General features: G+C 65.2%; 98 protein-coding genes, 1 tRNA gene, 2 pseudogenes and 1 CRISPR repeat array (1 of these 102 only partly in view). Of the genes and pseudogenes, 50 read left to right on the top strand and 51 right to left on the bottom strand.

All coding sequences use genetic code 11. The annotated features are described in order from the left end of the window. A protein-coding gene (locus ACED18_RS20090; protein ID WP_377295380.1) for a hypothetical protein crosses the window boundary here: on the top strand, positions 1-600 show its final stretch. It extends 669 nt beyond the left edge of the window; the window shows 600 of its 1269 coding nt (coding positions 670-1269); its start codon lies off the left edge, out of view; the stop codon is at positions 598-600. A 677-nt stretch (positions 601-1277) separates the two neighbouring features. Further along, on the top strand, positions 1278-2171 hold the full coding sequence (locus ACED18_RS20085) for a hypothetical protein (protein WP_377295379.1): 894 nt from the start codon (positions 1278-1280) through the stop codon (positions 2169-2171). Positions 2172-2257: 86 nt separating this feature from the next. On the opposite strand, the gene ACED18_RS20080 is transcribed toward ACED18_RS20085, so the two are convergent. The 9 genes from ACED18_RS20080 to cas3 all read right to left on the bottom strand — a co-directional run bounded on the left by ACED18_RS20080 (position 2258) and on the right by cas3 (position 15145). After that, entirely contained in the window at positions 2258-2521 is a 264-nt protein-coding gene (locus ACED18_RS20080; RefSeq protein ID WP_377295399.1) for a hypothetical protein, read from the bottom strand. Positions 2522-2528: 7 nt separating this feature from the next. Continuing rightward, positions 2529-6338: a CRISPR direct-repeat array (repeat unit 28 nt; unit sequence GGTCTATCCCCACGCCTGTGGGGGAACC). A gap of 44 nt (positions 6339-6382) precedes the next feature. Further along, positions 6383-6700: a type I-E CRISPR-associated endoribonuclease Cas2e gene (gene cas2e / locus ACED18_RS20075; RefSeq protein WP_377295378.1), complete on the bottom strand. Its 318-nt coding sequence runs from the start codon at positions 6698-6700 to the stop codon at positions 6383-6385. Then, positions 6700-7680 carry a type I-E CRISPR-associated endonuclease Cas1e gene (cas1e, locus tag ACED18_RS20070; protein WP_377295377.1) on the bottom strand — a complete coding sequence of 327 codons (981 nt, stop codon included), beginning with the start codon at positions 7678-7680 and terminating at the stop codon, positions 6700-6702. Before cas1e ends, cas2e begins: the two co-directional genes overlap by 1 nt. Position 7681: 1 nt before the next feature. Further along, on the bottom strand, positions 7682-8500 hold the full coding sequence (locus tag ACED18_RS20065) for a type I-E CRISPR-associated protein Cas6/Cse3/CasE (protein WP_377295376.1): 819 nt from the start codon (positions 8498-8500) through the stop codon (positions 7682-7684). Further along, the gene (cas5e, locus tag ACED18_RS20060) at positions 8497-9306 is read right to left on the bottom strand and encodes a type I-E CRISPR-associated protein Cas5/CasD (RefSeq protein ID WP_377295375.1); all 810 of its coding nucleotides are present in this window, start codon (positions 9304-9306) and stop codon (positions 8497-8499) included. The genes ACED18_RS20065 and cas5e overlap by 4 nt, the downstream gene beginning before the upstream one ends. Continuing rightward, positions 9299-10426: a type I-E CRISPR-associated protein Cas7/Cse4/CasC gene (cas7e, locus tag ACED18_RS20055; protein ID WP_377295374.1), complete on the bottom strand. Its 1128-nt coding sequence runs from the start codon at positions 10424-10426 to the stop codon at positions 9299-9301. Before cas7e ends, cas5e begins: the two co-directional genes overlap by 8 nt. Further along, positions 10423-10974 carry a hypothetical protein gene (locus ACED18_RS20050; protein ID WP_377295373.1) on the bottom strand — a complete coding sequence of 184 codons (552 nt, stop codon included), beginning with the start codon at positions 10972-10974 and terminating at the stop codon, positions 10423-10425. The genes cas7e and ACED18_RS20050 overlap by 4 nt, the downstream gene beginning before the upstream one ends. Next, the gene (locus tag ACED18_RS20045) at positions 10967-12574 is read right to left on the bottom strand and encodes a hypothetical protein (RefSeq protein ID WP_377295372.1); all 1608 of its coding nucleotides are present in this window, start codon (positions 12572-12574) and stop codon (positions 10967-10969) included. Before ACED18_RS20045 ends, ACED18_RS20050 begins: the two co-directional genes overlap by 8 nt. Before the next feature lie 3 nt (positions 12575-12577). Continuing rightward, complete coding sequence (cas3, locus tag ACED18_RS20040; RefSeq protein WP_377295371.1) at positions 12578-15145, bottom strand: CRISPR-associated helicase Cas3'; 2568 nt, start codon at positions 15143-15145, stop codon at positions 12578-12580. Between the two features lie 320 nt (positions 15146-15465). On the opposite strand from cas3, the gene ACED18_RS20035 reads away from it, so the two are divergent. Beyond that, complete coding sequence (locus tag ACED18_RS20035) at positions 15466-16314, top strand: DUF3037 domain-containing protein (protein ID WP_377295370.1); 849 nt, start codon at positions 15466-15468, stop codon at positions 16312-16314. A 91-nt stretch (positions 16315-16405) separates the two neighbouring features. On the opposite strand, the gene ACED18_RS20030 is transcribed toward ACED18_RS20035, so the two are convergent. Further along, positions 16406-18274 (bottom strand): DUF6538 domain-containing protein, encoded by a 1869-nt coding sequence (locus tag ACED18_RS20030; RefSeq protein WP_377295369.1) that lies wholly within the window; start codon positions 18272-18274, stop codon positions 16406-16408. Between the two features lie 288 nt (positions 18275-18562). Beyond that, positions 18563-18979, bottom strand: coding sequence for a hypothetical protein (locus tag ACED18_RS20025; protein ID WP_377295368.1), 417 nt, complete (start codon positions 18977-18979; stop codon positions 18563-18565). A 595-nt stretch (positions 18980-19574) separates the two neighbouring features. Between ACED18_RS20025 and ACED18_RS20020 the strand changes: the two genes are divergently transcribed. The 4 genes from ACED18_RS20020 to ACED18_RS20005 all read left to right on the top strand — a co-directional run bounded on the left by ACED18_RS20020 (position 19575) and on the right by ACED18_RS20005 (position 22873). After that, positions 19575-19651 (top strand) — tRNA-Pro (locus ACED18_RS20020). A 381-nt stretch (positions 19652-20032) separates the two neighbouring features. Further along, complete coding sequence (locus ACED18_RS20015) at positions 20033-21208, top strand: FAD-binding domain-containing protein (RefSeq protein WP_377295367.1); 1176 nt, start codon at positions 20033-20035, stop codon at positions 21206-21208. Between the two features lies 1 nt (position 21209). Continuing rightward, positions 21210-21557 (top strand): thiol-disulfide oxidoreductase DCC family protein, encoded by a 348-nt coding sequence (locus ACED18_RS20010; RefSeq protein ID WP_377295366.1) that lies wholly within the window; start codon positions 21210-21212, stop codon positions 21555-21557. Next, positions 21554-22873: an ABC1 kinase family protein gene (locus tag ACED18_RS20005; protein WP_377295365.1), complete on the top strand. Its 1320-nt coding sequence runs from the start codon at positions 21554-21556 to the stop codon at positions 22871-22873. Before ACED18_RS20010 ends, ACED18_RS20005 begins: the two co-directional genes overlap by 4 nt. A 264-nt stretch (positions 22874-23137) precedes the next feature. On the opposite strand, the gene cysN is transcribed toward ACED18_RS20005, so the two are convergent. From cysN to betA, 5 genes are all read right to left on the bottom strand, one after another. Further along, a complete protein-coding gene (gene cysN / locus ACED18_RS20000) occupies positions 23138-24655 on the bottom strand; it encodes a sulfate adenylyltransferase subunit CysN (protein ID WP_377295364.1) in 1518 nt (505 codons plus the stop codon). Then, positions 24655-25626: a sulfate adenylyltransferase subunit CysD gene (gene cysD / locus ACED18_RS19995; RefSeq protein ID WP_377295363.1), complete on the bottom strand. Its 972-nt coding sequence runs from the start codon at positions 25624-25626 to the stop codon at positions 24655-24657. Before cysD ends, cysN begins: the two co-directional genes overlap by 1 nt. Positions 25627-25681: 55 nt before the next feature. Then, positions 25682-26434, bottom strand: a complete 753-nt coding sequence (locus ACED18_RS19990; RefSeq protein WP_377295362.1) for a phosphoadenylyl-sulfate reductase — start codon at positions 26432-26434, stop codon at positions 25682-25684. A 153-nt stretch (positions 26435-26587) separates the two neighbouring features. Next, positions 26588-27955 carry a chloride channel protein gene (locus ACED18_RS19985; RefSeq protein ID WP_377295398.1) on the bottom strand — a complete coding sequence of 456 codons (1368 nt, stop codon included), beginning with the start codon at positions 27953-27955 and terminating at the stop codon, positions 26588-26590. Between the two features lie 86 nt (positions 27956-28041). Beyond that, on the bottom strand, positions 28042-29694 hold the full coding sequence (gene betA, locus ACED18_RS19980) for a choline dehydrogenase (protein WP_377295361.1): 1653 nt from the start codon (positions 29692-29694) through the stop codon (positions 28042-28044). 85 nt (positions 29695-29779) lie between these two features. On the opposite strand from betA, the gene ACED18_RS19975 reads away from it, so the two are divergent. Together ACED18_RS19975 and ACED18_RS19970 are read left to right on the top strand one after the other, a co-directional pair. Further along, a complete protein-coding gene (locus ACED18_RS19975) occupies positions 29780-30025 on the top strand; it encodes a type II toxin-antitoxin system RelE/ParE family toxin (RefSeq protein ID WP_149739785.1) in 246 nt (81 codons plus the stop codon). 6 nt (positions 30026-30031) lie between these two features. Continuing rightward, positions 30032-30397, top strand: coding sequence for a helix-turn-helix domain-containing protein (locus ACED18_RS19970; protein ID WP_377295360.1), 366 nt, complete (start codon positions 30032-30034; stop codon positions 30395-30397). Between the two features lie 232 nt (positions 30398-30629). Here ACED18_RS19970 and betB read toward each other — a convergent pair whose 3' ends face one another. The 3 genes from betB to betI are packed head-to-tail and all read right to left on the bottom strand — an operon-like array spanning position 30630 to position 34247. After that, positions 30630-32093: a betaine-aldehyde dehydrogenase gene (gene betB / locus ACED18_RS19965; protein ID WP_377295359.1), complete on the bottom strand. Its 1464-nt coding sequence runs from the start codon at positions 32091-32093 to the stop codon at positions 30630-30632. 4 nt (positions 32094-32097) lie between these two features. Further along, complete coding sequence (gene betC, locus ACED18_RS19960) at positions 32098-33636, bottom strand: choline-sulfatase (protein WP_377295358.1); 1539 nt, start codon at positions 33634-33636, stop codon at positions 32098-32100. After that, on the bottom strand, positions 33633-34247 hold the full coding sequence (betI, locus tag ACED18_RS19955; RefSeq protein ID WP_377295357.1) for a transcriptional regulator BetI: 615 nt from the start codon (positions 34245-34247) through the stop codon (positions 33633-33635). Before betI ends, betC begins: the two co-directional genes overlap by 4 nt. Positions 34248-34513: 266 nt before the next feature. Between betI and ACED18_RS19950 the strand changes: the two genes are divergently transcribed. Both ACED18_RS19950 and ACED18_RS19945 read left to right on the top strand, forming a co-directional pair. Next, entirely contained in the window at positions 34514-36307 is a 1794-nt protein-coding gene (locus tag ACED18_RS19950) for an EAL domain-containing protein (RefSeq protein WP_377295356.1), read from the top strand. Positions 36308-36516: 209 nt separating this feature from the next. Beyond that, positions 36517-37521, top strand: coding sequence for an NAD(P)H-quinone oxidoreductase (locus ACED18_RS19945; RefSeq protein WP_377295355.1), 1005 nt, complete (start codon positions 36517-36519; stop codon positions 37519-37521). A 292-nt stretch (positions 37522-37813) separates the two neighbouring features. On the opposite strand, the gene ACED18_RS19940 is transcribed toward ACED18_RS19945, so the two are convergent. After that, entirely contained in the window at positions 37814-38551 is a 738-nt protein-coding gene (locus ACED18_RS19940; RefSeq protein WP_377295354.1) for a DUF3750 domain-containing protein, read from the bottom strand. Positions 38552-38773: 222 nt separating this feature from the next. On the opposite strand from ACED18_RS19940, the gene ACED18_RS19935 reads away from it, so the two are divergent. Continuing rightward, positions 38774-39778, top strand: coding sequence for an asparaginase (locus ACED18_RS19935; protein ID WP_377295353.1), 1005 nt, complete (start codon positions 38774-38776; stop codon positions 39776-39778). Positions 39779-39852: 74 nt separating this feature from the next. Here ACED18_RS19935 and ACED18_RS19930 read toward each other — a convergent pair whose 3' ends face one another. Then, the gene (locus ACED18_RS19930; RefSeq protein ID WP_377295352.1) at positions 39853-40053 is read right to left on the bottom strand and encodes a hypothetical protein; all 201 of its coding nucleotides are present in this window, start codon (positions 40051-40053) and stop codon (positions 39853-39855) included. 115 nt (positions 40054-40168) lie between these two features. Between ACED18_RS19930 and ACED18_RS19925 the strand changes: the two genes are divergently transcribed. From ACED18_RS19925 to ACED18_RS19915, 3 genes are all read left to right on the top strand, one after another. Continuing rightward, positions 40169-41071, top strand: coding sequence for a LysR substrate-binding domain-containing protein (locus tag ACED18_RS19925; protein ID WP_377295351.1), 903 nt, complete (start codon positions 40169-40171; stop codon positions 41069-41071). Between the two features lie 129 nt (positions 41072-41200). Further along, complete coding sequence (locus ACED18_RS19920) at positions 41201-41521, top strand: hypothetical protein (RefSeq protein ID WP_377295350.1); 321 nt, start codon at positions 41201-41203, stop codon at positions 41519-41521. Positions 41522-41529: 8 nt separating this feature from the next. Further along, positions 41530-42732 (top strand): putative nucleotide-diphospho-sugar transferase, encoded by a 1203-nt coding sequence (locus tag ACED18_RS19915; protein ID WP_377295349.1) that lies wholly within the window; start codon positions 41530-41532, stop codon positions 42730-42732. Positions 42733-42750: 18 nt separating this feature from the next. On the opposite strand, the gene ACED18_RS19910 is transcribed toward ACED18_RS19915, so the two are convergent. After that, positions 42751-43419, bottom strand: coding sequence for a glutathione S-transferase family protein (locus ACED18_RS19910; protein WP_377295348.1), 669 nt, complete (start codon positions 43417-43419; stop codon positions 42751-42753). Positions 43420-43578: 159 nt separating this feature from the next. Beyond that, positions 43579-44946, bottom strand: coding sequence for a TIGR03808 family TAT-translocated repetitive protein (locus ACED18_RS19905; RefSeq protein ID WP_377295347.1), 1368 nt, complete (start codon positions 44944-44946; stop codon positions 43579-43581). A gap of 134 nt (positions 44947-45080) precedes the next feature. Here ACED18_RS19905 and ACED18_RS19900 point away from each other — a divergent pair, with 134 nt between their 5' ends. Both ACED18_RS19900 and ACED18_RS19895 read left to right on the top strand, forming a co-directional pair. Next, positions 45081-47366, top strand: a complete 2286-nt coding sequence (locus ACED18_RS19900; protein WP_377295346.1) for an EAL domain-containing protein — start codon at positions 45081-45083, stop codon at positions 47364-47366. 355 nt (positions 47367-47721) lie between these two features. Continuing rightward, positions 47722-48522 (top strand): L,D-transpeptidase family protein, encoded by an 801-nt coding sequence (locus ACED18_RS19895; RefSeq protein WP_377295345.1) that lies wholly within the window; start codon positions 47722-47724, stop codon positions 48520-48522. A gap of 98 nt (positions 48523-48620) precedes the next feature. Here the strand turns inward: ACED18_RS19895 and ACED18_RS19890 are convergent, their stop codons facing one another. Both ACED18_RS19890 and ACED18_RS19885 read right to left on the bottom strand, forming a co-directional pair. Then, positions 48621-49007 (bottom strand): response regulator, encoded by a 387-nt coding sequence (locus ACED18_RS19890; protein WP_377295344.1) that lies wholly within the window; start codon positions 49005-49007, stop codon positions 48621-48623. Further along, positions 48976-50949, bottom strand: coding sequence for a PAS domain-containing sensor histidine kinase (locus ACED18_RS19885; protein WP_377295343.1), 1974 nt, complete (start codon positions 50947-50949; stop codon positions 48976-48978). Before ACED18_RS19885 ends, ACED18_RS19890 begins: the two co-directional genes overlap by 32 nt. Before the next feature lie 431 nt (positions 50950-51380). Here ACED18_RS19885 and ACED18_RS19880 point away from each other — a divergent pair, with 431 nt between their 5' ends. Beyond that, positions 51381-51806, top strand: coding sequence for an organic hydroperoxide resistance protein (locus ACED18_RS19880; RefSeq protein ID WP_377295342.1), 426 nt, complete (start codon positions 51381-51383; stop codon positions 51804-51806). On the opposite strand, the gene ACED18_RS19875 is transcribed toward ACED18_RS19880, so the two are convergent. Together ACED18_RS19875 and ACED18_RS19870 are read right to left on the bottom strand one after the other, a co-directional pair. Further along, the gene (locus ACED18_RS19875; protein ID WP_377295341.1) at positions 51793-53001 is read right to left on the bottom strand and encodes a diguanylate cyclase domain-containing protein; all 1209 of its coding nucleotides are present in this window, start codon (positions 52999-53001) and stop codon (positions 51793-51795) included. The genes ACED18_RS19880 and ACED18_RS19875 overlap by 14 nt on opposite strands. Before the next feature lie 293 nt (positions 53002-53294). Then, entirely contained in the window at positions 53295-54851 is a 1557-nt protein-coding gene (locus ACED18_RS19870; protein ID WP_377295340.1) for a helicase HerA-like C-terminal domain-containing protein, read from the bottom strand. A 328-nt stretch (positions 54852-55179) separates the two neighbouring features. Between ACED18_RS19870 and ACED18_RS19865 the strand changes: the two genes are divergently transcribed. Continuing rightward, entirely contained in the window at positions 55180-55572 is a 393-nt protein-coding gene (locus ACED18_RS19865) for a hypothetical protein (RefSeq protein WP_377295339.1), read from the top strand. A gap of 219 nt (positions 55573-55791) precedes the next feature. On the opposite strand, the gene ACED18_RS19860 is transcribed toward ACED18_RS19865, so the two are convergent. Together ACED18_RS19860 and tam are read right to left on the bottom strand one after the other, a co-directional pair. After that, positions 55792-56289 (bottom strand): hypothetical protein, encoded by a 498-nt coding sequence (locus tag ACED18_RS19860; RefSeq protein WP_377295338.1) that lies wholly within the window; start codon positions 56287-56289, stop codon positions 55792-55794. Between the two features lie 107 nt (positions 56290-56396). Next, positions 56397-57170: a trans-aconitate 2-methyltransferase gene (gene tam / locus ACED18_RS19855; RefSeq protein ID WP_377295337.1), complete on the bottom strand. Its 774-nt coding sequence runs from the start codon at positions 57168-57170 to the stop codon at positions 56397-56399. 273 nt (positions 57171-57443) lie between these two features. Between tam and ACED18_RS19850 the strand changes: the two genes are divergently transcribed. Next, the gene (locus tag ACED18_RS19850) at positions 57444-57953 is read left to right on the top strand and encodes a GNAT family N-acetyltransferase (RefSeq protein WP_377295336.1); all 510 of its coding nucleotides are present in this window, start codon (positions 57444-57446) and stop codon (positions 57951-57953) included. A gap of 73 nt (positions 57954-58026) precedes the next feature. Here ACED18_RS19850 and ACED18_RS19845 read toward each other — a convergent pair whose 3' ends face one another. The 3 genes from ACED18_RS19845 to ACED18_RS19835 all read right to left on the bottom strand — a co-directional run bounded on the left by ACED18_RS19845 (position 58027) and on the right by ACED18_RS19835 (position 60699). Further along, positions 58027-58941 (bottom strand): c-type cytochrome, encoded by a 915-nt coding sequence (locus tag ACED18_RS19845; RefSeq protein WP_377295335.1) that lies wholly within the window; start codon positions 58939-58941, stop codon positions 58027-58029. A 506-nt stretch (positions 58942-59447) separates the two neighbouring features. Then, entirely contained in the window at positions 59448-59897 is a 450-nt protein-coding gene (locus tag ACED18_RS19840; RefSeq protein WP_377295334.1) for a c-type cytochrome, read from the bottom strand. A 205-nt stretch (positions 59898-60102) separates the two neighbouring features. Then, complete coding sequence (locus ACED18_RS19835; protein ID WP_377295333.1) at positions 60103-60699, bottom strand: superoxide dismutase; 597 nt, start codon at positions 60697-60699, stop codon at positions 60103-60105. Positions 60700-60992: 293 nt separating this feature from the next. On the opposite strand from ACED18_RS19835, the gene ACED18_RS19830 reads away from it, so the two are divergent. Then, the gene (locus ACED18_RS19830; protein ID WP_377295332.1) at positions 60993-61355 is read left to right on the top strand and encodes a hypothetical protein; all 363 of its coding nucleotides are present in this window, start codon (positions 60993-60995) and stop codon (positions 61353-61355) included. Between the two features lie 38 nt (positions 61356-61393). Here the strand turns inward: ACED18_RS19830 and ACED18_RS19825 are convergent, their stop codons facing one another. Then, a complete protein-coding gene (locus tag ACED18_RS19825; protein ID WP_377295331.1) occupies positions 61394-62275 on the bottom strand; it encodes a branched-chain amino acid aminotransferase in 882 nt (293 codons plus the stop codon). 211 nt (positions 62276-62486) lie between these two features. Continuing rightward, complete coding sequence (locus ACED18_RS19820; RefSeq protein ID WP_377295330.1) at positions 62487-63839, bottom strand: dicarboxylate/amino acid:cation symporter; 1353 nt, start codon at positions 63837-63839, stop codon at positions 62487-62489. A 250-nt stretch (positions 63840-64089) separates the two neighbouring features. On the opposite strand from ACED18_RS19820, the gene ACED18_RS19815 reads away from it, so the two are divergent. The 4 genes from ACED18_RS19815 (at position 64090) to ACED18_RS19800 (ending at position 69631) form a co-directional block, all read left to right on the top strand. Continuing rightward, a complete protein-coding gene (locus ACED18_RS19815) occupies positions 64090-65985 on the top strand; it encodes an ATP-binding protein (protein ID WP_377295329.1) in 1896 nt (631 codons plus the stop codon). After that, a complete protein-coding gene (locus ACED18_RS19810; RefSeq protein ID WP_377295328.1) occupies positions 65985-67382 on the top strand; it encodes a sigma-54-dependent transcriptional regulator in 1398 nt (465 codons plus the stop codon). Before ACED18_RS19815 ends, ACED18_RS19810 begins: the two co-directional genes overlap by 1 nt. Positions 67383-67557: 175 nt before the next feature. Further along, positions 67558-68496, top strand: a complete 939-nt coding sequence (locus tag ACED18_RS19805; protein WP_377295327.1) for a hypothetical protein — start codon at positions 67558-67560, stop codon at positions 68494-68496. Positions 68497-68590: 94 nt separating this feature from the next. Further along, positions 68591-69631 (top strand): zinc-dependent alcohol dehydrogenase family protein, encoded by a 1041-nt coding sequence (locus ACED18_RS19800; RefSeq protein ID WP_377295326.1) that lies wholly within the window; start codon positions 68591-68593, stop codon positions 69629-69631. 21 nt (positions 69632-69652) lie between these two features. On the opposite strand, the gene ACED18_RS19795 is transcribed toward ACED18_RS19800, so the two are convergent. Next, on the bottom strand, positions 69653-70948 hold the full coding sequence (locus ACED18_RS19795; RefSeq protein ID WP_377295397.1) for an HD-GYP domain-containing protein: 1296 nt from the start codon (positions 70946-70948) through the stop codon (positions 69653-69655). Between the two features lie 191 nt (positions 70949-71139). Here ACED18_RS19795 and ACED18_RS19790 point away from each other — a divergent pair, with 191 nt between their 5' ends. Further along, the gene (locus ACED18_RS19790; protein WP_377295325.1) at positions 71140-71412 is read left to right on the top strand and encodes a metal/formaldehyde-sensitive transcriptional repressor; all 273 of its coding nucleotides are present in this window, start codon (positions 71140-71142) and stop codon (positions 71410-71412) included. 118 nt (positions 71413-71530) lie between these two features. Beyond that, positions 71531-72604: a CDF family Co(II)/Ni(II) efflux transporter DmeF gene (gene dmeF / locus ACED18_RS19785; RefSeq protein ID WP_377295324.1), complete on the top strand. Its 1074-nt coding sequence runs from the start codon at positions 71531-71533 to the stop codon at positions 72602-72604. Positions 72605-72671: 67 nt separating this feature from the next. On the opposite strand, the gene ACED18_RS19780 is transcribed toward dmeF, so the two are convergent. From ACED18_RS19780 to ACED18_RS19765, 4 genes are all read right to left on the bottom strand, one after another. Next, positions 72672-75017 (bottom strand): glucose/quinate/shikimate family membrane-bound PQQ-dependent dehydrogenase, encoded by a 2346-nt coding sequence (locus tag ACED18_RS19780; protein ID WP_377295323.1) that lies wholly within the window; start codon positions 75015-75017, stop codon positions 72672-72674. 347 nt (positions 75018-75364) lie between these two features. Then, the gene (locus ACED18_RS19775; RefSeq protein ID WP_377295322.1) at positions 75365-76693 is read right to left on the bottom strand and encodes a DUF2254 domain-containing protein; all 1329 of its coding nucleotides are present in this window, start codon (positions 76691-76693) and stop codon (positions 75365-75367) included. A 95-nt stretch (positions 76694-76788) separates the two neighbouring features. Further along, complete coding sequence (locus ACED18_RS19770; RefSeq protein ID WP_377295321.1) at positions 76789-78885, bottom strand: S9 family peptidase; 2097 nt, start codon at positions 78883-78885, stop codon at positions 76789-76791. A gap of 105 nt (positions 78886-78990) precedes the next feature. Then, positions 78991-79908: a LysR family transcriptional regulator gene (locus tag ACED18_RS19765; protein WP_377295320.1), complete on the bottom strand. Its 918-nt coding sequence runs from the start codon at positions 79906-79908 to the stop codon at positions 78991-78993. Positions 79909-80363: 455 nt separating this feature from the next. On the opposite strand from ACED18_RS19765, the gene ACED18_RS19760 reads away from it, so the two are divergent. Continuing rightward, positions 80364-80657, top strand: a complete 294-nt coding sequence (locus ACED18_RS19760; RefSeq protein WP_377295319.1) for a DUF2798 domain-containing protein — start codon at positions 80364-80366, stop codon at positions 80655-80657. 114 nt (positions 80658-80771) lie between these two features. Here the strand turns inward: ACED18_RS19760 and ACED18_RS19755 are convergent, their stop codons facing one another. Beyond that, on the bottom strand, positions 80772-81665 hold the full coding sequence (locus tag ACED18_RS19755; RefSeq protein ID WP_377295318.1) for a VOC family protein: 894 nt from the start codon (positions 81663-81665) through the stop codon (positions 80772-80774). A 271-nt stretch (positions 81666-81936) separates the two neighbouring features. Here ACED18_RS19755 and ACED18_RS19750 point away from each other — a divergent pair, with 271 nt between their 5' ends. Further along, on the top strand, positions 81937-82359 hold the full coding sequence (locus tag ACED18_RS19750) for a universal stress protein (RefSeq protein ID WP_377295317.1): 423 nt from the start codon (positions 81937-81939) through the stop codon (positions 82357-82359). 144 nt (positions 82360-82503) lie between these two features. On the opposite strand, the gene ACED18_RS19745 is transcribed toward ACED18_RS19750, so the two are convergent. Continuing rightward, a complete protein-coding gene (locus ACED18_RS19745) occupies positions 82504-84084 on the bottom strand; it encodes a hypothetical protein (protein WP_377295316.1) in 1581 nt (526 codons plus the stop codon). A 310-nt stretch (positions 84085-84394) separates the two neighbouring features. On the opposite strand from ACED18_RS19745, the gene ACED18_RS19740 reads away from it, so the two are divergent. Next, the gene (locus ACED18_RS19740; protein ID WP_377295315.1) at positions 84395-85048 is read left to right on the top strand and encodes a hemolysin III family protein; all 654 of its coding nucleotides are present in this window, start codon (positions 84395-84397) and stop codon (positions 85046-85048) included. 3 nt (positions 85049-85051) lie between these two features. On the opposite strand, the gene msrB is transcribed toward ACED18_RS19740, so the two are convergent. Next, entirely contained in the window at positions 85052-85468 is a 417-nt protein-coding gene (msrB, locus tag ACED18_RS19735) for a peptide-methionine (R)-S-oxide reductase MsrB (protein WP_377295314.1), read from the bottom strand. 385 nt (positions 85469-85853) lie between these two features. Between msrB and ACED18_RS19730 the strand changes: the two genes are divergently transcribed. The 10 genes from ACED18_RS19730 to ACED18_RS19685 all read left to right on the top strand — a co-directional run bounded on the left by ACED18_RS19730 (position 85854) and on the right by ACED18_RS19685 (position 94439). Beyond that, complete coding sequence (locus ACED18_RS19730; protein ID WP_377295396.1) at positions 85854-88289, top strand: putative monovalent cation/H+ antiporter subunit A; 2436 nt, start codon at positions 85854-85856, stop codon at positions 88287-88289. Next, complete coding sequence (locus ACED18_RS19725; protein ID WP_377295313.1) at positions 88286-88705, top strand: Na+/H+ antiporter subunit B; 420 nt, start codon at positions 88286-88288, stop codon at positions 88703-88705. The genes ACED18_RS19730 and ACED18_RS19725 overlap by 4 nt, the downstream gene beginning before the upstream one ends. Beyond that, positions 88705-89082 carry a Na+/H+ antiporter subunit C gene (locus ACED18_RS19720; RefSeq protein WP_377295312.1) on the top strand — a complete coding sequence of 126 codons (378 nt, stop codon included), beginning with the start codon at positions 88705-88707 and terminating at the stop codon, positions 89080-89082. The genes ACED18_RS19725 and ACED18_RS19720 overlap by 1 nt, the downstream gene beginning before the upstream one ends. Before the next feature lie 2 nt (positions 89083-89084). Then, a complete protein-coding gene (locus ACED18_RS19715; RefSeq protein ID WP_377295311.1) occupies positions 89085-90725 on the top strand; it encodes a Na+/H+ antiporter subunit D in 1641 nt (546 codons plus the stop codon). Then, positions 90722-91207 carry a Na+/H+ antiporter subunit E gene (locus ACED18_RS19710; RefSeq protein WP_377295310.1) on the top strand — a complete coding sequence of 162 codons (486 nt, stop codon included), beginning with the start codon at positions 90722-90724 and terminating at the stop codon, positions 91205-91207. Before ACED18_RS19715 ends, ACED18_RS19710 begins: the two co-directional genes overlap by 4 nt. Beyond that, positions 91204-91581, top strand: coding sequence for a cation:proton antiporter (locus tag ACED18_RS19705; protein WP_377295309.1), 378 nt, complete (start codon positions 91204-91206; stop codon positions 91579-91581). The genes ACED18_RS19710 and ACED18_RS19705 overlap by 4 nt, the downstream gene beginning before the upstream one ends. Further along, the gene (mnhG, locus tag ACED18_RS19700; protein ID WP_377295308.1) at positions 91581-91919 is read left to right on the top strand and encodes a monovalent cation/H(+) antiporter subunit G; all 339 of its coding nucleotides are present in this window, start codon (positions 91581-91583) and stop codon (positions 91917-91919) included. Before ACED18_RS19705 ends, mnhG begins: the two co-directional genes overlap by 1 nt. A 491-nt stretch (positions 91920-92410) precedes the next feature. Then, positions 92411-92842 (top strand): MucR family transcriptional regulator, encoded by a 432-nt coding sequence (locus ACED18_RS19695; protein WP_377295307.1) that lies wholly within the window; start codon positions 92411-92413, stop codon positions 92840-92842. 291 nt (positions 92843-93133) lie between these two features. After that, the gene (locus tag ACED18_RS19690; RefSeq protein WP_377295306.1) at positions 93134-93589 is read left to right on the top strand and encodes a helix-turn-helix domain-containing protein; all 456 of its coding nucleotides are present in this window, start codon (positions 93134-93136) and stop codon (positions 93587-93589) included. Then, the gene (locus ACED18_RS19685) at positions 93582-94439 is read left to right on the top strand and encodes a DUF6456 domain-containing protein (RefSeq protein WP_377295305.1); all 858 of its coding nucleotides are present in this window, start codon (positions 93582-93584) and stop codon (positions 94437-94439) included. The genes ACED18_RS19690 and ACED18_RS19685 overlap by 8 nt, the downstream gene beginning before the upstream one ends. Positions 94440-94478: 39 nt before the next feature. Here ACED18_RS19685 and ACED18_RS19680 read toward each other — a convergent pair whose 3' ends face one another. Continuing rightward, on the bottom strand, positions 94479-94907 hold the full coding sequence (locus ACED18_RS19680; RefSeq protein ID WP_377295304.1) for a SufE family protein: 429 nt from the start codon (positions 94905-94907) through the stop codon (positions 94479-94481). Between the two features lie 282 nt (positions 94908-95189). Then, positions 95190-95711: a DUF5330 domain-containing protein gene (locus ACED18_RS19675; RefSeq protein WP_377295303.1), complete on the bottom strand. Its 522-nt coding sequence runs from the start codon at positions 95709-95711 to the stop codon at positions 95190-95192. Between the two features lie 716 nt (positions 95712-96427). On the opposite strand from ACED18_RS19675, the gene ACED18_RS19670 reads away from it, so the two are divergent. From ACED18_RS19670 to ACED18_RS19660, 3 genes are all read left to right on the top strand, one after another. Then, positions 96428-98044, top strand: coding sequence for a sensor histidine kinase (locus ACED18_RS19670; RefSeq protein WP_377295302.1), 1617 nt, complete (start codon positions 96428-96430; stop codon positions 98042-98044). Beyond that, positions 98016-98993, top strand: a complete 978-nt coding sequence (locus tag ACED18_RS19665) for a peptidoglycan-binding protein (protein ID WP_377295301.1) — start codon at positions 98016-98018, stop codon at positions 98991-98993. Before ACED18_RS19670 ends, ACED18_RS19665 begins: the two co-directional genes overlap by 29 nt. Before the next feature lie 100 nt (positions 98994-99093). Further along, positions 99094-99489 (top strand): DUF1491 family protein, encoded by a 396-nt coding sequence (locus ACED18_RS19660; protein ID WP_377295300.1) that lies wholly within the window; start codon positions 99094-99096, stop codon positions 99487-99489. 9 nt (positions 99490-99498) lie between these two features. Here the strand turns inward: ACED18_RS19660 and ACED18_RS19655 are convergent, their stop codons facing one another. Together ACED18_RS19655 and ACED18_RS19650 are read right to left on the bottom strand one after the other, a co-directional pair. Further along, the gene (locus ACED18_RS19655) at positions 99499-100719 is read right to left on the bottom strand and encodes a DUF2336 domain-containing protein (RefSeq protein ID WP_377295299.1); all 1221 of its coding nucleotides are present in this window, start codon (positions 100717-100719) and stop codon (positions 99499-99501) included. A 295-nt stretch (positions 100720-101014) separates the two neighbouring features. Then, positions 101015-101830, bottom strand: coding sequence for an SH3 domain-containing protein (locus ACED18_RS19650; RefSeq protein ID WP_377295298.1), 816 nt, complete (start codon positions 101828-101830; stop codon positions 101015-101017). A gap of 304 nt (positions 101831-102134) precedes the next feature. On the opposite strand from ACED18_RS19650, the gene ACED18_RS19645 reads away from it, so the two are divergent. The 3 genes from ACED18_RS19645 (at position 102135) to ACED18_RS19635 (ending at position 103725) form a co-directional block, all read left to right on the top strand. Beyond that, on the top strand, positions 102135-102428 hold the full coding sequence (locus tag ACED18_RS19645) for a hypothetical protein (protein ID WP_377295297.1): 294 nt from the start codon (positions 102135-102137) through the stop codon (positions 102426-102428). A gap of 351 nt (positions 102429-102779) precedes the next feature. Then, a complete protein-coding gene (locus ACED18_RS19640) occupies positions 102780-102959 on the top strand; it encodes a hypothetical protein (protein ID WP_377295296.1) in 180 nt (59 codons plus the stop codon). 196 nt (positions 102960-103155) lie between these two features. Further along, entirely contained in the window at positions 103156-103725 is a 570-nt protein-coding gene (locus ACED18_RS19635) for a DedA family protein (RefSeq protein ID WP_377295295.1), read from the top strand. 27 nt (positions 103726-103752) lie between these two features. On the opposite strand, the gene ACED18_RS19630 is transcribed toward ACED18_RS19635, so the two are convergent. The 3 genes from ACED18_RS19630 to ACED18_RS19620 all read right to left on the bottom strand — a co-directional run bounded on the left by ACED18_RS19630 (position 103753) and on the right by ACED18_RS19620 (position 107294). After that, entirely contained in the window at positions 103753-104307 is a 555-nt protein-coding gene (locus ACED18_RS19630; RefSeq protein WP_377295294.1) for a DUF1254 domain-containing protein, read from the bottom strand. Continuing rightward, the gene (locus tag ACED18_RS19625; protein ID WP_377295293.1) at positions 104300-104887 is read right to left on the bottom strand and encodes a DUF1214 domain-containing protein; all 588 of its coding nucleotides are present in this window, start codon (positions 104885-104887) and stop codon (positions 104300-104302) included. The genes ACED18_RS19630 and ACED18_RS19625 overlap by 8 nt, the downstream gene beginning before the upstream one ends. Positions 104888-105107: 220 nt before the next feature. Further along, on the bottom strand, positions 105108-107294 hold the full coding sequence (locus ACED18_RS19620) for a transglycosylase domain-containing protein (protein WP_377295292.1): 2187 nt from the start codon (positions 107292-107294) through the stop codon (positions 105108-105110). A gap of 106 nt (positions 107295-107400) precedes the next feature. On the opposite strand from ACED18_RS19620, the gene ACED18_RS19615 reads away from it, so the two are divergent. The 3 genes and pseudogenes from ACED18_RS19615 to ACED18_RS19605 all read left to right on the top strand — a co-directional run bounded on the left by ACED18_RS19615 (position 107401) and on the right by ACED18_RS19605 (position 108607). Then, positions 107401-107874 (top strand): YcgN family cysteine cluster protein, encoded by a 474-nt coding sequence (locus tag ACED18_RS19615; protein ID WP_377295291.1) that lies wholly within the window; start codon positions 107401-107403, stop codon positions 107872-107874. 30 nt (positions 107875-107904) lie between these two features. Further along, positions 107905-108201, top strand: coding sequence for a type II toxin-antitoxin system HigB family toxin (locus tag ACED18_RS19610; protein ID WP_377295290.1), 297 nt, complete (start codon positions 107905-107907; stop codon positions 108199-108201). Then, positions 108201-108607, top strand: a pseudogene (locus ACED18_RS19605) (type II toxin-antitoxin system HigA family antitoxin). The gene ACED18_RS19610 and the pseudogene ACED18_RS19605 overlap by 1 nt, the downstream one beginning before the upstream one ends. Positions 108608-110124: 1517 nt before the next feature. Here ACED18_RS19605 and ACED18_RS19600 read toward each other — a convergent pair. Further along, on the bottom strand, positions 110125-111108 hold the full coding sequence (locus ACED18_RS19600; protein ID WP_377295289.1) for an IS1595 family transposase: 984 nt from the start codon (positions 111106-111108) through the stop codon (positions 110125-110127). 137 nt (positions 111109-111245) lie between these two features. Continuing rightward, a protein-coding gene (locus ACED18_RS19595) for an IS5 family transposase (protein WP_377295288.1) occupies positions 111246-112000 on the bottom strand; the annotation gives its coding sequence in 2 pieces (ribosomal slippage) (positions 111246-111673 and positions 111673-112000; 756 coding nt in all). Between the two features lie 105 nt (positions 112001-112105). Here ACED18_RS19595 and ACED18_RS19590 point away from each other — a divergent pair. Beyond that, positions 112106-112507, top strand: a pseudogene (locus ACED18_RS19590) (transposase); the annotation flags it as partial. Between the last annotated feature and the right edge of the window lie 125 nt (positions 112508-112632).

The following is a 112632-nucleotide window of genomic DNA, read 5'->3' as shown; positions in this document are numbered from 1 at the left end:
CCGGGACACGATCGATCGCCGTTCTACGATGCAACGGTGTATGTCGGACGAAAAGACGATCCACTGGCCTCCTGGCGCATCCAAAACAAGGTCATCGACAAGCAGAATCTCAAGGCGGGAACGCAGCAGATCCTGAGCGAGGCGGAGAAGCGGATCCGGATCGAAGTCTCTCTTGGCCCTGAGGGTTGCCGGAAGGCTGGATTGGGGACGTTCGATGCTCTCGGCGCCTTCAGGTTCACGCGAATGCAGAAGATGTTCTTCCAGTTCATGAAGCCGACGTTCGCAGCGAAGAGGATCAAGTCCAGGGAAACATTCATGCCTGCGATCCGGAATGCCGTTGATGATCTTGGACGGCAGCGCTTCCTGAATGCCGGCGTGCTCGGTGTCCAGATCCGGGAGGATGCAAGGGATGAGATGGCACGCCTCCATCGCCCACGGTTGAAGAACTGGCATCTCAATCGTGGCTCCAGGATACCCGGAAGGCCGAGAACGGGCGCCGGAGCATATGGAACGCTGGTTGCCTATCAAGACCTGGCGCGGGCCGTCGAGCGTGCTCTTGCCGGCCTGCAGAGGCGGATAGAGGCTGAGATGAAACGGTAAGCGGCGGCCGCGACCTGTCTATGTCCGGGGATGCCACAAGAATGAGGTGCCGTCGGAGGAGGAGCCGATGTCGCAACACCCTTAAAGCTGTTGCAAGCAATGGACCATCACTTTGCAGACCTTGCCTGTTGCAGCGACAAGTTGCTCGCGCTTGCCGCCGGCTGCAACAGCTTTAAAGCGCTGGCCCATTGCTTGCTGCTGATGGCTTGTGGTCGCTGGCAGTGGGTAGGGACAGGTCGTGGTTGGCGGCGCCGGCTACCGCTGGCTTCTGAGTATTGTCGGTCGTTGGAGTACGTAGGGGAGATGGGGGCAGGTAGGGGAGGAGGCGCTTAAGAAGCAAGTTATCAGGCGGACAAGGCACGACCTAGACGCAGGGCCGGGAAATAAGCGAGTTGCCGCCGCCGCCGCGTCGATGGCGTTCGGGAAAAACCTGCACAGGACGTGTGTCGAGCAGCGCCTGGCGCCTACCGCAAGACTGGGAGACGCTTTTCACAGGCGCCGCGCCCGGAACGCGCTGAACAATCCTGCGGTAAAGAATCAATGACTTGGAGGAATTCTACGGCGGGGCTGTTGATATTCATGTTGGCGTGTGAGCAATGGGACGTCCCCGTAGCAGGGACAGCGTCTTGGTGCCGCTTCGTCCCTGTCCAACGGGTGGACAGAACCAGGAGGACGAAATGAACCCAGTCGATTTTGAAGTCATGGTCGCGGTTGATCGCGCGCTCGCAGCTTTCGATCTTTCAATGGTCGCTTCTGATGAAGGCCCGACGTGCCCGAGGGTCGAGATCACTGTGCCGCACGTCTCGCCGGCGGCCCGCGAATGCGAAGCCTTTTACCTTTCGTTGAATCCTGACGCGGCCGCCGATCTGAAGGCAACGGCCGCCCGCATCAAGGCGCGCGAGGCAACTGTCCGTGCCGGCATCATTCAGACCGGCCTTGAACTGATCCAGATCAAGGACAGCCTTCCTGGCCAGTTCGATCGGTGGCTGAAGCTGGAGTTCGACATGTCGAAGTCGACGGCCTGGAACTACATCAACGTCGCCGAGAAGTTCGCCGCCGCCCCGAAAGTCGTCGAGATCCTGCCGCCGGCCACCGTTTACAAGCTCGCGGCCAAGGCAACGCCGGACGCAGTCCGAACCGCGGTGGTGGACGAAATCAACGCGGGTGCGGTGCCGACGAAGAAGGAAGTTGAGACGCGGATCCGAAGGGCGAGGGGCGGCGGGGCAATGGGTGGGATTGCGACTGAACGTGAAGCCGACGAGCAAACGGAGACGCAGGAGAAATTGCGGACCCCGGTGCCTTCCGATCATTCCGGCAACTCGTCTTCGACCGTCCCAAGTCAGACGACACCAAGCAAGGTCAAAGGCGACAAGACGACGGCAGAGCCTGGCGGGAGTGCGGCGAGCCATGAAGCAGGCACTTTGTCGCCGACGCAAGCAGCCGTTTCCGCCGCTGAGTTTCTCCGGCGACAGCTCGGCGGGGAGTTTACCGTTCTCCGGTCATTCATCGAAAGCGCTGATATGGACCAGTTTCGGCTGGAAATGCTGAAGGTCGAACATTCGCCTGGCTGACCTGGCCAAGCGCGGCGCATTTCCATCTGTGGACGTCATCTCAGATGCCAGCGCCGCGCGTGTCCCATCGGCCCATCGGATTTCTTTCATGCCCGCCTGACGACATCCATCAGTCTCGCGTAATCGGTGACAACGTCGTAGCTGACCTTGTCGGCGGCGGCGCAACTCCTGATCTTCTCGAAGAAGCGCCGTGCACATTCGATTTTCTTGTTTTCGAGATCGCGCAGCTTGAGGGACGATAAGGTGCCTTTCGTCTCCGCCACGAAATAGATGTGGTGGACCGATCCTTGCCGGAACGAGATGGCCCAGTCGGGGTTGTAGTCTCCGACGGGCGCCAGCATTTCCTGCAGCCGTGGCGGGTCTATCCCCACGCCTGTGGGAGATCCGGCACGCTGTCGCCGATACCCATGATGCCCCAGGGTCTATCCCCACGCCTGTGGGGGAACCCGGTTCTTGTCTTCATTGGCTTCCTGATCTTCGGGTCTACCCCCACGCCTGTGGGGGAACCGCCTGAGAGGCTGCCAGACGCGCTTGGGCATCGGGTCTATCCCCACGCCTGTGGGGGAACCATCGGGCGCGCCGCCCGGATCTCCCGCCTGCGGGGTCTATCCCCACGCCTGTGGGGGAACCAGTCCTACTGTGCTGCCAGAAAATGAGGACGGGGGTCTATCCCCACGCCTGTGGGGGAACCGAGCGGATGGCTGATGCGCGAGACCGGAGATAGGGTCTATCCCCACGCCTGTGGGGGAACCCAAACGCTTGATCCTGCCGGCCTGACGGGGTGGGGTCTATCCCCACGCCTGTGGGGGAACCTGCCTGTCCCGCTGCCTGCTGCTGACGCTGCAGGGTCTATCCCCACGCCTGTGGGGGAACCCTCATGGGTGGTCATCGATCTTCCCCTGCCTGGGGTCTATCCCCACGCCTGTGGGGGAACCTTCCGGATGCTTCCTTGGCGCGCTTGAACATGGGGTCTATCCCCACGCCTGTGGGGGAACCTACCGCCATCGCGCGGACCTGCATTCTCTGCCGGGTCTATCCCCACGCCTGTGGGGGAACCGCTGATGAAAGGGTTGCAAGCGTGGCCGCGGGGGGTCTATCCCCACGCCTGTGGGGGAACCTACCGCCATCGCGCGGACCTGCATTCTCTGCCGGGTCTATCCCCACGCCTGTGGGGGAACCGCTGATGAAAGGGTTGCAAGCGTGGCCGCGGGGGGTCTATCCCCACGCCTGTGGGGGAACCTCGAATTGCCGTGATTTCCACATCCCGGCTGCGGGTCTATCCCCACGCCTGTGGGGGAACCAGGCTTGCGGAGGCGGAACGGGTGATCGAGCCGGGTCTATCCCCACGCCTGTGGGGGAACCCCTGAGGAGATGCTCATGGGGTCTGCCCTGCTGGGTCTATCCCCACGCCTGTGGGGGAACCACGCCAAGGTCAAGACCACGGCCGAGGGCGGAGGGTCTATCCCCACGCCTGTGGGGGAACCCAGCAAACCGCTAGAGCGGCGGCTTCTGCGGCGGGTCTATCCCCACGCCTGTGGGGGAACCGTCCTCGCCACAGGGGCGCTCACTGAAGCGCAGGGTCTATCCCCACGCCTGTGGGGGAACCCAGCAACCCGCTAGAGCGGCGGCTTCTGCGGCGGGTCTATCCCCACGCCTGTGGGGGAACCGTCCTCGCCACAGGGGCGCTCACTGAAGAGCAGGGTCTATCCCCACGCCTGTGGGGGAACCCCGTCCGTCCTCTGGTATGACAGCGGGTGGCCGGGTCTATCCCCACGCCTGTGGGGGAACCCGATCAGATGCGGCCCGTCAAGGTGTCGATCAGGGTCTATCCCCACGCCTGTGGGGGAACCGGCGACTTCAGGCTGAGATGGATCTGATAGAGGGGTCTATCCCCACGCCTGTGGGGGAACCGTTGGCGCTTCTGACTGGCAGGACCGCTACGAGGGTCTATCCCCACGCCTGTGGGGGAACCGCATAGGCGCTATCCGTCCATGTGCGCGTGACGGGTCTATCCCTACGCCTGTGGGGGAACCTGGAGGCAGAGCGGCAAGAAGCTGATCACAAGCGGTCTATCCCCACGCCTGTGGGGGAACCTCGTTTCGGATTTCCGGGGCTGGCCTCTGTCGGGGTCTATCCCCACGCCTGTGGGGGAACCGCCAGAAGCGCAAGCATCGCCTCGTCTTCGACGGGTCTATCCCCACGCCTGTGGGGGAACCTCGTTTCGGATTTCCGGGGCTGGCCTCTGTCGGGGTCTATCCCCACGCCTGTGGGGGAACCGCCAGAAGCGCAAGCATCGCCTCGTCTTCGACGGGTCTATCCCCACGCCTGTGGGGGAACCCCGCTTTCCTCGGCGGGGATTTCGTCCAGTACGGGTCTATCCCCACGCCTGTGGGGGAACCAGGCGGGAAATTTCCGTGGACTGATATTCGTAGGGTCTATCCCCACGCCTGTGGGGGAACCGGGTGCGCGTTCAAGCGCTCGGCCAGCGCTTCGGGTCTATCCCCACGCCTGTGGGGGAACCGGGCATGGTCATCCGCGAGGCTCCAGTCTGTGGGGTCTATCCCCACGCCTGTGGGGGAACCGGCGGGGGCCTTGCGGGTGAGAAGGGCGGTCAGGGTCTATCCCCACGCCTGTGGGGGAACCCGTGAAGCGCGCGTCGGGGGCCGTGGTTGACATGGTCTATCCCCACGCCTGTGGGGGAACCAGGCGGGAAATTTCCGTGGACTGATATTCGTAGGGTCTATCCCCACGCCTGTGGGGGAACCAGTCGGCGGCGCGGCAACGGTCGTTTCCCTCGGGGTCGATCCCCACGCCTGTGGGGGAACCTCATGCCGGTCACCGTATCGCCTATCCCGGGGGGGCTATCCCCACGCCTGTGGGGGAACCGGGCCCGTGCGGGTCGTTCGTCTGCCGGTCCCAGGTCTATCCCCACGCCTGTGGGGGAACCTCGGAAGTCGCGGGAGATGGGGCGCACTTTAAGGGTCTATCCCCACGCCTGTGGGGGAACCATATAATCCGTCTTCTGCCCCGGCGCGCCAAAGGGTCTATCCCCACGCCTGTGGGGGAACCCAGGTCGGCGATCGGCTTTGGGTGCGCGAAGCGGGTCTATCCCCACGCCTGTGGGGGAACCTCCCACGCGGTCGCGAGCGCGCTTGCGGTGCGGGGTCTATCCCCACGCCTGTGGGGGAACCCCGAGCGAGGAGAACGTCTCGGCGGCCGCCTTGGGTCTATCCCCACGCCTGTGGGGGAACCTGGCGCCTCCTGCGGCATGCCCGCCAGGATCACGGTCTATCCCCACGCCTGTGGGGGAACCATCGGGGCCCTGCGCATCGGCCTCGCCAAGCAGGGTCTATCCCCACGCCTGTGGGGGAACCATGATCGTCCACAGCGCCGCGCGCTCCGTGCCGGGTCTATCCCCACGCCTGTGGGGGAACCTACCTGATGGAAACCACCGTCTGGCCGAATGGGGGTCTATCCCCACGCCTGTGGGGGAACCCCTGCCACAGGCCGGAAATGCTGGTCATGCCCGGGTCTATCCCCACGCCTGTGGGGGAACCGCAAGGAGCCGACAGAAAGCGGCTCGGGATCAGGGTCTATCCCCACGCCTGTGGGGGAACCGGCGCGGGTGAACTGGCAGAACGACTGATGCCGGGTCTATCCCCACGCCTGTGGGGGAACCCGGCGTGGACGACAACCCCGATGGGAATGAACGGGTCTATCCCCACGCCTGTGGGGGAACCGCTTTTCGGGCATTGGCGTCGTGGCAACGGCGGGGTCTATCCCCACGCCTGTGGGGGAACCGATGGACAGAGCAGGAGGCAAGGGCCGTGGTGGGGTCTATCCCCACGCCTGTGGGGGAACCCCGTCTACGGAGCCTTCCACGAGGAGTGCATCGGGTCTATCCCCACGCCTGTGGGGGAACCAGGCTATCGGCTTCATTCTCCTGCCTTTGGTGGGGTCTATCCCCACGCCTGTGGGGGAACCTTCGGGGTCGAGCTATTCGACCGGGCAGCACAGGGTCTATCCCCACGCCTGTGGGGGAACCAGCGAGCCTGACGCAAAATTGGTCGTAGCCCAAGGTCTATCCCCACGCCTGTGGGGGAACCTAGGCATGGTCGCCGAGGCGCTTGTTCGAGACGGGTCTATCCCCACGCCTGTGGGGGAACCTCTGCCTCTTAAATAGCTGAAAACGCTACGATGTCAAAGAGCGGTCAACGGTTGGTGTCACCGGTGGCAAGGGGACGGCGGACGAGGAGCATGGCGTCGTGGGGCACGATCTGTCGGGGTGGTTCGCCAAGGGTGGAGAGGCCGAGGCCGCCATTGGCTGCACTGTCGGCGTAGGTCATCACGATGCTGCCGCGCTGGAGCTGGCTGTGCCAGTCTGCGAGCACCGACCAGATGCGGCCGCGCACGCCAGCGCTCATGCGCGGATGGGCGTAGACGCCGGCGGAAAGCTCCAGCATGGCCGAGCCAAGAAAGCCGCGGTAGCGGTCTTCCACGTCGCGCGTCAGGATCACCACCATCGGCATCAGTCGAAATCCTCAGGTCCTGCGGTGTCGGCATCTTCGTCGCTGGCTTGCTTCGTCCTGACGCTTTGGCTGCCGACGACGCGTCCAGCGTTCAAAGCGCCTTGGACGTCGTCCTCTTCCGCGTCCTGACCCACCAGAAGCTTGATCCGGTCGATCATGGAGGCGATGACATCCCGCTGGCGAAAGAGCCGGGCGGCGCGCCGGCGCGTCAGGCGTTCCACGGGCTCCCCCGTCTTCATCGCCTCCCTGGCGGCGCCGAAGGCGATGTCGAGCGTCACGTCGTGCCGATAGAGATCGGCGACATCGAGCACGAAGGACTGGCCGGAATCCTCGTGCACGAAGCCGAGCTGGGGAATGGTTGCCGTGCTGGCGACGGCCACGGCAGCGGCGGCGCGCATGGCGCTGGCCGCGTGGTTGATCGCCTGATTGGGAAGATCGCCGGCATTGGGGTTGGTCCGGTCGTAGTTACGGCCCTTCCAGGGCACGCCGTGCCGCTCGGCGGCGAGCTGGTAGCTGCGCTTGATGCGCGCGCCCTCCTGGCCGCGCAGCACCTCGATGTCGCGGGTGGGCACGATCTCGTCGAAGCGGATCGCATACATGGCGCGGGCCACCTCCATGCGGGCTTTCGGGTCTGCCCAGCGGCGCACCTGCTCGCGCGCCAGCGCCGACGTATCCGGCATCAGCGGCGGTGCGGTGTAGAAGCGAACGGCCCCTTCGCCGATCGCTGCCAGCGCGCAGCCATGCCGGGCAAGAAGCCTCAGCGCATCATGCGTGACGCTGGAGCCCGGGCCGAGGAGGATGATCGACAGGCCCTGATGCGGGATCTGGTAGTTGCCGGGCGCAAGCTCTCCGCCGCCGGCCGTTACGAAACGCAGGCACCCGTCCTCCAACTCCAGCCGCCCGCGGTCGAGCCAGACGAGGCCGTGCCGGTCGGAGTGGGGGATGCGCGCCTTTTCCAGGCCAAGGCGGCCGATTAGCATGTCACGCGCCCCCCGGCCGCAGCAGCAGCATGCCAAAGCCATAGGCGGTGTGCCGTCCCACGCCGCGCGCCAGCAGCCGTGAGAAAGCTGCGCCGTCGGTGACCGTCAGTTCGCCGTGGAAGGTTGCATCCGGCCCTTCGGAACTGGCTTCGCCGCCCTCCTGATCGTGCCGTCGGGTGCGCACGCGGGCAAACCCGACCATGCGGGTGCGGGCGAGATCGAGCGTTGCGGCGCCCGACAGGCGCTCCGCCAGCCAGTCGCGATAGACCGCCTCGCGCGAGAGGCCTTCGTTCTCGGGATCATCGGGCATCCCGTCCGGAAAGCGGCGCAGCCGCGCCACCAGGAAGGCGTCGACCTCGGCCCCCTTGCGGATGGCGCCACTTGCCGCCTTGCCCTTGAGATGCAGTCGATGCTCCTCCCGGCTCCATCCTTCCAGCGGCTTCAAGAGACGGCGCATGGGCCGCGCGCGCAGGTCGAAGGCCAGCCGCCGGCCCTCCCGCCAGGTCTCCGGCATGGTGCGCAGCGCCAGATGCGCGGTGCCAAGCGCCTGCAAGAGTTCGGGCGCGGCAATGTCCAGCGCCTCGCGAAGAGCGTCCTCCGTCGCTGTGCTGTAGGCATAGAGCGTCGCGCTGCGGGCGCCGGGCGCCGGCATCAGGCGGAAGGGTTGCAGCGCGCCCTTGCCGAAGGTCTCGCTGAGAAGGTGGTGCAGCGCGCGACCCTCATCATCGCCGGTGCCCCGCAAGGCCGCCAGACGGCGCAGGCTCTGGAGATCGATGAGAAGGCTGAGCAGGGTGAGTGGGGGAATGGTCTCCTCGCTCATGCGGTCGGCCCTCCTGCCATCACCACGCCTTCGACAACGGCACGCACTCCGCCATGCAGGCCGGAGCGCCAGTTGCGCAGATCCGGCAGGTCGTGAATACGGTGAACGGCATCGCCATGCTCCGGCCCCTCGCCGAGCGGCCAGAAGGCACGCAGCCTGGCCGGCAGGGTGCCCTGCGAGACCGATCGTTTCGACAAGGCTCGTGGCGCAGGGGAGGGAGAACAGGGTACGCGGCCGAGGGCTCCATAGGCATCCGGTGCCTCAACGAACCAGTCCTTCTGCCGTGCCGGTAGAAGCGGACGCGAGGGCAGGCAGGTCTTGCGGCCGATGAACAGCGGCCGGGCCGGCCGGTGCAGTGCGGCGGCCAGCCCGTCAAGATCGTAATCGCCCGGCACGCCGCGATTGCCTTCGGACGGCGCAAGAGTGATCGCGATCACCACCCGCGCATCCATATGGTAGTCGCGCCGGCGGCGGTGCGGCGCGCCATAGCTTGCCCCGTCGCGCCCCTCGACGATGCCCCAGGTCGTGAAGGCGCGGTCCTTCTTCTCCAGCTGCGCATTCTGCATGTCCGTCAGAAGGCCGGCGGGGCTCTCCCGGTCGATACGCGCCGCGAAGATCAGCCGGTCCTGCAGCGCCTGATGGCGGTCGCTGTCGGTGCGCTGCCAGCCGAGCGCATTGGCAAGGAGGCCCGTCAGCATGGAGGCGGCCGGAAAGTCGCGAGTCACGCCCATATGGTCGATCGCCACGCCGCCGAACGCAATCAGCGGCGCCTCGATCTCGAGGATCAGCCAGCGGCGATCATGCATCGGGCGCATCCTTCACAGTCTCGCAAGCCCAGCGCGCGACGTCCGCGAGCGACCCTTTCGCGATATCCGGGAGGCTGCCCGCTGTGCACAGGTGGCGCCGGTCCTCGCCGGTCGCGTAGGCCTCGTCAAAGGCCGCCAACTGCGCGGCGAGCGCATCGCGCGCCGCTGGAAAGCTGTGGGGGAGCGCATGGCGATAGGCCGATGCCAGCGAACGCGGCTGACGGTCGCCGGCCTCTGCCAGCAGGAGTTCGGCACGGCCATAGGGCGCCGTCGAGCCGAGCTTGGCGCCAGGCGAAACTTCGGCGATCAGGTAGAGCAGGTTGTGCACGACGCGGCCCGCCAGTTCGCGATCCTCGCCGCAGTTTCGGATCAGGCCGGGCAGGTCGACCACGACATAGCCGTAATAGAGGCCGGAGGTCAGTTCTGTCTCCTGGATCGTGTCGGCGCCGTTCGCGTCATCCTCACGCTTCAGGTCGTCGACGGCAGTGAAGTAATCGTCCTCGCTTTCGGCCGGGTGCACGGTAAAGGCGTGGGCAACATGCACGGGCGCATCGATATTGGCCTCGGGATCGGAGGTCACCATGCGGCCGAAAAGGGCGGCTGTCAGGCCGCCCGGCAGCTTGCTGTTCTCGCTCATCGCCTTGAAGGTCTTGTCCTTGGCCCACGCGTCCACGGCTTTCTCGGCCGCTTTCGCATCGCCGGCCGTGGCCGCGATCGCCTCCGCGCCGGCAGCGAGGAAGGCAAGCTCTGGTGCGCCGAGCAGCAGGGTCTGCCGGCTCTGCTTGCCCTTGTCACCGCTCTTGCCATAGACGAGCCGCTGGAAGGCCGGCTCCAGTGCGTCGACGATCTCTTCGGCAAACCGGCCGCGCAAGGGGCGGATCACCTTTTCTGTCACCAGCTCGCGTGAGCGGAAACTGTCGACATAACCGGCCAGTGTCTGGAGGGCGTGCGGGTCCTTGTCGGCAAGGCGCCAATGCCGCTTCAGGCTCTGCGAGGAAATGCGCGTGCGCGTCGTGCCGCCATAGACGAGCCGCTTGGCCTGCCCCGTATCGTCACGGTTGAGCAGCGCCGCCGTATAGGCATGAAGCGTGTGGATCTGCAGGAAACGGGACGTGGTCATGGGGTCTCTCCCTTTTTCGCGGCATAGGCGGCGCGATCGAATGCGTCGTAATAGGTCTTGGCAAGGCGGCGCAGCGGCCAGACATCGTCGATGAACAGGAGGCTGCGGATGTCGTCGCAGTTGACGCCGCTCTCCATGGTGCCGAACAGGAAGCGGGCGATGCGTCCCAGCGCTTCGCCGCGCCAGCCGAAGGGCAGGGCCATGAAGCTCGCCAGCCGCTTTTCCGAAAAGCCGGCTTCGGCAAGAACCTTGCCAAGCGGCTGCTCGATCTTGTGAAAGGGCACGCGCGAGCGCACATTGCCGCGCGGCGTCAGCAGCGCGAGGATCTTCACGAACTGCATGCCGGTCGCGTCCCCCGCCAAAGGATGCCTGGCATCGGTCGCCAACTGCCAGAAGGCGATCTCGCCGGGACCGAGCGGGTCCATGCGACGCAGACGCGCAACGGAGCCCGGATCCAGCCGCATCAGCGCGCCGACAAGCGCTGCGGTCGTTGTCTTCGGGCTGGCATCCTTCTCGTCCTCATCCGGTGCGCGGGACGTTTCAGCCATGGTCTGCCACCTCCTTCAGGTCGTGACGTTGAAACAGCTGCGGGTAACTTTCCCTGAGCTCCCGCGAGAAGAGCGCGCGGCGCGCCCTGACCTCGGCGCGCGGCCGATAAAGGGAATGGCAGGGCATATCGGGCAGGGCCTGCTCGAACAGCGCCTGCGTCCGCACCCAGAGCTCATGCGCAAATTCGGTCTTCGCCGCCGTCCGCGCCGCCTCGTCCTTTGTCTCCGCCGCGAAGCGACGCCACAGGTGGTCGAAGAAAATCGTATCGGCAAAGCGGCCGAGCTGGTCGCGCGCTGCGTGCGTCAGGCTGTAGCTGTCGCGGCTGATACGTTCGGCCTCGCCGGAGGCAGCCGCCAGCACCAGCGCATAGCCGAGCGCCTTGTCAAACGAGCGGATCGTGGCCACTTGCTCCTGCGCAAGGCGGCGAAGCGTTTCCTGGGAGATGGCTTCGCCCCATTCGGCGATGAGCTGCCGGCTCTCGATGGGAACCACGCGGGAGCGATAGCCGCCGGTCTTGGAGTTGCCGCGCGCCAGCGCCTGCGCCACGATCGCCAGCGGCGTGGCCGCCCCCTCGAAACCGGCGCGGCGCGCCAGAAGCGGCAGCGTCCAGTTACCCGAGAAGAGTAGGTCCGTTAACTTCTCGTAGTCGAAATCACCCTCGTCGCCGATCGTCAGGCTCTTGCCTTCCGTCGTGTGGACCGGCGCCCAGGGGTCTTCCAGATTGCCCTTGTTCGCCTTTGCTGCGATCCGCGTCTCGCGCGACGTTCCCTTCGTCGCCGCGAGGCGACCTTCGCGCATGTCGAGCCGAACGCGCCGGCATACTTCGATGAACCAGATGTCGAGCTGTTGAAGCGTTAGCTGCGCGCCCTCCGGCCAGGGCTCCAGCCATGTGAGCCCGATCCCGTCATCGGCATAGGGCAGGGCTGTTTCATCCAGAACCCGATCGCGCGTCTCCAGCAGCACCTGCAGGTCGCGTCGAAACCATGCTCCGGGCCTCACCCGCATCGCCCTGCCTTCGCCGGGCGACAGCGGCGCCAGCGTTACCATGGCGCGGGAGGAGGAGCCGCCATTCATTCGCACGACACCTTGATTTCCCGCCCCGCCATAGCCTTCGCCCGTTTGCAGTGAGACGAGCGCGTAGATCCAGTCTTCCGCCGCACCCGCGCGGGCGATCATCTGCTTGAGATCATGATTGCGCGAGGTGATCAGAAGATCGAGCCCGTCGGCCGTCTCCACCGGGTTTCCGAGCGTCACACCGTCGGGAATGGCCGGCTGTAGGAAGGCCGGCGTCGACGTGTCCTTGACAACGAGGCACCACGGTTCGTCGCCCGCAAAGCCCGGCGTCAGCCCGCGCAGCAGCGCTGCCCAGTCCGCTTCGTCCACCGGAATGTCCGCAACCCCCGCCCGGTGCAGAGCGAGGCCGGCGAGCTGGACGAGAAACATATGCCAACTCGCCGTCTGGTGCGGCCGCAGCGCCGCAAACCCATCCACTTTATCCCGCGCCAGCGCCGCGAGCACCCCCGGCAGGGTCAGTCGCGCCGGGGGAGAGGTGGTGAGGAGTGGCAGGAGGAGAAGGTTGAATTGTGTCCCTGTTGTCATGCGTCAATCCCTCCATTCCAGCCCGCGCCGCCCGTACACAAACCCTGTCTCCATCACCGAAAACCGCACCGTCTCGCCGTCGTTCTCGGCCGCCACGGGCTCTTCGCTATACAGGCCGGACCAGTGGGCGGGCAGCGTGATGCCGGTGACGGGGGCGCCGAAGGGGCCGGTGACCGGGGCGCTGAAGGTAATGAGCGCCCCTTCAGCGCCCAACCGGGTGCGCACTCGGGTGTCCTCGTCCGCGAAAGGGGCAAGTTCCATGAAATCTTGATCGACCGGCAGGCGCAGGCCTTTGGCATTCTGCGCCTCGGCGATGTCGCGGCCGTAGCTGTTGGCGCGATAGGCCTGCCAGGCCGCGCCGAGCTCGGCATCGAGGGCATCGAGCCGCTCCGGATGCGTGGCGCTTTCCACCAGCAGCCGGTTCATACCCGGAATGCTCCAGACGGGATGGGCGATGGCGAACCGGCGCGTCAGTTCCGCTGCATGCAGGTTGCGATAGACCCCGCCGCCGTCGCGAAATGCCCCGAGTCCGTTGTCGAATGCCGGCGCCGTCAGCCGGTCCAGCCCGCCCTCCGGCGTCAGGACCATGCACTGCGCCACCTCGAAACCCGCCGGGCGCGGCAGCGCATGCCGATGCAGCCGGCCGAGGCGTTGGAGCAGCACATCCACCGGGCAGAGGTCGGTGACAAGGAGATCCGCATCGATATCGAGGCTCTGTTCGAGTGTCTGGGTTCCCACGACGATCCACCCGCCGACCGGGCGATACGTTTCCTTGGGGCTGAGCGCCGCCTCGACCGCCGCGTCCAGCAGAGCGCGATCCTCGGCGGCAAAGCGCGAATGGTGCAGCGCCGGGCCGTCCGCCACTTGCAGCAGCCGATCCCCGGCACCGAGCGCTTTGATCGCTTCGAATGTCTCGATCGCAGCGCGCACCGTGTTGCGGATCACGAGCACTTTTGCGCCCGCCTGCGCTGCGGCGACCGCAGGGATGGCCGCTTCGGCGCCGGACCACCCGGCGACGAGCGTCATCGCCACATCTTTTTGCCGCTGGCCGTCCGTCGCGACAGCTTTCACCCCGCCCTTGCGCCCCCAGACGGCCGGGTATGGCGCGGCGACGGCGGTGTCGAAATCCGGTGCGCGCCGGGTTCGGCGGTCGGTGCCGAGCCAAAGCGCCCGCGCTTCCGACCCCAGCGTGGCCGACATCAGCATGGCGTGCCCGCCGCGCGACAGGTGAAGGTTTAGAAGATGGCACTGGATGTTTGTCATATAAGCGTCGGACGCATGAACCTCGTCGATCACGAGCAGCGCCCGCGACAGGGCGGCCGCGCGCAGATGAGCGTGTTTGACCTGCAGCGCCGCGAGCATGGCCTGATCCACCGTGCCGACCGCTACGGTCGCCGCCAGCATGCGCCGCCCGCTTTCCGCCGCCCAGCGCGCAAGGCGTCGGGGCTCGTCGGGATCGTCGTCCCACAGCACGCGAAAGCCCGGCAGCCGCTGGCCTGAAACCGCGCCGGCCTTGAGATAGCCCGGTACGGCGAGCGCCGCCTCCGGCGCCCCGGCGCCCATCAGGCGAACGAGCGCATCATTCACCCGTTGATGGATCTGCCGGGCTGCGGCCCGGGTCGGCAGCGCGAAATAGAGACTGTCCACCAGCCCGGCCTCGAAAAGCTGCGCGAAGCGATAGAGCGCAGCCTCTGTCTTTCCCGAGCCCGTCTCGGCTTCCAGAATGAGAAGCGGATCGTCGAGCGGCCATTCCGCGGTCACCGTCTGAGCCGGGCGCGGCGGATGTCCGCCGGAAACCGTCTCGAAACACACCTTCCCTGCCATGGCGGCGCGAAACCGGCTTGCATCGAGGCCAATGCCCGCCACGGCCTGCGCCACCCGATGGCGGGCATGGTCCATATAGGCCACATCCGCCTCAGCCACGTAAGGAAAGACCGCTTCCGTCGAGCCCAGCCAGTCGGCCAGCGACACGAGCCCGCAGAACAGATGCTGGAAGGACGGCGCCGACGGCAGCGGGTCGCCGCCGAGCGCGAAGGCCGCGTCAAACCAGTCTCGCATCAGCCCGCCTAGGGCCTGTGCCGCGGCAAGTGGATCGTAGCCCGCCGCCGCCACGCGCACCCATCCCTCTCGGTCCCTAGCGGTGAGAGTGAAGGGGCGACCGTGATGGGCAAATGCTGCCTGCCGCAGATTCGTCGCGACGCCCCAGGCCGTGAGTGCGGCAACATGCAGCGCCTCGGCATAGGCGAAGTCGGCAACGCCGTCAAAAAGTGCGGCACCTTCCGCCACGTGCCCGCGCGGAAAAATGCCCGGCCAGCCGGCGCCTGGCGGCAGGGCGCGGACCTGAAAGCCCGGATGCAGCTTGCCGCAATCATGCAGGAAAACGACCATCGCCAGCCGGGCCACATCCTGATCCGTCAAGGCCCGCCCGGCGGCCGTGTCCAGCCGCCGCCGCACCACAGGCAGCCCGCAGAGCGCCTCGAAGCAGGCCGCGACATCGGCGCAGTGATGCGCCAGATGGTGGCTGCCTGTCTCTCCCAGCTTGCCCCAGGGTAACGTTAGTGCTGCGGACAACGACTCTTCCCTCGTCTGCCGCAACCAAGGAGAATTATTTGCTGCTGATTCGCAACTTTAATGCCGCTTTGTGGGTATACTTTTGTGTGCCTGTTTAAAACCGCAGGCCTGCATCAGGCTAAAATGCGGGACGGATTACACACTCGACTGAAACGCAAAGCTGACGTCCACCATTGGTGAAGGCGGATTACAGCTGCCTAACCGACGCGCGTGTGTTAACGTGGTACAGTAATTGACCCGCGATACCCTGAAATTTCGTTTATACGATCATGATGAAATTTTCGAGTGTCGTAAGATTCAGGTTTGGATTTTAATCTTTGATGATGAAAAAGCATGCGGTGAGCTATGCGATTATCCGCTTCCAGCCTCATATTGAAACGGAAGAATTCGCCAATGTCGGGATCGTCCTGGCGGCGCCGCGTCTGGGCTATCTCGATTTCCGGATCGAAACCAAGCGTCTCGCCCGCCTGACGAACTTTTTCGACAGCGTGGGCGCGAACACCATCCGCGGTGTGCTGAGGAGCTACAACACCGAGTTGACGCGGATCCGCGATTTGGCTGGGCACAAGGGCGACGGGCAGAGGCGGTTCGAGTTCGAAATGCGCGACAATGCCGAGCATCTATTCCATGCTCTCACCAAGGACCGTGAGGGCATGATCCGGTTCAGCGATGTTCGTTTCGCGATGACCGACAGTCCGAAGACAAAGCTCGAGGAGCTCTTCGACTATTACGTACGGCGCAATTTCGCGGGCGCCGTCTATCGTGAGGGCCTCCTGGAGAAGCATGTCCGGGGTCTGTTGAAGATGCGCGATCTCGGCCAGAACTTTAAGCCCATGTCGTTCACCGACGGGCTCTACTCGGCCAAATTCCCCTTTGTGGAAGTCGCTGGCGAGAAGCCGCTCAAGGTTCTGAAACCGATCTTTCTCGCGCAGGACGAACCGACCCGCATTCTCGATCACGGCAATAAATGGTTGTTCACGATCCAGCGCCTGAAAGACAAGCTGCCGCCTAACGTCGTTATGGCGGTCGAGGGGCCAACTGATAACGGTAAGCCGAGACAGGCCTTCCGCCAGGCCGTGAAACTCTTTCAGGACCACAAGATCCGCGTGATCGATGTGCAGAATGAGGACGAACTGATCAATGTGGCGGAAGGCACGCCTACCGACTGAGGGCCCGCCCCACTTGCAGTTTAACTGTGACGCTGGATGAGCGCTCCGCGACGATATCAGCAGTGAGCGCAAGGACTCATTACTGAAGTGCTCAAACCGGCGCCTCTTTTTTCGCCGGCTTGCTGCACGGTGTCTCGACTGTCACCATCCCACGCAGATGCTCCAGATCCAACCCCGGATAGGCGATCGCGTTCACCAGCTCCGTGCGCTTGTCGAGCATGCCCTGGCTTAGGACGCCGTAGCCGCGCGTCACCCGGCTGCCGTTGCCATGGCCGAAGATGAAGTTGAAGTCGTCATCGAGGTAGCCGGCGCGCCGCAGAGCGTCGAAGGCCCCGTGGCGGAAGGAATAAAGCGATAGCCCCTTGCCATCCTTGATGCCGACTTTTTCAAGATACCGCCCGAAGGCGCGGCTGAAATCGGCCATCATCTGACCCCGCACGTTACGGACAGCCAGCGGGAATAGACGCGTATGCCCCGCGGCTTTGATGTCTGCGACATAGTCGAGGAAGCCAAGCCGGATCAGCCCGCCGTGGATCGGCACTTGGCGTTTGGAGCCGGCCGTTTTCAGGGTTTTCCGCTCTTGCCCCGCCTCATCGTCATCGTCGGTCTCGGTAATGTCCATGAACCAGATCCCTTCCATCTGCCGGATGTCCGACAGCATGAGCTGGGCGACTTCGGCAGGCCGGGCGCCGGAGTAGAGCATGATCAATGGCACCCAGTAGCGGTGGTCCCGGATCCTGACCGATCCCGGCTTGTGCCAGAAGCGGGGTGCCTCATCGCCTTCGCAGCCCGTGAACAGTGGAGACCGGAACAGGAGATTGAGCTGCTCGGTGTTGAAGGGGAACACCTTCTTGCGCTTGTCCTTGGCCAGCGCCATGCCTTCGGTCGGATTGGCGTCAATGTAGCCGTGTGCAACGAGCCAGCTGCAGAAGGCGCCAAGGCTGGCCAGGTGCCGGTTGACGGTGCGTGGTGTGATCACCGGTTTGCCGACCTCCGCATTATGCTTGACGATCTGGGCGATCTTCATGCCCGCAAATGCCTTAGTCTCTGCGGCTTTCACCGGATAGATCATCAGCAGCGCTTTCCACTCGCGTACGGCGCGCTTGTCGATTTTTGAGGCGGGGTAGGTGGTTCCGACATGGTCGACGAAGAGCCCGACATCCCGTCGGGCTTGGGCGAGGGTATCGAGGGTGATGCGGCGCGGGTTCTCGCGGGCGTAGACGTCAAAGAGTTCCATGATGGATTGACCCGGCGCTGCTGTTTCGCGCGGCGCAGCGAAAGCAGGCTTGACGATCGGGTCCGTCGGGCGACCGGAATAATCGCCGACATCCCGTTCCAGCGTGCGTTCAAGGACCTGAATGTCCGCTCGCATCAGGAGCTCCTCGAGCTCACGGAAGGGCGCAGAGCCGTCCTCGACCAAGAGGCGATGGCGTCGGATAAAATCGCGGACGGCCTCTTTGATCAACACGTATCGCCCGCTCGCCAGGTCGCGGCGCAGTGCTGCCAGACGACGGGAGCGGAGATTTGTGTCATCCTGCCGTGCTCGCTTCAGGAGCTCAAGTTCGGCATATCCGTTGATCATGCTGACCATGTCGTCCGAGCGGATTTCGCCGTTGTCGATGCGTTGCCAGACCCGGGCAGCTTCGCGCTCGAAATCTGCATCAGTCGGCATCGCGCGCCGTCGTTCGGCGTCCTCCTGGAGCTTCGCTTCGTAATGCTCCCAGACGGCGACGGCTTTGTCCTGATCGGTCAGATGGCGCCGGGCCAGCATGTCCTCAAACGTCGCGTCCCATTTCTGCAGCTCGGCGTTCAGTCGGCGCTTTGCGGTCGCCTCGTCCTTCGTCCGCAGCGAGATTTTCTTGTCCTCGCTCGGGAAGTGGTCGCGCAGGTCAGCCGGGATGTAGATGCGGGCATAGTAGGTGCCGCCTTCGCGTCGAATGAGGTTGGATCGTCGTGTCATCAGGGCTCCCGGAACAGCTTACCGGAACAGTAAACCGGAACACCTCTAGACCAGAAAGCTATTTTATGGCAATAGGTTGTGAGGTATCAAGGGCTTGAATAGACTTGGATTATGTTCCTGGCGCCCCAGCCATTCCAGCGAAATTCGCCACGAATCAGCCTTTTGCGGTTCTCAATCGATCTCCTCCGTATTTTCAGCCGAAGGTTATGCGGCAATTGGCGGGTCGAGACAGAAAAGCCCGCCGCATCGCTGCGGCGGGCCGGGCTTTGTCGGGATCTGGATTTTTCCTTACTCCGCCTTGGCGTCGCCCAGGAATTCCTCGCAGTAGCTCGGGCCGCTGTCGGTCTTGCGGTCGCCGAGGATGCGGATGGAGCGGATGATGTAGTCGGCGTCGGTGGTGATCTGGACCGAGCAGCTGAGGTAGACGGTGCGGGCCGGTGCGGTCTGCTTGCCGCGCTTGCCGTCCGTCGTCTTGGCATATTCGGCCGGGATGCGGCGGGTCTTGTAGCCGCCCTTCCAGCTGTAGACGGTAGACGAGCCGCTTTCCACGTCCGAAACGGGCGGGCCATAGGCCGCAAAGAAGCCGCCGGCCGGCTTGCCGAGCCATTTTGCGTCGACCGCATTGCCGCTGCCTGCGCCGCCCGTGGTCGTGCAGCCGGCAAGCGCCAGCGCAAGGCCGGCCACCGTCATCATCCGAAATCTCATGCCTGTCCCCTTCACCTGTCCTGTGGCGCGCCGAAGGGCGCCTTCCCGGCCGCCGGCCGGTGCCCTGTTGTCCGATCTGTCGTCCTGTCCCGTCGCCGGCCCGCATGCCCTCAGCGTCCGCATCTCAGGGAGGCCGCCCGGCAGGGGCGGGGAGAGGCAGAAGGCGCAAGGGGACGCGACGGGTCGCGACGCGCCTGCTCTAGCGCCAAATTCGTCCCTTGCAAATCGCGCAAGCGGGCCGCAGGGCGAAAAACGACCGAAATTCCGGTCTTTCCACCACCCGGATTGCCCGCAGCCTTTCGTGCCGCAGCGAAAGCGGACCGTCCCGCAGCCCGCCGCAGTGCGCGGCCGGCAGGCACGGGCAGGGGGCGCGTCGGCCGGCCCCACTTGCCTGCGGTGGCGGCTGCTGTCGCCTGACCTATCAGCGCCCATCAGCGCCCGCCAGATCGCGATCCCGCCACCGTCATGTATCCGTCACACACCCGTTGGATGCGCCGTCCGCCGGGCGATCTCCCGTTCTGCACAGGCCCGAATTTTTTGAGAAATTTCCCCTTGTGCATCCCGAAAGCCTGTTCTATAGGAGCGCCACTGGTCACGGAGTGTAGCGCAGTCTGGTAGCGCACCACGTTCGGGACGTGGGGGTCGAGTGTTCGAATCACTCCACTCCGACCAGTCGAAAAGCCCGCGGATGCGGGCTTTTTTCGTTTTCGGGCCAAGGGTTCGCAAGCCTCCACCACCAGCCGGTCCGGCAGGTTGCGCCGCTCGGCTGAGCAGCGTGGGCCGGCAGCGTTGCCGCTCTTCATCCGTCGCCTGCCGGGCGGTGAGGCGCGCGGCGGGGAAGGGTATCCCCTGACGAAGCCTGCGCCCTCGCAGCTGCACCCACGCACCCGCGCCCTCTTTCCTGCGGCCAAGAAGCGGCAAAGCGGGCAGCCCCCGGATCGCTTCTGGTCCAGGACATCGCGCCCGCCGTAGAAGCACCACATGACGCCGGCGGCATATGCTGCCGGCGCCGTGTGCAACAGCCTCGTCAGGCGCGGTCCGACAATGACAGACATGAGCTTTCCTCTCAGCCGCGCGGCGGCGCTTGAACGGTTGAGGTCCTTCGTCCCGCAGGCGGGCAGTGCCTATGCGCGGCTGCGCAACAAGGAGCGGGGGAGCGGGGGACACGTGCACGTCTCACGCCTGTCGGCGGCGCTGCGCCGGCGGCTTGTCAGTGAGGAAGAGGTCGTCGGCGCCGTTCTGGCAGATCATGATCCGGCATCGGCCGGGGCATTCGTCAGCGAGGTGTTCTGGCGCAGTTACTGGAAGGGATGGCTCGAACAGCGCCCGGGCCTGTGGCCGGACTATGGCGCGGCCGTGGGGCGCGCGCGTGATCGCCTGCAGGCGTCTGCCGCGCTCGACGCGCGCCATGCGGCGGCGATCGCCGGGCGCACGGGCATCGACTGCTTCGACGCCTGGATCGGGGAACTGATCGCCACCGGCTATCTGCACAACTGGGCGCGCATGCAGGTCGCGTCGATCTGGATCTTCACCCTCGGCCTGCCATGGGAACTCGGCGCCGCCTTTTTCTTCGACAGGCTGATCGATGCCGATCCGGCCTCCAACACGCTCTCATGGCGCTGGGTCGCCGGTTTGCACACGCAAGGCAAGGCCTATCTCGCCGATGCCCAGCGCATTGCCGCCATGACGGATGGCCGCTTCTCGCCAGGCGGGCTGGCCCGCACGGCCGTCATTCCGGCAGACAGCCTGTCGGTGCCGCAGCCCGCCGCCGTGCGCACCGTCACGCGCCCCGATCCGGCCGCCGCCACGCTCCTGCTCGTGACGCCGGAAGACCTTTCCATGGAGACGGAGCCTGCCTTGCGCGCTCTGCCGGTGCAGGCGGTGGCGGTTATCGACGGTCGCAACGACTGGGACCGGATGGCGCTTGACGATGGCGTGGCCCGCGCCTGCGCCGCCTGGCCGGAGGCTCGCCCGCTTGGCGTCGTTGCGCCCGCCGATCTGTCGGCCACGGCGCGCGCCGCAGGATGCACGCAGATCGCCACGGCCTTTCTTCCGGTCGGGCCCCTGGCAGATGTCCTGGCGCGAGCGCGGCAGGCGGCGCGCCCCGACGGCCTGGTCGTCACCGAAGTCCTGCGGGACTGGGACAGCCGTACCTGGCCCCACTGCCGAAAGGGCTTCTTCGCGCTCCGGGAAAAGATACCCGGACTTCTGGATGGCGGGAGAATATGAGATGACGCCTACGCTCACCGTCTATTTCGATGGGGCCTGCCCGCTCTGTCGTCGGGAGATCGCCCTGATGCGCCGGCTGGATCGCCGGGGCGCCATCGATTTCGTCGATGTCTCCGACGCGGCGACGACCTGCCCGATCGACCGGGCGGCGCTGCTCGCCCGCTTCCACGCCAGCGAGAACGGCCGGCTCTTTTCCGGCGCGCGCGCCTTCGCCGCCATGTGGCGGGCCATTCCTCTCCTACGGCCGCTCGGCATCCTCGCGGATCTGCCCTGGGCCCGCCCCCTGTTCGAAGCGGCCTATCGCGGTTTTCTGCGCATCCGCCCCCGCCTGCAGAGGTGGGCCGCATGAGCGGCGCGGATCGCTATCGTCCCGTCCCCCAGGGTCGCCTGAGCCGGCTTGCCGCCCTCGGTCAGATCGCCGGCGGCCTTGCTTCGGGTGTGGTGTCGGAAGGGCTGAGCCGTCTGGCAAAGGGCGAAAGGCCGCATCTGCGCGACCTTCTCCTGACGCCGTCAAATGCGATGAAGGCCGTCGATCAGCTCTCGCGCATGCGCGGCGCGGCGATGAAGCTTGGCCAGATGGTGTCACTCGACCCCGGTGAACTTCTGTCGCCGGAGCTGCAGGCGATCTTCGCCGAGCTGCGGTCCTCGGCCCATTTCATGCCGCCCGGCCAGCTGTCCGCCAGTCTGGCAAGCGCCTGGGGAGCGGACTGGCGCCGCCACTTCAGCCACTTCGACACTGTGCCTCTGGCCGCCGCATCGATCGGGCAGGTGCATCGGGCCGTGCTGATCTCCGGCCGTCGCGTTGCGGTCAAGGTCCAGTATCCCGGCGTCGCCAGAAGCATCGATTCCGATATCGACAATGTTGCGACCTTCCTGCGCCTCTCCGGTCTCGTTCCTGCCGGCCTCGATCTCACCGCGCACCTGGCGGAAGCCAAGCGGCAACTGCGCGAAGAGGCCGATTATCTGCGCGAAGCCGAGGCGATGCGCCAGTTCCGCTCCCTGCTGTCGGCAGATCCCCGTTTCGTGGTGCCGGCGCCGGTGGAAGAGCTTCTGCATCCCACCGTGCTGCCCATGGACTTCGTCGATGGCGTGCCGCTTGAGCGCCTCGTCTCGGCGCCGCAGGCAACGCGCGAAAGCGCCATGCGGGCTCTGGCGGATCTCGCGCTGCGCGAACTCTTTGTCATCGGGGCCATGCAGACCGATCCAAACTTCGGCAACTACCTGTGGAGACCGCAGGACGGCCGCATCGCGCTTCTGGACTTCGGCGCCGTCCGGCCGGTCCTGCCCGAGAGCGCGCAGGCCTACCGCGCCCTGTTGCAGGCGATCCTGAGCGGCACGATCGAAACGGTCCGTGCGGCTCTCCTCGACATGGGCTATTTTTCGCCGGGGCAGGTCGCCCGCCATGGCCCGACGCTCGACGACATGACCGCGACGGTGCTTAATTACGTGCTGAAGGCCCCGGAAGGCCTGGTCGATTTCAGCGACAGGGGGCCGCTGGTCGCCGTGCGCCAGAGGGCGCAGCCTATCTTTGCCGATCGGTCGCTCTGGGCGCTCCCGTCTCCGGACAAGATGTTCCTGCAGCGCAAGATCACGGGCATGGCGCTTCTCGCGCTGAAGCTGAAGGTACGGTTGCCGGTCGTGGACATGCTGTCGGAGCACGCATGAGCGACGTGACAGCGCGTTGATCCTTTAGCTGTTTCCCACGGCGACGGACCACGGCAGGCGCAAGCAAGATCACTGTCCGGCCCGCGTCCTGAGGCGGAGCGGCACGACAAGAAAAAGGCGCGTCCCCTGCGGAACGCGCCTCATGTGGTCAGGCAGAATGCCTTGCCGCCTGCGGCATTTCCGGCCGAAGCGCGAACGCCTCGGCCTCGGCCAATTCTACGGAAACGAACGCAGGGAGCCTGCCCAGTGGTCACGGGGCATGCGTCAGATATCCCCGCCCGCATCCTTCCAGAGATCGGCAGCCTCGGAGGCGCTCATGCGGCGCACGTCGGCCTCGTGGCGGCGGCTGGCGAAGAGTTCGGTCGCCATCAGCTTGTCGGCGAGGTCGGCGGGCAGCGTCAGCACGACGCGGGCCTCGTCGCCACCGGCATGAAGGCCGCCAACATTCGCGCGCTTTGCGGTGATCATGCCGCCGGCGACCGTGTTCAGCGTGTCGGGATCGATGAGGATGAAGGCGCCGGTAGCGCGGTTCTGCTCATAGGGGTCGAAGACCGCCTGCTCGTCGAAATCGAGCGCCACCTTGCCGATTGCGTTCATCGCAAATGCATCCGTGTGGGCCAACCAGACGCCCGTCTTGATGTCGAGCAGGCTGGTGGGGCGCACCGTGACGCGCTGGCGGCGCGCGCCGGCCTTCAGCCAGTAGCGCTTGCCGGGCTGGATGCCATCCGGCTGCAGGGCCACGAGCTGCGCATCGAAGGCGGTGCCGACCTGCGGCTGGGAATCGATCGCGGCAATCACGTCGCCGCGCGCCACATCCACCTGACGATCGAGCACCAGCGTGATGGCATCGCCCGAGACGGCGGCATTGCGCACGAGGTCGAAGGTGACGATCTTGGTGACGTTGGCGACCATGCCGGAGGGCAGCACGACAATGCTGTCGCCGGGCTTCACGGCGCCGCCGGCAACCGTGCCCTGATAGCCGCGGAAGCTTTCGCCCGGGCGCGACACGCGCTGCACCGGCAGCCGGAAGCCGACGGCTTGGCCGGAGCGAACCGGGGCCTGTTCCAGGAATTCCACCAGCGTCGGGCCTTCGTACCAGGGCATGGCGGCGCGGCCGTCATAGACGACGTTCTCGCCCTTCAGCGCCGACATGGGGATGGCGGTCACCTGGCGGATGCCGAGCGACAGCGCGATCTCGCGGAACTCGTTCGCGATCTCCTCGAAGCGGGCCCGGTCGTAGTTGGTCAGGTCAAACTTGTTGACCGCCAGCACGAATTGCCGGATGCCCATCAGCGAGGCGATGGTGGCGTGGCGGCGCGTCTGCTCCAGAATGCCGGCGCGCGCATCGACCAGCAGCACGGCGAGGTCGGCGGTGGAAGCGCCCGTCGCCATGTTGCGGGTATACTGCTCGTGGCCGGGCGTATCGGCAACGATGAAGGAGCGCTTGTCGGTCGCGAAATAGCGATAGGCGACATCAATGGTGATGCCCTGTTCGCGCTCGGCCTGGAGACCGTCGAGCAGCAGGGCGAAGTCCGGCAGGCCGAGATCGTTCTGCTTGCCAACGGAGTCACGGCGCAGCGTCGCGGCCTGATCTTCCTTGACGGCCTTGGTGTCCCAGAGCAGGCGGCCGATGAGGGTCGACTTGCCGTCATCCACGCTGCCGCAGGTGATGAGGCGCAGCGGACGGCTGTCGCGCTGGGCGGCCAGCGGGGTAGAGGAGAGCGGGGCGGCTGCCGGCACGGTATCGGCGAGGGCGGCGGTTGCCGTTGCGGAGGCGGTCATCAGAAATATCCTTCGCGCTTCTTCTTTTCCATGGAGCCGGACTGGTCGCGGTCGATCGCGCGGCCCTGGCGTTCGGAAACGGTTGCGATTTCGAGTTCGGCGATCACCTCGTCGAGCGTGGTGGCGTCGGAGCGGATGCCGCCCGTCAGCGGCCAGCAGCCGAGCGTGCGGAAGCGCAACATGCCCTCCTGCACCTCTTCGCCCGGCAGCGCCTCGAAGCGCGGGTCTTCCGCCCACATCAGCATGCCGTCGCGCTCCACATATTTGCGCGGCTTGGCGTAGTAGAGCGGCGGCAGCGGAATGGCTTCGGCCTGGATGTAGCGCCAGATGTCGACTTCCGTCCAGTTGGACAGCGGAAAGGCGCGCACGCTCTCGCCGCGGCGGATCATGCCGTTATAGATGTTCCACAGTTCCGGGCGCTGGTTGCGTGGATCCCATTTGTGGTCGGCGGTGCGGAAGGAATAGATGCGTTCCTTGGCGCGCGAGGCTTCCTCGTCGCGGCGTGCGCCGCCGAAGGCCGCGTCATACTTGCCGATGTCGAGCGCCTGGCGCAGCGCCTCGGTCTTCATCACATCGGTGTGGTAGGCCGAACCGTGGCTGAAGGGCGAGATGCCCTCCACCGCGCCGCGCGGATTGGTGTGCACGATGAGGTCGAGGTCGAACCGGCGCGCCATCTCGTCGCGAAACGCGATCATCTCCGGGAACTTCCAGCCCGTGTCGATGTGCAGGAGCGGGAAGGGCACGCGGCCGGGGAAGAAGGCCTTGCGCGCCAGATGCAGCAGCACGGATGAGTCCTTGCCGATCGAATAGAGCATGACCGGCTTGTCGAACTCGGCGGCCACTTCCCGGAAGATATGGATCGCTTCGTTTTCGAGCGCCTTCAAATGCGGATCGAGCGGCTGCTTGGATGCCTGTGGCTGGTTGTACTCGGGCGAAAGGGAAAGGTCAGTGTCCTGACGGGCGGCTTGCATGGCGAATGGGTACTCCAAAGGCAATATCATCATCTACAGCCCAGAGGCGTCTGCCTCAATGGGCCGGCTCAAGACTGGGGATGTCGGAAGCGGCTTCGGCCACATGCAGGCCGCATTCCCGCTTCTCGTCGTTTTCCCACCACCAGCGGCCGGCGCGTTCCGGCTCGCCGGGCTTGATGGCCCGCGTGCAGGGCTCGCAGCCGATGGAGGGATAGCCGCGCTGATGCAGCGGGTTGATCGGAATGCCGTGCTCGGCGACCCGCGCATTGATCGTCTCGATCTCCATGTCGGCAAGCGGATTGATCTTGATGAGACCCCGCTCCAGATCGGCCTCGGCAAAGGGCGTCGTGGCCCGGTTGCCGGACTGGCCGCGACGCAGTCCGGTGATCCAGAAGGATGCGCCCTCGAGCGCACGCGCCAGCGGCTTCAGCTTGCGCACGCCGCAACAGGCGTGGCGGGCTTCCACGCTCTCGTAAAAGCCGTTCAGGCCATAGCGCGCCGCATAGGCGTCCACGTCGGCCTGGTCAGGGTAAAAGCGCTGGATGAGGATGCCGTAGGTCTCCTCGGTGCGGTCGATCAGCGCGACGGTCTCGTTGAAGAGACGGCCGGTCTCCAGCGTCGAGACGGTGATGTCGAGCCTGGCCGTGCCGATGGCGGCGGTGATGACCTGATCCTCGATGCCGAGCGAGGTGGTGAAGACGGCGCGACCATCGAGCGCGGCCACGAGCGCAAGGCGCTCTTCGAGGCTGAGCGGTGAAAGCTGCCGGTCGAGCGCCTCGGCGGCGTCGATGAGGGGGGATGCGGACATGGGCATGATCCTGTTCCTGGAACGGCCGGACTATCGCAGGACGCAAGCGTCGGGAACAGAAAAAGCGCTCTCTCTTGTGCGGGCTTGAGAGCAAATATCACCACAGCGCCGCCAAAGCGCAAAAAACCTATAAAATCAATAGAAAATAATCCCTCAAGAGCCCGCCGACGGCGAAGCCGGTGCGGACTCGCGCTCCTCTGCCCGCCGATGGCGGATGGCGCTTGCCAGAAAGTCGCGCGACAGCCCGTGATACAGCGGTTCGGGCGAAAGAAAGCGTGAGGTGAGGTAGCCGAGCATGGCGGCCACCATCAGCACCAGCACGTTTTCGCGGCTGTCGGACATTTCGAGGATGATGACGAAGGCCGTCATGGGCGCCTGCACCACGCCGGCGAAATAGCCCGCCATGCCGGAAAGGGCGCCGAGCGAGACGCTGGCGCCGAAGAGCAGCGCCATGCTGCTGCCGAAACCCGCCCCGACAGACAGCGACGGCGCGAAAATGCCGCCGGGAATCCCTGAGAGCATGGAGAGGAAACTGGCCGCCAGCTTTTCGAGGAAGAAGAGGGGCGGCAGCGCGGTGCCTTCCACGGCACCCCGCGCCTGGTCGTAGCCGGTGCCGAAGGTCGCGCCGCCGGTAGCGATGCCGAGAAGGGCCACCGCAAGACCGCAGAGCGCCGCCGCAAGGATCAGCCGCCGCTGCGGCTGCGGGGCCGCCCAGCGCTTCACCCGCCGCCCGGCCTTCAGCGCGCCGGCCGAGAAGAGGGCACCGAAGGCGCCGCCGCCGACTCCGCAGGCGATCACCATCCACCATGCATTGAGATCGGGCACGACGGCCGGGGCCGTGCCGAAATAGGTGTAGTTGCCCGCAAGCCCGAGCGCCGCAAGGCCCGAGATGATCACGGCCATCAGGACCGTGCTGTTGGAGCGCGCCGCATAGGAGCGCCCCATTTCCTCGATCGCGAAGACGATGCCGGCCAGCGGCGTGTTGAAGGCCGCCGAAATGCCCGCGGCAGAACCCGCAAGGATCAGGCCGCGCGCATGCGCCAGCCCGCCCCAGCGCGCCGCCTGCAGCATGATCGAGGCGCCCACCTGCACCGTCGGTCCCTCGCGCCCGATGGAGGCGCCGCTGAAGAGGCCGAGGATCGTGAGCAGCACCTTGCCCACGGCAAGCCTCAGCGACAGAAGCCGCCCGCGCGCCTCCCGCTCCGTCAGGTGCCGCCCGGCAATCGCCTGCGGAATGCCGCTCCCCTGCGCATTCGGAAAGAACCGAAGTGTGAGAAACGCCGAAAGCGCAAAGCCCGCCGGCGTCAGCGCAAGCGGCAGATAGCCCGCCAGAGGGCCAGACCCCGTCAGCGCGCGAAACAGATGCTGCGCATAATCGGCCGCCTCAGCAAACCCGACACTCACCACCCCGATCGCCAGCGCCCCCGCCCAGAACACCACCCGCGGCCGCCACACGGCGAGCGACACGCGAAACACGCGCGAACGACGAAACAGGCGGGACTTGCGAAAATACGGAGCCATGACGGCCATGGTTTGCCACGGGATGATGGCGAGGTGAAGGGGGCGGGACAGAATCCCGCCGGTTGGTAGTCTTGCAGATGCACCGCCTACCGATCGCTCACCGCCGCCCGCGGATTTTCCCACGGCACCTGGTTGGAGCGCGCCAGCATGCCCTTGCCGAGAATGTGGTCGGCGGCCTTTTCGCCGGTCATGATGGACGGGCTGTTGAGGTTGCCATAGGTGACGTGGGGGAAGATGGAGCTGTCGGCCACGCGCAATCCATCGACGCCGATCACGCGGGTTTCGGGGTCCACCACGGCCATCGGGTCGTTGCGGTCGCCCATCCGGCAGGTGCCGCAGGGGTGATAGGCGCTTTCCAGATGCTCGCGCAGGAAGGCGTCGATTTGTTCGTCGGTCTGGACGGATGCGCCCGGCTGGATCTCCGGTCCGCGGAATTCGTCGAAGGCCTTCTGGCCGAAGATCTCGCGGGTGAGGCGCACGCAGTGGCGGAACTTCTCCCAGTCTTCGGGGTGGCTCATATAATTGAAGCGAATGACGGGATCGGCCATCGGATCGGCTGAGCGCAGCGTCACGCTGCCGCGCGATTTCGACAGGTTGTAGCCGACATGGGCCTGGAATCCATGGCTCTTCGCCGCCGCCTTGCCATCGTAGGAAATCGCCACCGGCAGGAAGTGATACTGGATATCCGGCTGCTTCAGCCCCGGCCCCGAGCGCAGAAAGGCGCAGGCCTCGAACTGGTTCGACGCGCCGAGCCCGCCGCGCGTGAAGAGCCACTGCGCGCCTGCAACGCCCTGCCAGAACCAGGGCAGCCAGGAATAGAGCGAGACCGGCTTGGTGGAGACCTGCTGGAAATAGAATTCCATGTGATCCTGCAGGTTGGCGCCCACCCCCGGGCGGTCCACCTTCACCTCGATGCCCATGGATTTCAGGTGCTCGGCCGGGCCGATGCCCGAAAGCATCAGGAGCTTCGGCGAATTGAAGGAGGAGGCCGAGACGATCACCTCCTTGTTGGCGCGCACCACCTCGATCTTGCCGCCACGCTCGATCTCGACGCCGACGGCGCGGCCGTTCTCGATCACCACGCGCCGTGCGAAGCAGCGCAGGAGCGACGCATTCGGCCGCTTCAGCGCGGGCTTCAGATAGGCATTGGCAGCCGACCAGCGTCGTCCCTGGTGGATCGTCTGCTCCATCAGGCCGAAGCCTTCCTGCTTGGAGCCGTTATAGTCGTCCGTCAGCTCGAAACCTGCCTCGTGGCCGGCGCGGATGAAGGCGTGGAAGAGCGGATTGGTGACCGGCCCCCGCTTCACATGCAGTGGACCGTTCGTGCCGCGCCAGCCCTCTTCGCCGCCCGACGAGGTCTCCATGCGCTTGAAATAGGGCAGCACGTCCTGGTAGCTCCAGCCGCGCGCGCCAAGCTCTTCCCACCGGTTGAAATCCTCCGCGTGGCCGCGGACATAGACCAGCCCGTTGATGGAGGAGGAGCCGCCGATCACCTTGCCGCGCGGCGCGGTGATGCGCCGGTTGTTGAGATGCGGCTCGGGTTCGGAAAGATAGCCCCAGTTGTAGCGCTTCATGCTCATCGGCCAGGCGAGTGCGGCCGGCATCTGGATGAACGGCCCGACATCCGACCCGCCATATTCCAGCACCAGCACGCTGTTCTTGCCGTCCTCGGAAAGCCGGTAGGCGAGGGCCGACCCGGCGGAGCCGGAGCCGACGATGATGTAGTCTGCCTGGTTCATGGGGTTAGTGCCTTGTTTCGATGACGCCATATGCAATGGCGATGGATGGATTGAAGATTTTATCGCTATTTGTTATGATTGCGAAATGAAGGAAATTCGCTTCACCACAGCCGCGGACCGGGCGCTTCAGCGGATGCAGCCGAAACGAAAGGCCGCCATTCTTGACAAGCTCGCCGCCTACGCGCGCGGCGCGCCTGTCGATATCAAGAAGATGCAGGGTAAGCCGTACTTCCGTATCCGCGTTGGCAGTGATCGCGTCATCATCGACGACAAGGGAAATGTCGTGATGGTTATCGATGCGGGGCCGCGCGGCAGCATCTACAAGGAGTGAAAACCAATGGGTGATATCCAGAAACTCGTGATCGACGGCAAATCCTACGTCCTTCTGAGCGAGGACGATTATGAGGACCTGATCGACGGACTTCAGGCAGACGCCATCATGGCTCGCGTCGATGCCGGAGAGGAGACCTGGCCTTTCGAGGTCGTGCAGGCAAAGGCGAACGGCGAAAATCCTGTTCGGGTCTATCGGCAGTATCGGAAGATGACGACGACCGAACTTGCGGCCGCGGCCGGCATTTCCCAGCCTTATCTGTCCGACATCGAAACCGGCAAGAAACCCGGTTCCGTTGCGGTCCTCCTGCGCATCGCCAGGGCGCTCAAGGTCGATCTGGATGATCTCGTTTTCGAGGTCGAGCCGGACTGAGGAGGAGCGGTGAGGGCGCTGGCTTACCCCCCTCTGTCCTGCCGGACATCTCCCCCGCAAGGGGGGAGATCGACGTGCGGCAAGGCTTCGCGGAACGCTAACGCTGGAGAGGTGTGAGACTGTCACCCCACGCCAATCTCCCCCCTTGTGGGGGAGATGCCCGGCAGGGCAGAGGGGGGTAGCCCCCTGCCTCAACGCCATCCGAACACTCAACGCCCCCGCAAGCCTCATCTCAGTACGGCGCCTCGCATGTGCCCATGCCGACATAGACCGTCTTCAGCTCGGAATAATGCTCGAGTGCCGCCAGCGAATTCTCGCGGCCGAAGCCGGATTGCTTGGAGCCGCCGAAGGGGATTTCCACCGGGCAGAGATTGTAGGTGTTGATCCACAGCGTGCCGGCGTCGAGCTGGTCGATCACGCGGTGCGCGCGGGTGATGTCGGCGGTGAAGACGCCGGCCGAAAGGCCGAATTCGGTGGCGTTGGCCCGCGCAATCACCTCATCCTCGGCCTCGAAATCCAGCACGCACATCACCGGGCCGAAAATCTCCTCCCGCGCGATGGTCATGCCGTCGGTCACGTTGGCAAAGACGGTCGGCTGGATGTAGAAGCCGTCGCTGGCCACATCGTTGGGGATCGCCCCGCCGGTGACGAGCGTTGCGCCCTCGGCCTTGCCGGCCTCGATATAGCCGAGCACCTTGTCGCGCTGCGCCTTAGAGACCATCGGCCCGAGCTGTGTGGCCTCGTCCATGGGATCGCCGATGGCGATGGCTTCCGTGCGCGCCTTCAGGCGCTCAAGGAACGTCGCCTTGACGGCCTTGTGCACGAAGACGCGCGTACCGTTCGAGCAGACCTGGCCGGTGGAGTAGAAATTGCCGAGCATGGCGCCGGAGATCGCGCCGTCGATATCGGCATCCTCGAAGACGACGATCGGCGACTTGCCGCCGAGCTCCATCGTCACATGCTTGAGGTGCCCCGCCGCGGCGGCCGCCACCTTGCGGCCCGTCGGCACCGAGCCGGTAAGCGAGACCTTGGCGACATCGGGGTGGTTGACGAGCAGCGGCCCGGTCTCGCGGTCGCCCTGGATGACGTTGTAGAGCCCCTTCGGCGCACCGGCCTCGATCAGGATTTCGGCGATCTTGAGCGCCCCGAGCGGCGTCATTTCCGAGGGCTTGAAGACCATGGCATTGCCGGCGGCAAGCGCCGGCGCACCCTTCCAGCAGGCGATCTGCTGCGGATAGTTCCAGGCGCCGATGCCCACGCACACGCCAAGCGGCACCCGCTTGGTATAGGCAAAATCGCCGCCGAGCGGGATATAGCTGCCGTTGAGACCCGCCGCGATCACGCCGCCGAAGAATTCGAAACTGTCGGCGCCCGAGGTCGGGTCGGCGACGATCGTCTCCTGGATCGGCTTGCCGGTGTCGAGCGTCTCAAGCTCGGAAAGCTCGCGGTTGCGCGCCCGCATGATCTCGGCCGTCTTCTTCAGCACGCGCCCGCGCGCGGTGGGGCTGAGCGCCGCCCATTCCTTCTGGGCGCGCTTGGCGGAAGTGATTGCCTGTTCCACGATGGCAGGCGTCGCAGCGTGGAGCTTCGCGATCACTTCGCCCGTGGCGGGGTAGACGCTCTCGAAGGGCGTGCCGGCCGTGTCTTCCACATAGGCGCCGTCGATGAAGTGCGAGGCTTTGGGTTGGGCTCTCATGGTCTCATTCTCCCCGCGGGTAGCGTTTGGTGTTCTCGAGAGTGTCGAGGTTCATGTGGTTGCGCATGTAGCGTTCGGATGCCTTTTGCAGCGGCTGGTGATCCCAGGGATAATAGGCGCCGTTGCGCAGCGCCTCGTAGACCACCCAGCGCCGCGCCTGGCTCTCGCGCACGGCGGCGTCGAAGGCGGCCATGTCCCAGCGCGCCTCCCGCATCTGTCTGAAGGCTTCCAGCGTCGCGCGAATGACAGGGTCGGTGGTTTCAGCGAGATTGGTGAGTTCGCGGGGGTCGGCCTGGAGGTCGTAGAGTTGTTCCGGGTCGAGCTCGCAGTGGATGTATTTCCACTTGCCCTCCCGGATGCCGACGAGCGGCGCATAGGAGGCCTCCGCCGCATATTCCATCAGCACGGGCGTGGTGCGCGCAGCCCCGTCGATGACCGGCAGCAGGCTTTCCCCATCCGTCCAAGGCAGGATTTCTTCCATCGAAATGCCGGCGAGATCGCAGAGCGTTGGCGTGACATCGAGATTGGAGGTCGGCGCCAGATGCAGGCCGGGCGTGACGCCGGGGCCGGCCACCATCAGCGGCACGCGGGCCGAGCCCTCGAAGAAGTTCATCTTGAACCACAGGCCCCGCTCGCCCAGCATGTCGCCATGGTCGGAGCAGAACAGGATCAGCGTGTCCTCAAGCATGCGCGTGCGGGTCAGCACATCGACGAGCGAGCCGACCTTCTCGTCCAGATAGGAAATGTTGGCGAAATAGGCCCGACGCGAGCGGCGCACGTTCTCGTCCGTGATGTCGAAGGACGCATAGTCGCAGGATTTCAGGATACGCTGCGAATGCGGATCCTGCTCGGCGAGCATGCCGACCTCCGGCATCAGGTACGGGCAGTCCTCATAGAGATCCCAGAACCTCTTGCGCGCCACATAGGGGTCGTGCGGGTGGGTGAAGGAGACGGTGAGGCACCAGGGGCGGCGGCCGGCATCGTCGTTTTCACGGGCGAGATGATAGAGCTTCTGCTCGGCGAGGAAGGCCACCTCGTCGTCATACTCCATCTGGTTGGTGATCTCGGCGATACCCGCGCCCGTCACCGATCCCATATTGTGATACCACCAGTCGATCCGCTCGCCGGGCTTGCGATAGTCCGGCGTCCAGCCGAAGTCGGCGGGGTAGATATCGGTCGTCAGCCGCTCCTCGAAACCGTGCAATTGGTCGGGCCCCACGAAATGCATCTTGCCCGACAGCGCCGTGTAATAGCCGGCCCGGCGCAGGTGGTGCGCGAAGGTCGGGATCGAGGAGACGTATTCGGCGGCGTTGTCATAGACCCGCGTGCGGCTCGGCAGTTGCCCCGCCATGAAGGAGGCGCGGGCCGGCGCGCAGAGCGGCGAGGACGTATAGTTGTTGGCAAACCGTGCCGAGCGGGCCGCCAGCGCCTTCATGTGCGGCGCATGCAGGAAGTCGGCCGGACCGTCCGGAAAGAAGGTGCCGTTGAGCTGGTCGACCATGAGGATGAGAATGTTGGGGCGATCCGTCTTCGGCTCGGTCATGCCTGTGTCTCCTGAGAGGTGCGCCCCGCATGCTGCTGGGCAAGCTCGGCGCTGACATAGTCCTCGACGAGGGCCTGCGAGGCCGCGATGCTGATCGGGGCCGATTTCAGACCTTGCCGCAGATAGAGCCCGTCGATCATCGCAGCCACGCCCTCGGCAATCCGGGCTGCGTCATCGCGGCCGGCAAGGTGTTTCAGGCTGGCCAGAAGATTGGAACGCAGCCGCCGCGCATAGGTGAAAAGCAGGCGGCGCACCGCTTCGGAGCGCTGCGCCTCCGAATAGAAGGCAAGCCAGGCGGCGACCGTTTCCGGCGCGAACTGGTGCGCCTGGAAATTGACGCGGATGACGGCGGAAACCCGTGCGCGTGGCGTTCCGGCAGCCTTGAGCGCGGCCACCGCATCGGTGCGCAACTGGCGCAGCAGGGAACGGATCGTCTCGATCAGCAACTGCTCCTTCGAGCCGAAATAATGATGCGCGAGCGCGGGTGAAACCCCGGCATGCCGGGCGATTTCCGCCATCGGCACGGCAAGCGAGCCGTTCTCGCCGATCGCCCTCAGCGCGGCATCCACAAGCGCCTTCCTGCGCACCGGCTCCATCCCGACCTTCGGCATCGCTTCCTTCCGCGGCAGACAGCCATCTCCTGCACTGACGATCGTCAGATTATTTTTAATTGATCGATCAATCAACAAAAATCTTGGCCGCCAGCGGGCGTGGCGGATCAGGCCGGCCAGGCGAGGGCGCATGGTTAAGGCAATGCTTCGAAATCATCATAAGATATTGGGAAATATACAAATTCACAAAACCTTCACATTGAGGAAAGGTTTTGTTGAGGCACGCCGCGCTAATCGTGGACCATCGCAAAAGCCCGGAGTGTCAGATGCTGGCGACAAGCGAAATGCGGCTGCAACGGCGAACCGTGGGCGACGAGCAGATCGTCTCGCTGGCACGGCTTGCCATCGATACGGCGTTCCAGCCCATTGTCGAGACCTGCACGGGCGCCGTCTTCGGCTACGAATCCCTCATGCGCGGCTTCGACCGGCTGGGCTTTGACAATCCCGTGGCGCTTCTCGACCGCGCTGCCGCCGTCAATCAGTTGCTTCCGCTCGAAGTGATGATCAACAGCCGCGCCATCGCCAAGTTCGCCGCGCTGCCGTCCTTCGAGACCCGCACGCTGTTCATCAACTTCGATCCCAGGCTCATCCCCTCCGGCCGCTGGCTGACCGACGAGCTGCTGCGGTATCTGGATCGCGCCCGCATTCCGGCCTCTTCCCTCTGCTTCGAGATTTCCGAGCGGGTTGATACGGCCGTCGTGCCGGAGCTGACCGAGGTGTTGCAGGCCATTCAGCTGGCCGGCTTCAAGATCGCCATCGATGATTTCGGCTCGGGCTGCAACGGCCTGCGCGCGCTCTGCGACTATCCCGTCGATTACGTCAAGATCGACCGCCACTTCATCGCCGGCATCGACCAGAGCCCGCGCCGCCGCCAGATCGTCAAGCACACGCTTGCCATGGCGCATGTTCTCGGCATCCGCGTGGTGGCCGAAGGGGTCGAGACGGAAGCAGAATTCATGACCTGCCGCGACCTTGGCTGCGATCTCGTGCAGGGCTATTACGTTGCCCGCCCCACCACGAGCCGCGACGATCTCCACGCCACCTATCCGCATGTGGAGCGTGCCGGTCTGAGGCGCGTCGCTTCCGGCACGCTGGACAGCATGCTGATCCGCCGCCAGATCGAGCATGTCGAGCCCGTGTCGGAGCAGGCCGATCTCGAAGCCGTCTTCGATTATTTCCGCGCCAATCCCGAGCGACGCTTCTTCCCCGTCGTCAATGCCAGCCACGAGCCGCGCGGTATCCTGAGCGAGCAGCAGTTGAAGACGCTGAGCTATCATCCCTTCGGCCGCGACCTCATGAAAAACAAGGTCTACCAGCGCGGCATCGCTCACTACGTCTCCAAGGCGCCGATCGTCGACATCCGCATGCCGGCCGAACAGATGCTGGCCATGTTTGCCGATATCGACGGCGCCGAATGCGTGATCCTCACCGAAAACATGCGCTACACCGGCATCCTGTCGGCCGCCTCGCTCCTGAAGATCATCAACGAGAAGCAGTTGCAGATGGCCCAGGACCAGAACCCGCTGACGGGCCTGCCGGGCAATCGCGCCATTCGCGATTACCTTGAGGACGTCGCCCTTGACAGCAGCGGCGACCGCTACCTCTGCTACTGCGACTTCGACAATTTCAAACCCTTCAACGATGCCTATGGGTTCCAGTCGGGTGATCTCGCCATCACGCTGTTTGCCGGTTTCATGAAGCGGCATTTCGTCGGCGAGACTGTCTTCCTCGGCCATATCGGCGGGGATGACTTCTTCATCGGCCTGCGCAACGTGCCGCGGGCAGGGGCATTCGAGGCGCTGGAAGCGCTGATGGACGATTTCCGCACGGAGGTGCGCCAGCTCTACAGCCACGACGATCGCGCGCGGGGCATGATCGAGGGCCACGACCGGCAGGGCATCAGCCGTCTGTTTCCGCTGATGCGTTGCTCGGTGGCGGTGCTGGCGGTCGGAAACGGCATGCTGGTGCCCGACGTCAACCTCGTCAGCAACCGCATCGCGGTTCTCAAGGCCGAGGCCAAGGAAAGCGAAGGCGGCCTGGCCTTCGGCGATTTCCGCTGAGGCCTCAGGCGGCGCCTCTGCCTGCCCGGAAAAAGGGCAGGCGGCCGTGCCGAAATGAGAGGGCCGCGTGAAATTTCTTCAGCATGTTTCCAGGAAACCCCGGTCGGCACAGTCCTTGGTGCGAGGACTGGGTCAGTGGAGGCTGACTGGCATTCGACACCGGCTGCCCGGCACTCTATAAAGCCCGCACCGATGCCGGAGACCTGCCGATGACAAGCCTGCCGAAGACCATGCGCCACATCGCGTTCGACGCGCCCGGCGATGCAGACGTGATGCGGCTTGTCGAGGGGCCCGTGCCGGAGCCCGGCCCCGGCGAAATCCTCATCCGCGTGCGCGCCGCCGGCGTCAATCGTCCCGATGTCTTCCAGCGCCAGGGCGATTATCCGCCGCCGCCCGGCGCCAGCCCCATTCTCGGTCTCGAAGTGGCCGGCGAGGTCGCCGCCCTCGGCACGGGGGTCAAGGATATCGCCATCGGCGAAAAGGTCACGGCGCTGTCGAATGGCGGCGGCTATGCGCAATACACGGTCGTTCCGGTCGGGCAGGCGTTGTCCTTTCCGAAGGGCTTCGATGCCGTTCGCGCCGCTGCCCTGCCGGAAACCTTCTTCACCGTCTGGGCCAATCTCTTCGACATGGCCGCGCTGAAGGCCGGCGAAACCGTGCTGGTCCACGGCGGCACCAGCGGCATCGGCACCACGGCGATCCAGCTGGCGAAGGCGCTCGGCGCCCGCGTGCTGGCCACCGCCGGCAGCCCCGACAAATGCGCCGCCTGCGAGCGCCTTGGCGCGAGCCGCGCCATCAACTACCGCACCGAGGACTTCCGCGAGGCGGCACTGGAGCAAACCGGCGGACGTGGCGTGGACGTGATCCTCGACATGGTCGGCGCGCCCTATTTCGACAGCAACATCGCGACGCTCGCAAAGGACGGCCGCCTTTCCATCATCGCCTTCCTCGGCGGCCACCGCGTCGAGGCTGCCTCGCTGATGCCGATCATGACGAAGCGCCTGCGCGTCTTCGGCTCCACCATGCGCCCGCGCACCGCCGAGGAGAAACGAGCGATCCGCGATCAGCTCGCCCGCACCGCATGGCCGCTGCTCTCCTCCGGCGCCATCGCCCCCCTCATCCATGCCACCTTCCCGCTGGAACAGGCGGCCGATGCCCACCGGCTGATGGAAAGCAGCGATCATATCGGCAAGATCGTTCTCACGGTTGGCTGACGAACGGTGACAGGCGCACGACAGAATAATCCGTGCCCGCCGTCTTGTAATTGTCATGAAACGGCGTACCTTCTTCTCATCGTCAACGAATTGAGAGGAGGTGATCCAATGTCGAGTGAGATTTCGGTTCTCGTGAACGGCTTGGAAGAGGTGATTTCGTCGGGGCAGTCCCTGACCTGACACCAACCTCCTGCGGGCATCGGCAGCGCGCCGGATGTCCGGGTCCAATCGAGACCAAAGCTCATGGGGGGTCGCCACGTGCGGCCCCTTTTGCTTTTCCGGGGTTACGGCGTCAAATCCCGATGCGCCCGATGCCGGGAAGCTTGAGGGCAGGGCGCATGACGTCGATGCCGGCGACGAGGCCGAGGACATGCACCTCGAAGCCCGAGCGGGCGCCGGCCGAAATTCCCAGCAGCCCGTTCACTGTCAGATGCAGGTCGCGCCCGTCGGCATCGACCGAGAAAAGCTTTCCATCCGGCAGATAGTCGCGCCCCACCGCATCCGGCGGCAGCACCACGCCGAGATCCGGCACCGCGCGCAGCACATGCGCGACGAAGGTGTTGGAGTTCGGCCCCGGCCAGATGCGGTAGCCGCCGGGCTTCGAATAGGGATAGCGCGCGATCGCCGCCTCGACCTGGGGTATCAGGCGCGCCGCCTCCGGCCCGGTCATGGCGAGCACGGTACGCGGCGCATTCGAATACCAGCGGCCATCGGGCGCATAGCCGTTGCGGCGGATCGGATTGCCCCAGCCGACCTTGTCATAGCGGTTATAGCTGGCCGCGCCCTCTTCCTTCGTCACGATCCAGGCGTGGCTTGCAACCGCGCCCTTGAAGCCCCCGGTGGCGGCGGAAAAGACGTAGATGGCCGCCGGCCGGCTGTCCTCCGCCTCGGGCAGGATCCCCGCCGAACTCCAGTCCGCCTCCCGCCAGCTTCCGGGCCTGTCGCGAACCGTCCAGTAGGCTGCCGAGCCGATCACGGGCAGCAGGTAGATGACGGCAAAGGCCAGCGCGAGACGGCGAATGAGACGCATGAGGATCCTTGTGTGGCGGTGCCTCTTCCGGCACGGGAGCTGCGCGAAGACGGGCCGGTCCGCCTCGCTCCCCCGATCTTCACCAGCCCTTGCGGCCATTTTGCGACCGTGGCCCGAGCCGGTCTCGAAGCCCGCAGCCGATTTCGCGCCCTGCCTCTTGCCCAGCCCGCCGCCGCGCGGCATGAGAGACGGACAGCAACACAGGCATGAAATGGGTGCAGCATGGACAATCCGGTTCTGGTCGAAGTGACGCGCGGCGCGCTGGTGGAAAGCCGCCACCGCGGCATGGTCGTGGCCGTCGATGGCGACGGCAGGACGGTGTTCTCGCTCGGCGAAGTCGATCAGCCAGTCTTCCCGCGCTCCTCCTGCAAGGCTATGCAGGCCCTGCCGCTGATGGAAACGGGCGCGGCCGACGCCTATGGTTTCGGCAACCGGGAGCTTGCGCTCTCCTGCTCCTCCCACAATGGCGAGCCGGAACACGTGGCGCTTGCCGACGCCATGCTGAAGGCCGCCGGCCTCGACCAGACGTCGCTCGAATGCGGCGCCCACTGGTCCTTCGACCAGAAGAGCCTGATCGGCCAGGCCCGCACGCTGGAAAAGCCGACGGCGCTTCACAACAACTGCTCCGGCAAGCATTCGGGCTTCGTCTGCGCGGTCTGCCACGATGGCGGCACGGTGGAAGGATATGTCGGCTACGACCATCCGCTGCAAAAGGAGATCCGCGGCACGATGGAAAGCCTGACGGGCGCCATTCTCGCCCACGACAATTGCGGCACCGACGGCTGCTCGATCCCGACCTATGCCGTGCCGCTGAAGGGCCTCGCCCACGGCTTTGCGAAAATGGCGACCGGCGCCGGCCTCGGCCCCGAACGCGCCAAGGCCTCCCGCCGCCTGATCGAGGCCTGCATGGCCGAACCCTTCTATGTCGCCGGCACGAAACGCGCCTGCACCGCCCTCATGCAGGCCGCCCCCGGCCGCATCTTCGCCAAGACCGGCGCCGAAGGCGTCTTCGTCGCCGTCATTCCGGAACAGGGCATCGCGATCGCGCTGAAATGCGAGGACGGCGCCACCCGCGCCGCCGAATCCATGGTCGCCGCCACGCTCGCCCGCTTCTTCGCCGATGACGCCGAGGTTCAGGCCAAGCTCGCCGCAATGGCCAGCTACGAGATGCGCAACTGGAACGGCATGCATGTCGGCGATGTCAGGGTGACGGCGGCGCTCGCATAGGCCGCCCTGACCTTCAGGCCCGGACGACCGCCGCATCCGCACGGAGGCTCGTGACGCCGTCGAGGCGTTAGCGATCAAGGCCCTGTGCCGTATGAAAGCGGCAGATCGCCGAGCCGCCGCGCGTCCATGGCGGCAAGGTCGGGATGCGCGAGCGGATCGTGCCGCCAGGAGAAGCGGTTGGTGTCACCGCATGCGCCAGACCGTCCGCCACCCTCCAGATGCCGCAGGACGCTCTTGATGACGGTGTTCGCAACGATCCAGATTTTCTTGAACATGGCCTGCTCCTGCTGTCGCGTTGGAGACGAGAACGCCTGTGATATGTAGGGAATTTGCGCCTGATCGCAGGCTCCGGCAATTGAGTTTGTCTGCGACAGACTATAGAAAATCTATATGAAGTCGCTCAATCGCATTCACCTGAACGGCCTGCGTGCCGTGGAAAGCGTCCATCGCCTCGGTTCCCTGCAGGCGGCCGCCACGGAGCTTGGCGTCACGGTCGGCGCCGTGAGCCAGCAGGTGATCCGCACGGAGGCGCAGCTGGGGCGGCCGCTTTTTGCCCGCACCGCGCGCGGGCTTCTGCCGCTTGCCGATGCCGGCCCGTTTTTTGCCGCCCTTTCTGCGGGCTTCGGCTCTCTGGAGCGGGCCGTGGCGCTGTCGCAGCCGCCCGACGAGACGCGGCTCACCGTCTCCGTCGCCCCGGTCTTTGCCGCCCGCTGGCTGGTGCCGCGCCTCGACAGCCTTGCTGCCCGCCATCCCGAGATCACGCTGCGCATCGACGCCACCGGGGCGCTGGTCGATCTTGCCGCCTCCGATGTCGATCTCGGCATCCGTGTCGGGCGCGGCGACTGGCCGGGCGTCGTCAGCGAGCCGCTGCTGGCGCAGAAGGTCTTTCCGGTCTGCGCCCCCGCGCTCGCCGCCGGCCTTCGCGCGCCGTCCGACCTTCTCGCCCTTCCTGTGCTCATCGACGGGCAGGCCATGTTTTCCTGGGATGTCTGGCTGAAGGCGGCGGGTCTCGAGGCTGGCTGTATCCGCGCGCGCCACGTCTTCAACGAGGCTTCGCTGTGTCTCGATGCGGCTATCGCAGGGCAGGGGGTCTTTCTCGCCTGGCAGACGCTCGCCGGAGACGCGCTCGCCGCCGGCCGCCTCGTCGCGCCCCTGCCCATCACCGCCGAAACCGGCTTCGGCCACTTCCTCGTCCAGGCTCCCGGCCGCCGCGAAACCCGCACCATCAAGGCCTTCAAGCGCTGGCTGCGCGACGCGCTGGAGGAAAGCGTCAAGGCCCTGCCGATCGGCTGAACATCACGCAGGGGGAAAGGCCATCGGCGTCAAACGCAAACGACAGTCTCGTCATCATCGATCATTCGCAATTGCTACCGAAAGACAAGCTTGATAAGCGGGATCGAAGAAACGTGACGGGACAATGCCATGCGCGAGCAGACCATGCCGGCTATGCAGGATCTGATGTGGACGCGTCTGTCCAACATCGGCGCCATACCATGCCTGCACGACGACCGGCGCACGGATCGGCGTGTCGTCCGCCCCGCCGGATGCTTCCGCGCCCGCCATGGCGAGCGGCGGGAGCGCGTGGACATGCCCGTAAACCGTGTGGTTTCCCGAAAAAGGTGGCCGTCGCTCCGCCCTGATCTCGCGCGGCTGGACAATCAAGGGGTAGCCGTGCTTCAAAAAATCAACCGGCAGCAGCGAAGTCTCGGCAAGCGCTTCGGCCGCTATCGCCTGCCGTCGTGAGAGCAGACATGCGCATTGTTACCTTTGTCAGCCGGGATTATGTCGATTTGCTCCGCCTTTGGCTGGACGTCTCATCGGCCCACATGCCTGTCCAGCCTGCTGTCATTGCCATGGACGAGCCGGCCTTTGCGGAGGCATCGGCCGATCCGCGATGCCGGCCGGTCCTTGCGCCGCCGGCGGTGGGTCCGGTCGCAAACCGCGGTCTCTTCTGGATTCGCCGGCTGACGCTTCTTCTGGACGAAATGCTGGGCACGGATGGTCTGGTCGTCCATTCCGATCTGGATGCCTTCTGGCTGAAGGACATCGCCAGCCTTCTCGCTGAACGGCCATTCGACCTGGCGTTCTCGATGGACTACGGCCATCCCGCCGATATCGGCGCGCAATGGGGATTCACGCTCTGTCCCGGCCTCTTTGCCGCGCGCGGCGGGGCCCGGCTGTCGGCCTTCGCGCAGCGATGGCTGGCGGAGACGCGGCGCTACACGGACGACCAGAACGCCATCAATTACCTCCTGCGCGACCTCGATATTGCGTGGCGCCCGCACACAATCGGCGGCCACGAAGGCGCCATCGGCGAAATCGAGATCGAAGGCCGGCGGCTGACCGTTCTCGCCCTGTCGCGCTCCCTGTGCGACCGGGTTCTGCCCCTCGAGGATGATCGGGGGCTGATGGTCGCCCATCCCTTCTTCGACGGTCGTTTCCGGGCCGCCACCGTGCAGTTGCTCGCGCGTCTGGCGGCGTCTCGCGGCTTGCCGGAAGCCTCTCGCCCGGCATTCCGGGGTGACGAACGACCGTCCCTGCGCCGGAACCTTCTTCTGCGCGCGGGCTTCGCGGCCACCGACCAAGCCCGTCTCACGGCCCAGGAACTCCATTATTTCGCGGGGCTGGAGGCAATCCATGGCAATGCCGGGAAGGCGGCGTCCCTTTTCGAGGCGGCCCTCGCCAAGGGGGCGGATCCGGCTGCCGTGGGGGTCGATTCCCACATGACGTTTCATCACCTGGGACGAAAGGCTGAGGCGCGCGCAGCGCTCGCGGCTGCGCTGACGGCACGCCAGCCCTCGCGTCTGCTGCGTCGCCTCGGCGCAAATGCGCGGACCATCGGCGCCCCGTCACTCGCCGCGCGCGCCATGCTGCAGATCGTGTTCCTGTCCATCGGCGATCCCCGGAGGATCGCCCGGCGTCTGGCCCGTGTCGCCCGTCGCCACGCCGTCTGATCCCGGCAGCCGCCACCCTTACCCGAGTTCGGCCGTCCGCCTTGCCATCATCTCGCGATAGGCGGGGCGCGACTGGCAGCGGGCAAGCCAGTCTTTGAGCGCCGGCGCGCCGTCGAAGAGGGCGGCGCGGCGCTGGGCGTAGCGCAGCACTTCGGCAAGGTTGAGGTCCGCCGCCGTGAAGCGGTCGCCGACGAGGTAGGGGCTATCGACGAGGTGCCGGTCGATGACGCCGAAGGCGGGGAAGAGGGCCGATTCCGCCCGCGCGATCGTCTCCATGCCCGCTTCGCTTGTCTCCTCGCCCCGGTCGTAGGTGAGCACGATCGCGACGCTGTGCGGCTCCACAGCCGTTGCGGCAAACAGCGTCCAGTTCAGCATCTGCGCCTCTTCCATGAGATCGGCGGGGGCAAGCGGCCCGCCATGCTTGCGGGCGAGATACAGCGGGATCGCCAGCGATTCCGTCATCAGCAGATCGCCATCGAGCAGCGCCGGGATCTGCCCCATGGGGTTGATGGCGAGGTAAGCGGGCGATCGCGTGTTGAGTGGCGTTTCCGCGGCCTCCGGCGCCTCGCCGGCCGGAAGTCGCCGCGCCTGGATCACCGGCACGCTCTCGAAGGCAATGTCGAGTTCAAGCGCCATCCAGTAGGCGCGTGAGGCGCGGGAGGCGTAGACGCCGTAAAGCGTGGTCATGGGCTTATCCTCTTGCTTGGGCTTTGCCTGGGTGCCGGTCCTCGGCTTCCGGCCCGAGACGGAAAATAGAGCGCCGTCGCTTCGCCGCACAGGCTTGAGCCAGAAGGATGGCATGAAAAGACGGGATGGCAGAGCATCAGACGCAAGGCCCGGCCAGGCTCACCCCCGCCGGTTGCCGGTCACCGTCAACATGGGCAGGCTCTCCGCCCCGTCGATGAGTTCGCCGGTCGCCGCCTCGTTCCAGCGATAGCCGCGGATGGCGGCGTCCCGGCCGGAGAGGATGTTGCTGGCGATAAGCGCCGCACCGACGCCCTCGACGACCGAAACGGCAATCGCCGTGCCGGCCTCCCGCACCACGTTTCCGGTCACCGCCAGATCTCGCTGGAACGGCCCCCAGCCGAGCATGATGCCCCACTTCGGCGCCCCTTCGATCACATTGCCGGTCACGGCCGTATCCGCCTCGACGGCAATGCCGATGCCGAAGCCCGCACCCTCGTGCAGATAGGGGCCACGCGTCGTCAGATTGCGGATCACATTGCCGGCGACGGTGGCGAGCCGGCCGCCCTCGTCGAGGTTGACGACGAGAATGCCGTTCGCCGCGCCGTCGATCTGATTGTCGGCGATGACGGCGCCGGTGAAGGAAAACTCGCTGTAGATGGCGGTCTCGCCGCTCCGAAGGCACTGATTGGCGGAGATGATGACGCCCGAGCCCCCGTTGGAGCGGATGGCGGACAAGGCGCAGTCGCTGACATGGTTGCCGGTGATGTTCACCTGGTGTGCCTGATAGACATTGATGCCATTGCCGTTCTGCCCGGTGCCGCCGTCGGTCGCGGCGATGCGCGCCACCCGGTTGCCGCTGATCAGCGTGCCGTCGTCGCCGTGCGCGAAGCGATGCACGAGGATGCCGCCATTGCCGCAATCGCTGACCGTGTTGCCCGTGATGGAAAGGCCGGTGCTGTCGACCGCGTAGATCCCGGCGCCGCCGGACCGGGTGATGGTGTTGGCGTCGATCCGCCCGCCCGAGCTTTCCAGCGCCAGCCCGTGCCCGGATCCCCCCTCGATGCTGCAACCGGAAATCTGTGCCGTCCTGACGCCTGTCAGGCGCACCACGCCTTTGGCGGCGACGCCCTCTGCCCGGATGGAAAGCCCGGCAAGCGTCATCCGCTTGACCCCTTCGGCCTGGATGGCCGGCCCGTCTCCGGCTGCGACGATGCGGCTTGCCTCGCCCGCACCCGTGAGGATGGCCCCGTCGGGAAGGCCAAGCCGCCGCACGCGGTAGAGGCCGGGAGGCAGGTAGACCGGTTCGCCGCGCCGGACCGCGGCACGCAGAAGCGCCTCGATCGCCGGTCCCTGATCCTCGCTGGAAGCAGGGCGAATGCCGGCCGCGCCCGCATCGAGCCCGCCCCGCAGGCCATTCGGCGTCTGTGCCTGGCCGCGCAAAGGGCTCGCCAGCCCGGCGACGGACAAGCCGAGAAGACATTTCAGTGCCTGACGCCGCAGCAGTCTGGCGGCTTGATGATCGCGCATGGATCGGATTTCTCTACGGAGGGTTCAGTCATGGGTAACACATTCTCGCTATCGTCGACGTCAACGTCAACGAAAGTCGCCGGCCTGGGACATGCGGCACCGTTTCCCGGAATGGATGTAAAATGGGACCGCTTATGACGAAGAAACCGGTGAAGCACTCGCCCACCCGGTCTGCCTCTCCGCAGGCCGAGCGCGCGCCGGCCGTCGACCCGGCGGAAAAGGCGCAGCTCGGCACCGTTCGCCAGCAGTTGCTCGAAACGATGCTGGACCAGTTTCCGGACTACATTTTCGCCAAGGACCGTCAGGGCCGCATTCTCTACGGCAACCGCGTGACCATCGAGGATGCCGGCGGCGGACGCCCGGAAAACATCATCGGCAAGACCGATCCCGAGCTGTTTCCCGGCACCGTCTCCGACATGATCTTCGCGCTCGAACAGGATCTGATGGAGCGCGGCATCAGCAGTCTCGACAGCGAAGAGCCCGCCATCGTGCACAAGGGCAAGGCCCGCTGGCTGACCGTTTCGCGCGCCCCGATCCGCGCGCCCGACGGCGAGGTGGTGGGCCTTGTCGGCATCGCCCGCGACATCACCACCCGCAAGCGTGCGGAACGCCAGTTGCTGGGGCAGGCGACCCTTCTCGAGATGGTCGCCAAGGGCGGGTCGCTGGATGCGATGTTTACCGCCCTCTTCGACTTTTTCAGCGAGCATTGCCCGACATTCATTCCCTCGGTCCTCTTTCTGTCGCCGGATGGCCAGCACCTGGTCGTGGGCCCGCATGCGGGACTGCATCCCGACTATGTCCGTTCGATCGATGGCGTGGAGATCGGTCCGAAGGTCGGCAGTTGCGGCACGGCGGCCTATTGTGGCGAGCCGATCTTCGTGGCGGATGCGCTGACCGATCCGCTGTGGGAGGAGTTTCGCTTCCTGCCGCTGACTTTCGGTTTCCGGGCCTGCTGGTCCATGCCCATGCGCTCGCATCATGGCGAGGTGCTGGGCACCTTCGCGCTGTATTCGCCTTCCGCCGGCCTGCCCGATCGTCGGCAGGTCGAGCTCATGACCTTTGCGGCAAACCTCGCGGGTATGGCGCTGATGCGCAAGCGGACCGAGGACAAGATCCGCCATATGGCGATGCACGATCCCCTGACGGGGCTCGCCAACCGCCAGTTCTTCGACGACCGTATCGGCAGCGTGCTGGAACAGGCTGCGGCCAATGGCACGATGGTGGCCTGTGCCTTCCTCGACATCGACAATTTCAAGATGATCAACGACAGCCTCGGCCACAAGGCGGGGGACGTGCTGCTGCGCACCATCGCAAGCCGCGCTCAGGCGCGCCTGCACGCCAATGACCTCGTGGTCCGGCTTGGTGGCGACGAGTTCATCATCGTTCTGACCGATCTCCATGGAGAGCCGGGGGCTGCTGCTGTCAGGCTGGAGGCGATCCGGGTGGCCATGTCCGCGCCCGTCACGCTCGAAGGCCGGACGCTTCAGGTCACCTGCAGTATGGGTGTTGCCTGCTATCCCCAACACGGCCACACCGCAGACGAACTGCTCGCCAATGCCGACGTCGCCATGTACCGCGCCAAGGAAAGGGGCCGCAACAATCTCCAGCTCTTCACGCAGGAGATCGATGCGCGCACCCTGACGCGCCTGTCGCGGCGCGAAGAGCTGCGCAAGGCGCTCGAAACAGACCAGTTGTTCCTTGAGTACCAGCCACAGATTTGCCTGGAGACCGGTGCCATCAAGGCCGCAGAAGCGCTCGTGCGCTGGCGTCACCCCGAGCACGGGGTCGTGCCGCCCTCCGAATTCATACCGCTGGCCGAGGAGGCAGGGCTGATCTGCGAACTCGGAGAATGGGTGCTGGTGGAGGCCTGCCGCCAGAACAAGGCGTGGCAGTCCGCCGGCCTGCGGCCGATCACGATTGCCGTCAACGTCTCCGCACCGCAATTTGCCGCGCCCGACTGGGTGCTGCGCGTCGCCGAAGTGCTCGGCGAGACGGGTCTCGATGCCTCACACCTCGAGCTGGAACTGACCGAAAGCCTGATCATGCAGGACGTGACGGGCGCCATCGACACCATGTGCGCGCTCGAGGAGCTTGGCGTCCGGCTCGCCATCGACGATTTCGGAACCGGCTATTCCAGCCTCGCGGCCCTGAAACGCTTCCCCGTCGATCGCCTGAAGATTGACCGGTCCTTCATCAGCGACATTCCCGGCGACGCCGATGCCGAGGCGATCGCATCGGCCATCGTATCGCTCGCCCATGCCCTGGAGATCAACGTGATCGCCGAAGGCGTGGAGACAGAAGAGCAACTGGCCTTCCTGCGCCGGATCGGCTGCCAGCAGATCCAGGGATATCTCGTCGGTCGCCCCATGGCCGCCGAGGCCCTGGCCGGGCGCCTTGCCGCCATGCAACAGCAGGGCTGAGCGGAGCCGGCCCAACCGCAGCCCCGGCCCCCGCGATTGCCACTGCCGTGGCCGGTTGCCCGTGTCCGAACTGCCCACACCGCACCGCGCGCGGTGGCAGGCGTGCCTCCTTGCGCCCGGCGGTCAGCCCCGCGAAAGCCAGCCTCGCCAAAGTTCGGCCCAATATGTGGAACAATGGCTGTCGTTGCGCATTCTAACGCCGCGCGTCATTCTCGATGCCCCTGCCACCCGCCCGTCCGGCAGGCCGTGAGTGACGTGTTGGAACCCCTCTGCGGCCGCCCGGCCCGGTGCTCGCTGAAAGCGCCGTCCCGACGGCGCCGGCCGCACCGCACTGCTTATCGGACCCGATGCCCTCATGACCCTGACATCTGAGACTTCCAGGCGGAATTTTCTCCGCCTCTCCGGCCTCGCCGCCGCCTCCCTCGGCCTTGCAGGCTGCGTATCGACGACCACGGAACGCTTTGTCTACGAGACGGCTCCTGTGTTCCGCGACCCCTACGGTCCGCCGCCCGGCTATCGCAGCGATCGCGACGTGATCGGTGGGCGCGAGCTGGAAGGCCGCGTCGGCGACGAGGTTGCCCCCGACACCGGCCTGCCGCCAGCAACCGCGCAATATGCCGGCATCTATGGCCCGATGGTCGATGACGGTTTCCCCATCCCCGCCGTGCCCTATCAGCAGATCGACCCGCGCTTCTACAGGCAGGAAGTTGCCGACCCCTTTGGCGAGCAGCCGGGCACCATCATCGTCGATACCGCCAACCGCTTCCTCTATCTCATCCAGCCCGGCGGCAGCGCCATGCGCTATGGCGTCGGCATTGGCCGCGACGGCTTCGCCTGGTCGGGCCGCGGCGTGATCCAGTGGAAGCAGAAATGGCCGCGCTGGACGCCGCCCGACAGCATGATCGCCCGCCAGCCGGAGCTCGCGAAATACTCTGCCGCCAATGGCGGCATGCAGCCGGGCCTCAACAATCCGCTCGGCGCGCGCGCCCTCTACATTTTCCAGAACGGGCAGGATACGCTCTACCGCCTGCATGGCTCGCCCGAATGGCGCTCCATCGGCAAGGCCGTGTCGTCGGGCTGCGTGCGCCTCATCAACCAGGATATCATCGACCTCTACGATCGCGTCCGCGGCAAGGCGCCGATTCTGGTGATCTGAGCGCCGAAAGCGGCACCGAAACCGCGTCCGACCGGCGGGAAACCGCGATCGACGGGAGGGCGCGTCAGACGAGAGGGTGGTCGGGCGCCGATCCCGTTCTAACGGGTCTCGGCTCCCAGAAGCTCCGCCATGACGGCGATGTCAGCCTGCTTGAGCGGCTTCTGGAAGAAGCTGCGCACGAAACGATATTTCAGGGCGCGCTGCCGGTCGGCGTCGAGATGAGAGCTCGTGAGCATGGCCACGACGGGTGCGTGGACGTGGAACTCCCTGGCATAGTGGTCGAGGAACTCGAAGCCGTTCATGATCGGCATGTTGATGTCGAGAATGATCGCGCTCGGCGTCTGCGTGCGCAAAAGTTTCAGCGCTTCAGCGCCGTCATAAGCCTTGAGAACCGTGATGCCCGGATCGTAGCGGCTGATCGTGTATTCGCAGATGAACTGGTCGTTCTCATCATCATCGACGACCAGAATGGAACGGATTTTCATCGTCCTGTCGTGCCTCCCATCCGTTGTCCGGCAGCGCAACCGTGAAGCGGCTGCCTTTCTCGCGCGGCTGATACTCCACGCTACCCCCGATCGCCTCGACGCTCTTCTTGACGATGTAGAGCCCCAGCCCGCTTCCAAAGGCGAGCGCCGGTGCAAGACGGATGAACATCCGGAAGAGATTGACGCGCATGTCTGGGTTGATGCCGACGCCGTTGTCGTCGATCGTGACCAGCACCATCGAACCCGCACGCGCCGCACTTACCCTCACGGTCGATCGCACCTCGTCACGATCGCGATACTTGATCGCATTCGACAGCAGGTTGCCGATCACCACGCGTACTCTCGAAGGCTTGTTGATGAATGTCAATTCTGGATCGACGTCAACGCCGAATTCAATCGATTGGAAGCCCTCCATATGGTTAAGGTTTTCCAGCGTCTCGCGCACGATGCCTGAGAGCCTGATGGGTTCGTCGTCCTCCGCCACGAGGCGCGCGCGGGTCAGCACCATGATGTTCTGCAAGAGCCCATCCAGCCGGCCGAACGCCGCGTCCATGCGCGCCAGCGTTGCATCCAGCTGGGCCGTCTCGTTGCGTGCCAGCATGTCGCGCGCAATCGCCGTCATGCCGATGGCCGAGGCGATCGGCGCCCTCAGGTCGTGCGAGGTGCGGTAGGCGAATTCCTCGAGCTCGGCATTGGCCGCCAGCAGCGCCCGCTCGCTCGCCCGTCTCTCGGAGATGTCGCGCAGCGTGCCGCTGTAGATGGTGCCGCTGGAAAGGTCGATGCGCACCACCGACGCATCGATCGGCACCAGACTGCCGTCCTTGCGCCGGCCTTCCACCTCGCGGCCGAGACCGATGACCTTGGCTATACCGGTCGTCTCGTAATTGCGCAGATAGGTGTCGTGCGCGCGGCCATGCGTCTCTGGCATCAGCATGGCGACGTTCTGGCCCACCATCTCCTCTTCCTGGTAGCCAAACAGCCGCGTGCAGGCCGGGTTGACGCTGAGTATGACGCCGCGGTTGTTGATCACCACGATGCTGTCGGTTGCGGCATCCACCACCGCCGACAGCCGGTTCTGGTGCTCGCGCAGCGACCGGGCGATCCGCCGGTTCTGGCGCGATGTCTGGAAGACGTAGACGAGCAGGATGGCAAAGACGAGCCCCGAGACGATGACGAGGGCGGAGAGGGCGAAGCGCCTGTCGGCCCCTTCGTGCTCGAGACCGGGCGGGAGGATGTAGAGGCTTTCGATGTTCAAAAGCTCGAAATAGGTGAAGAGCAGCAGGATCAGATAGGTGCAGATGATCATCAGCCCGCCCAGAACCGAGCGGTAGATGCCGAGCCGCGGCGAGCCGTAAAAAACAAAGGCGAGGCTGAGGGACACGAAGGAGAACGCCGTCGGCAGCGCCATCCGCGTGCCTACCATCCAGTCATGCGCCGAATTCAGCGAGATGAGGTAGCCGATGAAGGCGGCAGCCGAGATGTTGAAGCTCGCAAAGCCGAGAACCGTCTGGAACCAGTCACTGTGGCCGCGCACGGCGCGGACCAGCAGCATCAACGTGACGAAGATGAAGCACAGGGCGGTATTGGGCGCGATCCGGCCGCTGACGTCCGGCAGGCCTGCAAAGGTGCGCGACACCAGCATCCTGTCGATGCCGAGATCAACCCCCACCAGATGCTGGACCATGGCGGCCATGCCGAAGGCGAGGACGACGGCCAGGAGAGGAATGGCGGCGCGCCGGCGTCCCTTCAGGATCAGACAGGCGCACAGGCCAAGCACCAGAATGCCGGCCGCGGCATTTGCCGTCATCGAAAACAGGAAGGACATGTCGGTGCCAAGCCGGTCGGGTGCAAACGCCCATAGGCCGAGCGACACCGCGCCGATCAGGAAGCATATCCCCCCGGCTATCAGCCCCAGTCGCCTCCAGGCGTCGTCGTAAGCCAAACGCGTCCTCCCCGCGCGCGCCACCCGACCATTCGCGTGTGGTCGTTAGAGATGCGGTTTTCGCTTGCCCCGCCGGATTGTTGCCTCACGCAGACGGCGCTGGCAAGCGATCACACAGCTTGTCGACAGGTGAGGTGAGGCAAGATCCGCTTCGCACCGGACGGACCCTACAATTGGTGGATCGATGCGTGTTTCAAACCTGCGTGATCGACGTCCGGGGCGATCGGACAAGGAAAACGATCAGGTGATGGAACAGGATTTTCTAATGCGCATTCTCCTGAAAGGGAGGTGCCGTCACGAGCCACGCGGCGCCCGCCCGCATGGATCGGGATAGCCTCACGCCTGGCATCCCGGAAACAACCACATCGAAAGGACCGCGTGTCTGCAGGGTTCGCGACGAAACCGGCAGGCACCGGCAGGGAGGTCCGCACATGCCCATACTGTATCGTACCAGAGCCGTTGCCGAAGGTGGTGGTCGCAGTGGCCGCGCCGCAAGCGAGGATGGCGCGCTCGCCGTCACGCTGGCGGTGCCGCATGAACTGGGCGGGGATGGAGCGGAAGGAACCAATCCCGAACAGCTTTTTGCTGCCGGATACGCCGCCTGTTTCCTGAGCGCCCTGCATCTCGTTGCCGGCCGTGACCGGCAGCCGCTGCCGGATGGAACCGCGGTTACCGCCGATGTCGGCATCGGCCCGCGGCCCGACGGGGCGGGGTTCGCGCTCGAGGTCCGTCTGCATGTCCGCCTGCCGGGCATCGAGCCGGAGAGGGCGCAGCGGCTGACGCGCGCCGCGCACATCGTCTGCCCCTACAGCCACGCGATGCGCACGGCAAGCGAGGTCGAGGTCACGCTCGATTGAGAACGCGCTCTGCTGGGCTGAGCGGCGCGCTAACGGCATCATCCGACAGCTGCACCGTGTTGCGGCCGGCATCCTTCGCGGCATACAGCGCCGCGTCGCAGCGCTTGAGCATGGAATCAAGGCTCTCTTGGCGCGGGTCGCCCACGGCAACGCCGACGCTGATCGTGACCACGTTCCCGTCGGGGCGGTCACAATGCGGGATGGCCAGCGCCTCGATGCGGGCCCGCAGCGCCTCGCCAAAGTGGGTGGCGCTCTCCCGGTCCGCGCCGGGAAGAATGACCAGGAACTCCTCGCCCCCGTAGCGGAACGCTTCGCCGCGCCGGCCAACGGCATCCGACGCCTCTGCTGCCACGCGGCGAATGCACTCGTCGCCCTCCAGATGGCCGTAGACATCGTTGAACAGCTTGAACCGGTCGATGTCGAACAGCAGCACGCCGATCGTCCGGTTCTGATCCTGCGCCCAGTGCGTGGCGCGGTAGATGGTCAGCGAGCGCCTGTTGCGCAGGTTCGTCAGTTCGTCGCTCTCCGAAAGCTGTTCCAGTTCCCGCTGCAGCAGGTCGGCTCTCAGCATTTGCAGGAATGTGAAGCGTTCCTTGTATTCGGTAAAATAGGCGCTGATCGCCAGGAACAGCGCAACCGTCAGGTAAAAGGAGACGATGCCGCTGTAGATGACCGGATCGAAGGCGCCCGACAGGCGCGTTAGCACGAACTGCACCGCCAGCATGACGCCGAGGCCCGCGATGACCGCCGGAAAACCGGGCCGGAGCGCGACGACGAAGAACAGCATGGCCGCGACATTGCCGGACTGGTAGGCAAAGAGATAGGGCCCGGTCGTATGGATCGCGACCCCGAGCGGAAGACCGGCACCGGCCACCGCAATCAGGATCGCCATGAGATCATAGGCAAGCGGCGAGGGGCGACGGCGCAAGAACAGGATGACGCCGATGGCCAGCGGCGTGAAGATGCCGAGACGCGCGACCATCAGCCCCGGAAGCACATCCGCCATCATCGTGCTGTCGCCGACAAACATCGCGTCGTAGATCAGCGTGCCCACCAGCGCCCAGATCCACACGACACGGACCCGTTGGGCGGCAAACTCACGGCGGAAGACCGCTTCCATCGCGGGCGCGAAACGCAAGAGCCGGAAGCCGGCCCGCATCTGACGGTCCACGTCCTGAAGCCGCACGGTGTGCATGTCCGCCCCTCTTGCCCTTCTGCCCGGTGCTTCCTGACCGGCAGGCCGGCAGGCGATGCAATGCCACGGCTGTACCGGCGAGCCACGGCGCGGGGCCGGCACGCTGCAAATCGTGCCGGACGGGCGGGGCTCCCGGTCGCAAGGTTAGAGCCGAATGACTTAAAGGGCTATGAAGATTGGCAAATCCGGACGCGATGCATCGCGATCGCCCCAGAAATGAACCTGCATGGGACGGAAAACACCGCAGGCGGCATGCCCACGGTGCAAATCCAGCCCGTTCGGGCAATGTCGTATCAGCGCTTCAGGCTGCCCAGAATGCCGCGCACAAGCGCCCGGCCGAGCGAGGAGGCGACGGTCCGCGCCACCGTCTTCATGGCAGCCTCCGCGATCGTCTCGCGCTGGTAGCCGGCTGCCCGGCCGCGTGTCGTCTTGCCGGTCTCGGCCGGCGCGTCGGTGCCAAAGCCGGGCAGGGTCCAGCGGCTGCCCTGGGCCTGCTCGTCCTCCGTCGCGTCGCGCGCCGCCTGCACCTCGGCTGCCTGCTCGGCCTTTTGCGCCCGGGCCTGCAGGAGTTCGTAGGCCGATTCGCGATCCACATCCTCGTCGTAGACGCCGCGCACCGGGCTCTGCGAGAGCGTCTGCTGCCGCTCTGCATCGGTGAGCGGCCCGACGCGGGCCTCCGGCGGACGCACCAGCGTGCGCTCCACCATGGAGGGTGCGCCCTTGCCTTCGAGCGTTGAAATCAGCGCCTCGCCCGTGCCGAGCGTGGTGATGACGGTGGCGCAGTCGAAATCCGGATTCGGACGGAAGGTCTCGGCCGCCGTCTTCACGGCCTTCTGTTCGCGCGGCGTATAGGCGCGCAGCGCATGCTGCACGCGGTTGCCGAGCTGCGCAAGGATCGTTTCCGGCACGTCGAGCGGGTTCTGGGTGACGAAATAGACGCCGACACCCTTGGAGCGGATGAGACGCACCACCTGCTCGACGCGCTCGACGAGAACCTTCGGCGCGTCGTTGAAGAGCAGATGCGCCTCGTCGAAGAAGAACACCAGCTTCGGCTTGTCGAGATCGCCGACTTCCGGCAGTTCCTCGAAGAGTTCCGACAGCAGCCACAGCAGGAAGGTCGCGTAAAGCCGCGGGTTCATCATCAGCTTGTCGGCAGCCAGCACCGAGATCACGCCGCGTCCGTCATGGCCGGTGCGCATGATGTCGGTAATGGCAAGCGCCGGCTCGCCGAAGAAGTGCTCCGCGCCCTGCTGCTCGAGGATCAGAAGCTCGCGCTGCAGGGACCCGACGGAGGCCTTCGAGATCAGGCCGAACTGGGCGGACAGGGTCGAGGCGTTCTCGCTCATGTAGTTGAGCAGGGCCTGAAGGTCTTTCAGGTCGAGCAGCGGCAGCTTGCCCTCGTCGGCGATCTTGAAGGCGATGTTGAGCACGCCTTCCTGCGCATCCGTCGCGTTCATCAGGCGCGCGAGCAGCAGAGGCCCCATCTCCGACATGGTGGTGCGGACACGGTGGCCCTTTTCGCCATAGAGATCCCAGAAGATCACCGGGAACTGGCTGAAGCCGTAATCGTCCATGCCGATCTGCTCGGCGCGCTTCAGCAGAAAGTCCTTCGCCTCGCCCATGGCCGCGATGCCGGAAAGGTCGCCCTTGATGTCGGCGCAGAAAACCGGGACGCCGGCGGCGGCAAAGCCTTCGGCCAGCACCTGCAGCGTCACCGTCTTGCCGGTGCCGGTGGCGCCGGTGATGAGACCGTGACGGTTGCCGAACTTCAGCTCCAGATATTCGGGCTTGTTGAGCGTATCGTCCGGCTTGCGGCTGGTTCCGATATAGAGCTTGCCTTCCTCGAGCATGCGCATTCTTCTCCTGTGCTGCCGGCTCCGGTTTCGAAGGCCTGTCCGGCACGTCTCCGTCGGCCCCTTATAGAGGAAATGCCGATGAAATGTGAGCCGAAATTGGCCGCCGGGCCGCGTGCCCACAAGGCCGGACGCGCGGGCCGGACGTGCGGGCCAGACAGGCGGGCTCAAATGCCGCACGGCATTGTCATCGTCCTGATCTCCATGGAACGATAGGCTTTGATGCAGTCCAGATTCGGGCGCGCACGCACCCGTCCCGGCATTGCCAGACAGCGCGGAATGAATTACCCATACGTCAACGTCAATTTTCGAGGAGAGAGACCCCATGAGCGAACTCGTCAACCGCGTCGTCGAGAATGTCGGCATCGCACCTGATACGGCTGAAAAGGCCGTTGGCATGATCCTTGGCTTCCTGCAGCGCGAAGCCGCTGACGGCCCGGTCGCCCAGATGATCGAAGCCATTCCCGGCGCGGCCGAACTCGTCGCCAAGTACAATGGCGAAGGCTCCGGCGGCGGCGGTCTGCTCGGCGGCCTCATGTCTGCCTTCGGCGGCGGCGGTGTCATGGCGCTCGGCCAGCAGCTGATGAGCCAGGGCCTCGGCATGGGCGAAATCTCCGGCCTCGCCAAGGAAACCATCGCCTATGCCCGCGAAAAGGCGGGCTCCGACGTGGTCGACCAGGTCGTCGCCTCCGTCCCGGGTCTCGGTCAGTTCGTCTGATCCGGTTGGTTTTTTGAAAGTGAGCAAACGGGGCGGGGCCATGGGTTCCGCCCCGTTTGCCGTTGCGCGCGTCCCGATCGAAAGGCGCCCGCGTGCTGGATCCCTTTTCCTTCAGGCAGCGGGCAGGGTGAGGGGGCGATGGTGTGCGCGAGCAGCCGCGCATGACACGAAAAAAGCCGCCCTCCGGCGGCTTCCATGTCACTGGCGATCCACGCCCAATCACCCGCGGCTGGCGAGATCCAGCAGCGTCATGAAGTCCGGCTCGCTGCTGACGGGCGCGACGGGTGCGGGCGCGCGGGTGGGCAGGCCGAGTTCGCTCTTCACCTGCTCGGTGATTTCCGCCTCGATCCTCTGGCGCTCGCTGTCGGGCAGCGCCTTCAGGCTGTCTTCGGTCATGTCATGGTCGGACAGATATTTCGCGCGGACCAGCTCGGCGGGGCTCATGCGGGCAAGGCGCGCAATATCCTCGAAAAGTGCCTGGGATTCTTCCTCGCCGCTGGCTGTCGGTTCGCCCTCGACGGCGAGGACGAACAGGTTGCGCGGCGAATAGGTGCCGTCTGCCTCGTCGCTGCCGATGGAGGGGATATCCTCGCCGAAATGCTCGGCAAAGCCGGGCGAAGATCCACGATCTCCGGATGTGCGGCTCAGAGGCTGGTCGCGCCTGCCGGAGAACAGGGTCGCGATCGAGAATGCGCTGTTGTAGCTCGTCGAGATCATCATGTCTCTCCTCGAATGAGAGACTTCTAACGGACGAGCCTTGCCCGGACCTTTTGGAAACCGGGCCTTTATGACCCTTCACCACCCGAAATCAGGGGAGGCGGGGCCTATTCCATGCGTCGCACGGTGAGGAAAAGACGCGGGAAGCGCAACAGCACGCGGCCGTCGGTCATCGGCGGATAGCTTTGCGCGATCCGCTCGCGATAGGCATCCGTGAAGGCGGCCACCAGCGCGGCCGGCAGCGGATCGAGAAAGGGCCTGAGCCCGGTGCCCTTCACCCATTCCACGATCGCATCGGCATCGGGCAGCGGATGATTGTAGACCGTGTGCCAGACATCCACCTGCCGCCCGTCCTGCGCCAGCCGCTCGAACAGCCGCCGCGGCTGCGGAACCGGTGTGCGCAGCTTTTCGGCATCGGCGAGATAGGGCGCAAACCGCACCTCCGCCGCCGTCTCGCGCATGGCGGCGTGCGACGGCTCGGTGAGATTGTCGGGCATCTGCACGGCGAGAACGCCGCCGGGCAGCAGCCGCTCGGCGAGCCAGGCCAGCACCTCGAGCGTATCCGGCACCCACTGGAAAACGGCATTGGCAAAGAGAAGTGCTGCCGGTGCCTCCGGCTCCCAGCTGGCGAGATCCGCCGAGAGGAAGCGACAGTCCGGCAGGCGCCTGGCGGCCGTCGCCAGCATGTCCGGCGCCGTATCGATGCCCGTCACCCTGCCGGCGCCGAACCGCTCCACCAGAAGTGCGGTCGAATTGCCGGGACCGCAGCCGAGATCGTAGACCGGTCCATCGGGAAGATCGGGCACGGCGGCAAGAAGATCACAAGCCGGCCGCGTCCGCTGGTCCTCGAATTTCAGATACTGCGCCGCCGACCACGTCATGAGCAACTCCAGGTCTGTTGATCCTGGCGGTGAATATAGCGGGGGAGGTCCGCGCCGCCAGTGGTGCAGCCCGTGCCCTGCGCGATGATGCTCTTGACAATCCCCGGCGAAAGGCGTTTGTCTCCCGCCATGATCGCACGCGCCGCAACCACCGCCCGGTATTTTTGGTCGTTCCTCTAGGAAGCGGCCGCGATCTTGTTCGACGAGCCGCCATCGGGCGGCTTTCGTGTTTCAGGGCTCCCGCTGGCAACAAAAACCGAGGAGCCTGATGAGATGACCGCTACCCTGATGCAGATGCCGATTGCCGAAGACGAGATCCGGACGCCTGTGCCCGAGACGATGCGCCTGCGCGCCGCCCGCGCCACCGATGTGCCCGCGCTTGCCGCGCTGATTGCCGATCACGCCGCCCACCATGGCGGCAAGGCCGAGACCCGCCTGGCGCGCCTGACGGAGGATCTCTTCGGCGATCGCCCCTGGCTGACCGCGCTGGTGGCGGAAAAGGCGGGACGCATCGTTGGCTACTGCCTGCTGGCACCGCTCTACCGCGCCGATCTCGCCGCCCGCGGGCTGGAAATCCACCAGATCTTCGTCGCCGAGGCGCATCGCGGCGAGGGCATCGGTCGCCATCTCATCGGCCTCGCCCGCCGCACCGCCAGCCAGATGGGCTGTACCTACCTTTCGGTCGGCGCCGCCACCGGCAATTTCCAGGCACACCGCTTCTATGAAGGCCTCGCCTTCCGTCCGCAGCCGGTCACCGGCATGCGCTATCTCCAGGCTCTTTGACGCACTGTAACGGAACCCGGCGGCCCCGCTCGTCGCCGCCGGGACCCTGCCAGATCCGCGAGACCTCGCGGGGCTATTTCACCGCCGGCACAGCCTTCAGGTAGGCCGCGATCGCCTGCCGGTCTTCGGCGGTCAGCTTGGCCATGTTCTTCTGCACTTCCACCATCGAACCGCCGACGCTGTCGAATTCGGGCGTGAAGCCGGTTTCGAGGTAAGTGGCAATGTCTGCCTCGCTCCAGCCGCCAATGGCGGCAGACCCCGGCGTGATGTTAGGGATGGTGCCCTGGCCTTCGGGGTTCGGCGCGCCGGCCAGCCACTTGCCGTTTTCGAAGCCGCCGAGCGCGTTGCGCGGCGTGTGGCATTCGCCGCAATGGCCGGGTCCTTCGACCAGATACTGACCGCGCGCCAGCACGGGGTTCGACGTATCGACCGTCACGCGCGGCTTGTCGGTGAAGAACAGGAGCTTCCAGCCGCCAAGCAGCAGGCGGACGTTGAAGGGGAAGGGCAGCTCGTGCGCCGCCGCCACATTGGTGCTCTTCGGCAGCGTGCGGATATAGCCGTAGAGGTCGTTCACATCCTTCGGCGTCATGCGCGCATAGGAGCCGTAGGGGAAGGACGGGTAAAGATGCTCACCCTCGGGCCCGACGCCCCGCGTCATGGCATCGCCGAAGGCGGCGAGCGACCATTTGCCGATGCCGGCCGTCTCGTCCGGCGAGATGTTGGGCACATGGAACGTGCCGAAGGGGCTCTTCAGCGCCAGCCCGCCCGAAAGAACGAGCTTCGCATCCCCCTCGGCGCCGGGCGCCGCATGGCAGCTCACGCAGCCGCCGGCCCAGAAGATCGTCTCGCCATTGGCAAGGTTCGGTTCCCCAAGACCCTCCCAGGTGGCCGCCTGCTGCGGCTCCGGCCGCGTCAGGAACCAGAAACCCCCGGCGCCGACGACGGCGAGTACGACCACGCCCTTGGCAAGTGTCTTCAGGAAACCCATGGCGGCGGTCCTTTCGGGGTAGGGAGGGACAGGTGTCTGCCCGTGTGTTCGTTGGTCATGCCGAAACGCGGCATAGCCAGGCCGGTTCTGTCAGCCCTGACGGCTCGTCTCGAGACATACGCTTCGCGCGTACGCGACCAGCTGCCTCGGCGCCCGACAGTCATGGCCGGCCGACCCGTCCTGTCCGTTCGCCTGCACCACAACGACCCGCCACGACACCTGCCGCCGTCATCCTCGGGCTTGACCCGAGGATCCATGCCGCCCTCCACACCTGTAGCTGTGGATCCTCGGGTCAAGCCCGAGGATGACGGGAGGAGAGCGCGGTGCGTGCCAGTGCGCGGATGCTCTGCGTGGTCGACCACTCGCAATGGTCGCTGCAGCCGCGCCGGCGATGACATCGGGGCGGCCAATGCGATCCGCCAGCAAGTCGGCGCCCGCGACGCGCCACGGCCGCCGCTGTTGGGCATGGCGGCGGCTCTGGCAATCGTCGGGGTCGGTCTACGGCCTTACTTCTTCAGGCGGTAGACCTCATGACAGCTACCGCAGTTGGCGCCGAGCGTGCCGACGGCGGCCTTGACGCCGGCCTGGTCGGCCGGAAGCTGGGCGAGCAGCGCATCGGCATCCGACGAAAGCTTCGCGGCCTTGGCCTTGAAGTCGTCCATGTTCTTCCAGATTGCCGGGCTGGCCTCGGAACCGGCCTCGGAGCCTTCCGGGAAATGGTTCGGGAAGTCCTTGCCGACCGCCGAGAGCGTCGTCAGCGAGGTCTTGACCACCTCGGCGTCATAGGGCTTGTCGCCCTTGGCGATGCCGGCGAGCGCACCCATGGCGCCCCCGGCCTTCTTCATCAGGCCTTCGCGGATTTCGACCGGCGAATCGGCGGCGACGACGGTGGACAGGCCGATGGCCGAGCCGAGGCCGGTGAGGGCGAGCGCGACGAGGGCAGTTTTGAACTTCATGGGTTTCTCCCGTTCCGTTACGTTTCCGGTCGCTTCATTTCGCGCCGGCGCGATGACATCATTGCAATTTGTATGCACTGCGGAAGTCACAAATTTTTGAAATGTTTTAAGAAGGCGAGGCTGAAGCGGAACTGAACGCCGGGCCTTGCGCAAAAAGAAACCCCGGCGGACGGCCGGGGTTCCCTTGCAGGATCTGACGAAAGCGTTACGCGGCTTCGTAGAGTTCGAGCACGTAGTCCCAGTTGACCAGGCTGTCGACGAAGGCTTCCAAGTACTTCGGACGCGCGTTGCGGTAGTCGATGTAGTAGGAGTGTTCCCACACGTCGACGCCGAGGATCGGGGTCGCGCCGTGAACAAGCGGGCTTTCGCCGTTCGGGGTCTTGGAAATTTCCAGCTTGCCGTTCTTGACCGACAGCCAGGCCCAGCCCGAGCCGAACTGGCCCGTGCCGGCGGCGATGAAGTCGGCGCGGAACTTGTCGTAGCCGCCGAGGTCGGACTTGATGGCCGCGTCGAGCTTGCCCGGAAGCGAGGTGCCGCCGCCGCCCTTCTTCATCCACTTCCAGAAGTGGAGGTGGTTGTAATGCTGGCCGGCATTGTTGAACAGCGCCTGGTTGGTGCCGTAGGACTTCTTCACGATCTCTTCGAGCGAGAGATCGGCAAGGCCGGCTTCCTCGGCAAGCTTGTTGCCGTTGGTCACGTAAGCCTGATGGTGCTTGTCGTGGTGATATTCGAGCGTCTCGCGCGACATGTAGGGCGCCAGCGCATCGTAATCATAGGGAAGGGCGGGAAGTTCGAAGGCCATGGGGCGTCTCCTCTTCGGGTGGAAAGCGTTTGGGTTCAACGGCTTGGGGCCAGATGCCACCCGGCGGCGGAAGGCTTTGTCGAAGCTGCGCCGGGTTGCATCTGGTCCTTTGCGGCTGCCGGGAACATAGGCACCTCCCATGCCGGAGGCAACGGTGGCCCATGCGTTTTTGACGGGCGTCAGGGAAAAAACATTGCGCGGCTGCACTGGTCATCGGGTGCCGGTGCTACAGGTGAGGGTGGTAGATGAAGGCGCCGGAAAAAGGCCGCGCGCCCCTCGCAAGGAGCCATCCCATGACCACCAACCGGACGCCTTTTGCCACCCGCGCGCTGCTGGCCGCCGGCCTCGCCGCGCTCACCGGCCTTGCCGGCGCCCCGGCCTTTGCCTCATCCGACGATGCCTGGGCCGCGATGCGCAAGGACGTCGCCGCCGCCTGCCGGAAACTGGCTGCCGGAAGCATCGAGAAGCCGGTCGTCACCGTCGATCCCTTCGGCTCGCAGAGCTACGGTCTTGCGCTGCTGCAGGGCAAGCCGAAGGGCGGCAAGGGCCAGATTGCCATGATCTGCGTCTATGACAAGAAGACCCGCGCGGCCGAGATCGGCGGCGAACTGACTGATGCGGTCCTGACCGGGAAGACTGGAAAGAAGGCACCCTAGGCGCAGGGCGGGCGCCCTGTGCGGCCGACCGCCAGGCCTCAGGCGTCGCCGTCCGAATGGGCCCATTCCATGTAGAGTTCGCGCGCCTTGGCCGCGATCGGGCCGGCGGGAATGTCGCGGTCCTCGAAGCGCGTGACGGGCACGACCTTCGAATAGTTGCCGGTGGTGAAGATCTCGTCCGCCGTCTCGAAATCGCCGATCGTCAGCACGGCTTCCTCCACGTCGAAGCCGGCTTCCTTGAGAAGGCCGATGACGCGGCCGCGCGTGATGCCGGCAAGGAAGGTCCGGTTGGCGGCAGGCGTGAAGATCACCCCGTCCTTGACCATGAAGATGTTGGAAGCGCCGGTTTCGGCGACATTGCCGAGCATGTCGCGTACCAGCGCATTGTCGAAGCCGCGGCGGCGCGCATCGGTGAGAATGCGGGCATTGTTGGGGTAGAGGCAGCCCGCCTTGGCGTCGGTCGGCATGCTCTCGATGGTCGGGCGGCGGAAGGGCGAGACGGTGAGCGACATGCCCTTGGTGGGATCTCCCATCGGCGCTTCGAACAGGCAGAGCGCAAAGCGCGTCGAGCCCGCATCCGGCACGACGACGGAGAAGCCGCCGTGCTCGGCCCAGTACATGGGCTTGATGTAGACGGCCGTCTGGCCGTCAAACTTCTCCAGCCCCTCCCAGGCCAGCGCTTCCATCTGGTCGGCCGGCATGGTGGCCGAAAGCCCCAGCGCCTCGGCCGAGCGGTTGACGCGCTGGCAGTGCAGGTCGAGGTCGGGCGCCACGCCATCAAACCACCGCGCACCATCGAAGACGGTCGAGCCGAGCCACATGGCATGCGAGGTCGGGCCGATCAGGGGCGGATTGCCGGAAAGCCATTCCCCGTCCACATAGGTCCAGGTTGCGGATTTCGCGGCAGTATCGATGGCCATTCCATGCTCCTTGCAAGCGCCCCGAGGCAGGGTTGGCAACAAAGCCCGGCCGGCGCGGCGGGTCAACCCCCGATCGCTCGCCCGTGCCGCCATCGTGAACAGCCGCCGCCCGAAAGGGTAAAGAAAGTCCGATGACGACAGGCCGGAAAGAAAAACCCGGCCGCCATGGGCGACCGGGTCTCTCAGCGTGATCGTGGGAGGATCGCTGCGCTTATTCGGCAGGCACGGCAACCGGCTGCGCACCGGCCTCGATGGTGCGGCCCCCGGCCTTGTTGCCAAGCGTGGCGTTGAACTGCGCGACGTCGAGCTCACCTTCCCAACGGGCGACGACGACGGTGGCCACCGCATTGCCGATGAAGTTGGTGATGGCGCGGCATTCCGACATGAAGCGGTCGACGCCGAGGATCAGCGCCATGCCGGCGACCGGCACGGAGGGCACGACCGAGAGCGTGGCGGCGAGCGTGATGAAGCCCGCGCCGGTGATGCCGGCGGCACCCTTGGACGAGAGCATGGCCACGAGCAGCAGCAGGATCTGGTCGCCATAGGAGAGCGGCGTGTCGGTGGCCTGGGCGATGAAGAGGGCAGCGAGCGTCATGTAGATGTTCGTGCCGTCCAGGTTGAAGGAGTAGCCGGTCGGGATGACCAGGCCGACGACCGAGCGCTTGCAGCCGGCATTTTCCATCTTGTTCATCAGGCCGGGCAGGGCGGCTTCCGAAGAGGAGGTGCCGAGAACGAGCAGAAGCTCTTCCTTGAGGTAGCGGATGAGAGCCAGGATCGAGAAGCCGTTGTAGCGGGCAACGGCGCCGAGCACGACGGCCACGAAGAGGAAGGACGTGACGTAGAAGGTGCCGATCAGCATGGCGAGGTTGGCGATCGAGCCGACGCCGTATTTGCCGATGGTAAACGCCATGGCGCCGAAGGCACCGATCGGCGCGGCCTTCATGAGGACGCCGACCAGCTTGAACATCGGAACCGTGACGGCCTGGAGGAAATCCGTGACCGGACGGCCGCGTTCGCCGACCATGGCCAGCGACAGGCCGAAGAGGACGGAGAAGAACAGGACCTGCAGGATGTCGCCATCGGCGAAGGCGCCGACGATCGTCGTCGGGATGATGCCCATCAGGAAGCCGACGATCGTCTGGTCATGGGCCTTTTCGGCATAGGTCGCGATCGCCTTGGTGTCGAGCGTGGCCGGATCGATGTGCATGCCGGTGCCCGGCTGCACGACATTCGACACGACGAGGCCGATGACCAGCGCGAGCGTCGAGAAGGTGAGGAAGTAGAGCATCGCCTTGCCGGCGACGCGGCCGACCTTCTGCAGGTCGCTCATGCCGGCAATGCCGGTGGCAACGGTCAGGAAGATCACGGGTGCGATGATCATCTTGACGAGCTTGATGAAGGCATCGCCGAGCGGCTTCAGGGAAGCGCCGAGCTCGGGGTAGAAGTGGCCGAGCAGGATACCGCAGGCAATGGCCGCGAGAACCTGGACGTAGAGCTGGCGATAGAAGGGGAGCTTGCGCACGGGCTCGCTCGGCAGGTGGTGGTCGGACGCGGAAATCTGCATGGTTTCTCCTCCGGTGTGTCGGGCGCCCCGTCGCCTGCTGGCGGCCTCCCGGGGCGGGCGGTGACGCTGCGGCAGGCCCTGCCCGTGCGTCTTGCCACCGTCTTTGCAACCGCCGTGCCAGATCGTGAGGTATCCTCTAAGGTATTGTTCAGAAAGCAGATTTTTTCTGTGCCTTGCCCCTTGAAATTGAATTGAGCGAAAATCCGCACGCCTCTCTTTCCATGGTGTGCGGAAAAGCGCACAATGGGCCATGGTCCTTGTGAGCCCCGCCACCCTTGCCACCGAAGCAAAGGCACCGTCGTCCTCGCCGGCCCAGCCTGCACGGCTGTGGCTCGTCTTCGGCCTGCTCTTCCTCGTCGCCGCGATCGGCGCCACGCTGGCGGCGCGCGACTACGGGCGGCGAGCAGCGCTGGAGGCGCTGGCCGTCAACGGTCGCATTGAGGCGGACCTCAAGGCCGCGTTGCTGCGCGCCGTGCTGGAGCGGCCCCGCGTGCTGCCGCTGGTGCTTTCCCAGTCGCGCGAGGTGACGGAGATGCTGGGCGCGCCCTCGACGGCAAGCATCGGCGCCATCAATCGCAAGCTGGAGGGACTGGTGCGCGATACCGGCGCCTCCGTGATCTACGTCATCGCCGCCGACGGCAAGGCGATCGCTTCCAGCAACTGGCAGGAGCCGACGAGCTTCGTCGGCAACGACTATTCCTTCCGTGATTATTTCAAGCGGGCGATGGTGGATGGGCAGGCCGAGCATTTCGCGCTCGGTTCGGTCAGCCGCCGTCCCGGCCTCTACATTTCCCGCCGGGTGGGCCCGGCTGACGCGCCGCTTGGCGTGGCCGTCGTGAAGATGGAGTTCGATGCGCTGGAGGCCGACTGGCGCGCCACGGGACGGCCGACCTTCGTTGCCGACCGGCGCGGCGTGGTGCTGATCACCAGCCTGCCGTCCTGGCGCTTCATGACGGTCGCGCCCATCTCGCCGGCCAACCGCACCGCGATCCGCGACAGCCTGCAATTCGGCGATGCCTCGCTCGAGCCTCTGCCCTTCGAGCGGCGCGACGAGGGCGAACTGCGCACGGCCCTGCCGGGCGAAAGCGAGGCCGACTATCTGGAACTGACCGTGCCCGTTGCCACCACCGGCTGGTCGCTGCGCTATCTCCAGCCCGTGCAGCCCGCCGTCTCCACGGGCATTCGCAGCGCCACGCAGACGGCGCTTTCGGCGCTCTCGGCGGTCTTCCTGCTCGCCGCGCTCATCATCTGGCGCCGGCAGGTGGTGGCGGCGCGGCTGACGCGGGCGGCCTTCGCCCAGGCGGAACTCGAACGCCGCGTTAGCGAGCGCACCCGCGAACTGACGACGGCGCGCGACCTGCTGGCCGCCGAGATCAGCCAACACCGCGCCACCGACGAGCGGCTGAAGGGCGTACAGTCCGAGCTGGTCGCCGCCAACCGGCTGGCGATCCTGGGGCAGGTGGCCGCCGGCGTCGCCCACGAGATCAACCAGCCGGTCGCCACCATCCGCGCCTATGCCGACAATGCCCGCACCTTCCTCGATCGCGGCCAGCAGGCCCCGGCCACGGAAAACCTGCACGCCATCGCCGGCTTGACCGAGCGGATCGGCACCATCACGGAAGACCTGAAATCGCTCGCCCGCAAGGGTCGTGGCGCGCCGGAGGCGGTCGCGATCGACGCGGTGCTGGAAGGCGCCGTTCTCCTGCTCGGCAGCCGCTTCTCCGGTCGTCTCGACGCCATCGACATCGCCCTGCCGAAGCCGGCGCCGCAGGTGATGGGTAACCGCATCCGCCTGGAACAGGTGTTCATCAACCTTTTGCAGAACGCCCTGGAGGCGCTGGACGGCGCGCCCGGCGGCCATGTGCGCGTCACCGCCGAGCCCTTGGGCAGCCGCGTCATCGTCCGCGTTGCCGACAACGGCCCCGGCCTGCCGGAGGCCATTCACGCCCAGCTCTTTTCGCCCTTCAACACATCCAAGGAGCGCGGCCTCGGCCTCGGCCTCGTCATCACAAAGGAAATCCTCACCGATTTCGGTGCGACGATCGCGGTGGAGAGCAGCCCGGCCGGCACGACCTTCATCCTCGACCTCGCCGCCGCCACATCCGACTGTTCCGGGGCCGGCCCCGCCGCGCAAGGAGCGCCATGATGCAAAGCCCCAGCCTCGAATGCGCCCCGGCCGACGCGGCCGCAGCGGTCGACCGCGTCCTCTTGGTGGATGACGATGCGGACCTGCGCCGCGCCACGGCCCAGACGCTGATGCTGGCGGGCTTCACGGTCGATGCCGTCGGTTCGGGGCAGGCGGCGCTCGTCACCGTCACGCCGGATTATCCGGGCGTCGTCGTCTCCGATATCCGCATGCCCGGCATGGACGGGCTGGAACTCTTCCGCCGCCTGAAGGCCGCCGATGCCGACCTGCCGGTGGTGCTGATCACCGGCCATGGCGATATTCCCATGGCCGTGCAGGCCATCAAGGACGGCGTCTACGATTTCATTGCCAAGCCTTTCCCGGCCGAAAAACTGGTGCAGAGCGTTGAGCGGGCGCGCGAAAAGCGCCGGCTCGTGCTGGAAAACCGCCGCCTGCGCGCCGCTGCCGAGCAGGCGGAGGCCGACGACATGCCCCTGATCGGCCAGACGCCGGCGATCGTGCGCCTGCGCGACATGCTGCGCCAGATCGCCGATACGGATGTCGATGTGCTGGTGCGCGGCGAGACCGGCAGCGGCAAGGAGGTGGTGGCAAGCCTGCTGCACCGCTGGAGCCGCCGCGCCCGCGGCCATTTCGTGGCGCTGAACTGCGGCGCGCTGCCCGAAAGCGTCATCGAAAGCGAGCTGTTCGGCCACGAGGCCGGCGCCTTCACCGGCGCCCAGAAGCGCCGCGTCGGCCGCATCGAACATGCCAGCGGCGGCACGCTCTTCCTCGACGAAATCGAAAGCATGCCCGTCGCGACCCAGGTGAAGATGCTGCGCGTGCTCGAAATGCGCGAGATTTCGCCGCTCGGCGTCAACGATATCAGGCCCGTCGACATTCGCGTCGTCGCCGCCGCCAAGCTCGATCTCGGCGACCCCGCCGAGCGCGGCGACTTTCGCGAAGACCTCTATTACCGCCTCAACGTCGTCACCCTGTCCATTCCGCCACTCAGGGACCGTCGCGACGACATTCCGCTGCTCTTCACCCACTTCGCCACCCGTGCGGCCCGCCGTTTCGGCCGCCCGGTGCCCACACTCTCGGCCGCCGAGATCGCCGCGCTGAAGGCCCGCGACTGGCCGGGCAATGTCCGCGAACTGTCCCACGCCGCCGAGCGCGCCGTGCTCGGCCTGCCAGTCGTGGGCGGCAGCGAAACGGCACCGGTGCCGCAGGCCGAACCGTCCCCCGGCGGCAGCCTGCCCGAACAGGTCCAGCGCTTCGAGGAAAGCCTGATCCGCAAGACGCTCGCTGACAACAATGGCGATGTCCAGTCCACCATCGCCGCGCTGGGCATCCCCCGCAAAACCTTCTACGACAAGCTTTCCCGCTACGGCCTTCGCCGCGCCGATTTCGAGGGGTGAGGGGCGCTGGCGTCGGTCGTCCGAACTTGAGCACCCGCGCATGCGAAGGAAATTGAGCGCGGCCTGCGTGCTGTGCCCATACGAAAATTTATCTATGGTTGAATTTATAAGCGAAACTCTCTATGGGTTTGTTCTCGATTGATCTTGGAGAAACGCTCATTCGGGGGATTGGCGCTTGTTCACGTTTTTTCACGGTTCTGCTGGGGCTCCCGCTGCTCTAGCGCGCCTCGTCAGGCGTCTTTTCGGCCTCGTCGCCGGGTTTATCGCGGTTTTGCTATCCCTTTGGGTTTGTCTCTTCGCCCTAAACCTGTTTGCGCCGGTCGGCATACTGATGAAAGTTTCTCCGGATATGGAGAAGGCGCGGTTTGGCATGTTCCAGACGTTCGATCCGCGATTTCGTGCAATGACGGCCCCATTCCAGGCCGATTTCAGTCTGCGTGACGGCGAATATTTGCGACGTTATCTCTATAGCTGTATATATGTCGCAGGCCAACAAGAATACGTCTTGAAACAAAATGTCTCCGAACGCTCTTCTGGTCTGATCGAAAGCATACTTTACTCCTTTGAGGGCATCACGATGCAGAGCGCTAAGTTAAAACAGGAGGCATCTGATATCAGGCAGGCGCAATTATATTTCTCTGGTACCCTCATTCTCCTTGGCCTGTTGACGACGGTCGTGTCGGCTTTGAATTCGACCCAATTCGGTTCGGGGACCAACCTGTCTGCTTCCGTTATCAAAATCACTGCGATCATCCTTCCCGCACTCGTCACTGCCGTTACCGCCTACGGTGCCTTGGTAGCCGCACCGGATAGCGCGTCACGGAAGTCTCAACTCGTCTACAATCTCATTCGTCTTCGCACCGAACTGGTGAGTTACGCCCACACCCTCCCGTGCCCTTTGACGCAAGATAAGGTAGAGGTGCAGGTCGCCGGCTATTCCAACTGGAGCAAGCGGTACGGCGACATCATCGCAAGTGCGGAAATCGATCAGCCGGCGGTGCAGGGCGAGGGGCAGGGCAAGGGCGATCAAAATAAGCCGGCAGCGAATAACAGCGAAAATCCTCTGGCAACGGCAAGTGGCGGAAATGCGCGTTCAAACGCCCGCGATCCCTGATGCATCCATCAGTTCATTTCATGGGCTGACTGGGTTCCGGCCCTGCCGCGCCCTACGGTAGAAGGCGGGCACCACACCATTGGAGACCCGCCTGATGCGCGCCATGTATTACGAAGAATTCGAGGCCATGCCTGAGATCCGCACCGTGCCGGATCCTGAACCGTCCGAGAGCGGCGTCGTCATCAAGGTCTCCGCCACCGGGCTTTGCCGCAGCGACTGGCATGGATGGATGGGGCATGATCCCGATATCCGCCTGCCGCATGTGCCGGGCCACGAGCTTGCCGGCACCGTTGTTGCGACCGGGCGCGGCGTGATGCGCTACAAGGCGGGCGACCGTGTCACCGTGCCCTTCGTCTCCGGCTGCGGCCATTGCGGCGAATGCCGGGCCGGTCATCCGCAGGTCTGCCCGGATCAGTTCCAGCCCGGCTTTACGCATTGGGGCTCGTTCGCCGAGTATGTCGCGATCGACTATGCCGACCAGAACCTCGTCATCCTGCCAGACACCGTCTCGGATGCGACGGCCGCCAGCCTCGGCTGCCGTTTTGCCACCGCCTTCCGCGCGGTGGTGGATCAGGCCCGCGTCACCGGGGGCGAATGGGTGGCGGTGCATGGTGCCGGCGGCGTCGGCCTCTCCGCCATCATGATCGCCGCGGCGCTCGGCGCCAATCCGATCGCCATCGACATTTCCGACGAAAAGCTCGCGATCGCCAAGAGCCTCGGCGCCGTCGCCGGCATCAATGCCCGCACGGTGGACGATGTGGCTGGCGCCGTGCGCGACATCACCGGCGGTGGTGCCCATGCCTCCGTCGATGCGCTGGGCTCGCCTGTCACCTGCTTCAACTCCATCAAGAACCTGCGCCGCCGCGGCCGCCATGTGCAGGTGGGCCTCATGCTCGCCGAGCACGCCGCCCCGCAGATCCCGATGGCGCAGGTGATCTCGCAGGAACTCGAAATCTACGGCAGCCATGGCATGCAGGCCTACCGTTACGACGCCATGCTCGCCATGATCGCGGCCGGCAAGCTCCAGCCCGAACGCCTCATCGGCCGGCACCTGTCGCTGGAAGAGGCCGTTCCCGCCCTCGTCGCCATGGGCCAGACGAGCGAGAACGGGATTGCGGTGATTACCGCGTTCTGAGGGGGGCGGGGCGCCGCTTTCTCAGGCGGCAGCGCTGCGGAGCCGTTCTGCGCGGTCCAGCGCGCGTTTCAGCGCCGCGTAGCAGTCGGGGTCGAAGGCAAGGCCGACATCCCTGTCCATGATCGAAAAGGCCTTGTCGATCGGCATGGCCGGTCGGTATGGGCGGTCGGCGGTCAGCGCATCGAAGACGTCGGCGACGGAGATGATGCGCGTATCGAGACCGAGCGCCTCTGCCGTCAGCCCGTGCGGATAGCCGCGCCCGTCCAGGCGCTCGTGATGGCTGGCCGCCACGATGGCGAGGTCGGAAAAGGCGGTGATGCGCGACAGGATCCGTGCGCCGAGGCCCGGATGGCTTCGGATCGCCACCCATTCGTCGTCATCCGGCTTGCCGTTCTTGTCGAGGATCTGGTTGGAGACGCCGAGCTTGCCGATGTCGTGCAGCAGGCCGGCACGCTTCAGGTGCCGGCGATGCTCGTCGGAAAGACCGAGCTCCTCCGCGATCAGATCGGCAAAGAGCGCCACGCGCTTGCTGTGGCCGCTGGTAAAGGGCGACTTGGCATCGACGACCTCGGCGAAGGCGGCGGCGACGTCATCGAGAAAATCCTCCGCGACCCCGCCTTCCGCTTCCGCCGGGGCCAGATCCTGCACGATGCGCTCCATGTCGGGAGAGGCGAGGCGCTGCCAGAAGGCCGGATCGGCCGCAATCGCGGCGAAACGGGCGCTGAGGGCGGGGTCGAACCATTTGCCGCTGCGCTGCGCAATCTCCCGCCGCGCCGCAGCGGGGCCGGAGGCCGTATGGAACACGTCCGCCACCTGCGCCAGAAGCGCGATCTGCGCCAGGGGCGAAATCTCCTTGCCCTTGCGGCCCAGCGGCAGGCCGCGCCCGTCCCAGTGCTCGTCGAGGTCGAGGATGCCATGCGCCACGGCATCCGAAAACCGCATCTGCCGCGCGATCTCGGCGCCCCGCTGGCAGCGTGTTTCGATCAGCCCATGGGTAATGTTGCCGGCCGTGAAGGTATGTACCAGCGCGCGGAACCGCTCCGCGAGCCCGGCCTTCAGACCCGTATGGGTGAAGACGAAATGCAGAACCTGTGGCAGGCTTTCGTTCAGTGTCTTGAAGTCGCGCTTGAAGGCGAGGTCATCGGCCAGAAAGAGCTGGCAGATACGGGCGGCATTGCTGGAGCAGCCGATGTCCTTCAGCAGCAGCATGTAATAGAGATCGTCGCGCTCCACGGGCGTCAGCGGCAGGCTCGCCGCCATCGTCATGCCGATGTAGCAGCACCGGAGTGCATGGCCCTCGGCCTGCCCCTCCGTCATGTCGAGCGCAAAGGACAGCGCTCCGATCAACTCCGCCTTCGATATGGGCACCTGCGCCTGACCTCCGCTGACGGCTGCATCCTAGGGCCGAAACGTCAATCAAAGGTGACGGTTTCACGCGCCATTCCGTCAGCCCTTCCCAAACTTTCCGTGATCATATAGTATACCCCCCTATACTATTGGAGGTCGGAATGTCCCACACCCAACGCGACAGCGCCAAACTGCTTGCCCGCATCCGCCGGATGAAGGGCCAATTGGAAGCCGTCGAGCGCGGGCTGGAAAGCGGGGCGGAGTGCGGCGAGACCCTGCAACTCCTCGCCTCCGTGCGTGGAGCCCTGACCGGACTGACGGGGGAGATCATCGACCACCATCTGCGTGAGCACGTCGTGGAGGCGCCGGACGAACAGGCACGCCGCCGCGCTGCGGAAGAACTCTCCGCCGTCCTCAAGACCTACATGCGCTAGCGCATCGTCCGAGCCTCCGGATCGAGAGGCGGATCAGACGATGTGCGGATTGAAAGAATGAGAGCGGCCTTTGCGCCTCCGGAGGGACGCGCGGCGCTCGAAGCGAAGGGAGAAACCCATGAACCATGAGGCAGCCACCGTGACGACGGCCACCCGTCTTGCCGCCCCGCACCGCCACTATTTTCTGGGCGCCGACCACGACCGCAACGCACGGCGCGTCGGCATCGTCATCGCCCTGACGGCCGCCACCATGGTGGCCGAGATTGTCGCGGGATCGGTCTATGGGTCCATGGCGCTCGTCGCCGACGGCTGGCACATGGCGACGCATGCCGGCGCCATGCTGATCGCCGCGCTCGCCTACCGGCAGGCCCGGCTGAAGGCCGATGATCCACGCTTCACCTTCGGCACCGGAAAGTTCGGCGATCTCGCGGGCTTCGCGAGCGCCGTGCTGCTGGCGCTGGTCGCGCTGCTGATCGGCTGGGAAAGCCTGATGCGCCTTTACGCTCCCGTCGAGATCGATTTCTCCCAGGCCATCCTCGTCGCCGTCATCGGGCTCGTCGTCAATCTCGTCTCCGCCTGGCTGCTCCGAGATGTGCCCCATGATCACGGCCATGATCATCATCACGGTCACGCACATGGGCATCATCACGGCCACGGCCACGCCCACCACGATCATGATCATGATCATGATCACGGTCACGGGCACCACGACCACGGCCATGCCGCCCATGCCCATGCCGCCCGGACCCAGGCCCGTGCCGGCCACGACAACAATCTGAAGGCCGCCTACCTGCATGTGCTGGCGGATGCGCTGACCTCGGTGCTGGCGATCGCCGCACTGGTGGCCGGCAGTCTCTATGGCTGGGCGGCGCTCGATCCGCTGATGGGCGTGGTCGGCGCGCTCGTCATCGCCCGCTGGTCGCTGGGCCTCATCCGCCGCACCGCCCTGGTGCTGGTGGATGGCGACGCCGACAGCGCGAGGCTTGCCGTCGATATCCGCAGCAAACTCGGTCCCGATGCCGCCGAGATCACCGACCTGCACGTCTGGCCGCTCGGCCCTGGCCACCACGGCGCCATCGTTTCGGTGAGAAGCCGCGAGCCGTCTGTCTGCGATGCCATCCGCGCCAAGCTGGCGGATATGCCCATGCTTTCGCACCTGACGGTGGAGGTAAGTACGCCGGTGGCGGGATAGCGCCGGACCCGGCGCCATTCCACGTGTCTCGAGAAAACGCCGCCCGGGGAGGGCGGCGTCCTGATGTTTACCGATCCAGCTTGTAGGCGATGACGTAATCGCCGGGCTTGGTGCCGACCGAGCCATGGCCGCCGGCAACGATCAGCACATATTGCGTGCCGTCTTCCGTCGCATAGCTCATCGGCGTTGCCTGTCCGCCGGCCGGCAGGCGGGCGCTCCAGAGTTCGCGACCGTCGGTCAGGTCGTAGGCGCGCAGATAATCGTCGACCGCAGCCCCGAGGAAGACGACGCCGCCCCGGGTGATCATCGGCCCGCCAATGCCGGGCACGCCGACCTTGAAGGGCAGCGGCAGCGGCGTCATGTCCATGACCGTGCCGTTGCGGTGCTGGTAGGCGACCTTGCCGGTGGAAAGATCGACGCCCGCCACCGTTCCCCACGGCGGCGCCTGGCAGGGAATGCCGAGCGGCGAGAGGAACGGCCCCATGAAGACGCCATAGGGCGCTCTGTCATTGCGGTTGAGCCCCTGCTCGGAAGCCTTCTCGTCCGCGCCCTTCGGCGGGATCTGGTCGCGTGGCACCAGCTTCGAGGTGAAGGCAAGGTAGGTCGGCATGCCGAACATCACCTGCCGCTCCGGATCGACCGCGACCGAACCCCAGTTGAACGTGCCGAAATTGCCGGGATAGACGATCGTGCCTTCCAGCGACGGCGGCGTATAGCGCCCCTCATATTTGTGCGACAGAAGCGAGATGCGGCAGGCGAGCTGGTCGAACATGGTGATGCCCCACATGTCCTTGCCCGTCAGCGGCTTCGGCGAGAAGCTGAGATCGGACATGGGCTGGGTGGGAGAGGAGAAATCCTCCGGGATCGCGCCGCCGGGGGCGGGCACTTCCTTGACCGGAATGATCGGCTCGCCGGTGCGCCGGTCGAGCACGTAGATGTCGCCCTGCTTGGTGGGGCCGACCAGCGCCGGCACGACCTCGCCGCCCTGCCGCTTGAGGTCGATCAGCACCGGCTGGGCCGGCACGTCCATGTCCCAGAGATCGTGATGCACCGTCTGGCGCACCCAGCGCAGCTTGCCGGTCTTGATGTCGAGCGCCACGATGGAGGAGGAGAACTTCTCGACATTCTCCGACCGTCCCATGCCGAGCTGGTCCGGCACCTGGTTGCCGAGCGGCACATAGACGAGGCCGAGGCCTTCGTCATAGCTGAACACCGACCAGCTGTTCGGCGAATTGGTGGTGTAGAACTGCCCTTCCGGCAGCGGCTCGGTGGCGTCGGGATTGCCGCTGTCCCAGTTCCAGATCAGCGCGCCGGTGTTGACGTCAAAGGCGCGGATGACGCCCGACTGCTCCTGCGTGGAATAGTTGTCGTTGACGGCGCCGCCGATGATGATCGTGTTGCCGGTGATGACCGGCGGCGACGTGGAGTAATAGTAGCCGGCCGGCTGGTAGCGCATGCCCTTTTCGAGATGCAGCGCGCCCTTGTCGGCAAAGCCCGTGCACACCTGTCCGGTTGCGGCGTCGAGCGCGATCAGACGGGCATCCGAGGTCGGCAGGTAGACGCGCTCGGCGCAGGCCGCATTCGGCACGGCGGCGGGATCGGCATAATAGCTGACGCCGCGGCAGGTCTGGTGCTGGCGGTTGGGGTTCATGCCGGAATTGGCGTCGTACTTCCACTTCTCCTTGCCCGTGGCGGCATCGAGCGCGATGGCCCAGTTGTGCGGCGTGCAGAGGTAGAGCGTGTCGCGCACCTTCAGCGGCGTCACCTGATAGGTCGTCTCGCCCACATCGTCCGGCCGCTTCACGTCGCCCGTCTGGTACTGCCAGGCGACCTTCAACGAGGAGACATTCTCCGGCGTGATCTGCGCCAGTGGTGAGTAGCGCTGGCCATAGGGTGTGCGGCCATACTGGTGCCAATCGCCCTCGGGCACGGACCCGCCGAGAGCCGGCGCCGCCGCCGCCACCCGTTCCGTCGGCAGCGTGCCCGCCCGGTCATAGGGATCCTGCAGCATGGAGAACAGGGCGACGGCCACGGCCACGAGAACGGCGAAGGTCACCGGCGCCGCACTCGGCACATAGGGCGGCGCGCTGACGCCGGGATAGCCGAGCGGCCGCCTGACCCACGGCGACATCAGCCACAGGCCGAGCACGACGATGACGCCGCCGCGCGGACCGAGTTGCCACCAGTCGAAGCCGACTTCCCAGACGGCCCATGCAAGGCTGGCGATGATGATGCCGGCATAGACCCACAGCGCCGCTGAGGACCGGCGGAAAAGGAGGACGGCGGTGAGAATGAAGGCAAGGCCGGCCAGCACGTAATAGAAGCTGCCGCCCAGAAGGGCGAGCCAGATGCCGCCGAGGGTAAGGACGAGGCCGATCAGTCCGAAGACGACCGACGTGAGAAAGAGCACCATGTGCCGTCTCCTGACATGACCAGGGACCATGCGGACGCGCGAGCGCGGTCCTCCCGTCGGGTCCGGGAAGTCCCTGGAGGAACGGATGATTTTTCCGAAACGGCCGCCGGCGTACGAGATGCGGGCGACCCGGAAGGGATCGGGGTTCGGTTGGGCAGGCAAGCCTGATGGGCACAACCTGCAACGCGGGGGAGGTAGCGCCCGCGGCGGCGGGTTCAAGGCCAATCTGTGGCGGAAGGGACAGGCCTGCGCCTGCCGGACCATGGCAACAGTGGTGCTTTGAACCGCCGCGGCAGAGGCGCGCGGAGAAGCGATGCGTCTGCTGCCTGGCTTCGGAGGGAGATACTCTAGTCTGCGCCGGTGATCTTCAGGTCCAGTGTCTTGCAGGCGGTGAGAAAGCGTTGCCGGTCAGCTGCGAAGGTGAGGGCGGCCAGGCTGCGCTCGGCTGCCTCCTCTGCCATCTGGCGCGCGGCAACGCGGGTCGCTGGGTGATCCACATGCATGAGAACGTGGAAGATTTTCTGCAGCCGCACCGCGAATTCCAGCGCGCCTGCGCCGTCGCGCGCCATGCCGAGGAAGGAGTCTTCGAAGAAATCGGCCGGCGTGATCGGCGGGAGGTGCAGCCGAGGGAAGGACACCGTCGCATCCCCACCGGTGGTCGCGCCGCCGTCCGTCTCACCCGCGGCCGCCTCGGCCTTGATCTGGGCTTTCAACTCGCCCTCCGCCAGCCTGACATGCAGGCGCAACTGCGCATTGGCGACATCGATCGACGTGCCGGGATCGTTGACCGCCGGCGAATGGGCGCGAATGCCGATCTCGGCAAGCACGACGAGCCCGAAGCGCGGATCCTGTGCAAAATCGCGCTGCCGATCGACAACGAACGCCTTGCGCAGGGCCTCTGCCTGATCGTCGAAAAGCCCGCGGCTCTCGCAGGCCACCGCCAGGAGCGGCAGGCCAGGACCGGTCAAGCCACCCGGCCGGCGCAGGATGAAGACCCTGGCATCCATATTCTCCGCCAGCCCTTGCAGCGTCGTGAAATCGATGCGCTGTACATAGCCGGGCTTTTCAGGCTCCACGAAGACCGCCTGCGCCGGCACCGTTGTCAGCAGGCGGCAACCGTTGAGCGGCGCCTTGCAATAGGCGTCGATCTCTCTTTCGGCGACCGCTTCGACCCGCGCGATCGTTTCGCCCATGCGCCCTAGACGCGCGAGATAATCGATCCAGCGCAGGAGCGTGAGCACGACAAGCGCGATCATCACAAGCGTGGCCGCAAACAGCACGAGCCGCCCGCCATCGCCGTAGGCGCCGGTGTGCAGCGTGATGAGGCCGACGAGCGCAAAGAGAAAGGCACCGAGGAAGGTGGCCAGCGCCCGCTGCGCCGTCTCGTCCTCCAGCATCAGCGTCGTGGCCCGCGGCGTGGCACTGCCGGCCGCCGACGCCGTGGCGGACACGAGAGTGGAAAGCGAGAAGGTTGTGACGGCCAGCATGGAGGAGGCGATGATCGTCAGGATCGACCCCACCGCATCCGCCCCGAGCTTCGTCGTCAGCGACGCCGGAATGTAGGGCCCGAGCAGAATGGCCGCCAGCGCCGCAGAGATCCCCGCGAGGCAATAGAGGCTCGCACGAAACCATAACCGTCGCGCGATCTTGCCGAAAAGCCAGACCCAGTGATTCACGGTGATCTTCCCTCTGCCTTGGCCGGAAGACACGGGCTCCGGCCGGCGAGGATCAAAAGCGACCCGCGCCGTGAGGGTAAACTAGCGGCACGGTCCTACCCCTCAACCCCCACCGCCTTCAGCGCGAACGCATACTCAAACGCGATCTCTTCCAGGCGCTGGAAGCGGCCGGAGGCGCCGGCGTGGCCGGCGTCCATGTTGGTCTTGAGGAGGATGGGGGCGGTGCCGGTGGTGTGGGCGCGCAGTTTGGCGACCCATTTGGCCGGTTCCCAGTAGGTGACGCGCGGGTCGGTGAGGCCGGCGAGCGCGAGGATGACGGGGTAGGGCTTTGCGGCCACGTTGTCGTAGGGGCTGTAGCCGGCGATGATCTTGTAGAAGGCTTCGCTCTCGATCGGGTTGCCCCATTCCGGCCATTCCGGCGGGGTCAGCGGCAGCGTGTCGTCGAGCATGGTGTTCAGCACATCCACGAAGGGCACGGCGGCGATGATGGCGGCGAATTTTTCCGGCGCCATGTTGGCAATGGCGCCCATCAGCATGCCGCCGGCCGAGCCGCCTTCCGCGACGATCTTCGCGTAGGACGTGAACTTTTCCTGATTCAGATAGTCAGCGGCCGCGATGAAGTCCTTGAAGGTATTGGGCTTGTCGGCCATCTTGCCGGTCTCGTACCAGGCAAAGCCCTTGTCCTTGCCGCCCCGGATGTGGGCGATGGCATAGACGAAGCCGCGATCCACCAGCGACAGGCAATTGGTGTTGAAGCCGGCCGGAATCGTGATGCCATAGGCGCCGTAGCCATAGAGCAGGCAGGGCGCGGAACCGTCGAGCGGCGTATCCTTGCGGTAGAGCAGGGTCACCGGCACGCTCTCGCCGTCATGGGCGGGCGCGAAGACGCGGCGTGTGACGTAGTCGTCCGGATTGTGCCCGGAGGGCACGTCCTGCGTCTTCAGGAGCGTGCGTTCGCGCGTCGCCATGTTGTAGTCGTAGAGCTGCGAGGGCGTCGTCATCGAGGAGTAGGAGAAGCGGATGACATCGGTGTCGTACTCGGCTGCGCCCTGCAGCCCCAGCGAATAGGCCTCTTCCGGAAACGCGATCGTGTGCTGCTCGCCGGTGGCCCTGTCACGGATGACGATCTGCGGCAGGCCGTCGGCGCGTGCCAGCCACACGAGATGGCGGGCAAAGGCCATGTGCGAGAGGATCAGCGAGCCGGGCGTGTGCGGCACGACATCCCTCCAGTTGGCGCGCTCGGGGGCCGAGACCGGGGCTTCCACGATCTTGAAGTCCTTGGCGCCATCGGCATTGGTGAGGATGTAGAAGACGTCGCCGCCCTCCGTCAGCGAATATTCGATGCCGGTCTCGCGCGGCGCGACGATCTTCGGCTCGGCGGTGAGGTCAGAGGTCGGGATGAGGCGATATTCGCTGGTCTCGTGGTCGTGAATGTCGATGAAGATGAAATCATCGAGCAGCGAGCCGCCGACCCCCATGAAGAAGCCGAAATCCTCCTCCTCGTAGACGAGGCGGTCATCCGCCTGCGGCGTGCCGAGGATATGATGGAAGATCTTCGAGGGACGGTGGTTTTCGTCGAGCACGGTGTAGAAGAAGCTCTTGCCGTCGGGCGCAAAGACCCCGCCGCCGCCCGTCGCCTCGATCACGTCGGCGAAGTCCTCGCCGGTTGTGAGATCGCGCACGCGCAGCGTGAAATACTCCGAACCCTTGTCGTCATAGCCCCAGAGGCCGCGGGAATGGTCGGTGGAGTGGTCGAGGCCGGAAAGGCGGAAATAGGCCTTGCCGGCCGCCTCCTTGTCGCCGTCAAGTAGCACCTGCCGGTCGCCGCCCTCGCGCGGCTCGCGAAAATAGCGCGGCTGCTCGCCGCCGGTGACGAAAGAGGTTCCGTAGGCAAAGGGGCCGTCCTTCATGGGAACGGAGCTGTCGTCTTCCTTGATGCGCCCCTTCATCTCGGCAAACAGCGCCTTCTGCAGCGCGTCCGTGTCGGCCATGGCGGCCTTCTGGTAGGCGTTCTCGGCCTCCAGATGGGCGCGGATCTCCGGGTCAAGAATGCTGGGATCGCGGAACATCGCCTGCCAGTTTTCGTCGCGCAGCCAGGCATAGTCGTCCGTGCGGGTGATGCCGTGGCGCGTGTCGGACACGGGCTTTTTCGGTGCGACGGGCGGGGCGGGCAGGTTCTGGAAGACTGACAAGACGGGAATGCTCCGGTTCGGGAAACGACGGGAAGTGGTTAAGAGATAGAGGCGGCGGCAGGGGCGATCAAGCGCGAAGTGCGGGCGGGGTGGGGCCGGCCCGGGCTACCAGCGGTTCTTCAGTTCGCTGACGGCGAAGTCGATGAAGGCGCGTACTTTTGGCGTTTCGGCGAGGCGATCGACCACGCAGATGTGGAAGTCGAGCGGCTCGGGGATGGCGGGTGGGATGGAGGGGTCCTGGTCGACCAGCACGCGCACGAGACTGCCTTCCCGAAGGTAGCGCTCCGAAATGAAGGCGCCGAGCCGGGTGATGCCGGCGCCCTCCACGGCGAATTCGGCGAGCGTGTCGATGTCGTTGCCGACGATGGCCGGCCGCACCGGCGCATCGAAGCGCACGCCCGCGCGCACGAAGCCCCATGTCATGATGCGCCCGTCGATCGGCAGGCGGTAGACGAGGCAGTCGTGCCGGGCGAGATCTTCCGGCCGCATGGGTGCGCCGTGCTTTTCGAGATAGGCGGGCGCGGCGCAATAATGCATGGGCGCGCTGTTGAGCTTGCGGGTGATGAGCCCGGGCTCGAGCTGCTGCTGGAAGCGGATGCTGACATCCACATCGTCGCCGAAATGGTCGGCGGCAAAGTCCCCGAGTTTCAGTTCGAAGGAAATTTCGGGGTAGAGCGCCGTAAATCTCGGGATGATGGTGGACAGCACATGCCGCCCGAAGGCGACCGAGCAGGCGACCTTCAGCCGCCCGCGCGGCCTTTCCCCGATGGCGGAAACGGCCGCCGAGGCGAGTTCCAGCTCCTGCAGGATGCCGCCCACCCGCTCCAGATAGACCCGGCCGGCTTCCGTCAGCGCCAGGCGCCGCGTGGTGCGCAGAAGAAGCCGTGTGCCCAGCGCCTCTTCCAGCCGCGCGATATTCTGGCTCGCTGCCGCCGGCGTGATCCCCAGCCGCCGCGCCGCCGCCGCAATGCTCCCGCCCTCGGCGGCCCGGACGAAACACTCGATGCTGCGCAGGTTTTCCATGGGGGCTCCGTGGGCGACGGGTCTGTATCGGTACGCGAGGGCGGGCTTGCACCCCCCTCTGTCCTGCCGGACATCTCCCCCGCAAGGGGGGAGATTGGCCAGAGGCAAGCTCGCCGCTTCATCTCAGGCGCCAAGGCGCAATTTGGCCTTTGCTTGGAGCGGTTTTCCCAGTCGATCTCTCCCTAGCGGGCGCGATGTCCGGAAGGACGGAGGGGATGACATCGCCACACCGCGCTCGTCATTCGATCGGCGGCTTTCCCGCATAATCCCCCAGTTATTCGTAAATTTCAATTACGAATGTCGTCGCCACCGCTCGTCTACCGCGGGGACCGCGCCGCCTGTATCTCTTGCCGCACATCGAGCGGAGAGAATGCTTCGTTCCGGTTCCCAGTAATGCGAAACACCCCCGGCGCTGGCAAGGAAGCCGCGCCGGTTGCCGACCAAAGGACACCACCATGCCCCATCAGACGTCCCCGGCGCAGGCTGCGCCGTCCTCCCGCCGTGCCCGCCGTTCCGCGCGGCTGCATCCCCGCCACCTGCCGTGGGTCTTCGCCTTCTTCATGGCGGCCATCATGGCGATGATCATGTGCACGGTCATCGTCGGCGCCAATACCGGTGTGGATGCCGGGCTGCCGGGGCGCATTCTGGGCGCCTATGCGCTCGCCATGCCGGTCGCCTTCCTCTCGGTGCTGGCGGTGCGCCCCGTTGTCATGCGCCTCGTCGCACTCGTCATCCACCAGAACCCGTGATGGCTAGAAACGAAGACGCCGCGCGAGCCTTTCGGTCCGCGCGGCGGTCTGGTCTCCGGTCACCGGCGGGGCAGGGGGATGCCGGTGCGGGAGGGAAGGGCTACAGGCGCCGTCTCACGCCACCAGCGTCACGCCGATGCCCCAGGGGTCGGTGAGGGTGGCGCGGTCGCCGTTGCGGGCGACGGGGATTTCCAGCCGGTCGAGGGCGGCAAGGGCGGCGTCGAAGCGGGCGCGGTCGTTGAACTGGACGGCGTAATCGGCAAGCCCCGTCACCTGTCCCGCGCGTTTCGGCGCACCGCGTGAATTCCAGATATTGGCGCCGACATGGTGATGGTACTGGCCGGAACCGTAGAAATGCGCGCCGGGATAGGTCGCCATCAGGCCGAGGCCGAGAACGTCGCGGAAGAACATGTCCGCTTCCGGCAGCGCCGAGACCTGAAGGTGGATATGGCCGAGCGTCGTGGCCTCCGGTGCCGTGGCAAAGCCGGTTTTCGGGCTCTCGTCATAGAGCGCCTGCAGGTCGAGCGGCAGCGTCGCCATGGCGACCGTGCCGTCCGGCTGGAAGCGCCATTCGCTGCGCGGCCTGTCCCGGTAGACCTCGATGCCGTTGCCCTCGGGGTCGGCGAGATAGATGGCCTCGCTGACGAGGTGATCGGATGCGCCCTGAAGCGCGACGCCGGAATGGGCCGCATGGGCCAGCCAGCGGCCGAGTTCGGTCCTGTCGGGCATCAGGAAGGCATTGTGGAAAAGGCCGGGGCCGCGCTGGCCGCCGATCCGGGCATCGCCCGAAGTCGTCAGTGTCAGCAGAGGGCGCCCGCCCGCGCCCAGCGTTTCGCCGCTCGCCGATGTCTCAAGAGGAACGAGGCCAAGGATGCGCTGATACCAGGCCGACACCATCGGCAGGTCGCGCACCACGAGATGGGCGTGATCGACAAAGGCGGGCATCGAGACGGCGTGATCGGCCGCGTGCCGCTGGCCCTGCGCGGAAAGGATGGCGGTGTCGCTCATGGTCGGCGTCCTTCGGGCTCCAGCCCGGTTGATGTGGCGCCCCCGGCGCCCGTCTATGAGGGGAATATCGTGCAAAACCGGATGGTGCAGAAGCCCCGGGAACGGCGATTGACCGTTCAACGCCTGTTGACGGCTGTGCACCGTATCGCGTGCCGCCGTTGACTACGATCAAGGCGCGAGCGCCCTAGATTCCATCAAGTGAGGCCATCAAGACAGCCCGACGCGCCTTGGCCCGAAAGGCGGGGCGGGGCCGTTCACAAGGAGACATGCGATGTACAAGAAGATCATTGTGCCCATTGCCATCGACCAGCTCGAACACGGCGAAAAGGTGATCGACATCGCCCAGGCGCTTGTCGATCCCGAAGGCGAGATCATCCTGCTCAATGTCGTCGAAGACCTCTACGCCTATGCGCAGGGCTACATGATCGTCGATTTTCCGCTGGAAATGGTCGAGGAAAGCCGCAAGCATGCGGAAACGACGCTCAACGGCTTCATCACCAAGCATGGCGTGAAGGGCCGCGCGGTGGTCCGCACCGGCAGCCCGGCGGCCACGATCAACGGCTTTGCCGGCGACGAAAAGGCCGATCTCGTCATCATCGCCTCGCACCGGCCGGGCCTGATGGACTATTTCATCGGCTCCACCGCCAACCGCGTCGTCAGCCACTGCCCCTGCGCCGTGCTGGTGGATCGGTGAGGGCGGTCATGGACGGGGCAAGCTAACGCCGACGACACCCGCGGGATGGACGGGGGAGACGCCTGCGTGCCCTGTGCGCCGTCTTGCGCGGGCCTTCGCGCGCGGGTCGATCGACCATCGACACGGCGCCGCGCCCCGCCGCCGTCACAGCGGCACGTTGAAGATCTTGTCGATGGCGTCCTGCGTGCCGGCGCCGAAATCGCCATCCGTCGCGCCGGTGTAGATCTGCTGCTCCTTCAGTCGCGCCTGAAGCGCCTTGCGGAAATCCACTGACCACTCGGCGGCATTGTCGCGCATCTGGTCGCGGGCATAGATGCCGCCAGCGCGCAGCGCCTTTTCCATCCACTCCGCCGCCTTGGCCGCATCCTTTGCGGTGCCGAGGCCCTGGTCGGCGAGGTTGGCGAGATTGTTCATCGAAAGGCTGTCGCCGAGATCGGCGCCCTTCACGTAAAGCTCATAGGCCTTGGCATAGTCCTGCGGCGCGCCGACGCCGGTCTCGGAGGCATAGCCGAGATTGGTATAGGCCGTGCCGCTCCCCCCGTCAGCCGCGATCTGGTAGAGGCGCATCCCCTCGGCCACATCCTTCTCCACCCCCAGGCCCTCGTAATAGAGATAGCCGAGCCCGTTGGTGGCATCCATGTTGCCGAGGTCGGAAGCGGCCTTGTACCACTTGAAGGCCCCCTCCAGATCCTTCGGGCCGCCGGTGCCGTTCATCAAGAAGTTGGCAAGGTTCGCCATGCCGACATCATTGCCGGCCTCGGCGCCCTTCGTGTACCATTCCCGTGCCTTCACGAGGTCATGGAGATCGGTCGTGGTCGTCTCCAGCAGGAAGCCCGCATCCGTCATGGCGCGCGCATTGCCGAGTTCGGCGGCCCGCACATACCAGGCGAGCGCCGTCTGGTCGTCCTCCGGCACCTGCCGGCCCTCGTCGTAGAACTTGGCAAGGTTGAACATCGACCAGGCATTGTTGCGCTGGGCGCCCTTCGTGTACCAGGCAAAGGCCTGCGCTTCGTCCTTCTCCAGCCCCTCGCCATTCTCATAGGCATAGGCAAGGCCCGCAATGCCGGCCGCATAGCCGCGGTCGGAAAGTTCGCGGTAGAGCTTCACGGACTGTGCGTAATCGGTGTTCTTCTCGTAGGCGCGGGCGAGCTGGTACTTCAGGCGCAGGATGTTCGGCTCGGCCGCCAGAGCCTCGCTGCAGGCGGCAATCGCGCCGCCGGGATCGAGATCGTCCCACTCCACGACATCGACGTCGCGACGACGGTCATCGTCGAGCGGATCGGAGGCGAGCGAATCGCAGCGGTCCTTCGGGCTTTCCGCCGCGTCGGTGTCCGCGCCGTCGTCGGTCGTGTCGGTTTCCGGCGCGGCCTCGGGCGTCGTCTCCGGTGACGGGGGCGTCTGCTGTCCGCCCGTGGTCGGCGGCGTCTTGGCGGGCACGTCTCCGGTCGTCGGTCGCTGCGTGTGGCCGGGAGCGGCAGGCGAGGGCGCCGGCGCCTTGCCGTAGCTCTGCGGTGACGACACCATCTGCGCGGTGGCGCAAACCGGCAAGGCAGCAAGCGCGGTGGTGAGAACGAGGCCTGCGATCAGGGCCCGGATTGCGCCGTGCCCGGTGGGCAAGGCGTCGTGAATGCCGGACGATGCTGTCGCGTGCTGCAGGCAGGGCCCGGGGCCGCTCATCCGCAGACCGCGTCCCTCGCGACGCCCGTCGCGCATCCTGTCATTCATGTCCCGCATCATCCGTTCCTTCATTCCGGCGCCCACGCGCCCCGCGCGCCCACGCCGATATCTTCCCCGAAACCGCAATCGGATCAAGCCACAAGCGATGCCACTGCCCGCCGCTCCGCTTCAGCCCGCCCCCTTGAGACATGCCGCGCTCCTCCGTGCCTTCCCCGTCCGCCCGCGGATTTTTCCGCCGAAGGAACGCCCCTCCGGTTGAAGGAGACGGATGGCCTGTGGCAAGCTTGTCCCAAGGCGCAATTGTGCCTCAAACAGGCGACATATGCACGGACGACATGAGAAGGCCAAGGCAGGCGGAATGACACAGATTGGGCCAATCAAGTGGAACTATGACCGCTTCGAGCTGATTGCCGACGGCATCGTGCATGGCTGCGGCCTCGCCTTCGCGCTGGTCGGCGCGACCGCGCTCATTGCCTATGCCACCTTCTTCGGCACGACGGGCGAACTGGCCGCCGTCTGGATCTACGGCTGCGGGCTGGTGCTCGCGATCGGGATCTCGTTTCTCTACAATCTCTATCCGGTCTCGCGCACCAAATGGATCCTGCGCCGGTTCGATCACTCCGCGATCTTCGTGCTGATCGCAGCGACCTACACGCCCTTCCTTCAGCGCGGGGCGGACGATCCGTTCCTGCTCGGCATGCTGATTGCGATCTGGCTGATCGCGGCGGGCGGCATCGTGCTGAAATTCGGCTTTCCCGGCCGCTTCGACAGGCTGGCCATCCTGCTCTACCTCGCCATGGGCTGGAGCGGCGTCATGGCGGCCGGCCCGCTGCTCGACCGGCTGCCGGCCGTGACCATGGTCCTCATCGTCATCGGCGGCGTGATCTATTCGGCCGGGGTGATCTTTCACGTCTGGGAAAAGCTGCGCTTTCAAAACGCGATCTGGCACGGCTTCGTGATGACCGCCGCCGCCGTCCATTACTCCGCCGTGGCGAGCGTGCTGGGCAATTGAGGCTCAGGCCTCCTCGGCCGCCTCGAAGCGCAGCGCGACACCGTTCATGCAGTAGCGCAGGCCCGTCGGCTGCGGACCGTCCGGGAAGACGTGGCCGAGATGGGCATCGCAGTCCGCGCAACGGATTTCCACCCGGTCCATGCCGTAGGAAAGATCGCGATGGGCCGTGACGGCATCGCGGCTGGCGGGTTGGAAGAAACTCGGCCAGCCGGTGCCGGAATTGAACTTCGCATCCGAACGGTAAAGCAGCCGGTCACAGCAAATGCAGTGATAGGTGCCCTTCTTCTTCAGATCGAAATCCGGGCTCGAAAACGCCCGCTCCGTGCCGTGCTGGCGTGTGATCCGGTACTGTTCGGGGGTGAGGATCTCCCGCCATTCCGCGTCGCTTTTTTCCACTTTCAGCTTGTGTGCGGTTTCCATGGCGTCCTCCTGTGGTGCAGACAAGGATATAGGCAAGGCTGCGCGGCAAACAATGCCGCCGCGCAGGCGATCGCAAGACAGACTGCATCCGACGTGTCACGATGACATGGCAATTCGGTGTCGGGGATGTGATGGTGCGTGACCGGGATTCGACACGCGCCGCTTCGCATGGCCTTGAGCCAGGGGGTGCTCTGTTCTAAGTCGGCTGGCGTGTGGGCTGCCAAGGGTCGGCGACCGGATCGCGATGGGGCGGCGGACGCGGTCGGCGCAGCCTGCGCCTTCATCTGTGAGCAGGAGCGCTGACGGCTCTTGTTTTCGACGTTTCTGAAACGCATGATCGCACCGCCGATCCTGCACCATCCCGGGAGGAAAAGTGGCTGACACGGTGACCGGAACCGGCCTCACGATGCTGGCCCTTCTGCTGCCCTTTGCCGGTGCCGTTCTGGCGCCGCTGCTGGTGCGGTGGCTCGGCCATGCGGCGGCGTGGGTTCTGGCGATCCTGCCGCTTGCCGCCTTCGCGATCCTCGCCCGCCATCTGGAATCGATTTCGCAGGGAACGGTCGTAACTGCCGGTTTCGACTGGATTCCGGCGCTCGGCGTGCGCTTCTCCATCCTGCTGGACGGGCTGTCACTGACCTTTGCCCTGCTCGTCACCGGCATTGGCACGCTGATCGTGCTCTATGCCGGCGGCTACCTGAAAGGGCACCCGCATCTCGGCCGATTCCTGAGCTTCCTCTTCCTGTTCATGGGGGCCATGCTGGGGCTCGTCGTGTCCGACAGTTTCCTCATGCTCTTCGTCTACTGGGAGCTGACCTCGATCGCGTCTTTCCTGCTGATCGGCTTCGACCATGGCCGGGCGGCCGCGCGCCGTGCGGCGCTTCAGGCGCTGGTGATCACCGGGGCGGGCGGGCTGCTCCTGCTGGCTGGGCTCCTGGTCATCGCGTCGATCACCGGCGTCACCGACCTCTCCGCTCTCTCGGCAACCGGAAACGTGCTGCGCGACAGCCCGCTCTATCTCGCTGCCCTGCTTCTGGTGCTGGGCGGTGCCTTCACGAAATCGGCGCAATTTCCCTTCCATGCCTGGCTGCCGAACGCCATGGAGGCGCCGACCCCCGTGTCGGCCTACCTGCATTCCGCGACCATGGTGAAGGCCGGCGTCTACCTGCTGATGCGCCTGAACCCGGTCATGGGCGGGACGGCGGAGTGGCAGACGCTGCTGCCACTCTTCGGCAGCGTGACGCTGGTGGCCGGCGCCCTGATGGCGATCGCCGAGACGGACCTCAAGCGGATGCTCGCCTACACGACCATGGCCTCGCTCGGTCTGCTCGTGATGCTGACGGGGCTTGGCCTGCCGCATGCGGCGGAAGCGGCGGTGCTCTATCTCGTCGCCCATTCGCTCTTCAAGGGCGCGCTCTTCATGGTCGCCGGCATCATCGATCACGAGGCCGGCACGCGCGATGTGACGCGGCTCGGCGGGCTCGGACGCGCCATGCCGGTGACCTTTGCCGCAGGCGCGCTCGCCGCGCTGTCCATGATGGGCCTGCCGCCCGCCTTCGGCTTTCTCGCCAAGGAAGAGATCTATTATGCGCTGACGGGCGGCAGTGGCTTTGCCGTGCTGCTGCTCGTCGCGGCCGTCATCGGCAATGCGCTGATGGGCGCTGTGGCGCTGCTGGTCGGGGTGAAGCCCTTCCTGGGTGCGGCCACCAAGACGCCGAAACATGCCCATGAAGGCCCGCCGCTGCTCTGGCTCGGACCGCTGCTGCTAGCCGTCAAGGGTGTGGCGATCGGGCTTGCTGCGGCGCTGGCGCACCGGCTCGTATCGACGCCGATGGCAAGTGCCGTGGCGGGGGAGCCGACGCCCGTGACGATCTCGCTCGTTCCTCACATCGGCCTGCCGCTCCTGCTCTCCGTGGTGACCGTGGCGCTCGCCCTCGCGATCTTCCTCGCCGCTAGCCGCCTGCGCGCCGCCTTCGCCGCCGGGCTGGGCGCGATCGGCTGGGGGCCGGACCGGGGCTTCGACCAGTTGGTCTCCGGCATCCTGCGGCTCGCGACGGCGGTGACGCGCCGCCTGCAGCCCGGCCGGCTCGACGTCTACATGACCGCGACCTTCGTGCTGCTGGCCCTGCTGCTGCTCGTCACACCGGCGGTCACCGGGGAATGGCCGAATGCGCCTGTTTTCCCCGATGACATCCCCTGGCACGAACTGGCGATCATCGCCATCGCGCTTGCAGGGCTCGCCGCCGTCGTTCTGGCGCCGAACCGGCTGACGGCGATCGTCTCGCTCGGCATCCAGGGCTTTGCCGTGGCGGTGATCTTCCTGCTCTACGGCGCACCCGATCTCGCCTTCACGCAGTTCATGATCGAGACGCTCTCGGTTGTCATCCTGGCACTCGTCATGACGCGGCTCGATCTCTCGCCGTCCGACCACCGGCCGATGCGCGAGGTGCTGCCGGATGCCGCGCTCGCCGGTCTCGTCGGCTTCGGCTTTGCGATCCTGCTGCTCAAGGTCACGTCGGTTCCCTTCGATGCGACCCTCAGCGATTTCTTCGCGCACTATTCGAAGACCATCGCCCATGGCGCCAATATCGTGAATGTCATCATCGTCGACTTCCGCGGCACGGATACGCTCGGCGAAATCGCCGTCGTCATGACCACCGGCCTTGCGGTTCTCGCCTTGCTGCGCCTGCGTGGCGATGGGGCCCGGCGGCTCGCCGACAATGATCCCGACAGCGCGGAGCCGCTGCCGGCCACAGGGGCCGTGCCCGCACCAACGGACAGGAAAGCGGGCAAGGGCCGCCGCAAGCAGGGGAAGGGCGCATGAACACGCTGATCTTCCGCACTGTCGCGCCGTTTCTGACCGCCCTGATGCTGCTCTTTTCCGTCTTCGTGCTGCTGCGCGGCCATAACGAGCCGGGCGGCGGCTTCATCGGCGGGCTGATCGCCGTCTCGGCCCTGTCGATCTACGGGATCGCCTTCGGCGTCGTTGCCCTGCGGCGCGCCATCGTGCTGAACCCGCTGACGATCGCCGGTATCGGCCTCGTTCTCTCGACGCTTGCGGGCCTGGTGTCGCTCGCCGCCGGCGTGCCCTTCATGACGGGCCTGTGGATCGAGCCCTCGCTGCTCGGCGTCACCGTGCCGCTTTCCACCGTCATGCTCTTCGACATCGGCGTCTACCTCGTCGTCATCGGCGGCATCGGCGCCATCGCCATGACGCTGGAGGAGGAGGAGGATCTGTGATGGAGCCCGTCTTCGCCATCGTCGTCGGCCTGTTCTTCGCTGTCGCCGTCTATCTCATCCTGTCGAAATTCATCATCCGCGTGCTGCTAGGCGTCGCGATCCTCGGCAATGCGGTCAACCTGCTGCTCTTCACCTCCGGCCGCCTGACGCGCGAAGTGCCGCCGGTGATCGGTGCCGGCTTAAGCGTGCCGGATGCGGCGACCGCCAACCCGCTGCCGCAGGCCCTCATCCTGACGGCGATCGTGATTTCATTCTCCTTCTTCGCCTTCTTGCTGGTGCTCTCCTGGCGGGCGATCGCAGGATTGAAGACGGACAACACCGATCGCATGCGCACAGCCGAACCGGCCGACGAGCCGGCCCCGCCGGCGGGGTACTGAGTATGATCCCGATGCTTCTGCCCCTTGCCGCCGCCCCGGCCGGCGTCGATCTCGCCGCAGCCTACCGCATGGCGACGCCCGGCCTGGCCGAATGGCTGACGATCCTGCCTGTCGCCTGGTGCCTGCTAGCGGGCGCGGTGCTGACGGCGCTGCGCGGCGGGCTGAACTGGCATGCGCCGATCGCCATCGCCGCGCTGGCGGGTCTGGTGCTGCTCGATGCGCTTCTCCTTGCCCATGTCGCGGCGTCCGGGCCGGTGACGATGATGATGGGCCGCTGGCTGCCGCCCTTCGGCATCGCCTTCACGGTGGATATGACCGGCGCGCTCTTTGCGCTGACCGCTGCCGTCGTGGCCTTCCTCGTCTCCTTCCAGTCACTCGGCGATATCGATGCCGGGCGGCGGCGTTATGGCTTCTATCCGTTCCTGATGCTGCTGATGGCAGGCGTCAGCGGGGCCTTCCTGACCGGCGATCTCTTCAACCTCTATGTCTGGTTCGAGGTGCTGCTGATCTCCTCCTTCGGCCTGCTGGTGCTGGGCTCGGAGAAGGCGCAGCTCGACGGAACCGTCAAATACGGTTTCCTGAACCTCGTCGCGACCACGCTCTTCCTCGTGGCCGTCGGCCTGCTCTATGGCGCGCTCGGCACGCTGAACATGGCCGATATCGCTGCGAAACTGGCCGTCGCACCCGCCGGCGTGCCGGTGATGACGCTGGCTGCACTCTTCCTCTTCGCCTTCGCCATGAAGGCGGCGGCCTTCCCCATGAATTTCTGGCTGCCGGCCGCCTATCACACGCCGAACACGGTCGTTTCTGCCCTCTTTGCCGGCCTGCTCACCAAGGTCGGCATCTATGCGCTGATCCGCACCGGCGTCATGCTGATGCCGCATGCGACGGAAAGGCTCGCGCTGCCGATCGGCCTGCTGGCGCTCGCCACCATGCTGGTGGGCAGCTTCGGCGCGCTGGCGCAGGACAATCTGCGCCGCCTGTTCGGCTATATCGTCATCGCCGGCATCGGCGCGATCCTGGCCGGGGTCGCGGTGGGCGGTGCGGAAGGGCTTGCCGGCGCGCTCCTCTATGCGCTGCACTCCATGCTGGTCATGGCCGCCCTCTATGCCGTGGCCGGTCTCGCCCGCACCTATGCCGGCAGCGAAAGGCTGACGACGCTCTCAGGCCTGTGGACGGCGCGGCCGCTCTTTGCGGGCCTCAGCCTCATGCTCTTCCTCTCGGCCGCCGGCCTGCCGCCCTTTTCCGGTCTGTGGCCGAAGGTGATGCTGATCAAGGCGGCGCTGGAGACGGGGTGGTGGTGGCTGGCCGTGGGGCTGGTCGTCATGGGTCTCTTGACGACGCTGGCGCTTGGCCGCGTCTTCCTGCTCGCCTACTGGCGGCCGGACGAAGGCAAGGCGCCGCAACCGACTGCACCGGTCGGCGGAGCGCGGATCACGCTGGGGGTCGTGGCGGTGATGACGGTGCTGACGCTGGGCTTCGGCCTTTATCCGCAGCCGGTGATCTCGGCGGCGCAACAGGCCGCCGCCGGCCTTCTCGATCCCGTCGCTTACCAGCATTCCGTCTTTCCGACGGCTGCGCAGGAACCGGGGGGCGGGGCAGGGACCGGGGCAGGCGCAGGGGCAGGGGAGGCAACGCCATGAGACGCATTGGACTCCTGGCAGTGCTGACCCTCTGCTGGGCCGCTGTTTCCGGCAGTTTCAGCGTGCCGAACCTCATCCTCGGCGCCCTTGTCGGCCTCGTCTGCTTCTGGCTGGTGCGGGAAAAGCTCTCGACCGAACGCCTGCCGATCCGCCCGCTTGCCCTCCTGACCCTGGGCCTCCTTTTCCTCAAGGAACTGGCGCTGTCGGCCTGGGCGGTGCTGAAGACCGTGGTGCGGCGCGACATGGCGCTGAAGCCCGGCATCTTCGCCTACGAGACTGGCCTGACACGCGATATGGAGGTAACGCTGCTTGCCAACCTCATCACCCTGACGCCGGGAACGCTGAGCGTGGACATCCGGGACGACGGACGGGACGGGCGGCGCATTCTTTATGTGCATGCGCTCGATTGCGCCGATCCCGCAGGGCTGAGGCGTGGCATTGCCGACGGATTCGAGCGCCGCATCCGGGAGGCTTTCGCATGAACCCGGCCATGATTCTCTCCACGGCCACTGCCGCGGCCCTCGTCATCCTCTCGGTGGCGCTGGTGCTCACCGTGTTCCGAATCGTTCGCGGACCTACGCTCGCCGACCGGGTGCTGGGGCTCGACATGCTGGTGGCCGTCGCCATCGGCATGATTGCCGTCATCGCCCTGCGCACCGGCTTTACCCTCTACATCGACATCGCCATCGCGCTCGGTCTCGTCGGCTTTCTCGCCACCATCGCCTTTGCCCGCTTCATCCTCGCCCGCGGCCTCAACCCGGAAAGCGGCCGCCCGGCAGGGGCCGAGACGCCGCAGCGCAGGGCCGGCGCCGGCGAGCGGCCGAAGAGCCGGAAGGCCAGAAAGGGGAAAGGCTGATGGAGACAACCTTGCCGCTCATCGCCTCCCTTCTGGTCGCGGCCATCGTGCTTGCCGGCGCGCTGATCACGCTGGCTGCCGCCATCGGGCTGCTGCGCTTTCCCGATCTCTACACGCGCATGCATGCCGCTTCGAAGGCCGGCACGGTCGGCTCGTGCCTGCTGCTGCTTGCTGCGGGCCTGCACGCGGCTGAAATCCACGTGCTGATGCGTGCACTGGCCGGCATCGCCTTCTTCATCCTCACGGCGCCGGTCTCCGCCCACCTGCTCGCCAAGGCTGCGCACGCCATCGGCTACCGCAAGACCCGCGACACGGTTCGTGACGATCTCCGGCGCTGACGCCGCAGGCAGGTCCGGTGCTTCAAAAGGCAATCCGGCAACGTCTGATTCGTAACTTCCGGTTGACGCCTAAATTGTGGCAAGGAAAGTCACGTAAAAATTTCCGTGCCGGAAGCCATGCCCGCCGGGCAGGAGGGCATTCAAGCAACAACGAAGCGCGTCACTACGTAAGATATTGCATTATCCCGGGCAAAATACTGTTTGGATGTTTGCGTGAACAATGTTATTCGGACGTCCAAGGACAGAACTGAAGTCAAGTGGCTGTCCAGCGTATAATGTAGGTTGTGAGCCCGACGCCTTCACGCAAGTATCGTGATGTCGTCTTTGTCGGTCGTAAGGATTCTCAAGGCTTTTAATCGGTTGAAGCAGTATCTTGCGGGTTTTGCGACGCGCCGAGTGATGGCTTCTATACGCAAACTCAGTGTGTGTGACGTTCGCCGGGTCGGCTCGCATCAATGGAGCGCCCGCTTTGGATGACAGGAGACTATAAAATGACGGAAACGGCTATGGGCCATGGCAGCGATCTTTTGGTCGAACTGACCGCAGATATTGTTGCGGCCTATGTCAGCAATCACGTGGTTCCGGTGGCGGAACTGTCGACCCTGATTGCCGATGTGCACGCTGCCTTGAACAACACGTCGAGCCCGCAGCCCGTGCAGCCGGTCATCGAAAAGCCCAAGCCGGCCGTATCGGTTCGCAAGTCCGTTCAGGACGACCAGATTACCTGCCTGGAATGCGGTGGCACTTTCAAGTCGCTGAAGCGGCACCTGATGACCCACCACAATCTCTCGCCGGAAGAATACCGCGAAAAGTGGGACCTGCCGGCCGAATATCCGATGGTTGCACCCGCCTATGCCGAAGCGCGTTCGCGCCTGGCCAAGGAAATGGGCCTCGGCCAGCGCCGCAAGCGTCGCGCCAAGTAACGTCGCCTCGGCGACGCCAGAGAATCCACGATACAGGAAGGCCGCGCTGCGGCCTTTTTTGTTGAGGAAAAAATGCCTAGATCTGCTCGGCGGGCGAAATTTTAACGGAGAGAAAACAAGGGCTTGAATTGGCGGTTGTATTTTCGCCATTCCCCAACATCTCCTGATGTGTATGAAATAATTCCTATAACAAGGAGGTTTTTCATGCACATCCCCCTCTGTCAGCCTTTTTCCGCCTCTCGCCCGATGCCGCCATTTGCCGAAACCCGGCGCCCGGGCGAGGTTTCCAGCTTGTCGGACCGTCGTTCCGGGGCGCAGGTTCCGCCGCCTGCGGATGGCAACGGCCGCCGCATCGATGTCGACACGGTCGAGGAGCGTTCGATCGACCGGCGTCTGCGCAGCCGCCACAGGATCCCGCCGGACCCGGCCTGCGAACATCGCTGCCGCACCGTCCGTTCCCTGACTGTCGAAATGCTGGCCTTGTCGGCCGACCGGGTGCGCCTGCGGCGCGACCGTCGCGAGAGCGCGTGCAAGGTTCGGCAGATCGCCATGTATGTCTGCCATGTCGCGCTGCGCATGCCGATGCGCGATGTCGGTCTGGGCTTCGGGCGCGACCGAACGACGGTCAGCCATGCCTGCAACGTGGTGGAGGATCGCCGCGACGAGCCGCATTTCGATGCGCTGGTGAGCGCCATCGAGCGCGTCGCGACATTGGTCTTCGCAACGGGAGAGCGGGACGATGCCTAAGACGCGGCCGGCAACACCACGCTCCGAGAACGACGGCATCGGCGGGAGGGGGCTGGCGCGGCTTCTGAAGGCGGTGCTTGCCGGCGCCGTGCTTGCGGATGCCGCGAGCGGCGGTGCGGCGGCCGATGACACCGTCCCCCTGGTCTGTGCTGGCGGACGAACCGTCGTGGTCGCCCGGACGATCCTGGCTGCGGCAACGCGCGCCGGGTTGCTGCGCGTCGAGGACCGGCGGCTCATCGCCACGGCACAAACGGAACCCTGCCTGCGCCGTGCGCTGGCAGCACCCGACGAGGCGCTTCTGGAGCAGCATCGCGATGTTCAGGAGACGCTGCGTGAAGGCCCGGAGGGACCGGCCCGGCTTTCCGTCAACCGGCTCGAATCGCCGCTGTCGACCGTGGCGCGGCTGAAGGAGCGGGACGGAAAGCCATTCCTCCCGCAAGAAGCCATATCGGCCGGCGAGCGGCTGCATGCCGATTTCACCCGCGCTCATCTACAGCCGCGCCTGACGATGATCTATGCGCCGCCCCTGCCGGGCGGAAGCGGCAAGGCGCCGGCCAGGGGCGATCTCTCCGACAGCGCGCTTGCCGCCCGCACGCGGGTGCGCGCCGCCGTGGAAGCCATGGGACCGGAACTGTCGGGCGTGGCGCTCGACATCTGTTGCTTCGAGAAGGGGCTGGAGACGGTGGAACGGGAACGCCAGTGGCCGGTCCGCTCCGCCAAGGTCATGCTGCGCGCCGCGCTGATGGCGCTGGCCCGCCACTATGCGCCGCCGCAAAGCGAGACCCGCCGCAGCCATGCCTGGGGAGGGCCGGATTACCGGCCGACGCTCTCCCTCCAGAACCCAAGCTGATCGGGTTTTGACCTGAAATGACGTCGCCGACCCGCGGTGTCAGGCGGCCTGAAGATGAGCCGCCGCTTCCTCGCGGATGCGCTTGACCATGGAGCGCAGGCCATTGGCGCGCTGGGTCGAGAGATGCTCGACCAGCCCGATCTTCGAGAACACCTCGATGGCATCGGTGCGGGCGATCTCGGACGCCCGGTGGCCGGAATAGACGGCAAGCACGATGGCAACGAGGCCGCGCACGATGTGGGCGTCCGACTCGCCTTCGAAGGTCAGGACCGGATCGGCACCGGATTCGGCGACATGGCTGACGAGCCAGACCTGGCTGGCGCAGCCCTGCACCTTGTTGTCGGCCGTGCGCTTTTCCTCCGGCAGATCCGGCAGGCTGCGGCCGAGCTCGATCACGTAGCGGTACCGGTCTTCCCAGTCGTCCAGGAAGGCGAAGTCGTCGATGATGCTCTTGAGGTCGGCCGTCACGGTCAAATCCCGTCTGTGGATGGACTGGTCTCGCCTCCGGTCGGAACAAGGGGGCTTTCCCGATCCCCGGCGGACGCGGAGGCTGATACGAGACCGCAGACCGGCCCGGATCAACTGATCCCGCCTCATATAGGAGCCGTCGCCCGGCTGCAAAGAAAAAGGGCTGCGGAACCGATGGGCGGGTTCCGCAGCCAGACGCCTGACGACAGGGACAGTCAGGAAAACTCTGTTTGTGACGACCCGTCGCGCGTGTGGCGCGGCAGGCCGGGTAAGGCGCCGGCCTCAGGAGGCCGGCTTGACATGCCATTGCGGGACAGGCGTGTGGTTGTCGCCGGCGTCGGGCAGCCGGGGCAGGCCCTCCGTCGCTTCGGCGGCCTGCGCCTTGCGCTCCTTGGAGGTCCGATCCTGCGGCAGGCGACCCTCGAGCCGTGCCTTCGCATCGGCGGGCAGCGCCTGCTTTGCCTTGTCGCTGCCGGGGTTGACGCTGCCGGGATGGACGGTCCCGGTCATCACACCCTTGTCGGGGGCGGCGCCAAAGCGGGCGTCAAGGAACTCGTAGGCGATCCGGGCGCCTTCGCTTGCCCGGTGGCCGAGTGCGCTGAAGGTTTCCGCGCCGCGCTCGCACACGTCCGGCTTCTCGACGCAGATGTTGCGGATATAGGCGATCGCTTCTCCGGCGATCTTGAATGTCTCACCGATCTCCACCTTCGGCCCCGTATCGGAGCCCTCGGGCGAGGGATCGAGGAATGGTATCAGCACCAGCACCAGCGAGAACCAGAATCCCGCCTTCACAAGGAACCACATGATTTGCCCATCCTGTGTTCGCACTTCGACGGCACCCGTCGATCCGGCGGATCGGCGCGGCCATGTCTCTTCATTCGTCCGTATCGACATCATCGACGCGCCCCTGTTCTGCGGGCCGATCATGCCGTTTGTCTCGCCGTGACCGGTCTCGTCTGTCCGCATGGTGCGGCGGCCGGTCTTTCGTCGAGGGGAGGAGCGTTAACCGCCCTTTCCCGATACAGACGACATTACGGGCCGCTTGCGAAGATCGCCTTTCCGCAATGCACAGCCTTTGTCGCGAATTTGGTTCAAATGCTGACTTGCGGCATTTGAAGGGCATTTGATGCGGATTTGAGGGGACCGCGTTAAACCCTGTGGCGGGCAGCCGGGCGCGAGGCCCTGAGAATGCGGGCGGCAGCCGGGCCGGTATCGCCGCAAGTCTTAACGTTGACCCGAAAAGCTTCAGAAATCCGCTGCTTACACGACATTAACCATGAAAACCGATGCCGTCGCGAATTGGAACAAAAGCGGCACTTTGAGCCCCTCGCAGGCCCGCTCCGGGGGGCCCACTTATTCTTTCATTAAGCCGGCGATGCGACATTCGCACTGTCTGGAAAGGGTCTGTGCGGCGTCCGCCATAGGGCGTTTGAAAGCCTCTGCCGGCAACAACGACAAGGCATGCATGCGATGAACGGCATGCCAGATGTACAGGGTTTGACGTGGGCGTATTGCGTAACATGACGGAAAGGTGGGCCGCCCGCGTGGACGGCATCGCCGGACCCTGGCTGGACCGCGGCGCCGCCGATGCCGGCCGCCAGCGCGAGCTCGCCATCGTCCGCTCCGTCGCTGCCGTCACGCTCGTTGCGCTGCCCGTCGTGCCCGCCCTCCTGTCGGCCATCCTGCCCTTTTCCGTCGCGCTGCCCGCCGGCGCCACCTTTGCCATTTCCTCCGGTCTCGTCGCCGCCGTCGCCGGCATCGCCACCGCGCGCCGTTTTGCCCCTGCCGAAGCAGAGGCACCGGGCGGGCTGGATGTCGAGATCGCACCGCCCTTTCCCAGTCTCTTCGACGCCTTTCCCGGCCTCGTGACGCTGCATGATCCCCAGGGCAATGTGCGCGCCGTCCACGGCCGTGACCGCGAGACCGGCTTCAGCTGGATGCGGGACCCCATGGGCCGCGGCTTCGTCGAGCAGATCCACGTCTCCGACCGCATCGCCTTCCTGCAGGCCGTCGACCAGCTGCGCACGGGCACGCCGCATTGCGCGCTGGAACTGCGCATGGAGCGCTTCGGCCTCGACACGGAAGGCGCGCAATTCGTTCACCTGCGCATCGACATGAGCGCCGTCACCCGGCCCGATGGCGGGCTGGATGCCATCCTGGTGCAATCCACGGACGTCTCCGAGGCCGTTCGGCTGCGCCAGGACGCAGAGCGGCAGGTGGCGGCGGTGGAGAGCGCCAACGAAGCGAAATCGCGCTTCCTGACGGCCGTCAGCCATGAACTGCGCACGCCGCTCAACGCCATTCTCGGCTTTTCGGAAATTCTCTCCGGCGAATATTTCGGGAAGCTCCAGAATGACCGCCAGCGCGAATATGTGGATCTGATCCACCGCTCGGGCGCGCATCTTCTCTCGCTCGTCAATTCCATGCTCGACATGAGCAAGATCGAGGCTGGGCGCTACGAACTGGTGCCCGAACCCTTCGTGGTGGCCGAGGAAATCACCGCCTGCGAGGCCATGCTGCAGTTGCAGGCCCGTGAACGCGGCGTGGCACTGACGAGCCGGGTCACCCGCCATGTGGGCGAAATCTGCGCCGACCGCCGCGCCTTCAAGCAGATCCTCATCAATCTCGTCGGCAATGCCATCAAGTTCACCGACGCCGGTGGCGTGGTGACGGTCGACGCGGATACCGACGGGGACATGCTGACCGTTGCCGTCAGCGACACCGGCATCGGTATCCGCGCCGAGATGCTGGAACGGCTTGGCCAGCCCTTCGTGCAGGCTCATGGCGGCCTGTCGCGCAACTTTGAAGGGACGGGCCTTGGCCTGGCGCTGGTCAAGGGCTTCGTCGCCCTGCATGGCGGCTGCTTCGCCATTACCAGCACGCCGGGCGAAGGCACCGTCATCACCATCTCGCTGCCGCTCGACGGACAGGGCATCGCCCGTGTCGCGGCCGCGAAGTCTGTGGACAATGCCGACTTCGGCGCCGCCACGGTCGAATTTCCGCCCCGCCTCAGCGACAAGGTCGCGATGAAAGCCGACCTCGGCGACAAGGCCGCCGGCCGGACCGTGCCGGATGCGGCCGGCGAACTGATGATGAAGGAAAGGGGCCATGGCACCGCGCAAGCCAAAACAGCCTGAGCGCAGGAAGGTGCCCGCCAAGCGGGCTTCCGCCGCCGCCCCGGCCTATGGCGTGGCGCGCGGGCTTGGCCGCGCCGTGCTCAACCATCCCCTGCCGATCGCCGGTGCGACGAGCTTCGTGGTGGCCTTCTCCTTCGTCGCGGCAAACGCCGTCTGGTATCAGCCGCACGCCCATCCCGCGCCCTTCTTCTCGACGCGCGGCCAGCAGGCGGCGGAGACCGCCGAGCTCGAACCGCGCCACGTGACGACCTTCGTGATCGAGCGCGAGGGCGAGCAGGCGCCGGAGAGCGCGGCGGTCGAGGCCAAACCCGCTGATATCGAGACCAAGACGACCGGAAGCGTGCCGGCGGCAAGCCGCACGCAACCGTCAGGGCCGACGGCACAATCGGCGACCCAGACCGCCGCCGACATCATCGATGCGGACCAGACCGCGCTCCTGGCCGATATCCAGCGCTCGCTCGCCGCCCGCGGCTTCTATCGCGGTACGGTCGATGGCCGTCCCGGGCCGATGACCAGCGAGGCCATCCGCACCTTCCAGAAGAAGGCCGGTCTTCCGGCCGACGGCGCGCCGACACCCGCGCTGCTCGCCGCCCTGCGCGGCAGGACGACGCCCGTGGCGCACCCGGCAGACCGGCCGCTGGAAACGGCGTCCCGAAACACGGACGCAAGATCGGCCAGCGAAGACCCGATCGCCGCTGCCATCCGCTCCGCCGAGACCGACACCAATCTGATCCCCCCGGCCGACATTCCGCAGGTGCCAAACGAGACGGTGCGCAAGATCCAGCAGGGGCTGAGCAATCTCGCCTATGCCGAGGTGAAGGTGGATGGCATTGCCGGCGACAGCACCCGGGCGGCCATCCGCCATTTCGAGAAGCACTACAATCTGCCGGAAACCGGCCAGCCGAGCGACGCTGTGCTGAAAAAGCTGAAGTCGATCGGCGCCCTCTGAACATGCGGGTAAGTCGGCGCAGCCTTCGGATTTCCGTCGCTGACCGTTGAAAGCCTGCGCCCCCATCCCGCTTTGGCCGCACATGCTGTAGAATGCCGCCATGCGCATCACATCCGATCTCTTCGTATCCGCCCTCCTGCGCCGCGTCTTTGCCGCCGGCGGCTATGGTGCCGTGCTGCGCAAGGGCGCCGAACAGGCCGGCGCCATCCACATCCGCCGCCGCGACCGTCTCGGTCTCGAAACGCTCTACGGCCCGGCGCCGCAGAGTTTCGCGATGGACGACCGGGAGGACGGGGCAGGGGACGAGCGTCTTTTCGAAGAGCGGCTGAGCGGCGTGGACGCCGAAGCGGTGTATGCGGCGCTTGCGCGCGAGATGCGCTTCGACCCGGATGCCTGGGTGGTGGAGCTCGAATGCGACGATGTGGCCGGTCTTGTCGCGCTGGCGGGGGTGGAGAGAGTATCCACGCCGGCCGATGACCTGTTCAGGCGGCGATAGGCCGTCTTGTCAGCGGCGCGCACCGCCGCTGCGTTTGCCAAAGTTGCGGCTGACGTCGGGCCTTTCGCTGCGCTGGAATGCCGGCTGGCGACGCGGATCGGCGGGGCGTTCCGGAGCCTGGAGCGGTTCGTAGGTCGTCCCTGCCTCGTCGTTGTCCGCACCGTCGTCGGCGCGGCGATCGGCCCTGACCCACGCCTCGACACGGGCCCGGTCGGTATCGTTGTCGGCAGCCCAGACCATGTGATCGGCCTTGCTGGTGATGCCGAGCCGTTCGCCGAGATGCGGATAGGTCGCCGTCAGAATGAGCTGCGCATCCTTCGGATCGACATCGAGGGCCGAAAGCGCCAGCGCCAGCTGGCGGCCGGAGACATCAAGCAGAATGCGTTCGGCAAGCGACTCGCTCGCCTCCAGGCTCGCCGCCAGCGCCCGGCGGAAATAGAAGATCTCGCCGGTGCGCGCAAAGCGCAGCAGAAGGGCGGCATTGGTCGGCGTGGCGGCTTGAAGACCCCTGCTGCGGCGTTTTTCCTCGCGGGCAACCCGCGCCAGGGCCTTGATCTGCTGGCGAAGCGCCTCTTCGCGCTGGACACGGGCGCGTTCGGCATCGAGCTCTTCTGCCGAAGGCGCGATCGCCTCGTCCATGTCCGGCCCGAGCGTCTCGGCAAAGACGAGGGGAGAAACCACCTGAACGCTCTGGCCTTCGGCAAGGCTGTCTGCCGCATCGGCAATCGGCAGATGGGGTTCGCCGTCGTCGGCATCCTCCATGTCCGGCATCCCGGCGATCTCGTCTACCGGTTCCTCATCCCAACGCTGGCCACCGGCCGACTGGTGACGGTCGACGAGGGCATCGACCACCATGGGCGAAAGATTGTCCCGCCGCGCGACCGCTGCTGCATGGTAGGATCCCATGCGGTTGACGATGTCGATCAAGACGCGGTCCGACACCGCGGGAGAGCGGGTGAGGAAGGTCGCGGCAATGCCGATCGGCGCGGACCCGATCAGGAAAGCCACGGATTCGGGAAGGTTCTGGGCCTGGGAGAGGGCAGCGGCCGCCTGGCGGCGCGCCTCGTCGCTCGAGGCAGTAAAGAGCGGTTCGAAGAGTTCGGCAAATTGCTGGAGATCCGTCCGGCGCGGATGGCGCAGCGCCTCAAAGCTCGTGACCGTCGCCAACAGGACGACGTCTTTCGTTCGCCCCGACCGGGGAGTTTCCAACGCACGAAACCGATCCGACACAGATACACCTACTCGATACAGGCAGTCCGGGAGCCCGGGGCACTGTTTCGCCCCGGTACAGACGCCAACATTAGAGGCAAACCGTTAGCGCACTGTTAACTATGGAGCTTCGGCTTTGCGAAAGGACTGCGGCGAAAGCAGGACCTGTGGAAAACCGGCCGCATGCCGCCCGCGCCAATCTCAGAGATGACGGGCTTTTCGGACGAGCGGACAAAGAAAATGCCGCAGCCCATGGGACTGCGGCATGCGGGGCGTAGGGGGCAACGGGCAGCGTCAGCGACGCTTTGCGCCTGTCTTACCGGATCTGGCAGGCCGGATCGTCCGGCGCGCAATCCGTCACGCCCTCAGGCGTATCCATCATGCGGTTCTGCTCCCGCTGCTGCGTGCGGCGGATACGGTCGTTTTCCTGCTCCCGCTGCAGATCCAGGTTCGGATCGGGACGATTGCCGTAGTCGGGATTGTCGGGACGCGGACGGTCGCGGTCCGGGCGACGGTTGTCCTCGGGACGGCGATTGTCCATCTCGTTCCAGTCACGACGCGGGCGGTTGCGATCCCAGTTCTGGTCGTTGTCGTTCCAGTCACGACGCGGACGGTTGCGGTCCCAGTTCTGGTCGTTGTCGTTCCAGTCGCGGCGCGGGCGGTTGCGATCCCAGCTCTGGTCATCCTCGTTCCAGTCCCGGCGGGGCCGATCCCAGTCGCGGCGCGGCGGGCGGTAATCATTGTCGAACCGGTCGCGCTGGCGATAGAAATCACGGTTGCGATAGTAGCGGTCCCAATAATTGCCGATCTCGAACGTCACGGTCGGAATACCGAGCGGGCGATAATAGCGCGGCTCCAGGATGACGCGGCTGTTGCGGTAGGTCGTACGGATATAGCGGGCCGCGACCCAGCCGCGCCAGCGGCCGACGGAGACGTCGCACCAGGGCGTGGAATTCAGGCAGCCATAGATCTCGATGGTCTGCCCGACCGGGATGACCGCAACGGCCGGATAGCTGGTGCTGGGGCCCGAGCGCAGGTTGACATTGGCAGTCGAAAATCCCTCTGCGGCCTGCGCGACGGCCGGTAGAAGGAAGGAGACGGCAATCGCCGCCCTGCGAAGAAAATTCTGCATGGATGTTTCTCCCTTGGCGATAGGCGCAGGCAAATGGATGCAGCACTGTTTCAACGCGCGCGTGCCGGCTCCTCTTGCCCGATCTTCCAAAGCACACGCGAATTTGTACTTTTTTGAGGTGGCGTGACGCTCCGTTTTATCAAGGTGCCCGACAAACTTTCCTTGGGCGCAATAAAGGCGCCGGCAAAAGCGCAAGGTCCTACAAGCAGGGCAGATCGCGAATGGGGCGCGCGGGAACTTTCCGCCGGGCACGGCGTTGAACGACCGTGAGTTTCCAAGCCGTCAAAGACGAGGAGTGATTACCATGGCTGAAGCCAAGATTTCCGCAGTGGCCAACGACGTGGCCGCAGCACTCGACGACAAGAACATGGATCGCCGCACGGCCGATCTCGAGGCGCAGATTGCCGACCTGAAGGCCGAGCTTTCCAATCTCGCCTCTACCGTCGGCAATATCGGCCAGGCAACCGGCGCCGTCGTCAAGGGTGAGGCCGAGCGCGTCACCGACGACATCCGTGAACGGGTGCGTGCCGAGCCGCTCGGTGCCTTGGCAGCCGTGGCCGGCATCTCCTTCGTGCTGGGCCTGATGGCCCGCCGATAAGGGCCTGACGACCCGAGAGCGGTGTCAAAAGCAAAATGAGGGAACGGGTGAGAGCCCGTTTCCTTGGAGACAGCGTCGGACAGGTTTTCCGGCGCATTCTTGTCTCAATCGGGTGATTGTGATCCGTTCGACTGTTGCACTTTGGCCATTCCAAGCGTTTGACTGGTGAAGACGGGCCGGCGTTAGGACATCGTTAACGAGCCTGTGGCTGAAATTAACCGGCAAGCGATTGGAAGGAGTCGGTTGAGAGCGGCGCAGATGACTGCTTCGGCAGAATGCGCCAGCCCGGGAGGGCAGGGTGAAATCGGTACGGTAGTTCATCCGTCTCACGAAAAGAATGTGGAGACGAGCATGGCAGACGTGATCAGATTGACGGAACGGCCGCGAAGAGCGGTGCGCGCGGAGCAGGCGATCGGCGCGGGTGCGCAGATTTTGCTGTTTACCGGCGTACGCTACGAGCGCCTCGACGACCGAGCCGGTGGCAGGCCATCCAAGAAGCGGCCTTCCGGCGGCAAGACGGCCGCGAAGTAACGATACCATTTACCGGTAAACCCGCTGGCCGCGACCACGCTCCGGCTGCCGAGCTGCTGAAATTTTCCTGATCGAGGCGGTGCGCGATCCCGCAGCAGACGCTTCCGATCCCTTCCGTTTTCTCCCATTCCCGCCTGGATGAGCGACATCGTAGCGTTCGCCGTTCCGTACTTACAGACCGCGGAAAGCCCTTTCCTTGCTCGCAGCCCTCATCGCCCAGTACGGACTCCTTGCCGTCTTCCTAGGCTCGGCAATCGAGGGTGAAACCGTCGCATTTCTTGGCGGTGTGTCCGCACATCGACATCTGCTGCCGTTCTGGGCCGTCGCCTGTGCTGCGGCGATCGGATCCTTTCTCGCAGACCAGATCTTCTTCTTCCTCGGGCGCTGGGCAAGTGCTTCGCCGCGTATCGCTCGTCTGGCGGAAAAGCCGATCGCGGCGAAGGTGAAGGCACTGCTGGAGCGCCATCCGACGACGTTCATCCTCTCCTTCCGCTTTCTCTACGGCATGCGGACCATCAGTCCGATCATCATCGGCCTTTCCGGCGTGCCCGCGCGCACCTTTGTCGTGCTGAACGCGATTGCCGCCGCCGTTTGGGGGCTGGTCATTCCGGCGGTGGGGTATTTTTTCAGCGACCTCGTCGAAAGCCTTGTCGGTCGCCTGCACCTGCATGTGCATCTGCTCATCGGTCTGGTCGTGGTCGCCGCCCTGGCAGGCGCGTTGACGCTGTGGGGGCGCCGGCGGCTGATGCGAGACGAGGATAGGTGACGTAAAGTCCGCGTCTGACCGGAGCGATCAGGAAGCAGGCCGCAGCGTATCGCAGGTGGCCTCGGCCAGGAAGTTGCGGGCCGCTTCCTCAAGGCTCGGCATCGGCGAAAGCGTGCGCAACACGGCGTAGCCGACCGTTTTCGGCATTTCCACCTGAATGGACTTTTCAAGCTCCGGGCGGGCGGCGCGGCGCAGCGCCAGCATCTGTGCAGGCGTGGCGACGACGAGGTCGAGATTGCCCCCGACCGCCGTCTTGTCGTTCATGCTGAAGACCTCGTTGGAGGCGGCGTCGTAGACCGCGATCGACCAGAAGGGCACGTCGCCGACCGCCTGGAAGCGGGCGGGCTGCGCGGAAATTCCGAAGGTGCAGACCGCCGTGCGCAGATAGGGATTGTCGTTGGCAAGCCCGTTCGGTCCTGCAGGCGTTGCCGGCAGGGAGACGAAGCTGTGGACATCATCAAGCGCCGAGACGCGGGTGAAGGCATCCCGCGCAGTGAAGCGCGGCAGCATCAGGATGATAACGATGTGAAGGATGGCGGCGCCGAGCAGCCCGACCGCCAGCGCATAAAAGACACTACGCATCGCCGCACCCCGTCTTGACGATGCCGGGCATGTCGAGTTCGACAACGCCGGACGAACCGGCCGTCGGCGTATCGAGAAGGGTCAGGGTGAGCGCGAAGCGGCCCTTGTCCGGCAGGGCGACCCAGTTGTCGGGCTGCGCCTTGTGAGAAAGCGTCAGGGAAAAGGACGTATCGGCCCGCCGCAGCACCGTCCAGGAATTGATGGCCGTCGGCAGGCCGGCTTCGAGCGCGACCGGACGGTCGTCCGGGCCGGTGACATGCAGTGTCCAGAAGCGGGCGGCCGGAGTCTGGCCGCTGATCTCGTAGGTGCAGCCGGCGTCGAGCGGCATGCCCTTGCTGTCGGTGCGGGCGTAGAAGGCGAGCCCTTCCGCGCCGCCGAGCAGGAGCGCACCGGCCCGCGCCCGATGGGCTTTGGCATAGGGATCGGCATCGGCCGTCTGCGCCTGCGGAAAGGCCGTCCACGGCCCGAGCGTGATGCCGCCAAAGCCGAGCGTGACCTTCAGGGCCTCGATGGCCGAGAAGGTGCCGAGCCCGAAGGCGACGGCGAGCGCAAGCGCGACAAGGAGGGGAATGCGGAACACGGGGCTTACGGGCTCGATATGAAGGCGGAAGAGGGAACGACGGATGCGGCTGTGGCGAACGCTGGCGCCGCAAAGCGCGCGGGCCCCCTCATCTGCCTGCCGGCATCTTCTCCCCGTCGGTGAGAACAGCGGGTGGGGTGGGCCTTTGCGCGAATGTGATCGGCCACCGTGCAGGCGTGTCTGCGCAGGCGGCGCGCGATCGCGGCGTCCATCACCGCGCTCATGGCTGCGTTCCGATCAGCGGGGTATCCTCCAGCCCGGCGACGCGGCCAGGCAGCGTGGCGGCGGGAACGACGACGGCCGGGGCCTTTTCCATGCGGGAGCCGAGATCGCGGATGATGCGGGAGACCTCGCTGCTGAGCATGCGCGGTCGCACCAGCGCCGGAAGCGCGTCGGCACTCTCGTCCTCTGCCGGCTTTGCCTTCGTCTGTGCGACCGGGGCGGTGGCGTCGATGCCCGGGATCGTGCGGTGCTCGATGCCCTGTTCGGCATAGTCCATCAGGCGCTTGAAGGTCATGGCCGGCAGCGAGCCGCCCGTCATGTTGTTGGTCGAGGTATAGTCGTCGTTGCCGAACCAGACGGCGGTCGTATAGTCGCCGGTAAAGCCGACGAACCAGGCATCGCGATAGGCCTGCGTCGTGCCCGTCTTTCCCCCCGTGGTGATGCCGTTGGCGAGCGCCGCCTTTCGCGCCGTGCCGATGACCGGGATCTGGGTGAGGATGCGGTTCATGGAGGAGACGGCCTGCTCGCTCAGCACACGCTGCGGCGCCGGCGTATCCCGCGAGAAATCATAGAGGATGTCGCCGTCGTAATTCATGATCTGGCTGATGCCGTGGCGGCGCGCCTGCACCCCGCCGGCCGGGAAGACGGCATAGGCCGTGGCCTGATCCAGCACCGTGACCTCGGAGGTGCCGAGCGGCATCGTCTTGTCGGTGCGGATGGGGGTCTCGACGCCCATCTTTTTTGCCGTCTCGGCGATGATCTCGGTGCCGAGCTCGTCCTTTGCAAGGCGCACCGGCACCGTGTTGATGGACTTTGCCAGCGCCGTCATCAGCGTCACGCGGCCGGAATAGGAGCGGCCGTAATTTTGCGGCGACCAGCCGCGCCAGGTGACCGGCGCATCGGTGACGACCGATTCCGGCGTGAAACCCTTCTCCATGGCGGCGGCGTAGGTGTAGACCTTGAAGGAGGAGCCCGGCTGGCGAAGCGCCTTGGTGGCGCGGTTGAACTGGCTTTCGCCATAGTCGCGCCCGCCGACCATGGCGCGAACGGCCCCGCCGTTTTCCACCATGACCAGCGCGCCCTGCTTGACCTTGTAGCTCTCGCCATATTCGCGAAGCCCGGTTTCCACCGCTTCCTCGGCCGCCTGCTGAAGGCCGAGATCGATGGTGGTGCGCACGATGAGGGAATGCTGCGCGAAGGGCTTGGCGATGCGCTGCACCTCGTCAAAGGCCCAGTCGAGGAAGAAATCCGGCGCCTTGTTGCCATTGACGGCGCGATCGACGACGGTCGCCGGCGCGAGCCGGGCGGCCAGCACCTGGCCCTCCGTCATCAGCCCGCCCTGCACGAGATTGGTCAGCACGACATTGGCCCGCTCGCGCGCCGCCGGCAGGTTCACATGCGGGGCGTAGCGGGCAGGGGCCTTGAAGAGGCCGGCGAGCATGGCGCTTTCGGCGAGCGAAATATCCTTGATATCCTTGCCGAAATAGAACTGCGCCGCAGCCGCCGCGCCAAACGTGCCGCCGCCCATATAGGCGCGGTCGAGATAAAGGCGCAGGATCTCCTTCTTGGACAGGTTGCACTCCAGCCAGACGGCGAGGAAGGCCTCCTTGATCTTGCGCTCGATGGTGCGCTCGTTGGAGAGGAACAGGTTCTTGGCGAGCTGCTGGGTGAGCGTCGAGCCGCCCTGCACGACGCCGCCCGCCTGGGCGTTGGCGGTCATGGCGCGGGCAAGGCCGAGGAAATCGATGCCGTAGTGATCGAAGAAGCGGCGGTCTTCGGTGGCGAGCACCGCCTTGACCAGATGATCCGGCAGCTCGTCCACGGGCACGGAATCCTCGTGGATGATGCCGCGATGGCCGATCTCGTTGCCGTAGCGATCGAGGAAGGTGACGGCGAAATCGCTCTGGGCGCGCCAGTCGCCCTTCGTCTCCTCGAAGGCCGGCAGCGCCAGCGCCAGCATCAGAACGGAGCCGGCAGCCCCCAGCGTCAGGCCTTCGCAGGTCAGTTCGACGAGAACGCGCTTGAAGCCGCGCACGCGAAAGCGACGGAAGAAGATGGTGATCTCTTCCCACGTCTCTGCGGCCCGAAAACCGAGGTTCCAGACTGTCGAATCGATCCAGGAATCGAGACGCAGCAGGGAATGCCTCAGGCGCGGCCGGTTATCGTCCTCAGGGGTCTTACTCAAAACGATTGTCCCAATCTGCCCCGGCATCATGCCGGGCGCGCGGATCATTGCATGCCAAGCCTTTCCAATCTACTGCACAGCCGATGATCTTGTCAGGAGTATGCCAATGACGGCCGAACCGTTCTGGAAGGCGAAAAACCTCGCCGAGATGACCGATGCCGAATGGGAAAGCCTGTGCGACGGCTGCGGTCTCTGTTGCCTCAACAAGCTGGAGGACTGGGACACCGGCGAGATCGCCTGGACCTCCATCGGCTGCACGCTTTTGGACGGGACAAGCTGTCGCTGCAAGGACTATGACAACCGGCAGGCAACCGTACCCGACTGCATTCGCTTGACGCCCGAGATGGTGGAGAGCCTGACCTGGCTGCCGCCGACCTGCGCCTACCGCCTCGTGCGCGACGGCGAAGACCTCTACTGGTGGCACTACCTCGTCTCCGGCGACCGCGAAACGGTGCACGCCGCCGGCATCTCCATCCGCGGGCGCACCACCTCCGAGGACGAGGTCGATGTTGATGACTTCGAGGATTATGTGGTGACCTGGCCGCTGGAGGTGGGGGAGGGGAGCAACGGCAATCGTTGACATTTCCCAAATTGGGAATGATATTTTTTCATGCAGATTGTCGCGAAAGCAACGCTTCGGCGGTTCTGGACAAAACACAGCCAGTCGGAGATGCCGCTTCGGACATGGTATGCGACGGTAAGCGCTGCGGAATGGGCGTCCCCGGCCGATTTAAAAGGCGTTTTCGGAAAGACGGTCGATTTCGTCGGGGATGATCGCGTTATTTTCGACATTGCCGGCAACAAATACAGGCTGGTCGTTCACGTCTCCTACCCGTTCAAACGCGTGCTTGTGAAATTTATCGGGACCCATGGCGAGCACGACAAGATCAATGCGGAGACGGTTTGATGGACAATATCAGAGCTATTCGAAATGATGACGATCTGGTGTGGGCCATTGCCGAGATAACGCCGTACTTTGAAAACGAGCCGGAAATCGGAACACCTGAAGCCGAGCGTTTCGACGTTCTTGGAGCCCTTATCGAGACTTATGAAGTTAGGTATTATCCTATCGACCCACCGTCCGATCCTATCGATTACGTCCGCATGTTTATGAACGAAACCGGGCGGGGCAAGGCGACTTGGCGACCCTGCTTGGTTCAGCGCCCCGTGCATCAGAAGTTCTTGCGAAAAAACGGCCGCTGACGTTGGAGATGATCCATCGACTGAGTTCGCAGTGGGGGCTATCGGCCGCCGTTCTTGTCAAGCCCTATCGGCTCCAGGCTGGCCGGCAAAGGGTCGTGACGACAATTTGAGGAAATTTTCCCTTTATGGGAATTTTGTCCTAATTATATACTTGACGTACCAAAGGCCAAAATGGATAGTGATTCGGGACAGGCCGGCATCGAAATCACGGATGAAATGGTAACGGCAGGGGCGCTGGCTTTTCGTAGCTACCAGCACGAGGACGGCGCTATTTGGGAAGTAAGTGTTCCGGCAATGATTGAGGCAGTCCTGCGTGCTGGGCTTGCAACTCGTCTCGGACCTGCAAAAGAAGCGGCCACAAATTGTTGCTAAGATCGTAGCCGCGCTGCGCTGCGTTTCTTATTTCGTTTACAAGGGATTTGTCGATTTTTCGACGTGTCTCCTTGAGCAAATGTAACCCTTCTGGGTCTGGTATGGAGTAGTGAGAGAGTTCGACCGGCTTAAGCGTTGTCGGATCGGCGTGGTAGTAGCAATGACAGTACATGTTTCTTACGCGTGTAAGACTGTCAAAATGCGTTGCGAGCTTTTGAAGGGCTTCCCTTGATTGTTCGCTGATCGCTGCAATTTTAGAGAGGTTTACCACATAGTCGATTCGAGCTTTCGAGCTTTTGCTTGATACCCAAAATATCTCGCACGTACCGGGCGGGCCCGGTACGAAGCATCTCATGAAGCCCAGAAATAGACTTTCGGCTGTTGACCAGTTCATAATGAGGCTGCCTAGCCAGTATGAGAACTGTTCGCTTGCGTCATCAAGCCGGTCCGGTGTGTTTGGGAATTTTGGAGGTGCCATGACAAAGCTCGAAAAGACGGAAGACAAAGGCGATGATGTGTTGCGACGGATGCTGAAGACCCCGCCGGAGCCGAAGGCCCCTCCCAAGCCGAAGCCTGGGAGGGAAGATAAGGAACCGAGTAACCCTTGACCAGTTATGGTCACTGATCGTTACAGGGAGTTTTTATATGTCGTCGGAGGTCAGTCTCGATACCCTCGCGCAGGGCCAAGCCACCGGGCACGTGCATGGTGCAAAAATGGGTAGCCCCAGCAGCACGAATGCGATGCCATTTATGATGAAGTACCAAGTTTGCAGTGAGACGGTTGTGGAAGCTTTCTGTTTCGCCAATGTACACAGCGTCCCAATTTCCGTTCCCAGCACGCTTGCAAGCGATATAGACGCCGGGTTTATGGAAATAGACCGACCCAATGGGGTGAAGTTCAAAAGTGTAAACTCTGGAACTCTGGCCTCTCCAATCGATAAGCGGTGGGGAGTCTCGGTCAGCTATCAAGTAGCTCGGTAGCACGGGTAGTCTCGCCATTTTAAAAAAAGCCTTATGTCTTGCCCAAGGACGGCTTGACGACTCTTCTGGGAGAAAAGAAAGTCGCGCTTGTATTCATGCCTAGCCGCCCTTTGGCTTGGTTGAAGTGACGGCGGCGTAGCTCTGGGGAGAGAATCAGCGCCGCCGTCATCATGTTCACGGAACGTTCAAGCACACGCAAGTAGCAGAAAGACCAATCCACCTGAATCAGTGGTGTCTCTTCTTTCTTTTTCGAAGGATTTTGCGCGCTTTCTGCTTAGGCGTGATTGGCTTCACCAGCCCGCCGATAGGTCAAGCGCTTGTCGCGGGCCTGACGAAGAAGGTCTTCGGCGCGTTCTGCATCACTGATCTTGAGAGATGCGCGGCGGTTACATCGGAAATCGAACTCGGCAAGATAACGGTGCAGGTGGGCTTCACCGCAGTGCTGGTAAACGCCAATCATGCCGCGTTTGAAGACAGAGAAGACAGCTTCTATAGTGTTGGAGTGAATAACGATATCGCCCTCGCGACGAGCATATTCTTTTGCAGAGTGCTTGGTCGTCTTATGGGTTGCAAACTCTCTGCCAGTTTCAGTGTAGAGACGGCTTTCGTCGGTGTAGAGGTTGCTGTCGCGAGCGACGTTGCGGACAAGAACGTCGCGCACGGTTTCCTTAGTGGCGTCGTTCAAGTGGAACATGCGGGACTTCCCGCCGCGCTCTACGAGGCCGACAACGATACGCTTGTCAGCGCCGCCTGATCTGCCGCCCTTGGTGGGCTTAGCGATGCGGCCACGGGCGAGCTTACGAGGCGTCTCGCGCTTGCCGATGTAGGTTTCGTCTGCTTCGACGGTTTTGCCTTCTCCGCCAAGAGGCCCGGAAGATTTAACGTCTTCCTTCATAGCCTCGCGGATGCGGTGGGCCATGAACCATGCGGTCTTGTAGGTGACGCCGAGCATACGGTGAAGCTGGTGGGCGCTCATGCCCTTCTTGGAAGCCGCCATAAGGTGAGCGGCGAGAACCCACTTGTTGAGTGCGATCTTGGAACGCTCAAAAACGGTGCCAACGGTGACGGTGAAAGGATCGCGGCAGGCGTTGCACTTGTAGACGCCAGGGCGGGTGGACTTTCCAGCCAGCTTAGTGATCGACGCTTGATCAGAGTTCCCGCAGTGAGGGCAGACCGGGCCGTTGGGCCAATGGATGGCCTCAAGGTGTTGGCGAGCCTTGTCGGCGTCGTTGTAGATTTCGTGATCGAGAGCGTACATGGCTTATCTCCTTGATAGGATTGATAGCCTAAAAGGCGTGGTACGTCAAGTATATAATTGGGAATTTTGTCCCAATATTATCTTTGACAAACCCAATCGATGAGGCTATAACTGCATCAACGGATTAGGCTCCAGACTCAATTGATCCACCATGTGACGATAGCTGCGATGTAGCACGTTGCCGTGAAGTTTATAATGAGCTTGTCGTATCGCGTCGCGACACGCCTCCAGTCCTTGAGACGGCAGAATGTCCGCTCGATGATGTTGCGTCTTCGGTAGGCGACTGGGTCGAACGGTCTGATCCTCTTTCGGGTTGGATTGTTGGGAATGACGGGTTCCGTGCCGCGTGTTGTCAGGAAGTTGCGCAAGGCGTCACTGTCGTAAGCCGTATCTGCGGCGCAGAGACGTGTTGGTGGCAAGGGTTCAAGGAGCGGGATGGCAGCGGGTGCATCACCGCGTTGCCCAGGCGTTATTCGCAACGCGACTGGACGGCCGCAACCATCGACAACAGCATGGATTTTTGTCGATCTGCCGCCTCTCGATCGACCGATTGCTTCGGCATCTGCCCCCCTTTTCCGCCAGCAGCAGAGCGGTGTGCTTTTGCGGTCGTGCTATCGATCATATGGATGTCCCGATCGGTCGTTTGCACCAGAGCCTCAAACAGTCGCCGCCATATCCTTTTTGCAGACCAGCGATGGAAGCGATTATAGACCGTTGTCGGAGGCCCGTAGCAGGATGGACAATCCTGCCACCGGCAACCGGATCGCAAGACGTGTATGATCCCACTGATAACCCGGCGGTCGTCGGTACGATGAGCGCCGGGTTGGTTGGTCGGAAGCAGCGGCGAAATCACCGCCCACTGATCGTCATCAAGCCAGAATTCGCCTGCCATGGTCAAACACTCCTGCTTCTGCAGGCAATGAATCATGGATAGCTAATCTCATCAACAATTTGATTGGGTTTCGACCCTAGCTTCCTGATTGGTTTGGGTTTCGTCATGTCGGTTTTGTCTCGGGAATATTTTCACAATCAAGCTGCGGCTTTCGATCATGTGGAAAGCATTCTGTGGCCGAGCGGCCCTGTATGCCCCCACTGCGGCAACGATAAGCGCATCTACAAGCTTGAAGGCGTGTACTCCAAGCCTTCTAAGAAGAACCCGGAAGGCGCGGAGCGTCACGGCCTCAAGAAGTGCGCAGCCTGCCGGAAGCAGTTCACTGTTCGCATTGGCACGATCTTTGAAGAAAGCCATATCCCGCTTCACAAGTGGCTCCAGGCCATTCACCTGATGTGCTCCAGCAAGAAGGGCATTAGCTCGGACCAGCTTCACCGCGTTCTTGAGATCACCCTCAAGTCTGCATGGTTCCTGTCCCATCGCATTCGTGAAGCCATGCGGGAAGGCACCTGAACCGCACCGGGTTTGCCGGAGGCTGCAACTTCTGAGAAAGTGGAGCCACTATGAGCAAGACAACGAACAAGTTTTCACCTGAAGTCCGTCAACGCGCCATTCGTATGGTGTTGGATCAC

The organism is Rhizobium sp. SG2393, from assembly GCF_042610495.1.
Lineage (GTDB): Bacteria > Pseudomonadota > Alphaproteobacteria > Rhizobiales > Rhizobiaceae > RU20A.
This window is presented reverse-complemented; position numbering and strand designations above follow the sequence as displayed.

What these genes read in the sequence shown, in the direction of transcription:
- ACED18_RS19640 (WP_377295296.1), top strand. Translation starts at nt 102,780, where the DNA reads ATGGCAGACGTGATCAGATTGACGGAACGGCCGCGAAGAGCGGTGCGC.
- ACED18_RS19610 (WP_377295290.1), top strand. Translation starts at nt 107,905, where the DNA reads ATGCAGATTGTCGCGAAAGCAACGCTTCGGCGGTTCTGGACAAAACAC.
- ACED18_RS19810 (WP_377295328.1), top strand. Translation starts at nt 65,985, where the DNA reads ATGCAAAGCCCCAGCCTCGAATGCGCCCCGGCCGACGCGGCCGCAGCG.
- cas5e (WP_377295375.1), bottom strand. Translation starts at nt 9,306, where the DNA reads ATGCATGATCGCCGCTGGCTGATCCTCGAGATCGAGGCGCCGCTGATT.
- ACED18_RS19695 (WP_377295307.1), top strand. Translation starts at nt 92,411, where the DNA reads ATGACGGAAACGGCTATGGGCCATGGCAGCGATCTTTTGGTCGAACTG.
- ACED18_RS19800 (WP_377295326.1), top strand. Translation starts at nt 68,591, where the DNA reads ATGCGCGCCATGTATTACGAAGAATTCGAGGCCATGCCTGAGATCCGC.
- ACED18_RS20025 (WP_377295368.1), bottom strand. Translation starts at nt 18,979, where the DNA reads ATGAGATTTCGGATGATGACGGTGGCCGGCCTTGCGCTGGCGCTTGCC.
- ACED18_RS19875 (WP_377295341.1), bottom strand. Translation starts at nt 53,001, where the DNA reads ATGCACACCGTGCGGCTTCAGGACGTGGACCGTCAGATGCGGGCCGGC.
- ACED18_RS19745 (WP_377295316.1), bottom strand. Translation starts at nt 84,084, where the DNA reads ATGAATGACAGGATGCGCGACGGGCGTCGCGAGGGACGCGGTCTGCGG.
- tam (WP_377295337.1), bottom strand. Translation starts at nt 57,170, where the DNA reads ATGACGTGGTCGGCGGCGCAGTATCTGAAATTCGAGGACCAGCGGACG.
- ACED18_RS19650 (WP_377295298.1), bottom strand. Translation starts at nt 101,830, where the DNA reads ATGCAGAATTTTCTTCGCAGGGCGGCGATTGCCGTCTCCTTCCTTCTA.
- ACED18_RS19940 (WP_377295354.1), bottom strand. Translation starts at nt 38,551, where the DNA reads ATGCGTCTCATTCGCCGTCTCGCGCTGGCCTTTGCCGTCATCTACCTG.
- ACED18_RS19615 (WP_377295291.1), top strand. Translation starts at nt 107,401, where the DNA reads ATGACGGCCGAACCGTTCTGGAAGGCGAAAAACCTCGCCGAGATGACC.
- ACED18_RS19905 (WP_377295347.1), bottom strand. Translation starts at nt 44,946, where the DNA reads ATGCGCGATCATCAAGCCGCCAGACTGCTGCGGCGTCAGGCACTGAAA.
- ACED18_RS19725 (WP_377295313.1), top strand. Translation starts at nt 88,286, where the DNA reads ATGAACACGCTGATCTTCCGCACTGTCGCGCCGTTTCTGACCGCCCTG.
- ACED18_RS19780 (WP_377295323.1), bottom strand. Translation starts at nt 75,017, where the DNA reads ATGGTGCTCTTTCTCACGTCGGTCGTCTTCGGACTGATCGGCCTCGTC.
- ACED18_RS19930 (WP_377295352.1), bottom strand. Translation starts at nt 40,053, where the DNA reads ATGTTCAAGAAAATCTGGATCGTTGCGAACACCGTCATCAAGAGCGTC.
- ACED18_RS19895 (WP_377295345.1), top strand. Translation starts at nt 47,722, where the DNA reads ATGACCCTGACATCTGAGACTTCCAGGCGGAATTTTCTCCGCCTCTCC.
- ACED18_RS20015 (WP_377295367.1), top strand. Translation starts at nt 20,033, where the DNA reads ATGAGCTTTCCTCTCAGCCGCGCGGCGGCGCTTGAACGGTTGAGGTCC.
- ACED18_RS19945 (WP_377295355.1), top strand. Translation starts at nt 36,517, where the DNA reads ATGACAAGCCTGCCGAAGACCATGCGCCACATCGCGTTCGACGCGCCC.
- dmeF (WP_377295324.1), top strand. Translation starts at nt 71,531, where the DNA reads ATGAACCATGAGGCAGCCACCGTGACGACGGCCACCCGTCTTGCCGCC.
- ACED18_RS19860 (WP_377295338.1), bottom strand. Translation starts at nt 56,289, where the DNA reads ATGATCTCGACGAGCTACAACAGCGCATTCTCGATCGCGACCCTGTTC.
- ACED18_RS20030 (WP_377295369.1), bottom strand. Translation starts at nt 18,274, where the DNA reads ATGACACGACGATCCAACCTCATTCGACGCGAAGGCGGCACCTACTAT.
- ACED18_RS19750 (WP_377295317.1), top strand. Translation starts at nt 81,937, where the DNA reads ATGTACAAGAAGATCATTGTGCCCATTGCCATCGACCAGCTCGAACAC.
- ACED18_RS20035 (WP_377295370.1), top strand. Translation starts at nt 15,466, where the DNA reads ATGATGAAAAAGCATGCGGTGAGCTATGCGATTATCCGCTTCCAGCCT.
- ACED18_RS19850 (WP_377295336.1), top strand. Translation starts at nt 57,444, where the DNA reads ATGACCGCTACCCTGATGCAGATGCCGATTGCCGAAGACGAGATCCGG.
- ACED18_RS19925 (WP_377295351.1), top strand. Translation starts at nt 40,169, where the DNA reads ATGAAGTCGCTCAATCGCATTCACCTGAACGGCCTGCGTGCCGTGGAA.
- ACED18_RS19815 (WP_377295329.1), top strand. Translation starts at nt 64,090, where the DNA reads ATGGTCCTTGTGAGCCCCGCCACCCTTGCCACCGAAGCAAAGGCACCG.
- ACED18_RS19760 (WP_377295319.1), top strand. Translation starts at nt 80,364, where the DNA reads ATGCCCCATCAGACGTCCCCGGCGCAGGCTGCGCCGTCCTCCCGCCGT.
- ACED18_RS19920 (WP_377295350.1), top strand. Translation starts at nt 41,201, where the DNA reads ATGCGCGAGCAGACCATGCCGGCTATGCAGGATCTGATGTGGACGCGT.
- ACED18_RS19685 (WP_377295305.1), top strand. Translation starts at nt 93,582, where the DNA reads ATGCCTAAGACGCGGCCGGCAACACCACGCTCCGAGAACGACGGCATC.
- ACED18_RS19900 (WP_377295346.1), top strand. Translation starts at nt 45,081, where the DNA reads ATGACGAAGAAACCGGTGAAGCACTCGCCCACCCGGTCTGCCTCTCCG.
- cysN (WP_377295364.1), bottom strand. Translation starts at nt 24,655, where the DNA reads ATGACCGCCTCCGCAACGGCAACCGCCGCCCTCGCCGATACCGTGCCG.
- ACED18_RS19935 (WP_377295353.1), top strand. Translation starts at nt 38,774, where the DNA reads ATGGACAATCCGGTTCTGGTCGAAGTGACGCGCGGCGCGCTGGTGGAA.
- ACED18_RS19985 (WP_377295398.1), bottom strand. Translation starts at nt 27,955, where the DNA reads ATGGCTCCGTATTTTCGCAAGTCCCGCCTGTTTCGTCGTTCGCGCGTG.
- ACED18_RS19975 (WP_149739785.1), top strand. Translation starts at nt 29,780, where the DNA reads ATGAAGGAAATTCGCTTCACCACAGCCGCGGACCGGGCGCTTCAGCGG.
- ACED18_RS19715 (WP_377295311.1), top strand. Translation starts at nt 89,085, where the DNA reads ATGATCCCGATGCTTCTGCCCCTTGCCGCCGCCCCGGCCGGCGTCGAT.
- cas2e (WP_377295378.1), bottom strand. Translation starts at nt 6,700, where the DNA reads ATGCCGATGGTGGTGATCCTGACGCGCGACGTGGAAGACCGCTACCGC.
- ACED18_RS19950 (WP_377295356.1), top strand. Translation starts at nt 34,514, where the DNA reads ATGCTGGCGACAAGCGAAATGCGGCTGCAACGGCGAACCGTGGGCGAC.
- ACED18_RS19870 (WP_377295340.1), bottom strand. Translation starts at nt 54,851, where the DNA reads ATGCTCGAGGAAGGCAAGCTCTATATCGGAACCAGCCGCAAGCCGGAC.
- ACED18_RS19790 (WP_377295325.1), top strand. Translation starts at nt 71,140, where the DNA reads ATGTCCCACACCCAACGCGACAGCGCCAAACTGCTTGCCCGCATCCGC.
- ACED18_RS20085 (WP_377295379.1), top strand. Translation starts at nt 1,278, where the DNA reads ATGAACCCAGTCGATTTTGAAGTCATGGTCGCGGTTGATCGCGCGCTC.
- ACED18_RS19755 (WP_377295318.1), bottom strand. Translation starts at nt 81,665, where the DNA reads ATGAGCGACACCGCCATCCTTTCCGCGCAGGGCCAGCGGCACGCGGCC.
- cysD (WP_377295363.1), bottom strand. Translation starts at nt 25,626, where the DNA reads ATGCAAGCCGCCCGTCAGGACACTGACCTTTCCCTTTCGCCCGAGTAC.
- betI (WP_377295357.1), bottom strand. Translation starts at nt 34,247, where the DNA reads ATGCCGAAGGTCGGGATGGAGCCGGTGCGCAGGAAGGCGCTTGTGGAT.
- ACED18_RS19910 (WP_377295348.1), bottom strand. Translation starts at nt 43,419, where the DNA reads ATGACCACGCTTTACGGCGTCTACGCCTCCCGCGCCTCACGCGCCTAC.
- ACED18_RS19970 (WP_377295360.1), top strand. Translation starts at nt 30,032, where the DNA reads ATGGGTGATATCCAGAAACTCGTGATCGACGGCAAATCCTACGTCCTT.
- betB (WP_377295359.1), bottom strand. Translation starts at nt 32,093, where the DNA reads ATGAGAGCCCAACCCAAAGCCTCGCACTTCATCGACGGCGCCTATGTG.
- ACED18_RS19660 (WP_377295300.1), top strand. Translation starts at nt 99,094, where the DNA reads ATGCGCATCACATCCGATCTCTTCGTATCCGCCCTCCTGCGCCGCGTC.
- ACED18_RS19890 (WP_377295344.1), bottom strand. Translation starts at nt 49,007, where the DNA reads ATGAAAATCCGTTCCATTCTGGTCGTCGATGATGATGAGAACGACCAG.
- ACED18_RS19665 (WP_377295301.1), top strand. Translation starts at nt 98,016, where the DNA reads ATGGCACCGCGCAAGCCAAAACAGCCTGAGCGCAGGAAGGTGCCCGCC.
- ACED18_RS19630 (WP_377295294.1), bottom strand. Translation starts at nt 104,307, where the DNA reads ATGCGTAGTGTCTTTTATGCGCTGGCGGTCGGGCTGCTCGGCGCCGCC.
- ACED18_RS19865 (WP_377295339.1), top strand. Translation starts at nt 55,180, where the DNA reads ATGAGCGAACTCGTCAACCGCGTCGTCGAGAATGTCGGCATCGCACCT.
- ACED18_RS19880 (WP_377295342.1), top strand. Translation starts at nt 51,381, where the DNA reads ATGCCCATACTGTATCGTACCAGAGCCGTTGCCGAAGGTGGTGGTCGC.
- betC (WP_377295358.1), bottom strand. Translation starts at nt 33,636, where the DNA reads ATGACCGAGCCGAAGACGGATCGCCCCAACATTCTCATCCTCATGGTC.
- ACED18_RS19705 (WP_377295309.1), top strand. Translation starts at nt 91,204, where the DNA reads ATGAACCCGGCCATGATTCTCTCCACGGCCACTGCCGCGGCCCTCGTC.
- ACED18_RS19765 (WP_377295320.1), bottom strand. Translation starts at nt 79,908, where the DNA reads ATGGAAAACCTGCGCAGCATCGAGTGTTTCGTCCGGGCCGCCGAGGGC.
- ACED18_RS20005 (WP_377295365.1), top strand. Translation starts at nt 21,554, where the DNA reads ATGAGCGGCGCGGATCGCTATCGTCCCGTCCCCCAGGGTCGCCTGAGC.
- ACED18_RS19670 (WP_377295302.1), top strand. Translation starts at nt 96,428, where the DNA reads ATGACGGAAAGGTGGGCCGCCCGCGTGGACGGCATCGCCGGACCCTGG.
- ACED18_RS19795 (WP_377295397.1), bottom strand. Translation starts at nt 70,948, where the DNA reads ATGACGGAGGGGCAGGCCGAGGGCCATGCACTCCGGTGCTGCTACATC.
- ACED18_RS20065 (WP_377295376.1), bottom strand. Translation starts at nt 8,500, where the DNA reads ATGAGCGAGGAGACCATTCCCCCACTCACCCTGCTCAGCCTTCTCATC.
- ACED18_RS19720 (WP_377295312.1), top strand. Translation starts at nt 88,705, where the DNA reads ATGGAGCCCGTCTTCGCCATCGTCGTCGGCCTGTTCTTCGCTGTCGCC.
- cas1e (WP_377295377.1), bottom strand. Translation starts at nt 7,680, where the DNA reads ATGCTAATCGGCCGCCTTGGCCTGGAAAAGGCGCGCATCCCCCACTCC.
- ACED18_RS19840 (WP_377295334.1), bottom strand. Translation starts at nt 59,897, where the DNA reads ATGAAGTTCAAAACTGCCCTCGTCGCGCTCGCCCTCACCGGCCTCGGC.
- ACED18_RS19820 (WP_377295330.1), bottom strand. Translation starts at nt 63,839, where the DNA reads ATGCAGATTTCCGCGTCCGACCACCACCTGCCGAGCGAGCCCGTGCGC.
- ACED18_RS19600 (WP_377295289.1), bottom strand. Translation starts at nt 111,108, where the DNA reads ATGTACGCTCTCGATCACGAAATCTACAACGACGCCGACAAGGCTCGC.
- ACED18_RS20050 (WP_377295373.1), bottom strand. Translation starts at nt 10,974, where the DNA reads ATGGCTGAAACGTCCCGCGCACCGGATGAGGACGAGAAGGATGCCAGC.
- mnhG (WP_377295308.1), top strand. Translation starts at nt 91,581, where the DNA reads ATGGAGACAACCTTGCCGCTCATCGCCTCCCTTCTGGTCGCGGCCATC.
- ACED18_RS19825 (WP_377295331.1), bottom strand. Translation starts at nt 62,275, where the DNA reads ATGGCCATCGATACTGCCGCGAAATCCGCAACCTGGACCTATGTGGAC.
- ACED18_RS19830 (WP_377295332.1), top strand. Translation starts at nt 60,993, where the DNA reads ATGACCACCAACCGGACGCCTTTTGCCACCCGCGCGCTGCTGGCCGCC.
- ACED18_RS19645 (WP_377295297.1), top strand. Translation starts at nt 102,135, where the DNA reads ATGGCTGAAGCCAAGATTTCCGCAGTGGCCAACGACGTGGCCGCAGCA.
- ACED18_RS19845 (WP_377295335.1), bottom strand. Translation starts at nt 58,941, where the DNA reads ATGGGTTTCCTGAAGACACTTGCCAAGGGCGTGGTCGTACTCGCCGTC.
- ACED18_RS19990 (WP_377295362.1), bottom strand. Translation starts at nt 26,434, where the DNA reads ATGTCCGCATCCCCCCTCATCGACGCCGCCGAGGCGCTCGACCGGCAG.
- ACED18_RS20045 (WP_377295372.1), bottom strand. Translation starts at nt 12,574, where the DNA reads ATGACAACAGGGACACAATTCAACCTTCTCCTCCTGCCACTCCTCACC.
- ACED18_RS19915 (WP_377295349.1), top strand. Translation starts at nt 41,530, where the DNA reads ATGCGCATTGTTACCTTTGTCAGCCGGGATTATGTCGATTTGCTCCGC.
- msrB (WP_377295314.1), bottom strand. Translation starts at nt 85,468, where the DNA reads ATGGAAACCGCACACAAGCTGAAAGTGGAAAAAAGCGACGCGGAATGG.
- cas7e (WP_377295374.1), bottom strand. Translation starts at nt 10,426, where the DNA reads ATGACCACGTCCCGTTTCCTGCAGATCCACACGCTTCATGCCTATACG.
- ACED18_RS20010 (WP_377295366.1), top strand. Translation starts at nt 21,210, where the DNA reads ATGACGCCTACGCTCACCGTCTATTTCGATGGGGCCTGCCCGCTCTGT.
- ACED18_RS19740 (WP_377295315.1), top strand. Translation starts at nt 84,395, where the DNA reads ATGACACAGATTGGGCCAATCAAGTGGAACTATGACCGCTTCGAGCTG.
- ACED18_RS19675 (WP_377295303.1), bottom strand. Translation starts at nt 95,711, where the DNA reads ATGTGGTTCCTTGTGAAGGCGGGATTCTGGTTCTCGCTGGTGCTGGTG.
- ACED18_RS19835 (WP_377295333.1), bottom strand. Translation starts at nt 60,699, where the DNA reads ATGGCCTTCGAACTTCCCGCCCTTCCCTATGATTACGATGCGCTGGCG.
- ACED18_RS19710 (WP_377295310.1), top strand. Translation starts at nt 90,722, where the DNA reads ATGAGACGCATTGGACTCCTGGCAGTGCTGACCCTCTGCTGGGCCGCT.
- betA (WP_377295361.1), bottom strand. Translation starts at nt 29,694, where the DNA reads ATGAACCAGGCAGACTACATCATCGTCGGCTCCGGCTCCGCCGGGTCG.